The sequence below is a fragment of the Pseudescherichia sp. genome, assembly GCF_031979925.1.
Taxonomy (GTDB): Bacteria; Pseudomonadota; Gammaproteobacteria; order Enterobacterales; family Enterobacteriaceae; genus Pseudescherichia.
The window spans coordinates 209,691-325,033 of record NZ_DALZFB010000004.1 but is presented as its reverse complement, the minus strand read 5'-3'; the positions used below and the strand labels follow the sequence as shown (position 1 = coordinate 325,033).

General features: G+C 57.0%; 93 protein-coding genes, 1 other RNA gene and 1 pseudogene (1 of these 95 only partly in view). 36 read left to right on the top strand and 59 right to left on the bottom strand.

The annotated features are described in order from the left end of the window. Positions 1-11 carry the end of an N-acetyltransferase gene (yhhY, locus tag RTM13_RS09805; protein ID WP_312211855.1) on the top strand. It extends 478 nt beyond the left edge of the window, so the window shows 11 of its 489 coding nt (coding positions 479-489); the start codon falls outside the window, past its left edge; its stop codon occupies positions 9-11. A gap of 38 nt (positions 12-49) precedes the next feature. Here yhhY and ggt read toward each other — a convergent pair whose 3' ends face one another. Continuing rightward, entirely contained in the window at positions 50-1,798 is a 1,749-nt protein-coding gene (gene ggt / locus RTM13_RS09800) for a gamma-glutamyltransferase (protein WP_312211938.1), read from the bottom strand. Between the two features lie 122 nt (positions 1,799-1,920). Between ggt and RTM13_RS09795 the strand changes: the two genes are divergently transcribed. Then, positions 1,921-2,358, top strand: a complete 438-nt coding sequence (locus RTM13_RS09795) for a DUF2756 family protein (protein WP_312211937.1) — start codon at positions 1,921-1,923, stop codon at positions 2,356-2,358. Here the strand turns inward: RTM13_RS09795 and ugpQ are convergent. The 10 genes from ugpQ to livK form a co-directional block, all read right to left on the bottom strand. Further along, complete coding sequence (gene ugpQ, locus RTM13_RS09790) at positions 2,355-3,095, bottom strand: glycerophosphodiester phosphodiesterase (RefSeq protein WP_312211854.1); 741 nt, start codon at positions 3,093-3,095, stop codon at positions 2,355-2,357. The two genes, RTM13_RS09795 and ugpQ, sit on opposite strands and share 4 nt — an antisense overlap. Further along, positions 3,092-4,165, bottom strand: coding sequence for a sn-glycerol-3-phosphate import ATP-binding protein UgpC (locus RTM13_RS09785; RefSeq protein ID WP_312211853.1), 1,074 nt, complete (start codon positions 4,163-4,165; stop codon positions 3,092-3,094). The genes ugpQ and RTM13_RS09785 overlap by 4 nt, the downstream gene beginning before the upstream one ends. 6 nt (positions 4,166-4,171) lie before the next feature. Continuing rightward, on the bottom strand, positions 4,172-5,017 hold the full coding sequence (ugpE, locus tag RTM13_RS09780) for a sn-glycerol-3-phosphate ABC transporter permease UgpE (RefSeq protein ID WP_312211852.1): 846 nt from the start codon (positions 5,015-5,017) through the stop codon (positions 4,172-4,174). Continuing rightward, positions 5,014-5,901, bottom strand: a complete 888-nt coding sequence (gene ugpA / locus RTM13_RS09775) for a sn-glycerol-3-phosphate ABC transporter permease UgpA (protein WP_312211851.1) — start codon at positions 5,899-5,901, stop codon at positions 5,014-5,016. Before ugpA ends, ugpE begins: the two co-directional genes overlap by 4 nt. Before the next feature lie 106 nt (positions 5,902-6,007). Continuing rightward, complete coding sequence (gene ugpB / locus RTM13_RS09770) at positions 6,008-7,324, bottom strand: sn-glycerol-3-phosphate ABC transporter substrate-binding protein UgpB (RefSeq protein WP_042393197.1); 1,317 nt, start codon at positions 7,322-7,324, stop codon at positions 6,008-6,010. A gap of 163 nt (positions 7,325-7,487) precedes the next feature. Beyond that, the gene (gene livF / locus RTM13_RS09765; RefSeq protein WP_312211850.1) at positions 7,488-8,201 is read right to left on the bottom strand and encodes a high-affinity branched-chain amino acid ABC transporter ATP-binding protein LivF; all 714 of its coding nucleotides are present in this window, start codon (positions 8,199-8,201) and stop codon (positions 7,488-7,490) included. A gap of 17 nt (positions 8,202-8,218) precedes the next feature. Then, the gene (gene livG, locus RTM13_RS09760; RefSeq protein WP_312211849.1) at positions 8,219-8,986 is read right to left on the bottom strand and encodes a high-affinity branched-chain amino acid ABC transporter ATP-binding protein LivG; all 768 of its coding nucleotides are present in this window, start codon (positions 8,984-8,986) and stop codon (positions 8,219-8,221) included. Further along, positions 8,983-10,260, bottom strand: coding sequence for a high-affinity branched-chain amino acid ABC transporter permease LivM (locus RTM13_RS09755; protein WP_312211848.1), 1,278 nt, complete (start codon positions 10,258-10,260; stop codon positions 8,983-8,985). The genes livG and RTM13_RS09755 overlap by 4 nt, the downstream gene beginning before the upstream one ends. Continuing rightward, positions 10,257-11,183 (bottom strand): high-affinity branched-chain amino acid ABC transporter permease LivH, encoded by a 927-nt coding sequence (gene livH / locus RTM13_RS09750; protein ID WP_312211847.1) that lies wholly within the window; start codon positions 11,181-11,183, stop codon positions 10,257-10,259. Before livH ends, RTM13_RS09755 begins: the two co-directional genes overlap by 4 nt. 45 nt (positions 11,184-11,228) lie before the next feature. Then, positions 11,229-12,338, bottom strand: coding sequence for a high-affinity branched-chain amino acid ABC transporter substrate-binding protein LivK (gene livK / locus RTM13_RS09745; protein ID WP_312211846.1), 1,110 nt, complete (start codon positions 12,336-12,338; stop codon positions 11,229-11,231). A gap of 428 nt (positions 12,339-12,766) precedes the next feature. On the opposite strand from livK, the gene panM reads away from it, so the two are divergent. Next, positions 12,767-13,153, top strand: a complete 387-nt coding sequence (gene panM / locus RTM13_RS09740) for an aspartate 1-decarboxylase autocleavage activator PanM (RefSeq protein ID WP_312211845.1) — start codon at positions 12,767-12,769, stop codon at positions 13,151-13,153. Between the two features lie 48 nt (positions 13,154-13,201). On the opposite strand, the gene RTM13_RS09735 is transcribed toward panM, so the two are convergent. The 8 genes from RTM13_RS09735 to ftsY all read right to left on the bottom strand — a co-directional run bounded on the left by RTM13_RS09735 (position 13,202) and on the right by ftsY (position 21,229). Further along, on the bottom strand, positions 13,202-13,720 hold the full coding sequence (locus tag RTM13_RS09735; protein ID WP_312211844.1) for a GNAT family N-acetyltransferase: 519 nt from the start codon (positions 13,718-13,720) through the stop codon (positions 13,202-13,204). A gap of 3 nt (positions 13,721-13,723) precedes the next feature. Next, positions 13,724-13,993: a DUF1778 domain-containing protein gene (locus tag RTM13_RS09730; protein ID WP_312211936.1), complete on the bottom strand. Its 270-nt coding sequence runs from the start codon at positions 13,991-13,993 to the stop codon at positions 13,724-13,726. Between the two features lie 229 nt (positions 13,994-14,222). Next, complete coding sequence (gene livJ / locus RTM13_RS09725; RefSeq protein WP_312211843.1) at positions 14,223-15,323, bottom strand: branched chain amino acid ABC transporter substrate-binding protein LivJ; 1,101 nt, start codon at positions 15,321-15,323, stop codon at positions 14,223-14,225. A gap of 196 nt (positions 15,324-15,519) precedes the next feature. Next, positions 15,520-16,785, bottom strand: coding sequence for a 4-aminobutyrate--2-oxoglutarate transaminase (locus RTM13_RS09720; RefSeq protein WP_312211842.1), 1,266 nt, complete (start codon positions 16,783-16,785; stop codon positions 15,520-15,522). Between the two features lie 138 nt (positions 16,786-16,923). After that, positions 16,924-17,778 (bottom strand): RNA polymerase sigma factor RpoH, encoded by an 855-nt coding sequence (gene rpoH, locus RTM13_RS09715; protein WP_103820369.1) that lies wholly within the window; start codon positions 17,776-17,778, stop codon positions 16,924-16,926. A gap of 265 nt (positions 17,779-18,043) precedes the next feature. Further along, positions 18,044-19,099: a permease-like cell division protein FtsX gene (gene ftsX / locus RTM13_RS09710; RefSeq protein WP_312211841.1), complete on the bottom strand. Its 1,056-nt coding sequence runs from the start codon at positions 19,097-19,099 to the stop codon at positions 18,044-18,046. Next, positions 19,092-19,760 carry a cell division ATP-binding protein FtsE gene (gene ftsE, locus RTM13_RS09705; RefSeq protein ID WP_312211840.1) on the bottom strand — a complete coding sequence of 223 codons (669 nt, stop codon included), beginning with the start codon at positions 19,758-19,760 and terminating at the stop codon, positions 19,092-19,094. The genes ftsX and ftsE overlap by 8 nt, the downstream gene beginning before the upstream one ends. A gap of 2 nt (positions 19,761-19,762) precedes the next feature. After that, complete coding sequence (gene ftsY / locus RTM13_RS09700) at positions 19,763-21,229, bottom strand: signal recognition particle-docking protein FtsY (RefSeq protein ID WP_312211839.1); 1,467 nt, start codon at positions 21,227-21,229, stop codon at positions 19,763-19,765. 203 nt (positions 21,230-21,432) lie between these two features. Between ftsY and rsmD the strand changes: the two genes are divergently transcribed. From rsmD to zntA, 4 genes are all read left to right on the top strand, one after another. After that, positions 21,433-22,044: a 16S rRNA (guanine(966)-N(2))-methyltransferase gene (gene rsmD / locus RTM13_RS09695; RefSeq protein ID WP_312211838.1), complete on the top strand. Its 612-nt coding sequence runs from the start codon at positions 21,433-21,435 to the stop codon at positions 22,042-22,044. Then, on the top strand, positions 22,038-22,319 hold the full coding sequence (locus RTM13_RS09690; RefSeq protein WP_042393225.1) for a DUF1145 family protein: 282 nt from the start codon (positions 22,038-22,040) through the stop codon (positions 22,317-22,319). Before rsmD ends, RTM13_RS09690 begins: the two co-directional genes overlap by 7 nt. Positions 22,320-22,422: 103 nt before the next feature. Beyond that, positions 22,423-23,049, top strand: coding sequence for a lysoplasmalogenase (locus RTM13_RS09685; RefSeq protein WP_312211837.1), 627 nt, complete (start codon positions 22,423-22,425; stop codon positions 23,047-23,049). Between the two features lie 73 nt (positions 23,050-23,122). Continuing rightward, positions 23,123-25,309, top strand: a complete 2,187-nt coding sequence (gene zntA / locus RTM13_RS09680; RefSeq protein WP_312211836.1) for a Zn(II)/Cd(II)/Pb(II) translocating P-type ATPase ZntA — start codon at positions 23,123-23,125, stop codon at positions 25,307-25,309. Between the two features lie 125 nt (positions 25,310-25,434). Here the strand turns inward: zntA and RTM13_RS09675 are convergent, their stop codons facing one another. The 4 genes and pseudogenes from RTM13_RS09675 to RTM13_RS09660 all read right to left on the bottom strand — a co-directional run. Further along, a complete protein-coding gene (locus RTM13_RS09675; protein WP_312211835.1) occupies positions 25,435-26,721 on the bottom strand; it encodes a TRAP transporter large permease in 1,287 nt (428 codons plus the stop codon). Positions 26,722-26,731: 10 nt separating this feature from the next. Further along, complete coding sequence (locus RTM13_RS09670) at positions 26,732-27,241, bottom strand: TRAP transporter small permease (protein ID WP_312211834.1); 510 nt, start codon at positions 27,239-27,241, stop codon at positions 26,732-26,734. A gap of 23 nt (positions 27,242-27,264) precedes the next feature. Further along, the gene (locus tag RTM13_RS09665) at positions 27,265-28,236 is read right to left on the bottom strand and encodes a TRAP transporter substrate-binding protein (RefSeq protein ID WP_312211833.1); all 972 of its coding nucleotides are present in this window, start codon (positions 28,234-28,236) and stop codon (positions 27,265-27,267) included. A gap of 161 nt (positions 28,237-28,397) precedes the next feature. Continuing rightward, positions 28,398-29,390: pseudogene (locus RTM13_RS09660) on the bottom strand (LacI family DNA-binding transcriptional regulator); the annotation flags it as partial. A 310-nt stretch (positions 29,391-29,700) separates the two neighbouring features. Between RTM13_RS09660 and RTM13_RS09655 the strand changes: the two are divergent. Continuing rightward, positions 29,701-30,933: an oligosaccharide MFS transporter gene (locus RTM13_RS09655; protein WP_312211832.1), complete on the top strand. Its 1,233-nt coding sequence runs from the start codon at positions 29,701-29,703 to the stop codon at positions 30,931-30,933. An 11-nt stretch (positions 30,934-30,944) separates the two neighbouring features. Further along, a complete protein-coding gene (locus RTM13_RS09650; RefSeq protein ID WP_312211831.1) occupies positions 30,945-32,999 on the top strand; it encodes a beta-galactosidase in 2,055 nt (684 codons plus the stop codon). A 91-nt stretch (positions 33,000-33,090) separates the two neighbouring features. Here RTM13_RS09650 and tusA read toward each other — a convergent pair whose 3' ends face one another. After that, complete coding sequence (gene tusA, locus RTM13_RS09645; RefSeq protein ID WP_312211935.1) at positions 33,091-33,336, bottom strand: sulfurtransferase TusA; 246 nt, start codon at positions 33,334-33,336, stop codon at positions 33,091-33,093. A gap of 198 nt (positions 33,337-33,534) precedes the next feature. On the opposite strand from tusA, the gene RTM13_RS09640 reads away from it, so the two are divergent. Together RTM13_RS09640 and RTM13_RS09635 are read left to right on the top strand one after the other, a co-directional pair. Next, entirely contained in the window at positions 33,535-34,200 is a 666-nt protein-coding gene (locus tag RTM13_RS09640; protein ID WP_312211830.1) for a 7-cyano-7-deazaguanine/7-aminomethyl-7-deazaguanine transporter, read from the top strand. Positions 34,201-34,272: 72 nt separating this feature from the next. Continuing rightward, the gene (locus tag RTM13_RS09635; protein ID WP_312211829.1) at positions 34,273-34,830 is read left to right on the top strand and encodes a DcrB family lipoprotein; all 558 of its coding nucleotides are present in this window, start codon (positions 34,273-34,275) and stop codon (positions 34,828-34,830) included. A 39-nt stretch (positions 34,831-34,869) separates the two neighbouring features. Here the strand turns inward: RTM13_RS09635 and RTM13_RS09630 are convergent, their stop codons facing one another. Next, positions 34,870-36,078 (bottom strand): MFS transporter, encoded by a 1,209-nt coding sequence (locus tag RTM13_RS09630; protein ID WP_312211828.1) that lies wholly within the window; start codon positions 36,076-36,078, stop codon positions 34,870-34,872. 155 nt (positions 36,079-36,233) lie between these two features. Between RTM13_RS09630 and RTM13_RS09625 the strand changes: the two genes are divergently transcribed. Further along, positions 36,234-37,295 carry an AI-2E family transporter gene (locus RTM13_RS09625; RefSeq protein WP_312211827.1) on the top strand — a complete coding sequence of 354 codons (1,062 nt, stop codon included), beginning with the start codon at positions 36,234-36,236 and terminating at the stop codon, positions 37,293-37,295. Between the two features lie 36 nt (positions 37,296-37,331). Here the strand turns inward: RTM13_RS09625 and RTM13_RS09620 are convergent, their stop codons facing one another. Next, positions 37,332-37,838 (bottom strand): phenolic acid decarboxylase, encoded by a 507-nt coding sequence (locus RTM13_RS09620; protein WP_312211826.1) that lies wholly within the window; start codon positions 37,836-37,838, stop codon positions 37,332-37,334. 128 nt (positions 37,839-37,966) lie between these two features. Here RTM13_RS09620 and RTM13_RS09615 point away from each other — a divergent pair, with 128 nt between their 5' ends. From RTM13_RS09615 to RTM13_RS09590, 6 genes are all read left to right on the top strand, one after another. Continuing rightward, on the top strand, positions 37,967-38,791 hold the full coding sequence (locus RTM13_RS09615) for a LysR family transcriptional regulator (protein ID WP_312211934.1): 825 nt from the start codon (positions 37,967-37,969) through the stop codon (positions 38,789-38,791). 44 nt (positions 38,792-38,835) lie between these two features. After that, positions 38,836-39,630, top strand: coding sequence for an SDR family oxidoreductase (locus tag RTM13_RS09610; protein WP_312211825.1), 795 nt, complete (start codon positions 38,836-38,838; stop codon positions 39,628-39,630). A gap of 20 nt (positions 39,631-39,650) precedes the next feature. Continuing rightward, positions 39,651-40,643 carry an alpha/beta hydrolase gene (locus RTM13_RS09605; protein WP_312211824.1) on the top strand — a complete coding sequence of 331 codons (993 nt, stop codon included), beginning with the start codon at positions 39,651-39,653 and terminating at the stop codon, positions 40,641-40,643. 30 nt (positions 40,644-40,673) lie between these two features. Then, on the top strand, positions 40,674-41,795 hold the full coding sequence (locus RTM13_RS09600) for a metallophosphoesterase (protein ID WP_312211823.1): 1,122 nt from the start codon (positions 40,674-40,676) through the stop codon (positions 41,793-41,795). A gap of 76 nt (positions 41,796-41,871) precedes the next feature. Then, positions 41,872-43,845 carry a PhoX family phosphatase gene (locus RTM13_RS09595; protein ID WP_312211822.1) on the top strand — a complete coding sequence of 658 codons (1,974 nt, stop codon included), beginning with the start codon at positions 41,872-41,874 and terminating at the stop codon, positions 43,843-43,845. A 103-nt stretch (positions 43,846-43,948) separates the two neighbouring features. Then, positions 43,949-44,827 carry a hypothetical protein gene (locus RTM13_RS09590; RefSeq protein WP_312211821.1) on the top strand — a complete coding sequence of 293 codons (879 nt, stop codon included), beginning with the start codon at positions 43,949-43,951 and terminating at the stop codon, positions 44,825-44,827. A 54-nt stretch (positions 44,828-44,881) separates the two neighbouring features. Here RTM13_RS09590 and RTM13_RS09585 read toward each other — a convergent pair whose 3' ends face one another. Both RTM13_RS09585 and RTM13_RS09580 read right to left on the bottom strand, forming a co-directional pair. After that, the gene (locus RTM13_RS09585; protein ID WP_312211820.1) at positions 44,882-46,345 is read right to left on the bottom strand and encodes an aspartate aminotransferase family protein; all 1,464 of its coding nucleotides are present in this window, start codon (positions 46,343-46,345) and stop codon (positions 44,882-44,884) included. Between the two features lie 17 nt (positions 46,346-46,362). Beyond that, on the bottom strand, positions 46,363-47,748 hold the full coding sequence (locus RTM13_RS09580; RefSeq protein ID WP_312211819.1) for a diaminobutyrate--2-oxoglutarate transaminase: 1,386 nt from the start codon (positions 47,746-47,748) through the stop codon (positions 46,363-46,365). 439 nt (positions 47,749-48,187) lie between these two features. Here RTM13_RS09580 and lysC point away from each other — a divergent pair, with 439 nt between their 5' ends. The 4 genes from lysC to RTM13_RS09560 all read left to right on the top strand — a co-directional run bounded on the left by lysC (position 48,188) and on the right by RTM13_RS09560 (position 53,494). Continuing rightward, positions 48,188-49,549, top strand: a complete 1,362-nt coding sequence (gene lysC, locus RTM13_RS09575; RefSeq protein WP_312211818.1) for a lysine-sensitive aspartokinase 3 — start codon at positions 48,188-48,190, stop codon at positions 49,547-49,549. A gap of 496 nt (positions 49,550-50,045) precedes the next feature. After that, the gene (locus tag RTM13_RS09570) at positions 50,046-51,017 is read left to right on the top strand and encodes a radical SAM protein (RefSeq protein ID WP_312211817.1); all 972 of its coding nucleotides are present in this window, start codon (positions 50,046-50,048) and stop codon (positions 51,015-51,017) included. Position 51,018: 1 nt separating this feature from the next. Next, entirely contained in the window at positions 51,019-52,284 is a 1,266-nt protein-coding gene (locus tag RTM13_RS09565; protein ID WP_312211816.1) for an MFS transporter, read from the top strand. Beyond that, positions 52,274-53,494: a radical SAM protein gene (locus tag RTM13_RS09560; protein ID WP_312211815.1), complete on the top strand. Its 1,221-nt coding sequence runs from the start codon at positions 52,274-52,276 to the stop codon at positions 53,492-53,494. Before RTM13_RS09565 ends, RTM13_RS09560 begins: the two co-directional genes overlap by 11 nt. 285 nt (positions 53,495-53,779) lie before the next feature. On the opposite strand, the gene RTM13_RS09555 is transcribed toward RTM13_RS09560, so the two are convergent. Next, entirely contained in the window at positions 53,780-54,973 is a 1,194-nt protein-coding gene (locus tag RTM13_RS09555; protein WP_312211814.1) for an NAD(P)/FAD-dependent oxidoreductase, read from the bottom strand. A gap of 231 nt (positions 54,974-55,204) precedes the next feature. Between RTM13_RS09555 and pitA the strand changes: the two genes are divergently transcribed. Next, positions 55,205-56,701 carry an inorganic phosphate transporter PitA gene (gene pitA / locus RTM13_RS09550; protein ID WP_312211813.1) on the top strand — a complete coding sequence of 499 codons (1,497 nt, stop codon included), beginning with the start codon at positions 55,205-55,207 and terminating at the stop codon, positions 56,699-56,701. A gap of 72 nt (positions 56,702-56,773) precedes the next feature. Here the strand turns inward: pitA and uspB are convergent, their stop codons facing one another. Then, positions 56,774-57,109 carry a universal stress protein UspB gene (gene uspB, locus RTM13_RS09545; protein ID WP_042394150.1) on the bottom strand — a complete coding sequence of 112 codons (336 nt, stop codon included), beginning with the start codon at positions 57,107-57,109 and terminating at the stop codon, positions 56,774-56,776. 398 nt (positions 57,110-57,507) lie between these two features. Between uspB and uspA the strand changes: the two genes are divergently transcribed. After that, on the top strand, positions 57,508-57,945 hold the full coding sequence (gene uspA / locus RTM13_RS09540; protein ID WP_103820396.1) for a universal stress protein UspA: 438 nt from the start codon (positions 57,508-57,510) through the stop codon (positions 57,943-57,945). Positions 57,946-57,986: 41 nt separating this feature from the next. Here uspA and rsmJ read toward each other — a convergent pair whose 3' ends face one another. Both rsmJ and prlC read right to left on the bottom strand, forming a co-directional pair. Then, positions 57,987-58,739, bottom strand: coding sequence for a 16S rRNA (guanine(1516)-N(2))-methyltransferase RsmJ (rsmJ, locus tag RTM13_RS09535; protein ID WP_312211812.1), 753 nt, complete (start codon positions 58,737-58,739; stop codon positions 57,987-57,989). Between the two features lie 7 nt (positions 58,740-58,746). After that, positions 58,747-60,789: an oligopeptidase A gene (prlC, locus tag RTM13_RS09530; RefSeq protein ID WP_312211811.1), complete on the bottom strand. Its 2,043-nt coding sequence runs from the start codon at positions 60,787-60,789 to the stop codon at positions 58,747-58,749. Positions 60,790-60,988: 199 nt separating this feature from the next. Between prlC and RTM13_RS09525 the strand changes: the two genes are divergently transcribed. The 4 genes from RTM13_RS09525 (at position 60,989) to RTM13_RS09510 (ending at position 65,768) form a co-directional block, all read left to right on the top strand. Further along, positions 60,989-61,831, top strand: a complete 843-nt coding sequence (locus RTM13_RS09525) for a 23S rRNA (adenine(2030)-N(6))-methyltransferase RlmJ (protein WP_312211810.1) — start codon at positions 60,989-60,991, stop codon at positions 61,829-61,831. Between the two features lie 67 nt (positions 61,832-61,898). Continuing rightward, a complete protein-coding gene (gene gorA / locus RTM13_RS09520; protein ID WP_312211809.1) occupies positions 61,899-63,251 on the top strand; it encodes a glutathione-disulfide reductase in 1,353 nt (450 codons plus the stop codon). 196 nt (positions 63,252-63,447) lie between these two features. Beyond that, a complete protein-coding gene (locus tag RTM13_RS09515; RefSeq protein WP_312211808.1) occupies positions 63,448-63,885 on the top strand; it encodes a CopD family protein in 438 nt (145 codons plus the stop codon). A 233-nt stretch (positions 63,886-64,118) separates the two neighbouring features. Further along, the gene (locus tag RTM13_RS09510; RefSeq protein WP_312211807.1) at positions 64,119-65,768 is read left to right on the top strand and encodes an alpha,alpha-trehalase; all 1,650 of its coding nucleotides are present in this window, start codon (positions 64,119-64,121) and stop codon (positions 65,766-65,768) included. A gap of 28 nt (positions 65,769-65,796) precedes the next feature. Here the strand turns inward: RTM13_RS09510 and RTM13_RS09505 are convergent, their stop codons facing one another. Next, positions 65,797-67,395 carry an STY4199 family HEPN domain-containing protein gene (locus tag RTM13_RS09505; protein ID WP_312211806.1) on the bottom strand — a complete coding sequence of 533 codons (1,599 nt, stop codon included), beginning with the start codon at positions 67,393-67,395 and terminating at the stop codon, positions 65,797-65,799. Between the two features lie 227 nt (positions 67,396-67,622). Between RTM13_RS09505 and RTM13_RS09500 the strand changes: the two genes are divergently transcribed. Then, complete coding sequence (locus RTM13_RS09500) at positions 67,623-68,021, top strand: YdeI family stress tolerance OB fold protein (protein WP_312211805.1); 399 nt, start codon at positions 67,623-67,625, stop codon at positions 68,019-68,021. Positions 68,022-68,077: 56 nt separating this feature from the next. On the opposite strand, the gene RTM13_RS09495 is transcribed toward RTM13_RS09500, so the two are convergent. Then, positions 68,078-68,836, bottom strand: coding sequence for an SDR family oxidoreductase (locus tag RTM13_RS09495; RefSeq protein WP_312211804.1), 759 nt, complete (start codon positions 68,834-68,836; stop codon positions 68,078-68,080). Positions 68,837-68,955: 119 nt separating this feature from the next. Between RTM13_RS09495 and RTM13_RS09490 the strand changes: the two genes are divergently transcribed. The 3 genes from RTM13_RS09490 (at position 68,956) to RTM13_RS09480 (ending at position 72,558) form a co-directional block, all read left to right on the top strand. Next, the gene (locus tag RTM13_RS09490; protein ID WP_312211803.1) at positions 68,956-69,864 is read left to right on the top strand and encodes a LysR family transcriptional regulator; all 909 of its coding nucleotides are present in this window, start codon (positions 68,956-68,958) and stop codon (positions 69,862-69,864) included. Between the two features lie 58 nt (positions 69,865-69,922). Continuing rightward, a complete protein-coding gene (yhjD, locus tag RTM13_RS09485; protein WP_312211802.1) occupies positions 69,923-70,963 on the top strand; it encodes an inner membrane protein YhjD in 1,041 nt (346 codons plus the stop codon). Positions 70,964-71,235: 272 nt separating this feature from the next. After that, positions 71,236-72,558 carry an MFS transporter gene (locus RTM13_RS09480; RefSeq protein ID WP_312211801.1) on the top strand — a complete coding sequence of 441 codons (1,323 nt, stop codon included), beginning with the start codon at positions 71,236-71,238 and terminating at the stop codon, positions 72,556-72,558. Positions 72,559-72,660: 102 nt separating this feature from the next. Here RTM13_RS09480 and RTM13_RS09475 read toward each other — a convergent pair whose 3' ends face one another. From RTM13_RS09475 to pdeH, 3 genes are all read right to left on the bottom strand, one after another. Next, entirely contained in the window at positions 72,661-73,173 is a 513-nt protein-coding gene (locus RTM13_RS09475) for a hypothetical protein (RefSeq protein ID WP_312211800.1), read from the bottom strand. A gap of 196 nt (positions 73,174-73,369) precedes the next feature. Further along, the gene (locus tag RTM13_RS09470) at positions 73,370-75,430 is read right to left on the bottom strand and encodes an AsmA family protein (RefSeq protein ID WP_312211799.1); all 2,061 of its coding nucleotides are present in this window, start codon (positions 75,428-75,430) and stop codon (positions 73,370-73,372) included. A gap of 74 nt (positions 75,431-75,504) precedes the next feature. Further along, entirely contained in the window at positions 75,505-76,275 is a 771-nt protein-coding gene (pdeH, locus tag RTM13_RS09465; protein ID WP_312211798.1) for a cyclic-guanylate-specific phosphodiesterase, read from the bottom strand. Positions 76,276-76,511: 236 nt separating this feature from the next. On the opposite strand from pdeH, the gene RTM13_RS09460 reads away from it, so the two are divergent. Next, positions 76,512-77,441: a sugar kinase gene (locus RTM13_RS09460; RefSeq protein WP_312211797.1), complete on the top strand. Its 930-nt coding sequence runs from the start codon at positions 76,512-76,514 to the stop codon at positions 77,439-77,441. 50 nt (positions 77,442-77,491) lie between these two features. Here the strand turns inward: RTM13_RS09460 and RTM13_RS09455 are convergent, their stop codons facing one another. The 9 genes from RTM13_RS09455 to bcsR form a co-directional block, all read right to left on the bottom strand. Next, positions 77,492-78,982, bottom strand: coding sequence for a pitrilysin family protein (locus RTM13_RS09455; protein ID WP_312211796.1), 1,491 nt, complete (start codon positions 78,980-78,982; stop codon positions 77,492-77,494). 187 nt (positions 78,983-79,169) lie between these two features. Further along, positions 79,170-80,456: a dicarboxylate/amino acid:cation symporter gene (locus RTM13_RS09450; RefSeq protein ID WP_312211795.1), complete on the bottom strand. Its 1,287-nt coding sequence runs from the start codon at positions 80,454-80,456 to the stop codon at positions 79,170-79,172. A 156-nt stretch (positions 80,457-80,612) separates the two neighbouring features. Beyond that, positions 80,613-82,616: a biofilm formation regulator HmsP gene (gene hmsP, locus RTM13_RS09445; protein ID WP_312211794.1), complete on the bottom strand. Its 2,004-nt coding sequence runs from the start codon at positions 82,614-82,616 to the stop codon at positions 80,613-80,615. Between the two features lie 113 nt (positions 82,617-82,729). Beyond that, positions 82,730-86,257, bottom strand: coding sequence for a cellulose synthase complex outer membrane protein BcsC (gene bcsC / locus RTM13_RS09440; protein ID WP_312211793.1), 3,528 nt, complete (start codon positions 86,255-86,257; stop codon positions 82,730-82,732). After that, entirely contained in the window at positions 86,245-87,348 is a 1,104-nt protein-coding gene (gene bcsZ / locus RTM13_RS09435; RefSeq protein ID WP_312211792.1) for a cellulose synthase complex periplasmic endoglucanase BcsZ, read from the bottom strand. Before bcsZ ends, bcsC begins: the two co-directional genes overlap by 13 nt. Positions 87,349-87,351: 3 nt before the next feature. Then, positions 87,352-89,709 carry a cellulose biosynthesis cyclic di-GMP-binding regulatory protein BcsB gene (gene bcsB, locus RTM13_RS09430; RefSeq protein WP_312211791.1) on the bottom strand — a complete coding sequence of 786 codons (2,358 nt, stop codon included), beginning with the start codon at positions 89,707-89,709 and terminating at the stop codon, positions 87,352-87,354. A gap of 10 nt (positions 89,710-89,719) precedes the next feature. After that, positions 89,720-92,338: a UDP-forming cellulose synthase catalytic subunit gene (gene bcsA, locus RTM13_RS09425; protein WP_312211790.1), complete on the bottom strand. Its 2,619-nt coding sequence runs from the start codon at positions 92,336-92,338 to the stop codon at positions 89,720-89,722. Next, entirely contained in the window at positions 92,335-93,102 is a 768-nt protein-coding gene (gene bcsQ / locus RTM13_RS09420; RefSeq protein WP_312211789.1) for a cellulose biosynthesis protein BcsQ, read from the bottom strand. The genes bcsA (RTM13_RS09425) and bcsQ (RTM13_RS09420) overlap by 4 nt, the downstream gene beginning before the upstream one ends. An 18-nt stretch (positions 93,103-93,120) precedes the next feature. Continuing rightward, a complete protein-coding gene (gene bcsR / locus RTM13_RS09415; RefSeq protein ID WP_312211788.1) occupies positions 93,121-93,309 on the bottom strand; it encodes a cellulose biosynthesis protein BcsR in 189 nt (62 codons plus the stop codon). A gap of 169 nt (positions 93,310-93,478) precedes the next feature. Here bcsR and bcsE point away from each other — a divergent pair, with 169 nt between their 5' ends. Genes bcsE through bcsG form a run of 3 tightly spaced genes read left to right on the top strand, consistent with a single transcriptional unit; the run spans position 93,479 to position 96,898 of the window. Then, the gene (gene bcsE, locus RTM13_RS09410; RefSeq protein WP_312211787.1) at positions 93,479-95,038 is read left to right on the top strand and encodes a cellulose biosynthesis c-di-GMP-binding protein BcsE; all 1,560 of its coding nucleotides are present in this window, start codon (positions 93,479-93,481) and stop codon (positions 95,036-95,038) included. Next, on the top strand, positions 95,035-95,232 hold the full coding sequence (bcsF, locus tag RTM13_RS09405; protein ID WP_312211786.1) for a cellulose biosynthesis protein BcsF: 198 nt from the start codon (positions 95,035-95,037) through the stop codon (positions 95,230-95,232). Before bcsE ends, bcsF begins: the two co-directional genes overlap by 4 nt. After that, positions 95,225-96,898: a cellulose biosynthesis protein BcsG gene (bcsG, locus tag RTM13_RS09400; RefSeq protein ID WP_312211785.1), complete on the top strand. Its 1,674-nt coding sequence runs from the start codon at positions 95,225-95,227 to the stop codon at positions 96,896-96,898. Before bcsF ends, bcsG begins: the two co-directional genes overlap by 8 nt. A 120-nt stretch (positions 96,899-97,018) precedes the next feature. Here the strand turns inward: bcsG and RTM13_RS09395 are convergent, their stop codons facing one another. From RTM13_RS09395 to RTM13_RS09335, 13 genes are all read right to left on the bottom strand, one after another. Beyond that, positions 97,019-98,014 (bottom strand): glycosyl hydrolase family 8, encoded by a 996-nt coding sequence (locus RTM13_RS09395; protein WP_312211784.1) that lies wholly within the window; start codon positions 98,012-98,014, stop codon positions 97,019-97,021. 23 nt (positions 98,015-98,037) lie between these two features. Beyond that, entirely contained in the window at positions 98,038-98,517 is a 480-nt protein-coding gene (gene bcsD, locus RTM13_RS09390) for a cellulose biosynthesis protein BcsD (protein WP_312211933.1), read from the bottom strand. Beyond that, a complete protein-coding gene (locus tag RTM13_RS09385; protein WP_312211783.1) occupies positions 98,514-102,494 on the bottom strand; it encodes a cellulose synthase subunit BcsC-related outer membrane protein in 3,981 nt (1,326 codons plus the stop codon). The genes bcsD and RTM13_RS09385 overlap by 4 nt, the downstream gene beginning before the upstream one ends. Before the next feature lie 14 nt (positions 102,495-102,508). Beyond that, the gene (bcsB, locus tag RTM13_RS09380; protein WP_312211782.1) at positions 102,509-104,800 is read right to left on the bottom strand and encodes a cellulose biosynthesis cyclic di-GMP-binding regulatory protein BcsB; all 2,292 of its coding nucleotides are present in this window, start codon (positions 104,798-104,800) and stop codon (positions 102,509-102,511) included. Beyond that, the gene (bcsA, locus tag RTM13_RS09375) at positions 104,797-106,905 is read right to left on the bottom strand and encodes a UDP-forming cellulose synthase catalytic subunit (RefSeq protein ID WP_312211781.1); all 2,109 of its coding nucleotides are present in this window, start codon (positions 106,903-106,905) and stop codon (positions 104,797-104,799) included. The genes bcsB (RTM13_RS09380) and bcsA (RTM13_RS09375) overlap by 4 nt, the downstream gene beginning before the upstream one ends. Positions 106,906-106,923: 18 nt before the next feature. Then, positions 106,924-107,727, bottom strand: coding sequence for a cellulose biosynthesis protein BcsQ (gene bcsQ, locus RTM13_RS09370; RefSeq protein WP_312211780.1), 804 nt, complete (start codon positions 107,725-107,727; stop codon positions 106,924-106,926). Continuing rightward, positions 107,718-108,233, bottom strand: coding sequence for a cellulose biosynthesis protein BcsO (gene bcsO, locus RTM13_RS09365; RefSeq protein WP_312211779.1), 516 nt, complete (start codon positions 108,231-108,233; stop codon positions 107,718-107,720). The genes bcsQ (RTM13_RS09370) and bcsO overlap by 10 nt, the downstream gene beginning before the upstream one ends. Positions 108,234-108,703: 470 nt before the next feature. Beyond that, positions 108,704-109,720, bottom strand: coding sequence for a dipeptide ABC transporter ATP-binding subunit DppF (gene dppF, locus RTM13_RS09360; RefSeq protein WP_312211778.1), 1,017 nt, complete (start codon positions 109,718-109,720; stop codon positions 108,704-108,706). Beyond that, positions 109,707-110,699, bottom strand: coding sequence for a dipeptide ABC transporter ATP-binding protein (dppD, locus tag RTM13_RS09355; RefSeq protein WP_312211777.1), 993 nt, complete (start codon positions 110,697-110,699; stop codon positions 109,707-109,709). Before dppD ends, dppF begins: the two co-directional genes overlap by 14 nt. Before the next feature lie 11 nt (positions 110,700-110,710). Continuing rightward, positions 110,711-111,613 carry a dipeptide ABC transporter permease DppC gene (dppC, locus tag RTM13_RS09350; RefSeq protein WP_312211776.1) on the bottom strand — a complete coding sequence of 301 codons (903 nt, stop codon included), beginning with the start codon at positions 111,611-111,613 and terminating at the stop codon, positions 110,711-110,713. Between the two features lie 9 nt (positions 111,614-111,622). After that, entirely contained in the window at positions 111,623-112,642 is a 1,020-nt protein-coding gene (gene dppB / locus RTM13_RS09345; RefSeq protein WP_103820436.1) for a dipeptide ABC transporter permease DppB, read from the bottom strand. Between the two features lie 162 nt (positions 112,643-112,804). Beyond that, a complete protein-coding gene (gene dppA / locus RTM13_RS09340) occupies positions 112,805-114,412 on the bottom strand; it encodes a dipeptide ABC transporter periplasmic-binding protein DppA (protein ID WP_312211775.1) in 1,608 nt (535 codons plus the stop codon). Positions 114,413-115,134: 722 nt separating this feature from the next. After that, positions 115,135-115,269: non-coding RNA, RtT sRNA (locus tag RTM13_RS09335), on the bottom strand. Positions 115,270-115,343 lie beyond the last annotated feature (74 nt).

Here is a 115,343-nt window from a genome sequence, read left to right as displayed (position 1 = left end):
GGATGAAATAAGCAACTGCCCGGTGGCGCTGCGCCACCGGGCAAACAGATCAATACCCTGCGGTTAAATCATCCACCGAGCGCGGATCTGACGCACCGTACAGCGCCCCGTCCTCGCCCACCATAATGCTCTGGGTGCTGCCCATCGCCTCCTTCAGCGCGACCTTCTGCCCCTTCTGCTCCAACATTTTTAGCGTATCCGGGCTAAAGCCCTTCTCCACGCGCAGCTCGTCCGGCAGCCACTGATGGTGGAAGCGCGGTGCGTTGGTCGCTTCGGCGACATTCATCTTGAAATCGATGCTGTTAACGACCATTTGCAGCACGGTAGTGATAATCCGGCTGCCACCTGGACTGCCGGTCACCAGCCAGGTTTTACCGTCTTTAGCAACGATGGTTGGCGACATCGACGAAAGCGGGCGCTTGTTTGGCCCGACGGCGTTGGCATCGCCACCTACCAGTCCATAGACGTTTGGCACGCCTGGCTTGGCCGAGAAGTCGTCCATCTCATTGTTAAGCAGAATACCGGTGTTACCCGCCACGATCCCTGAGCCGAAGGTGGTGTTCAGCGTGTAGGTCACCGCCACCGCATTACCCTCTTTATCCACCACCGAGAAATGGGTGGTCTGATTGCTCTCATAGGGTTCCAGCTTGCCGGGGCGGATCTGGCTCGACGGCTTCGCCTTGTTGATGTCGATCTGCTGAGCAATGGATTTGGCGTACTCTTTACTGGTCAACGCCTGCCACGGCACTTTAACAAAGTCCGGATCGCCAAGGTACTCCGAGCGGTCGGCGTAGGCGTACTTCTCCGCCTCGGCCATCACCTGCATGGCGTCCGCACTGCCAAAGCCATATTTCGCAAGGTCGAAGTTTTCGAGAATATTGAGGATCTGCACGATGTGGATCCCGCCTGAGGAGGGTGGTGGCATAGAGAAGACCTGGTAGCCACGGTAGTCGCCGCTGATAGGCGTGCGCTCTACCGCCCGGTAGGCCGCCAGATCCTCTTTGGTAATCAGGCCGCCGTTCTTGCTCATCTCCTGGGCAATCTGATCGGCAATCGCCCCCTTGTAGAATGCATCCGGCCCCAGCTCGGCAATCATCTCCAGACTCTTCGCCAGATTAGCCTGTACCAGCTTGTCGCCCTTCTTCAGCGGCTCACCGTTTTTCCAGAAGATCGCCTTGCTGTTGTCATGATTGGGTAGCACTTCGCTGCCATAGGTTTTCAGATCCTCCGCCAGAGCATCATTAACCGTAAAGCCCTGCCGGGCTAGCTTGATGGCGGGCTGTACCACTTTGTTCAGCGGCAGCGTGCCGTACTTCTCCAGCGCCAGCGAGAAGCCCGCCACCGTGCCGGGGGTACCGGTCGCCAGATGGGAGGTCAGGGATTTTTTACTGTCGGGGTTGCCCTGCTCGTCGAGGAACATATCCCGGCTGGCCTGGGCTGGGGCCATCTCACGGAAGTCGATGGCGGTCGTGTTGCCGTCTTTGGTACGCAGCAGCATAAACCCGCCGCCGCCGAGGTTCCCCGCCTGCGGATGGGTCACCGCCAGCGCGTAGCCCACTGCCACGGCGGCATCTACCGCATTACCGCCCTGCTTCAAAATATCAACACCCACGCGGGTCGCGGCGGCATCCACTGACGCCACCATCCCCTGCTGCTCGCGCACCGGGTGGAAGGTATCGGCTTCAACGCCGTAGGAGACAGGGGGCGCTTCCGGCTGCGGCGCGGCGGCCACACCAAAACAGCTTCCGGCGACCAGCGCCGCAATAGCGGCCCAGCGCGCAAACTTAGGCTTACTCATCATTATTCTCCAGGAAAAATGGCTGATATTGCTGCTTAATCCTGGTTCACAACGCTAAAAAACGCACAGTCTTTGCGCCGAGCAAGTAAACTTAAATAATCCACCTACAGGAGGAAATAATGATGAAATACCTCTTATCTCTGGCGATGTTGCTGCCGCTTAGCATTTTCGCGCAGCCGATTAATACCATCAATAACCCGAACCAGCCGGGGTATCAAATTCCCAGCCAGCAGCGGATGCAGACTCAAATGCTGAACCAGCAAAGCCAGCAGAAAGGCATGCTGAATCAGCAGCTTCAGACTCAGACGCGCATGCAGCAGCAGCACCTGGAGTCGCAGATCAATAACAACTCCCAGCGCATACTGGACTCGCAGATTAATAATAACTCTCAGCGCATGCTGGATTCGCAGATCAACAATAACTCCCAGCACATGCTCGAGTCACAGCAGGGTATGCGGGATAATAGCCGCGAGCAGATGCTGCCCAATACAAGCGGCAGCATGCTGCACCCGTCCGGCACGCCGCAGCCCAACATTCCGCTGAAGACGATGAGTCCTTAAGGCTGAAAATCCGGGCCGATAGTGTCGATGCGATCGGTACAGATGCAGTCCACGCCCCAGCGCAGCAGCTCCGCCGCCCGCCGGGGCTGGTTAACGGTATAGACCAGGATATGCAGTCCAGACGCTTTGATCTCCGCCGTTCGCTGCTCATCCAGTAGCGTGTGGTTGAGGTGCAGCGAAACGCAGCCGAGTCGTTCCGTCAGCTCGCGCCAGTCGTTGCGCCACGCGTCCAGTAGCAGACCGCGTGGCAGCTCCGGTGCCGCCTGCTGGGCCGCCTCCAGGGCATCAATTTCAAATGACGAGAGCAGCGGCGGGGTCATGCCCTGCCAGAGCGCCCGCGCTGCCAGCGCCACCGTTTTGCCCGTCAACGGCCCGGTTCCAGTGGTGGGCTTGATCTCAATGTTGGCCATCATGCCGTGCTGGCGGCAGCGCTCCGCCACCTGTGAGAGCAGCGGCAGCGGCTCGCCCTTGAACTCGCCGCTAAACCAGCTTCCCGCATCCACCTTCAGCAGATCGCTCCACGCCAAATCCCCCGCCACGCCCCAGCCGTTGCTGGTGCGCTCCAGATTATCGTCATGCAGCAGGAAGATCTCCCCGTCGCGGGAGAGCTTGACGTCAAACTCGATCATGGTGTGACCGAGGCGTGCGCCGGTATCGATGCCCGCCAGGGTATTCTCCGGGGCCAGCTTGCCGCCGCCGCGATGGGCGACGACTGCGGGATAAGGCCAGTGACTCATATTCTTTGTCCTGTTTCACCGTCAAAAAGGTGCAGGTGGCTCTCGGGCATGTTCAGCCACAGCGTGCTGCCCGGGGCCGGGCGATCGTGATGCGGCAACCGCACCACCAGCTTCTGCTCGCCCCAGCGGCCGTGGGCCAGGTTATCCGCCCCCAGCATCTCCAGGGTATCCATCACCAGCGGGATGCCGCCTGCGGACTGTGAGCTTAGCGTAATATGCTCCGGGCGGATACCCAGTGTCATTTTGCGCCCGGCGTAGCCGCGGTAGAACCAGTTAATAGGCAGAGCCATACCGCTCTCTAACTCAAAGTGATCCCCGGCGGTGCTGATGCGCCCCTCCAGCAGGTTCATCGCCGGACTGCCGATAAAGCTCGCCACAAAGCGGCTGGCCGGTTTCTCATAGACCTCAACCGGCGTGCCGATCTGCTCCGCCACCCCCTTGTTCATCACCATCACCCGCTGCGCCAGGGTCATCGCCTCCACCTGATCGTGAGTGACGTAGAGCGAGGTGGTCTTCAGGCGGCGGTGCAGCTGCTGTAGTTCGAGGCGCATCTGGACGCGCAGCTTGGCGTCGAGGTTGGAGAGCGGCTCATCAAACAGAAAGACGGCGGGATCGCGGACGATCGCCCGGCCCATCGCCACGCGCTGACGCTGTCCGCCGGAGAGCTCGCGTGGACGACGCTTCAGCAGGCTATCCAGCTCCAGAATGCGCGCTGCCTCTTTGACCCGCTCGGCGATATGCGCTTTGCCCATACCGCGAATTTTCAGTCCCCACGCCATGTTCTCCTCCACGCTCATGTGCGGATAGAGGGCATAGTTCTGGAACACCATGGCGATGCCGCGCTCCTTCGGCTCCATCTCGGTTACCCGCCGACGATCGATCCAGACGTCGCCGCTGGTGACCCGCTCAAGCCCCGCCACCATCCGCAGCAGGGTCGATTTGCCACAGCCGGAGGGGCCGACCATGACAATGAATTCACCGTCTGATACGTCCAGGGTCAGGGGTTGGATCACCTGAGTTTTGCCGCCGTCCCAGCTTTTGCTTACTGCCTGTAGTTTTAATCCAGCCATGTTTTTTTATTTCTCACTGTCTACTAAACCACGCACGAATGCACGCTGCATGGCTAATACGATAACGACGGGGGGGATGAGAGTGAGCAGCATCGCCGCCATCACCTGGTTCCACTGGGTGGTGCCCTCCCCGGTAGCAATCATCCCTTTGATCCCCGCTACGGCGGTGCCCAGGTTGACGTCGCTGACGATCAGCAGCGGCCACAGGTACTGGTTCCAGCCGTAGATAAAGGTGATGACAAACAGCGCCGCAAGGTTGGTTTTTGAGAGCGGCAGCACGATGTCGCTGAAAAAGCGCATCGGCGATGCGCCATCAATGCGCGCAGCCTCGATCAGCTCGTCCGGCAGGGTCATAAAGAACTGGCGAAACAGGAAGGTCGCGGTCGCCGAGGCCATCAGGGGGAGCGTCAGGCCGGTGTAGCTGTCGAGCATCTTCAGGTTGGCGATCACCTCTACCGTCGGGAAGATACGTACCTCCACCGGCAGCATCAGGGTGATAAAGATCATCCAGAAGAAGAGATTGCGCAGCGGGAAGCGGAACCAGACGATGGCGAAGGCGGAGAGCATCGACACGGCAATTTTCCCCACCGTAATGCTGAAAGCCATGATGAAGCTGTTGAGCAGCATCAGCCAGAACGGCGCGCTGTTGGCTCCCACGCCCTGTAGCCAGATGGTCTTCATGTTATCCAGCAGGTGGCTACCGGGGATCAGGGTCATCGGCGTCTCAAACACCGCCCGGTTGTCCAGCGTGGCCGCCACAAAGGCGACGTAGAGCGGGAAGAGAATGGCGGCGATGCCGAGAATAAGCATCACATGGCTGAAGATCGTCAGCCCGCGTCGGTTTTCAATCATTGATAGCGCACCTTACTCTCGACGTAGCGGAACTGGACCACCGTCAGGATAATCACCAGCAGCATCAGCACCACCGACTGGGCGGCAGAGGCGGAGAGATCCAGCCCGGCAAAGCCTTCCCGATAGATTTTGTAGATCAGCGTGGTGGTGGCCTGTACCGGCCCACCGGCGGTGGCGGCGTCGATCACCGGGAAGGTGTCGAAGAAGGCATAGACCAGGTTAACCACCAGCAGGAAGAAGCTAACGGGGGCGATCAGCGGCAGCGAGAGCTGGAAGAAGCGACGCACCGGCCCCGCGCCGTCAATAGCGGCAGCCTCAACCAGCGAGCGGGGAATCGACTGCAGCGCGGCGAAGAAGAAGAGGAAGTTGTAGCTGATCTGCTTCCACACCGAGGCGAAAACCACTAAAAACATCGCCTGGCCGCTGTTCTGAGCGTGGTTCCAGCTGTAGCCAATCTGCTCCAGCGCGTGGGTAATTAGCCCGCGCCCTGGGTTGAAGAGGAAGATCCACAGCACGGCGGCGATAGCAGGGGCTACGGCGTAGGGCAGCAGCATCAGCGTCTGATAGAAGCGGCTGCCGCGCACCACGTAGTCCACCAGCGCAGCAAAAAAGAGCGAGGCCAGCAGGCCAGAGAAGGTCACCAGCGCGCTGAACTTTATCGTCGTCCAGAAGGAGTCCAGATAGTAGCTGTCATGCAGCAGCGCCATAAAGTTGTCCAGCCCGACAAACTGGCTGGAGAGACCGAACGGATCAACGCTCTGCACCGAGTACCACAGCGCTTCACCCGCGGGCCAGATAAAAAAGATAACGGTAATGATCAGCTGCGGCGCGACCAGCGCATAGGGAAGCCAGCGCGAGCGGAATACCGGACGGGATGATGACATTGAGGTTGGATTCCTGAACAGCGCCGGATGGCGCTCCGCTTATCCGGCCTACATGGTGCACGTTGTAGGCCGGGTAAGGCGAAGCCGCCACCCGGCATTTCACATATTATGATTTGGTGGACTGCTCGAAGCGGCGCAGCAGCTGGTTACCGCGCTCTACCGCGCTGTCCAGCGCCTGCTGCGGGGTTTTCTTGCCGGTCCAGACCGACTCCAGCTCTTCATCCACGATGGTGCGGATCTGCGGCATGTTGCCGAGGCGCAGCCCTTTAGTGAACGGCAACGGCGGCTTGTTCAGCATCTGGCGGGTCGCGATATCCGCGCCTGGGTTCTTGTCATAGAAGCCCTGCTCACGGGTCAGATCGTAAGCGGCAGTGGTGATCGGCAGGTAGCCGGTCTTCTGATGCCACTCGGCAGCGTTTTCCGGTTTCGCCAGGAACTCAAGGAACTGGGCGACACCGGTGTAGGTCGGCTTATCTTTGCCCTGCATGACCCACAGGCTGGCCCCGCCGATGATGGCGTTCTGCGGCGCGCCCTTCACGTCGGCGTCATACGGCATCATACCTACGCCGTAGTTAAATTTGGCGTACTGGCGGATATCTGCCAGCGAACCGGAGGAGGCGGTGGTGATCGCGCAGTCACCGTTATAGAACTTCTCGGTGGACTCGTCCTTGCGCCCGAAGTAGCTAAAGTCGCCCTTCTTGTTGAGGTCGGCCAGCATCGCGATGTGCTTGACCTGCTCCGGCTTGTTGAACTCCAGCACGGCGTCGGTGCCGTCAAAGCCGTTGTTTTTGGTAGCGACCGGCAGACCGTGCCAGGCGCTGAAGTTTTCGATCTGGATCCAGCCCTGCCAGCCGCTGGCGTAGCCGCATTTCATACCGGCTGCTTTCAGCTTCGCGGTGTAGGCGGCGAGGTCCTGCCAGGTTTTCGGCGGTTGCTCTGGATCTAAGCCCGCTTTTTTGAAGGCGTCTTTGTTGTAGTAGAGCACCGGGGTAGAGCTGTTAAACGGCTGGGAGAGCAGATGGCCTGATTTCGCATCGGTGTAGTAGCCAGAGACGGTCGGCACAAACTGCGACTCGTCAAACTTGATACCCGCATCGCTGAACACTTCATACACCGGCTTAATGGCTTTCGAGGCCATCATGGTCGCGGTGCCGACTTCATAGACCTGCAAAATGGCAGGGGCGTTACCGGTACGGAAGGCGGCAATCCCGGCGCTCAGGCTCTGCTCGTAGTTGCCTTTGTAGACCGGCACAATTTTGTAATCCGGATGGGTGTCATTGAAACGCTGCGCCAGGGAGTCTACTTCTTTGCCCAGTTGCCCTTCCATCGAATGCCAGAACGGAATGGTGGTCACTGCCATAGCCTGACCTGCAAACGCCAGACCTAACGCTAATCCTAAAGCTGTATGTCGTAACGATGTCATTCGGTTATCTCTCTTGTTGTGCCGGATGCGCGATATCACGCTTTTCGTGCTCGCGAAGTAACATGACACGCTCAAATGACAGAAAAATAACCGTTTGTTTACAGAAAGATGACAGGAATATGTAGGCCCGGCAAGCAGAGCGCCGCCGGGCGTAGGAGACGAATCAACCGCCTAAATAGGCACTCCGCACCGCTTCGTTGGCCAGCAGCGCGTCGCCGGTATCGGATAGCACCACGCGACCGTTCTCCAGCACGTAGCCGCGATCGGCGAGCTTCAGCGCCTGGTTGGCGTTCTGCTCCACGAGGAAGATGGTCATCCCCTCTTTACGCAGCTGTTCGATGGTGTCAAAAATCTGCTGGATGATAATCGGCGCAAGACCAAGGGATGGCTCGTCGAGCAGCAGCAGCCGCGGCTGGCTCATCAGCGCCCGGCCAATGGCCAGCATCTGCTGTTCACCGCCGGACATGGTTCCAGCCCGCTGGATGCGACGCTCGTGCAGGCGCGGGAACAGCTCGTAGACCCACTTGATGCGGGTATGGAACTGATCGCGATCGGCAAAGAAGCCGCCCATCGCCAGGTTCTCCTCTACCGTCATGCGGGAGAAGACGCGCCGCCCTTCCGGCACAATCGCCACCGCTTCGCGCATGATCTTAGCGGTCTGCCAGTCGGTAATATCTTTACCGTCAAAGACAATACGCCCGCTGCTGGCGCGCGGATCGCCGCACAGAGTGCCGAGTAGCGTGGTTTTACCCGCGCCGTTGGCACCGATCAGGGTGACGATTTCGCCCTGGTTGATATGCAGGCTAACGTCGTGCAGCGCCTGGATTTTGCCGTAGTGGGCGCTGACCTGGTCAAAAGATAACATCACGTTTTCCATGTTACGCGTCACCACCATTATGCTTCACCTAAATAGGCGCGGATCACGTCCGGGTTGTTACGAATCTGCTCCGGCGTGCCGTTTGCCAGCGGCGTGCCCTGGTTTACCACGTAGATACGGTCGGAGATACCCATCACCAGCTTCATATCGTGCTCAATCAGCAGGATGGTGGTGTTGTGATGGTTACGCAGCTCAACGATCAGCTCGTCCAGCTCTTTAGTCTCTTTCGGGTTCAGCCCTGCCGCCGGTTCGTCCAGCATCAGGATCTCCGGCTGGGTCACCATGCAGCGGGCGATCTCCAGACGGCGCTGGTCGCCATAGGCCAGGTTGCTGGCCTGACGGTTAGCGTGCGCCAGCAGGCCGATGCGGTCCAGCCATGTCGCGGCGCGATCCAGGGCTTCGCTCTGAGCGCGGCGGAAAGCGGGAGTCTTCAGCAGGCCGGAGAAGAGGCCTGTCTTAAGCTGCTGATGTTGGGCCACCAGCAGGTTCTCAATCACCGTCATCTCACGGAACAGACGCACATGCTGGAAAGTACGCACTACGCCCATGCGGGCAATCTGCTGCCCCGGCAGCCCTTCCAGGTGCTGGTCGCGCAGCATGATAGTGCCGCCGGTGGGCTTATAGAAGCCGGTCAGGCAGTTGAACACCGTGGTTTTCCCCGCGCCGTTTGGCCCAATCAGGGAGACAATCTCCTGCGGATGCAGTTCCAGCGCGACGTTGTTTACCGCCAGCAGCCCGCCGAAGCGCATCATCAGGCCGTTAACGGACAGTAATGGCTCACTCATGCCTGCTCTCCTTTCACTTGCCCGTTTTTCAGTTTCAATTGCGGACGGGTCATCGGCAGCAAGCCTTCTGGACGCCAAATCATCATCAGTACCATCAGACCACCCAGCATTAACATGCTGTACTCATTGAAATCACGCATCAGTTCACGAGAGACCACCAACAGGATCGCCGCGAGAATAACCGCGAACTGCGAGCCCATTCCGCCCAGCACTACGATCGCCAGCACAAAGGCGGACTCGGCAAAGGTAAAGGATTCCGGGCTGACGAAGCCCTGCCGCGCAGCGAACAGCGTGCCGGCAAAGCCCGCAAACCCGGCGCTGATGGTAAAGGCGGTCAGCTTGATGCGGGTCGGATTGAGGCCCAGCGAGCGGCAGGCGATCTCATCCTCACGCAGCGCTTCCCACGCCCGGCCCAGCGGCATGCGCAGCAGCCGGTTGATGACGAACAGGGTAAAGACCACCAGCAGCAGCGCCACCAGATAGAGGAAGACGACCCGGTCGCTGGGATCGTACTTCACGCCGAAGAAGTTGCTGAAGGTATCCCAGCCGCCTTCGCGAGCGGTACGGCTAAACTCAAGGCCAAACAGCGTCGGTTTTGGGATCTGGCTGATGCCGTTCGGGCCACCGGTCACCTCGGTGTTGTTGAGCAGCAGAATACGCACGATCTCACCGAAACCGAGGGTCACGATCGCCAGATAGTCACCGCGCAGGCGCAACACCGGGAAGCCCAGCAGGAAACCCGCCGCGGCCGAGACCAGCCCCGCCAGCGGCAGGCAGGTCCAGAAGCCAAGACCATAATAGTGGTTCAGCAGTGCAAAGGTGTAGGCACCGATGGCGTAGAAACCGCCGTAGCCCAGCACCAGCAGGCCGGACAGACCCACCACCACGTTCAGCCCGAGGCCGAGGATAATGTAGATCATGGTCAGGGTGGCAATATCCACCGTCCCGCGGGAGACCACAAACGGCCACGCCACAGCAGCGACCAGCAGGGCTATCAGAAACAGCTTCTGTTTAACCGTCGAACCGTCAATGGCGGGCAGGATAAACTTCGGCCCGGAGACGTTCTTCAGCCCTTTCTGCATCATGGGACGCAGGAGCTGGAAGAGAAAGACTACCGCGGTGCCGATAAAGACCCATTGCCAGCGGATATCTGCCGCGCTGCCGACCACCAGTTTGGTGCCGTCAAGGCTAAGCTGGACGCCCATAAAGACGCCGGCCAGCACAAAGAAGAGCGCAGCAGAGAGCAGCGCCATCGCAAAATGCATCGGTTTCATACTTTTTCAACCTCCGGGCGGCCCAGGATACCGGTTGGCATCACCAACAGCACCAGGATCAGCAGAGCAAACGACACCACATCTTTATATTCGGTACTCAGATACGCGGAGGAGAGCGATTCGGCCACGCCCAGGATCAGGCCGCCAATCATCGCGCCGGGAATACTGCCGATCCCGCCCAGCACCGCGGCGGTAAAGGCCTTCATCCCCGCCATAAAGCCGATGTAGGGGTTGATTACGCCATAGAACTGGCCGAGCAAGACGCCCGCCACGGCTGCCATCGCCGCACCTATCACGAAGGTGAGCGCGATGACACGGTCGGTGTTGATCCCCAGCAGGCTGGCCATCTTCAGATCTTCCGCGCAGGCGCGGCAGGCGCGGCCCATGCGGGAGTAGCGGATGAACAGGGTTAGCGCCAGCATGGCAACGAAGGTAACAATCCAGATCACCAGCTGCATGGTGGTGATCGAGGCGGCGAAGTTCTCGCTGCTGCCGATAGTCCACTGGCCGTTGAAGAGACTCGGCAGAGCCACGTCACGCGAACCTTCGGTCAGGCTGACGTAGTTTTGCAGGAAAATGGACATCCCGATGGCGGAGATCAGCGCGATCAGGCGCTTGGATTTACGCACCGGGCGATAGGCCACCCGTTCGATACTCCAGCCGTAGGCGCTGGCGATAACAATCGCGCCAACGAATCCGGCCGCTACCAGCAGCCAGCTGCTGTCGATGCCCATCATCATCAGGGCGGCGATAATCATAAAGGAGACATAGCTACCGATCATGTAGACCTCGCCATGGGCGAAGTTGATCATGCCGATAATGCCGTAGACCATGGTGTAACCGATGGCGATGAGTGCATAGGTGCTTCCCAGCGTCACGCCGTTAAACATCTGCTGCAGGAAGTAGAGAAACTGCTCGGACATAACGTAACCTTTCTAAACTCGCCCAGCTGAGCGGGCGATTGAGATTTACTTAGCTACCGAAGACGAACCATCGGCATGCCATTCAAAGACACCGAACTCAAATCCCTTCAGATCGCCTTTTTCATCCCAGTTCAGCGGCCCAATCACGGTATTTGCCCCGTGAGATTTTAAATCTGTTGCGAGTGCCAGCGGATCGGCGCTGCCGGACCGCTCAAGCGCCGTCGCCAGCGACTGCACGGCGGCGTAGGTGATCCAGACGTAAGGGCCAGAAGGATCTTTCTTTTCAGCCTTAAGCGCCTCTACGATAGCGCCGTTAGCCGGATCCTGGTCATAGCGTTTTGGCATCGTGACCAGCATCCCCTCGCCTGCACTACCCGCGATATTGGAGAGCGACGCATTGCCTACCCCTTCCGGCCCCATAAACTGGGTCTTCAGGCCGTTGGCTCGCGCCTGGCGCAGCATCTGCCCCATCTCCGGGTAGTAGCCGCCGTAGTAGACGAAGTCGATATTCTCTTTCTGCAGTCGGGAGATCAGCGCCGAGAAGTCTTTCTCACCGGCGGTGATACCGTCGAAGAAGACGACGTTCGCGTTGCCCTTTTTCAGGCCATCCTGCACGGAGCGGGCCAGCCCTTCACCGTACTGCTGTTTGTCATGAATGATGGCGATACGCTGCGGTTTCACCTTCTCAAGAATGTATTTTGCTGCGGTGGGTCCCTGCGACGAGTCCAGCCCGGCGGTGCGCATAATGTATTTGTAGCCGCGTGCGGTCAGCTCCGGGTTAGTTGCGCCTGGAGAGATCATCAGAATGCCTTCATCTTCATAAATATCCGACGCGGGCTGGGTTGATGATGAGCAGAGGTGGCCAATGACATATTGAATACCGTCATTAACGATTTTATTCGCTACCGCCACGGCCTGTTTCGGATCGCAGGCGTCGTCATACTCAACGGCAACCAGCTTGTCGCCCTTAATGCCGCCTTTGGCATTGATATCTTTGATGGCCTGGCGTGCACCGTTGAACTCCATGTCTCCCCACTGAGCGACCGGCCCGGACATTGCACCCACTACGGCAACTTTAATATCGGCAGCCGACGCACTATATGACACCGCCAGTGCAATCGCGCCCGCGATCAACGTCTTCGCGTTCCTTCTCATAACCTGAAATCCCCATTACCGTCGTGATGTGTATATATTTTGTTTTATTATGGTTAAAAAGCATTCTGTACTTTTATTAAACAACGCTATTTTTACCAGCATGCTTAATGGTTTAGCGCAGTTTTTACCGTAAAACCTGAGTAAATACTCTATTTTTCAGGCTATTAAGCAGAGATAATATTCTGTATTTATACAGAGATAAACAAAAAAAAGCGCGCCCATCAGCATAAAATAATGGGACAAAGAGCGGAATAAATCACTACTCATTAGATAAAAAAACTGCCTGTTTTTCGATCCCTGATGTTTAAAACTGCTTCAGCGGCTGCGTTAAAAGTATTCACCTGATCCACGTGATTAAAAAGTGAAAGCGTCTGGCTAAGGAAATTGAGTACACTGCTGCCATCTTTTGAGATTTGGACCCGCAGTGAATGAAACTGACCATCATCCGTTTAGACACGTTTAGCGACCAAGATCGCATTGATTTAGCTAAAATTTGGCCGGAGTACTCCGCATCTTCGTTAAACGTTGACGATATGCACCCGATCTACGCTGCCCGCTTTAATGAGCGACTGCTGGCGGCAGTGCGCGTGACGCTTAGCGGCAGCGAGGGGGCGCTGGATTCTCTGCGCGTACGGGACGTGACCCGCCGTCGTGGCGTAGGGCAGTACCTGATTGAAGAGGCGATGGCGCGTAATCCGCAGGTGATCCGCTGGTGGATAGCAGATGTCGGCGTCGAGAACCGCAGCGTCATGGCAGCCTTTACCCAAGCGCTGGGCTTTCGCCCGCAGCAGGACGGCTGGGAAAAACGGCTGTAGCGACAATAAAAAGCCCGGTGGCGCTAGCGCTTATCGGGCCTGAATAGTTTATGAATAAAGCTGTTCGATAGATTTTGTCGGATAAAAGAGCGCATGCGCGTTTTCTCCTGACAGGGGAATAAACCCCAACGAGAGATAAAACGCATGCGCTTTCTCATTCATCGCTTCAACAAACAGACCATGAATCCCTACAGCCTGCGAGGCCGAATAGACAACCTTCATCGCATGGGAAACTAATACCGAACCCCACCCTTTTCCTTGCAGGGAACGATCGATGGCCAGGCGTCCCAGGGTAACGCTGGGAATATTGTTGTACGGGATTTTCTTCTGCTGTGACTTTGATGGCAGAGCTACTCGCTCGAAGCAGCTACCTGACAGGGTGTAGTAGCCCAGCACCTGTCTTTCCGGCGTTTTAGTTCTAAGAACATAGGCGCGCAGAATTTTGCCGTTATGCTGTCGCCTGAGATGATCGGTTAAAAAGAGATTGAGGACCGTTTCACCGCAGTCGAACTGCTGCCAGTTATACTCCGCATCCTCTGCGAGGATCTCTATCGTCAGGTTTTCCACGGTTCACTCCATGTCTTGAAGACGTTTCGCCGCGCGGTTGAGTTTCTCATTAGGTGATGGTGGGTTACTGAGCGCTTCCATGACGCGCGTCCAGGATTCATCGTTCAGAATAACCCTTCGATGCTGCTCGATAACTTCTGCCGCCCTTTCTGATGCGCTAGAGAGCATAAACTGAGTAATTGACTGATTGGTAAGCGCCGCAGCCTCTTCAATGATGCTCTTGTCATCATCAGTTAAGCGCAGATCGATACGCTGCTTTTTAAGTGCCGTCATGATGACCTCTTCAGCTATCAAGGTAATAGCGTAAATGTACGGATATTTACCGTACATTTATTGTATGCCTGTCGGTATAAAAATTCAACGCCTGGTGTGTGAGCGGCAATAAAAAGCCCGGTAGCGCTAGCGCTTACCGGGCCTACAGGGCGTCAGCTATTGCATATCCCATTTTCCCCAGTGACGTAGGCCGGGCAAGGCGTTAGCCGCCGCCCGGCGTATACATCAACTATTTGGCATCCGTGGCGGTACCATTGGCATGCCAGGTAAACACACCGAACTCGAAGCCTTTCAGGTCGCCCTTCTCATCCCATGACAGCGGCCCCATTACGGTATCCACGGAGTTGGCTTTCAGCCAGGTGGCAATTTCCGCCGGATCGTCGGACTGATTCAGGCCAGCCTGCAGGGATTGCAGCGCGGCGTAGGTAGTCCACACGAACGCGCCGCTCGGATCCTGTTTCTTCGCCTTGATTGCATCCACAACCGGTTTGTTCGCCGGAACCTGATCGTAGTTCTTCGGCTTGGTCACCAGCATACCCTCGGCGGATTCGCCAGCGATGTTAGAGAGTGATACGTTCGCTACCCCTTCCGGACCCATAAACTGGGTTTTCAGGCCTGCGGCGCGAGCCTGACGCAGGATCTGCCCCATCTCCGGATGGTAGCCGCCGTAGTAGACGAAGTCGATGTTCTCTTTCTTCAGGCGCGCCACCAGGGTGGAAAAATCTTTCTCACCGGCGGTGATACCGTCAAAGAACACCACGTTAGCGTTGCCCTTCTTCAGATTATCCTGCACGGCGCGGGCCAGGCCTTCACCGTACTGCTGTTTGTCATGAACGATGGCGATACGCTGCGGTTTGACCTTTTCCAGAATGTATTTCGCAGCGGTCGGTCCCTGATCGGAGTCGAGACCGGTAGTACGCAGCACCAGTTTATAGCCACGTGCGGTCAGCTCCGGAGCAGTTGCCGCTGGGGTGATCATCAGAATGCCTTCGTCTTCATAGATATCAGACGCTGGCTGCGTGGAGGAGGAGCAGAGGTGACCGATAACATATTTGATGCCATCGTTAATCACTTTGTTCGCCACCGCAACGGCCTGTTTCGGGTCACAGGCGTCATCGTATTTTACAATTTGCAGTTTTTCGCCTTTGATACCGCCTTTCGCATTAATGTCTGCAACGGCTTGTTCCGCGCCGGTAAACTCCTGATCGCCATACTGCGCAACCGGACCGGACATCGCGCCCACCACGGCCACTTTAATGTCTGCCTGTGCCATGGTGCTGAATGCCAACGCAATACATCCTGCCAGTAACGCTTTACCCTTCATTTTCATCCTGAGATTCCCCATTGTTCTGGTTGTAACACTTGTTGTGATGTTGTTTTATGGCGCTTTATTTCATATATGCGTCTGCTGTGCGCGCCTTTTCAGCACACTCTGCTAAAACATACCCCATTTTTATCTTTTGGGAATAGATATTTTGAAATGTTAATAGTGTATGCCCGGCAGTCGTATGCCACCGGGCGGGGGATTACTGCGCCAGCGAGCGGGAGAGGATATCCAGCGCACGACGGAACTGCGCATCGGGAATAGTGAGCGGATAGAGGAAGCGGATGACGTTGCCGTAGACGCCGCAGCTGAGCAGCAGCAGGCCCGCCTCCAGCGCGTGGGCCTGTACCTTCTGGGTAAAGGCCGGCGACGGTTCGCCGCTCTGCGGATCGATAAACTCTACGGCGACCATCGAACCCAATGCACGCACGTCGGCAATGTACGGGCAGGTGGCCTTCGCCTTGTTCAGCTCCGCCACCAGGGCTTCCCCCAGCTCACGGGAGCGCTCGCAAAGCTGCTCCTCTTCAATGACCTCCAGCACCGCCAGCGCGGAGGCGATCGCCAGCGGGTTACCGGCGTAGGTGCCGCCCAGCCCACCCGGTGCGGGGGCATCCATCACCTCGGCACGACCGGAAACCGCCGACAGCGGCAGGCCACCCGCGAGGCTCTTCGCCATGGTGATGAGATCTGGCTTCACGCTGTAGTGTTCCATCGCAAAGAGTTTGCCGGTGCGGGCATAGCCGCTCTGAACCTCATCGGCGATGAGCAGGATCCCGTGCTGGTCGCAGAGCTTACGCACGCCCTGCATAAAGTCGTCGGGCGCGATGACAAAACCGCCTTCCCCCTGTACCGGCTCCAGCAGGATGGCCGCCACCTGGTCCGGAGCGATATCGGCTTTAAAGATGCGCTCCAGGCTCTTCAGCGCATCCTGGGTTGAGACGTCATGTACCGCATTCGGATACTGAGCATGAAAGATCGAACCGGGGAAAGGGCCAAAGCCAATTTTGTAGGGGGCGACTTTACCGGTGAGAGCCATCGTCATCGAGGTGCGGCCATGAAAGCCACCGCCAAAGGCGATGACGCCAGGGCGTTTGGTATAAGCGCGGGCGATTTTAATCGCGTTCTCTACCGCTTCCGCACCGGTAGAGAAGAAGGCCGTTTTTGCTGGTCCCTCGACCGGCACGCGGGCGTTGATCTTCTCCGCCAGCGTCACGTAGCTCTCATAGGGCACCACCTGATAGGCCGTATGGGTAAAAGCGTGGAGCTGTTTCTCCACCGCCGCCACAACCTTCGGGTGGCGATGACCGGTATTCAGCACCGCAATCCCGGCGGCGAAGTCGATCACCTCGTTGCCCTCTATATCCCACAGCGTGGCGTTCTCCGCTCTGTCGGCGAAGAAGTGACACATTACACCGATGCCGCGCGGTGTCGCCTGTAAGCGGCGTTCATTTAGTTCGTTATTTTTCACCCTGTCCCCCTGAGAAATACCCATGCGTAGCGCATCTGTAAGTGTTTGCCAGGGGCTAAAAATTCGCCAGAGCGGGCGCTAAAAAAACAAAACCCCCGAACTCTCATCCAGGGGTATCAGCAGGTTACTTCGCGGAGGTTACGCTTCGATTGCCGCGCGCAGCTTTTTCATCGCATTCTTTTCCAGCTGACGCACGCGTTCGGCAGAGACGCCGTACTGGTCAGCCAGCTCCTGCAGCGTGGACTTGTTATCTTCGTCCAGCCAGCGGGCGCGAATGATCGCCTGGCTACGCTCGTCGAGACCCTGCATCGCATCGGTCAGGCGGTTTGCCGCCTGCTCTTCCCAGTTATCGTCTTCAATGCCGTCAGCAAAGTTAGACGATTTATCCTGCAGATAGAGCACCGGTGCCATCGGCTGGCTATCGGACTCATCGTCGGAGGACATATCGAAGGTCATGTCCTGCGCGGCCATACGGGACTCCATCTCGCGCACGTCTTTACTGGAGACGCCCAGCTCGCGTGCGACCATTTCGACTTCGTCCTGGTTGAACCAGCCCAGACGCTGCTTGGTTTTACGCAGGTTAAAGAACAGCTTACGCTGCGCTTTAGTGGTGGCGACCTTCACGATACGCCAGTTACGCAGCACGTATTCATGGATTTCGGCTTTGATCCAGTGCACCGCGAACGAGACCAGACGCACGCCCACTTCTGGATTGAAGCGGCGCACGGCCTTCATCAGACCGATGTTACCTTCCTGGATCAGGTCCGCCTGCGGCAGGCCATAGCCCGAGTAGTTACGAGCAATATGAACAACAAAGCGCAGGTGGGACAGGATCAGCGTTTTAGCTGCTTCCAGATCGCCCTGGTAATGCAGCTTTTCAGCCAGCGCCCGCTCTTCATCAGCCGTTAACATCGGCCAAGCGTTAGCGGCCCGGATGTAAGACTCCAGGTTACCAACAGGGGCTAAAGCTAAAGTTTGCATTTCTTTGGTCATTCAAATCCTCTCAATAGACTTCTTACTGGCGGCGGTTCGTCCCTGGGTAAGGCAACAAACATGCCAGTGATTGTGAGCAACGAGAATATCATCCACATTTTTATCAGACAGTGATTTTATCCACAAGTTCAATGCCATCTTGTGAATAGATTACGCACAAATTGTGACACTTCATTGATAAAAACAGAAGCAGGGGAGAAGAGATAACAGGGACTCTTTCCCTGCAGGACATCAAGTGCAGGGAAAGAGTATATCAAAAAATCGCTTAGTCAGGCGTAAAGTGACGTAAATGTTGTACCGTCGCCAGCCAGGCGGCCAGCCAGCCGATCATTGAGCAGACCAGCAGCAGCAGCAGGCACTCATCAAACGACAGACCGTCGAGGTTAAACTGCGTACCAAACACCTTCGCTACATCGGTCACGGCGGCGGAAAGCCGCATCACCAGTACCTCAGAGAGGATCAGCGACATCAGCGCCCCGCTAAAGCCCAGCAGCGCTCCGCCATAGAGGAACGGACGGAGGATAAAACCGTCAGTCGCACCAATCAGCTTCTGCACGTTGATCGTGTCGCGGCGGGAGAAGATGCTCAAACGCACGCTGTTGCCGATCACCAGGAACACGGCGGCTACCATCAGAATGCCGATCATCGCCGACACACGGCCGACCAGCCCGGTCAGCGCCGTCAGGCGGGCAAACCAGCTGTCGTCCATGCGCACTTCATCGATACCGTTGATACGGGTAATACGATCCCGCAGCGTATTCAGCGACTCGGTGCTCTGGAAATCAAGCTTAGGTACCACCACCGCCACGGCAGGCAGCGGGTTCTCTTCGAGCATATCCAGTGCGCCGCCAAACCCGGACCAGTTACGGAACTCGCCAAGGGCATCCTCGCGGGAGAGATAGTTAACCTTCTCTACCCCCTGCTCCGACTGTAGCTGGCCCACCACCTGCTGCGCGGCGTTATCATCCAGCGCCTTATCAAGGTAGACGGTGATCTGCGGCGACGGATAGTACTGGGTCGCCGCCTGGTTGACGTTCTTATAGACCATGTAACAGACGCTGGGCAGCGTGAGGGAGATAGCAATCACCATCACCGTCAGGAAGGTCGCCAGCGGCTTGCTCTTGAGATCCTGAAGCGCGCCGCTAAACGCGTAGCGCATCTGCTCATTGAAGACGTTACTCTTCCGTGAGCCGGGCTTAGGCGGCGTCTTGCTGCGTCCGGATGGGGGACGATTGCCGCCCGCGCCTGCGCCAGGCTTGCGGAAGCGATCGAACCTGCCGCCAAACTGGCGGATTTGATTTACTGCGTCGCGTTTATTCACCCGTCAGGCCTCCATGCAAATGGCCGTCGCTCAGGCTCAGCGTCCGATATGAACGACGGGAAATCAGTCCGATGTCGTGCGTTGCCATCAGAACGGTGACCCCGACGCGGTTAAACTCTTCGAACAGGCGCAGAATGCCTTCCGAAAGCGCCTCATCAAGGTTACCGGTCGGTTCATCCGCCAGCAGCACCGCCGGCTTGTTGACCACGGCGCGGGCGATACCCACACGCTGCTGCTCACCGCCGGAGAGTTGAATCGGAAAATTTTTCGCTTTGTCCAGCAGCCCGACCTTATCCAGCGCCGCAGAGACGCGGCGACGAATATCATCCCCGCTGGCCCCGGCAATAATCAGTGGGATAGCCACGTTGTCGTAAACCGTACGGTCCATCAACAGATGGTGATCCTGGAAAATCATGCCGATCTGCCGACGCAGAAACGGCACTTCGCGATTCTTCAGGCGGCTAATATCATGGCCGCCAAAGAAGATTTTCCCGGCGCTTGGCCGCTCAATACCACAGATCAGCTTGAGCAGCGTACTTTTCCCTGCGCCAGAGTGGCCGGTCAGAAATGCCATCTCGCCCTGCTGCAGGTGAAAGGTCACCCCCTGCAGCGCTTGTCTCCCACCGAGATAGGCCTTGCTGACGTGTTCAAAGCGAATCATTGTTAATCCTCTCGGGCAAAAAGTGCCTCTATAAAATCGCCCGCATTAAACGGACGCAAGTCCTCTATACGCTCGCCAGTCCCGATATACCGGATAGGGATCCCGAACTGGTCGGCGACGGAGAAGATCACCCCACCCTTCGCCGTACCATCCAGCTTGGTCAGCGTGATCCCCGTCAGGCCTACCGCCTCGTTAAACAGACGGGTCTGGCTTACTGCATTCTGCCCGGTGCTGGCGTCAATGGTCAGCATCACTTCATGCGGCGCGTCGACGTCCAGCTTTTTCATTACGCGGACAATCTTTTTCAGCTCTTCCATCAGGTGCGCTTTATTCTGCAAGCGACCAGCAGTATCGGCGATGAGCACGTCAATGCCGCGTGATTTCGCCGCCTGGATAGCATCGAAGATGACCGAAGCGGAGTCTGCACCGGTGTGCTGGGCAATCACCGGGATATTGTTGCGCTGGCCCCACACCTGAAGCTGCTCAACCGCCGCCGCACGGAAGGTATCCCCTGCCGCCAGCATCACCGATTTACCCTGCTGTTCAAACTGACGTGCCAGCTTACCGATAGTCGTGGTTTTACCTACGCCGTTGACGCCGACCATCAGAATAACAAATGGCGTTTTGCCTTCAATATTAAGCGGCGCATCAACTTTTGCGAGAATATCGCCCATCTCTGCCTTCAGCAGGCCGTAGAGCGCCTCGGCATCGTGCAGCTGTTTGCGGCTGGCGCTCTCGGTCAGCGTGGCGATAATTTTGCGCGTCGTCTCAACGCCAACGTCCGCCACCAGCAGCTGCTCTTCCAGCTCCTCGAACAGATCATCATCGATTTTTTTGCCGCGGAAAAGAGTGATAAATCCGGAACCGAGATTCTCTTTCGTTTTCAGCAGGCTGCGTTTCAAGCGCGCAAAGAAACCCTCTTTGGTGGGTTTTTCCTGCTCCAGAGGCGCGACCTCAACAGGCTCCTCCTCGAGGGCGATCTCCTCTTCCGCAGGGGTAGAGAGCGCAGCGGCCTCCAGCTCCTCGTCGGTGAGGTCACGCTGATCCTCTTCGGTTAACCACTCTTCCGGTTCCGGCTCTGGCTCGACGAGAGCAACCTCTTCCGTCTGCGGCAGCTCTTCCTGGGCAATGTACACCGGCGGCTGAGCATGGAGAGGCGCTTCCTGCGGCGGCGCAGGCTCTTCTGGAAGCTCTTCCGGCACAGTCTCCTGAAGCTCTTCTCGGGCAACAACCTGCTCCGTCACCTCGACGACGTCGGCGGCAAAGGCTTCTGACTCGGCTTCGCTATGCGGGGCATGCTCCGCTTCTGCTTCCGCTTGCGTCTCTTTTTCAGTTACAACCGCCGCCTGCTGCTGGATCTGCTCTTCCGGCTGCTGCTCAACCTGCTGCTCTGGCTCTGCCTGCTGCGGCTCCTCTTTTGGGCCCAGGCCCAGCCAGGAGAGGAAACCCCGTTTTTTCTCTTTTGCCATTTGCGACTACACTCCTCGCGGTTAATTCATGGCACAGCCCGTATTGTCCTAAAGATAGTCGCAAACAGGGACTGAAAATGGTGTAAGTAATTCGTTAGTCTAACACTTTCCTGATTCCACAGCACCGCCTGCGGATTAAGGTTTCGTCCGGCGTCGCCCGCCGCTAAAATGGCGGCCTAAAAATTGTGACCAGAGCCAGCATTATGAAAAAACCCAACCGAGCCGCCAGCGGCCAGATACGCATCATTGGCGGCCAGTGGCGCGGCCGAAAACTCCCGGTGCCGGACAGCCCCGGCCTGCGGCCAACCACGGATCGCGTCAGGGAGACCCTGTTTAACTGGCTGGCCCCCTCAATGGTAGACGCGCGCTGCCTCGACTGCTTCGCCGGCAGCGGTGCGCTGGGCCTTGAGGCGCTGTCGCGCTATGCCGCTTCGGCAACGCTGATAGAGATGGAGCGCGGCGTGGCCCGCCAGCTGCAACAGAACCTGGCGACGCTGAACGCCACCCAGGGCAAGGTGGTTAACGACAACACCCTCGCGTTCCTTAACCAGAGCGGGACCCCGCATGATATCGTCTTTGTCGATCCGCCGTTTCGTAAAGGCCTGCTTGATGAGACATTGCGGCTGCTGGAAAATAACGGCTGGCTGGCGGATGACGCGCTAATCTATGTAGAGAGCGAAGTGGAAAATGGGCTGCCGCCCGTGCCGACACACTGGGATCTGCACCGTGAAAAGATAGCCGGACAGGTCGCCTACCGTCTCTATCACCGACAAGTACCTTTATCATCGATACGTACAGGGAGCGTAACATGCTGATTAATCTGGGCCGAATCATGATGCTGTGCGTCTGGGCATTTCTGATCCTTAACCTGGTTCACCCCTTCCCGCGTCCGCTGAATATTTTCGTCAACGTAGCGCTGGTTTTCACCGCCTTTATGCATGCCTTACAGATGGTGATGATGAAAACCGCCCTGCCAAAGGATGGCCCGCAGATGACCGCCGCCGAGCAGTGGCGCATCTTCCTGTTTGGCGTCTTTGAGCTGCTGGTGTGGCAGAAAAGGCTTAAGCAGAATCTTCAGCAGAAGAAGTAATCGCACGGGCCAGCGTTGTCATCTGCCCGCAACGGCCACTACACTGAATAGCAAGGGTGTGGGCGTGACGTCCACGAGACAGTAACGAATTCAAGGAATTAAGATGCTTTGGTCGTTTATCGCCGTATGTTTTTCCGCCTGGCTCTACGTGGACGCGTCCTATCGCGGGCCAGCCTGGCAACGCTGGGTTTTTAAACCCGTCACGCTGCTGCTGCTATTGCTGCTAGCCTGGCAAGCGCCGATGTTTAACGCCGTCAGCTATCTGGTGCTGGCCGGTCTGTGCGCCACCCTGGTGGGCGATGCGCTGACTCTGCTGCCTCGCCAGCAGCTGCTCTACGCCATCGGGGCGTTCTTCCTCGCCCATCTGCTTTACACCATCTACTTCGCCAGCCAGATGACCCTCAGCTTCTTCTGGCCGCTGCCGCTGGTGCTGTTGGTAATTGGCGTCCTGTTGATTGCCACCGTCTGGACACGCCTTGAGGAGCTACGCTGGCCCATATGCACCTTTATTGCCATGACGCTGGTGATGGTCTGGCTGGCAGGCGAGCTGTGGTTCTTCCGCCCCACCAGCCCGGCGCTGTCGGCATTTGTCGGTGCAACCCTGCTGCTGCTGAGTAACATCGTCTGGCTAGGCAGCCACTATCGCCGCCGCTTCAGGGCAGACAGCGCTATCTCCAGCGCCTGCTATTTTGCTGGCCACTTCCTGATTGTTCGCTCTCTCTATCTATAACGCTTGACTCTGGAGTCGACTCCAGAGTGTATCCTCCGGTTAATGAGAAAATTATCATTGACCGGAGGACATCATGTCTGTTCCTGAAAAGCCCAAAAAAGCACCGCAGTTTACGGCGTTTAAGCTCACCCCTACCCCGGTCAAAGAGGATTGCTGCTGCGAGGTAGAGTGCGAGACGCAGCGTGCTGTCCCCCTTCCGGCTAGCGGCGATCGTTACAGCTGGATCGTTAACGGCATGGACTGCGCCGCCTGCGCCCGCAAAGTAGAGAACGCGGTCAGACAGGTTGCCGGGGTTGAGCAGGTTCAGGTGCTTTTCGCCACCGAGAAACTGCTGGTTAACGCCTCGGGCAACGTCAGCGCGCAGGTAGAGGCCGCGGTCAAAAAAGCCGGTTACTCCCTGCGCAGCGAGACGGCCCCGGCAGAGAAAACGTCCTTCCTGCAGGAAAACCTGCCGATCATCACGCTGATTATCATGATGGCGCTAAGCTGGGCGCTGGAGCAGGTCAACCATCCGCTCGGTAATCTGGCCTTTATCGCTACCACTCTTGTTGGCCTCTACCCTATCGCCCGCCAGGCGCTGCGCCTGATGCGAAGCGGCAGCTGGTTTGCCATTGAGACGTTGATGAGCGTGGCGGCCATCGGGGCGCTGTTTATCGGCGCAACGGCAGAGGCAGCGATGGTGCTGCTGCTATTTTTAGTCGGCGAGCGTCTTGAAGGCTGGGCCGCCAGCCGGGCGCGTAAGGGGGTTAGCGCCCTGATGGCGCTCAAGCCGGAGACCGCAACTTTGGTGGTTAACGGCGAGCGTAAAACCGTGGCGATAGGCGCGCTGCGTCCAGGGAATGTGATTGAGGTGGCTGCCGGAGGGCGTTTACCGGCCGATGGAGCACTACTTACCGCCGCCGCTGACTTTGATGAGAGCGCCCTTACCGGCGAATCGATCCCGGTGGAGCGAACCGCAGGGGAAAAAGTGCCTGCCGGGGCCACCAGCGTGGATCGCATGGTTCAGCTGAAGGTGCTGTCAGAGCCGGGCGATAGCGCCATCGACCGCATCCTCAGGCTGATTGAGGAGGCCGAGGAGCGCCGTGCGCCCGTCGAACGCTTTATCGATCGCTTCAGCCGGATCTATACCCCGATCGTTATGTTCATCGCCCTGCTGGTGGCGATTGTGCCACCGCTGCTCTTTAGCGCAGCGTGGGAAGGTTGGATCTACAAGGGGCTGACGCTGCTGCTCATCGGCTGCCCATGCGCGCTGGTGATCTCCACCCCAGCGGCGATCGCTTCCGGACTGGCGGCCGCGGCACGGCGGGGAGCGCTGATTAAAGGCGGCGCAGCGCTGGAGCAGCTCGGACGCGTGCGCCATATCGCCTTCGATAAAACCGGCACCCTGACGCTGGGTAAACCGCAGGTTACAGGAATTTATCCTCATGCATCCACAGAGAACGAACTGCTGACGCTGGCTGCCGCGGTTGAACAGGGTTCCACCCACCCGCTGGCGCAGGCAATTGTGCGGGAAGCCCACTCGCGTGGGCTGGTGATACCGGCAGCTACGGCGCAGCGTGCGCTGGTGGGGTCGGGTATTGAAGCCGACGTTGAGGGTAAAAAGATCGTGATTTGTGCAGCGGATAAGTTTCCTGCCTCCGAATTTAGCGAGCGCATTCACAAGCTGGAAGCCGCCGGGCAGACGGTGATCGCCGTGGTTGAAGATGGCGCGTTAAAAGGCCTGTTGGCGCTGCGGGACACGCTGCGTGACGATGCTAAAGAAGCCGTTGCCGCTCTGCATCGACTGGGCGTGCAGGGGACGATCCTGACGGGGGATAATCCGCGTGCGGCAGCGGCGGTAGCCCGCGAGCTGGGGCTTGAGTTTAAAGCTGGACTGCTGCCAGCAGATAAGGTGGCGGCGGTAACCGCATTGAATGTGCACACCCCGCTGGCGATGGTTGGGGACGGCATTAACGATGCTCCGGCAATGAAGGCAGCGACCATCGGTATTGCGATGGGCAGCGGCACCGACGTGGCGCTGGAGACCGCCGACGCGGCATTGACTCACAGTAGGCTAAGCGGGCTGGCAGAGATGATTACCCTGGCACGGGCAACGCACGCCAACATTCGGCAGAACATTGCCATTGCGCTAGGGCTGAAGGCGGTGTTCCTGGTGACCACCCTGCTGGGGATCACCGGACTTTGGCTGGCGGTGCTCGCCGACACCGGCGCAACGGTGCTGGTGACGGCGAACGCATTACGGTTATTACGTAGAAGATAAAAACTATAGGGCACGAACCGTAGGCCGGGTCAGGCGTTAGCCGCCCACCTGGCGTAGCGGAGCTGATTTAACGCCCGGCGGCGCTATGCTTGCCGGGCCTACAACGACACGAACCCTCTTAAATATTACTGCATCCCCAGGATCCCCGGTAGCCAGAGCGAAATGGCCGGGATATAGGTCACCATGCCCAGCACCACCAGCAGCATTGCGTAAAACGGCAGCATTGCCTTCACTACCGTTTCGATCTTCTGCTTGCTCACCGCGCTGGCGACAAACAGCACCGAGCCTACCGGCGGCGTGATCAGCCCGATCCCGAGGTTGACCATCATGATCATGCCGAAGTGCACCGGATCGATCCCTAACGAGTTAGTTACCGGCAGCAGCACCGGGGTCAGGATCAGAATGATCGGGGCCATGTCCATCAGGGTGCCGATCAGCAGCAGCATAATGTTGAGATACATCAGAATGACGTACTTGTTATCCGACAGCGAGGTAAAGAACTCGGTGATACGCATTGGCAGCTGCATGTAGGTCATCACCGCGCCGAATGCTGCGGCAAAGCCGATCAGGATCATCACGATGGTGACGGTCTTCACCGTGCGGCACATCAGCTTCGGCAGCTCGTTCCACTTGTAGTCGCGGTAGATAAACATCGTGACAAAGAACGCCCACAGGCAGGCGACCGCCGCTGACTCGGTGGCGGTAAAGATCCCCGACAGAATGCCGCCGAGAATGATCACCACCGTCATCAGTCCCCACATGGCATCAAGCAGGATTTTCACCGCCTGTTTAAACGGGATCCGTTCGCCTTTCGGGTAGCCACGTTTGCGGGCAAACCCCAGGCAGAGCACCATCAGGCTCACGCCGAGCAGTAACCCCGGCAGTACGCCAGCGATAAACAGCGTAGCGATGGAGACCGTACCCCCCGCCGCCAGAGAGTAGATCACCGAGTTATGGCTGGGTGGGATGAGAATGGCCTGCACCGAGCCGCTGGCGGTCACTGCCGCTGCGTACTCTCGTGGGTAGCCCTTCTTCTCCATCTCCGGGATCATCACGCTGCCGATAGAGGCCGTGTCCGCTACCGACGAGCCGGAGATCGCGCCGAAAAAGGTTGAGGCGACAATATTCACCAGCGACAGGCCGCCGCGAATAAAGCCGACAAAAATATAGGCAAAGTTTACCAGCCGCCGGGCAATGCCGCCTTCCGCCATGATCGCACCCGCCAGGATAAAGAACGGGATCGCCAGCAGGGTAAACTTGTTCACCCCGCTGGTGATCTGGATCATCAGCGCCTCAAGAGGCAGGTCGATCCACAGCGCACCAGCCACGGCGCTTAATCCGACAGCGAAGGCCACCGGCATCCCCAGCGCCAGCAAAATGGCGAGGGTGAATAACAAAACAAACGCATCCATCTTTCACCCCTTAACCATGGTTGCCGATCAGTACGACCGGACGGTTTTCCTGCGAACCAAACAGCAGGCGTTCAAGCACAAACAGGATCAGGATCGCCGACCCGAGCGGCAGCGGCAGGTAGCTCTCCCCTGAAGTCAGAATGGGAAACTCGGCGACGGGCTGCTCCCACAGCTCAACGCACAGCAGGTAGCTGTACCAGAAAATCAGCAGCGAGATCCCCAGCATCAGCAGATCCACCAGCCTGGCGCACAGGGCTTTGAGCGAATCGGGCAGCCGATCGGTAAGCATGTTAACCGCGATATGTGACCCGGCGCGGTAGCTCACCGCGGCCCCGATAAAGGTAAAGGTCACCATGCAGATAATGGCGATTGGCTCCGGCCAGGACTCGCCGCGGTTGAGCACGTAGCGCGAGAAGATGCCAATCGGGATCACGATGGTCATCACCAGCAGCGACAGGCCCGCCACGGCCATGGCGAGCAGGTACAGACGGTCCATCCACTTCAGGTAGAGTTGGGACATACGTCCTCCACAACAGGTCAGGTTTACTGGACGTCAGCGATGGCTTTCATCAGATCCTGATGCTTATCGCCATACTGGGCGCGCACCGGCTCTGTCGCTTTGATAAAGACCGTTTTGTCGATGTCGTGGAACTGAACCCCGCCCGCCTTCATCTTGTCGAGCGCCTGCTGGTTATAGGCCTGCCACAGCTTGCGCTGCTCAAACTGCGCTTCGCGGGCAAGGGTGAGGATCTTCTGCTGCTCGTCGGCACTGAGTTTGTCCCACTTCACTTTGGAGTAGAGCAGCATCTCTGGGGTGATAAAGTGACCGCTAAGAGTATAGTTTTTCGCGACCGGCATATAGTTGTGCGCCACGTAGGTCGGCGGGTTGTTCTCTGCGCCGTCGATGACGCCAGTCTGCATTCCGCTATAGACCTCGCTAACGCCCATCGCTACCGAGTTAGCGCCCATATCTTTCAGCGTGGCTAACGCTACCGGGCTACCCTGTACGCGGATCTTCTTCCCTTTCAGATCTTCCGGTTTGACGATGGGATCCTTGGTGATCAGGTTGCGGGTACCGGAATCCATCCAGCCGAGGAATACCAGACGGGATTTCGGATTGGCGGTGAGCTTGTCACCAATGCTTTTACCGATATCGCCGTCGATGATCTTATGCATGTGATCTTCATCGCGGAAGACGTAGGGCAGCGTAAAGACTTCGATGTCCGGCAGGATCGCCGCCACCGGTGCCATGGAGACGCGGATCATGTCGATGGCGCCCATCTGCGCCTGCTCAATCATCTGCTTTTCATCCCCGAGCACGCCGCCGGGGAAGACTTTAATCTCCAGCTTGCCGTCGGTTTGCTGTTTCAGTTTTTCGCCCATCTGCTCCACGGCCACCACGTTGGGATAACCCTGCGGGTGGACGTCGGCAGCCTTAATGGTTTGAGCAGCAACGGAGGAAGCAAAGGCAGAGAGGCACAGAGCGGCTAACAACGGCTTGAGGGTCGTTTTCATTGAGTCAACTCCAGGGTAGTGAGGTAAGCGCCAGGACAGCGTTTTAATTTTTACGCTTAAAAACTACACTACGTCTGGAGAAGCAGAGGTGAAGCGGTTCACAAAAGTAATAAGATTGTGAAACGATGGTTCAATTATGTGACAACGGTAGTCCAAATAGCCGTTGAGCTACGCAGCACAAACTCTGCCGGAAGAGTGCAACTCTCTGGTAGCTTACCCGGCGCAGCTGCCAACACCCTTGCTACCGCCTCTCTCCCCTGCGCATCCAGATCCAGACGCACCGTAGTCAGAGAGGGGATAAAAAACGCACTTTCGTAGCTGTCATCGTAACCCACTACCGAGACCTGCTCAGGTACGGCAATCCGTGCCTGATGTAAGGCGCTCAGCGCTCCCAGTGCCATCTGGTCGTTACCTGCCAGCAGAGCGGTAAACGTTTTTTTCTCAGCAAGCAGCGTCTGCACGCCGGCAAACCCGCTCGGCGCGTCCCATGAGCCAAAGATAACCGAGCACGGCGTCAGACTATACTCATTAAGGCTATCCAGCCAGCTGGCTAAACGCAGCTGGGCCGATACGGCATGCTGTGGGCCAGGCATCAGCGCAATATGCCGGTGTCCCAGCTCATAAAGCTGTTTTACGCTCTCTCGGGTGCCGTTTGTCGGATCGAAAATCACGTGGAAAACATCGCTATCAGGTGCGACGTCGAGAAACAGACAGGTAACGTCTTCATTCTGCTTAGCCACTGTTTCAGCGACGGCCCTTTCCAGCGGCACGTTGATAATGATTTTGTCGACCAGCTGCGACTTAAAGTCATTAATCGACTGCTGAATGGCAGTGGTATCGCTTTCATCAATCATTGAGATAAGAACCTGATACCCAGCGTCGCGGGCATGTTTTTTTACCGAAGCGGCTATCTGTGACGGTGCATGGAGAGCAAGCGAAGTCGTCACCAGTCCAAGCGTTTGGGCCTGTTTCCCCACCAGCTGCTGAGCGAGACGATTTGGCACATAGCGTAGTTCCTCAATGGCCTTTTCAACGCGGATACGGGTCTTTTCGGCAACGTTCACTGACTTGTTCAGTACCCTGGAGACGGTCTGGTAAGAGACGCCAGCGTGGCGAGCAACATCTTCCAGCGTCGCGTTTTTGCTCTTATGCACCCTTTTTCCTTTTCGGTTATCTCTCAAGTTTACCGCTCTATAATACCAAAATGTCTTACGTTCACATGGTGGATTTTTGCGATCTTGTTCACTTTTTGCCGCAAGAAAAAAGCACGTTGTGTGATAACGGTTACATTTCGCCGCGGTGAGCATTGTGCAAAAGATTTGTCAGGTATTGTATGTAACCCACGGATGTGAACGTCGTACATTTTAAACGACAGAGTCACATCAACCAGCCACACCCCAAGAACGCTATTCGCTGAAGCCCAGGCGAAGCACCGACGTCTGTTCCTTGATAAGGAAAAAAGAGATGGTTACCGGCAAAAGGAACTACATACTTTTAAGTATTTTCGACTTTCTCTATCTGTTTGCCTGGTCGGCAACGATGGCTTTTTTTGTCATCTGGACTACCCAGCATCTGGGTATTAGCGCGACAAAAACCGGTTGGCTCTATGCCATCAACGCCTTTATTGCCCTGACCATGCAGCCATTCTTTGGTTATATTTCTGACAAATTTGGCACCAAAAAATCGCTTATTTTCCTGATTGTTGCCCTGCTGTTGCCGATTGGGCCATTCTTTATTTACGTCTATGCTCCGCTACTGGTGAGCACCTTCTGGTTAGGGGCGATTCTCGGCGGTATCTATCTGGGGATCATCTTTAACTCGGGCTGCGGCGTTATCGACTCTTACATTGATAAAATCTCCCGTCGCTACGCCTTTGAATATGGCCGGGTCAGAATGTGGGGATCGCTGGGCTGGGCCGCGGCGGCCTATATTGTGGGTCGCAATATCAACGATAATCCTAACCTCTCTTTCTGGCTGGCCAGCGCGGCTATCGTATTAGCCGCTGTCTGCTTTATGCTGACCAAAATAGAGGTCACGGTTGAAGAGGAGAAGATGACCTCCTCGCTGAAGGCTGGACATGTGTTCGAGCTGGCAAAAAATCGTCAGTTCTGGATGCTGATTATCTTCACGCTGTTCGTCACGCAAATCTACGATACCTATGACCAGCAGTTCGCCCAGTATTTCTCCCTGCAATTCTCCAGCGTAGACGTCGGGAATAAGTGGTACGGCACCCTCGCGTCGGTACAGGTCTGTTTTGAAACGCTATTTTTAGGGCTGATGCCGTGGTTTGTAAATCGCGTGGGAGCAAAATGGGCATTAGTGATTGCCGGGACGATTATGTCGGTACGTATTCTTGGTTCCGCCGTACCTCTCGGCCCGGTGTGGATTGCCACGGTAAAAATGATGCACGCCATCGAGAAGCCGCTCATTCTCATCGCCGTGTTTAAGTTTATTGCGCAGAATTTCGATCACAAGCTCTCATCGACCATCTATCTGCTGGTGCTGTTTGCCGCGTCCATCGCCACTACGCTCTACTCGCCAGCTGTCGGCTATCTGTACGACACCATTGGTTTCGCCAACACCTATATCATTCTTGGCACTGTTTCAGGCCTCTTCACGCTCTTCTCCGTGTTCTCTTTACATAACCGGAAAGGCCAGGCCATCAATCTTTCTCAGGAGAGAGAGTCTTTAGCTTAACGGAGGCGGTCATGCGCAACTTATTTCCAGCACTGGGTTTTTTACACGGTGCCGATTACAACCCCGATCAGTGGTTGCATCAGCCAGGCATTATCGAGCAGGACATTGCGATGATGAAAGAGGCCCGGTGCAACGTCATGTCGGTCGGCATATTTAGCTGGTCAAGCCTGGAGCCTGAAGAGGGCCACTACCAGTTTGGCTGGCTGGATAACGTGCTCGATAAGCTTTATGCCAACGGCATCTCTGTTTTTCTGGCGACGCCCAGCGGAGCAAGGCCAGCGTGGGTATCGGAAAAATATCCAGAGGTGTTAAGAACCAATAGCGATCGCACCCGGAATCTGCACGGCGAGCGGCATAATCACTGCTACTCCTCTCCCGCCTATCTCCGTCTGACGGGAAAGATAAACGCGCAGCTGGCCAGGCGCTATGCCAATCATCCGGCGGTGCTGGCCTGGCATATCTCCAATGAATATGGCGGGGAGTGCCACTGCGAGATCTGCCAGGAAAACTTTCGCAGCTGGCTGAAGGAGAAATATCAGAGCTTAGAGAACCTGAACCAGCGCTGGTGGAGCACCTTCTGGAGCCACCAATATACCAGCTGGAGTCAGATCCACTCCCCTGGGCCGCTGGGGGAGCAGTCGGTTCATGCCCTGAACCTTGACTGGCGGCGCTTCGTCACTGAGCAGGTGGCGCTATTCTGCCGCCATGAGATAGAAACGGTAAAACCCTTTAATCCGGCGCTGCCAGCGACAACAAATTTTCACGGCGCGTTTTATGATTACGATTACTGGCGCCTGGCGCAGGAGATCGATTTTATCTCCTGGGACAGCTACCCGGAGTGGCATCAGACCCGGGATCAGCAGGCGCTCGCCTCCTATACTGCCTTTACGTTTGACCTGATGAGAAGCCTGAAGCCCGGCCTGCCGTTTTTGCTGATGGAGTCGACGCCGGGTACCACCAACTGGCAGCCGATCAGCAAGCTGAAAAAACCGGGGATGCACCTGCTTTCGGCCCTGCAGGCGGTGGCGCATGGCTCTGGTTCGGTGCAGTATTTTCAGTGGCGTAAAAGCCGCGGCTCCAGCGAGAAGCTGCATGGTGCGGTGGTCGATCATGTTGGGCACCTCAACACGCGGGTGGGGCAGGATGTCAAACAGGTTGGCGCTGCGCTGGAGAAGCTGGCCTATGCGGCAGGGAGCGATTATCGGGCCGAGGTAGCGATTGTTTACGACTGGGATAACCGCTGGGCGGTGAACGATTCGGCAGGGCCACGCAACTGCGGCATCAAATTCGAAGAGACCGTGCATAAGCACTACCAGGCGCTATGGCAGCAAAACATTCAGGTCGATATTGTCTCCCAGCGCGCCGATATTAGCCGGTACCGCGTCGTCGTTGCACCTATGCTCTATATGGTAAACGAGGCGTTTGCCGACCGGGTGAACCAGTTCGTTGCCGCAGGCGGCATTTTTATTGCCACCTACTGGTCAGGGATCGTTAACGAGGACGATCTCTGTTACACCACCGGCTTCCCTGGCCCGCTGCGGGAGGTTTTAGGCATCTGGTCAGAAGAGATCGACAGCCTGTACGACGGGGAAACGAACCAGATCCAGATGACGGCTGCATCGTGGGATAAAGCGACCCGCGACTATACCTGCCTTGAGCTATGCGATCTGATCCATACCGAAGGGGCAGAGGTGCTGGGCGTTTATCAGCGGGACTTCTACCAGGGCAGGCCAGCCGTAACCCGCAACCGCTATGGTAAAGGCGAGGCGTACTACGTCGCGGCCAGAACCGGAAGCGATTTTCTGACGGACTTCTACCAGCTGATCGCAGACCGGCACGGGCTGTCTGCCTGCACGACCCTGCGTTTACCGCCTGGAACAGTCGCCACCGTCAGAGAGCAGGATGGCAAGCGGTATATCTTTGTGCAGAACTTTAGCGATTGTGCCGTGACGCTGGAGCTGGCCCAGGAGGCCGGGCCGCTTGAGGCGTTGCTCAATACCGGAGAACGACAGGAGCAGCAGTACACGCTGCCCGCCTTTGGCGTCGAGGTCTTTCTGGCCGAGTAAACTAAACGCCGGGCGGCACTGCGTTTGCCCCGCCTACAATGCGCTCGGCGCGATGTGTAGGCCCGGTAAGGGTAGCGCCACCGGGCCGTTATTACTGCCCTTTACGTAACAGATAGCGGTAGGGCAGCGCTTCAACCTGCTGGGCCACCAGCTCGTGCTCCATAAAGCGGCAAAAGCCAGGAATATCACGCGTTGTAGCGGGATCGTCGGCAATAATCAGCAACGTTTCCCCGATTTGCATGGTGCGTACAGTTTTACGCACCATCATCACGGGCTCCGGGCAGCGCAGCCCCTGCGCATCAAGGGTATGGTCTGGAGTAGAGAAGAGATCGGTCATTTTTAGCTCATTCATTCAAAAACCGCTGTAGTTTACGCCGCGATTATCACAAAGCAAACCAGGTTAACGATTGCGTGACTATTAACCATTGCAAAGCGTAGTGAAAGCAGTATGATGCGGCGGTTCAAACTTTGCCCAGCAAGGCAATAACAGATTCAAATTGGGTTCCCTCACCCCAACTTATAAAAAGGTCACAATATGACGCAGTTCTCTCAATCTCAGCGCACGAAGGCGCTGTTCTGGCTATCGCTTTTTCACCTGCTGGTGATCACCTCCAGCAACTATCTGGTGCAGCTGCCGATCTCAGTGTTTGGTTTCCATACCACCTGGGGCGCGTTTAGCTTTCCGTTTATCTTCCTCGCCACCGACCTGACCGTGCGTATTTTTGGCGCACCGCTCGCCCGGCGGATCATCTTTGCCGTCATGATCCCGGCGCTGATTATCTCCTATATCGTCTCGTCGCTGTTTTATATGGGCAGCTGGCAGGGCTTTGGCGCACTGGCACATTTTAACCTGTTTGTTGCCCGCATCGCCGCTGCGAGCTTTATGGCCTACACGCTGGGGCAGATCCTCGACGTTCGCGTCTTCAACCGTCTGCGGCAGAATCGTCGCTGGTGGCTCGCACCAACCGTCTCCACCCTATTCGGTAACGCCAGCGATACTATCGCCTTCTTCTTTATCGCCTTCTGGCGTAGCCCGGATGCGTTTATGGCCCAGCACTGGACCGAAATCGCGCTGGTGGACTACAGCTTCAAGGTGCTCATCAGCATCCTGTTCTTCCTGCCGATGTATGGCGTATTACTCAATATGTGCCTGAAAAGGCTGGCGGATAAATCTGAAATTTCCGCGGTGCCGGCCAGTTAAAGGTACGCTTCCTAACTTGTGATAAGATGGGCCTATGAGCCGTTTTGGCCGTTTATCGAAAGGAAGAAGTCAATGCGCAATCTGGTTAAGTACGTCGGGATTGGCCTGCTGGTGTTAGGGCTGGCGGCCTGTGATAACAGTGACACGAAAACGCCTGCTCAGGGCGCAGCGCCGGAGAGCAATGCGACCGGCCAACCGGTGACCCTGCTGGACGGTAAGGTGACCTTCTCCCTGCCTGCTGACATGAGCGATCAGAGCGGCAAGCTGGGTACCCAGGCGAACAATATGCACGTTTACTCCGATGCTACCGGCCAGAAAGCGGTGATTGTTATCGTCGGGGATAACACCAATGAAGAGCTGCCGGTGCTGGCGAAACGCCTGGAAGATCAGCAGCGCAGCCGCGATCCGCAGCTGCAGGTGGTGACGAATAAATCCATCGAGGTCAAAGGCCACACGCTACAGCAGCTGGACAGCATCATCTCCGCGAAGGGCCAGACCGCATGGTCCTCCGTGGTGCTGGGCAAGGTTGATAATAAGCTGCTGACCATTCAGGTTACGCTGCCGGCGGAAAACCAGCAGCAGGCGCAGAGCGCGGCAGAGAACATTATCAACACCATCGTCATTAACTGACTGCCAGTATAACGCCCGGCGGCACGCCGCTTGCCGGGCCTACGACTCTGAAACGGACTCCAGCGGAGGCCGTTTTTTTAACTTCAGCGTCAGAAGTAATGCCACCGCCACCAGCCCCGCCGCCGCGATATAGATTGACGAGACGCCCATCCATGCCATCAGCAGCCCGGCCGCTGGCCCGGTCACGCCGAGAGCCAGATCCATAAACACCGTATAGGTCGCCAGCGCCGCGCCCTGGTTCTGCTGTGGCACCGCTTTGACCGCCACCACGCCAAGCGCCGGGAAGACCAGCGAGAAGCCCGCCCCCGCCAGCAGTACGCCCACTTTCGCCATCCACGGTGCAGAGGCGAGGCCGGTAAGTATTAACCCCAGCGTCTCGACCGCAAAGCAGATCAACGCCACGTTCAGGCCGCCTAACCGGCTGATGCCGTTAGGGAAGAAGAGCCGCGTGCCGATAAAGGCGCAGCTAAAGAGGGTCAGAGCAAAGGCCGCACCGTCCCAGCCTTTAGCATCGTAGAAAAGCGTAATAAAGGTGGCGATGACGCCAAACCCGGCGGAGCCGAGCGCCAGCGCCATCCCATAGAGCCAGATGCGCCCCAGCACGTCGCGAAACGGCAGCGGCTTGCCTTTGCTTACCTTTACCGCCGGACGGGTCAGGGCAAAGAGAAATGCCACCAGCGCCACGGCCATAATGGTGAGCGCCAGCCCGGTCAGGCCAACATAGTGAAAGCAGAGCACGCCCAGCGGTGCACCGAGCGCCATTGCCCCATAGGAGGCGATGCCGTTCCAGGAGATTACCTTGCCGATGTGCAGCGACCCCACCGTACCTACCCCCCAGAGCGTCGAGCCGGTGCCCGCAAAGCTCTGGCCGATGCCGAGGATCACCCTGCCTACGCAAAGCAGAACAAGGCAGACGCCAGGCCAGCCGCTGCCAAGACTGGCCAGCAGGTAGCCCACGCCGCTGAGAAAGCAGCCGCACAGGCCAAAGAGCACGATCTTTTTCGGTCCCAGTGCATCGGCATAGCGCCCGGCATGGGGGCGGCTCAGGAGCGTGGCGAAATATTGCAGGCTAATCACCAGTCCCGCCCAGAAGGCGCTATAGCCCATGACGTCGTGGACATAGCCCGGCAGTACAGCCAGCGGCAGACCAATGGTGAGATAGCTTGCAAAGTTAAAGATCACTACGGAGATAATGCGCAGGTTAAGGCGCAGTCCACTTAGCGCCGGGTCGGCGACGGGTTCAGGCATGAAGCTCACCAGTTTTACAACGGTTCTTTACAGGAGTGTTTCACTATTAACACGACGAGGCGTGAAAATCAGCATTAACAATAAGATTATCGGCCTTAAACGAAGCCCAAACAAGGCACTACACTTAACAAGCACAGCGATAAAAGGAATTCAACATGCTCAACGTATTGCCTGAAAAATCCGGTGATAAAGCAGGACTGCACATCCTTGTCAAAATGGCCGCGCTGGTCATTATTCTGGCAGGCATCCATGCGGCGGCGGATATTATCGTCCAGCTTCTGCTGGCGCTCTTCTTTGCCATCGTCCTTAATCCTCTGGTCACCTGGTTTTTACGCCGCGGTATTAAGCGCCCTATCGCCATTACGATTGTTGTGGTAGTGATGCTGATCGTGCTTACCGCCCTGTTTGGCGTGCTCGCCGCCTCGACAACCGATTTTATTAATCTGCTACCCAAATATAACCGGGAGCTAACGCGCAAAATTGTCGCCTTACAGCAGGCGCTGCCCTTTTTGAATCTGCATATCTCGCCGGAGCGCATGTTGCAGCGCATGGACTCCGATAAGATGATGACCTTCGCCACTACGCTAATGGCACAGCTCTCTAACGCGATGGCCAGCATTGTTCTGCTGGTGATGACGGTAGTATTTATGCTGTTTGAGGTTCGCCACGTACCCTACAAGCTGCGCTTCGCGCTGAATAATCCGCAGATCCATATCGCGGGCCTGCACCGGGCATTGAAAGGGGTGTCGCACTATCTGGCGCTCAAGACGCTTATCAGCCTGTGGACCGGGGTGATTATCTGGCTGGGGCTGATGCTGCTGGATGTGCAGTTCGCCCTGATGTGGGGCGTGCTGGCGTTTCTGCTGAACTATGTGCCCAATATCGGCTCCGTGCTGTCGGCAATCCCTCCGATGATCCAGGCGCTGCTGTTCAACGGCTACTATGAGTTTTTCATGGTCGGCGCACTCTTCCTGGTGGTGCATATGCTGCTGGGCAACATCCTTGAGCCGCGCATGATGGGTCATCGGCTGGGGATGTCAACGCTGGTGGTGTTCCTCTCGCTGCTGGTCTGGGGATGGCTGCTGGGGCCGGTGGGCATGCTGCTCTCGGTACCGCTCACCAGCGTGTGCAAAATTTGGATGGAGACCACCAAAGGCGGCAGCAAGCTGGCCATCCTGCTTGGTCCAGGACGGCCAAAAAGTCGATTGCCGGGGTAGTGCGTGAACGCCAGCAGCTGCCTGCTCCCGGTTAGCTTATTTCAGGTTTTCCGGGAAGTTCTCTGGCAGCTCGCTGGCCGCACAGTTAATGACGCTATCGTTATTTGCGCCGCAGTCGCGCACAAAGGTGATGGTCGCGAACTCATCAATCACTTCCGTTGGATAGGCAGGACCTGCCTCGCGGTAAGATTCCATTAGAGGAATGTGATCGTTCTGGAAGCAGACCGTTTTTTCCGGGTTGTTTATTACCCAGCGCGGGAAGAAGATAGTGCCGTGAAACAGCCTGTCGCCGAGGTTAACAATCAGACTAACGTCGGTCCCGGTCGGCTCGGTCCATGAAATTTTGTAGATGCTTTCCCCCACCCGCACAATATAGGCGTGTTGATCTTTCACCCAGCGATTGCCGACAATCCCGCTGTGGATACGGTAGTCCAGCGTGGTATCGTTTTTCACATAGATCTCGTAATTCCAGCCGTTGTCGTAGGTGTAAACCAGGTGTTTACCGACAAAACCACTCAGATCGTGTTTATCAAAGCTGCTCATTTGTTACCTCCTTTATGTGATAGAGGTAGCGTACTGCTGCAAATTATGAATTAATAACGCTATGTTTGGATAATATTCATCAACTTTTTAGATGGTTTATGCACAAGACAACCCTTTAGCAGTGGTCACTGCTGGAAAAAGTCATTGAGCTGGGCAGCTTTGCCAAAGCCGCCGAAGAGACGCATCGCAGTCAGTCCTCGGTCAGCTACAACCTGGCACTCTTGCAGGAGCGTTTGGGCGTGGCCCTGCTGGTACCTGAAGGACGCAGAGCCGTACTTACCCCTGCCGGGGAGCTGCTGCTAAAGCAGGTTAAGCCCCTGCTGAAGGCGTTTGCCTATGTCGAAACGCGCGCATCTACAATGCGTAACGGTATGCGTACCCGCCTTGATCTGGTGGTCGACAGCATCTTTCCCCGCCGCCATCTGTTCGCTATTTTGCGCCAGTTTCAGCAGCGCTATCCCCAGACGCAGGTGCACCTCACCGAGGCCCTGGAAAACGTTGCCCTACCGGCGCACACTGAAGCTGACGTTATGATCCTGCCGCGCCGTCAGGATATGACCGGACGCGGGGAGTGGCTGATGAACGTTGATTTCATCGCCGTGGCCCATCGCGATCATCCGCTTTTTGCATTGAGTTCCATGAACGACGAAAGCCTGTCGGCCTGGCCGCTGATCCGTATCACCGAGAGTGACAGTGCCCAGCAGTCCACCAGCGAAGCATGGACCTTTTCTACCATTGATGCCGCTATTGAAGCGGTGATGTACCAGGTGGGATACGGCTGGCTACCGGAAGAGCGGATCCGCGAGCAGCTGGACGCTGGCATCTTAAAAACGCTGCCCCTCAGCCACGGCGTGCGCCGCGCCACACCGCTGCACCTGATTGTAAAAAAAGACTTAATGCCCCTGGATGAACAGGTTAAGACGCTACTGAAACTCTTAACCTCCGCAAAGTAGCGTCTATGCTTAACGTTCACTCATGACATCTACGGGAGCGGACGATGAAAATTGATTTGACGGGAAAAGTTGCGCTGGTGACGGCCTCTACCGGCGGGATTGGTTTGGCGATTGCACGCGGTCTGGCTGAGAGCGGCGCGGAAGTGATCCTCAACGGTCGCAGCCAGGAGAGCGTCAACCAGGGCATTCAGCAGCTACAGCAGGCGGTGCCTGGCGTTGAAGTACGTGCCACCATCGCCGATCTCAGCACCGCCGAGGGCGTTGAATCGGTACTGAAAACCGCATCGTCCGTAGATATTCTGGTCAACAATGCGGGCATCTATGGCCCGTCCGACTTTAACGCCACCGACGACGCTACCTGGGATAAATACTGGCAGACCAACGTCATGTCCGGCGTTCGTCTGGCCCGCGCCCTGCTGCCGGGTATGGTGAAGAAGGGCTGGGGCCGGGTAGTCTTTATCTCTTCTGAATCGGCTCTTAATATCCCGGCAGATATGATCCACTACGGCGTGACCAAAACGGCACAGCTCTCACTGGCCCGCGGGCTGGCAAAATACGTAGCGGGTAGCGGCGTGACGGTCAACAGCGTGCTGCCAGGTCCGACCCTCTCCGACGGCTTTGCCGCCATGATGCAGAGCGAGATAGACAAAACTGGCAAGTCGCTGGAGACGGTGGCCACCGAGTTTGTAAAAGCCAACCGCCCTACCTCGGTGATCCAGCGTGCCGCCACGGTGGATGAGGTCGCCAATATGGTGGTCTACGTCTGCTCAACCCAGGCCTCAGCGACCTCCGGCGCAGCCCTGCGCGTTGACGGCGGTGTCGTGGACGATATTGTATAAACGCAGCGTGGAGAAAAGTTATGTTTAAGCGAACCTCATGCTGCGTGCTGGCCACCCTGCTCCTCAGCGGTGCGGCAACGGCAGCAGAGTACGGTGAACACCTGGAAGGTTTTAGCTACCCGTGGGAGCTGAAAAAGTTTGAGTTTCAGTCGCAAAAACAGCCGCTCAGCATGGGCTATATGGATCTTCAGGCGGATAAGCCCAACGGCCATACGGTCGTGCTGCTGCACGGCAAAAACTTCTGCGCCGCCACCTGGGAGGAGACGATCCGTGCCCTGCACGATGCCGGCTACCGCGTCGTCGCCCCGGATCAGATTGGCTTCTGCACCTCTACCAAGCCTGCCAGCTATCAGTACAGCTTCCAGCAGCTGGCGCACAATACCCATCAGCTACTGGCTTCGCTGGGGATTGAAAAAGCGATCATCGTGGGTCACTCCACCGGTGGGATGCTGGCCACGCGCTATGCCCTGATGTACCCGCAGCAGACCGAGAAGCTGGTGATGGTCAACCCCATCGGCCTCGAGGACTGGAAAGCCAAAGGCGTACCTTACCGCAGCGTCGACGAGTGGTATCAGCGCGAGCTGAAAACCAGCGCTCAGAGCATTAAAGCCTATGAGCAGAAGACCTACTACATGGGCAACTGGAAGCCGGAGTATGACAAGTGGGTGGATATGCTGGCCGGGCTGAGCAGCGGGCCGGGTAAAGAGCGCGTAGCGTGGAACTCCGCCCTGCTCTATGACATGATCGCTACCCAGCCGGTAGTCTATGAGTTCAAAGACCTACGCGTGCCAACGACGCTGTTTATCGGGACCGGGGATACCACCGCCCCAGGCAGCGATACCGCGTCGCCGGAGGTGAAAAAAGCCGTGGGTAACTATAACGTGCTGGGCAAAGAGGCCGCGAAGCAGATCCCGAATGCTACCCTGGTTGAATTTGAAGGCATGGGCCACGCTCCGCAGATGGAAGATCCGGCGCGCTTCCATGAGGCGTTGCTTAAGAATTTACAGTCGTAACCTGGAGCAGGTGAGTTTAAGGGAGCAAATATGTTTTTTATCTGGACGCTGATACCCGCTCTGTACGTGATAGCGCGCTTTATTCTGCCGCTGTCGCTGCCAATGTGGGTACGCGCAGGATTGGCGCTGGTGCTGCTGGTGGCAGGCGAATTTCACCTGCTGGGCAAGCTGTTCTTCGGCAGTATGTTCTCTCCCGAGTGGCCCGAGCCGGTGATGATTGCCCAAGGCTGGCTGTTTGGTTCGATCGTCATGTTTGCCGGGCTGCTGCTGGTGCGCGACGTCGCCAGCCTGTTGGTAAAGTGGCTGCTGCGTAAGCGCCTGCCGCAAACCGCATCCGGCGTGGCGCTAATGGTAATAGCCCTGGTGCTGTCGGGCATCGGCGTAAAGCAGGCAATTGAGATCCCGGCGGTGCGCACCGTCATGGTGGATTTCCCCGACCTGCCGCCGGCCTTTGAGGGCTTTAAGATTGTCCAGCTGACGGATATCCACTCCAGCCGCCTGCTGCCGAAAGCCTGGGTTGAGCAGGTTGTCGAGAAAGCCAACCGGCTCAATCCTGATCTGATCGTGCTAACCGGAGATATGTCCGACGGCACGGTGGATCGCCGCTTTAAGGACGTCGAGCCGCTCTCCCGGCTACAGGCCAAAAACGGTCTCTATGCCATCACCGGCAACCATGAGTATTATTTTGACTATGTAGAGTGGATGAAGATTTACCAGCAGCTGAAGATCCCTTTTCTGCAAAATAGCCATGTGCGCATTGCGCGTGGCGATGAATCGATTGTGCTGGCGGGCGTCAACGATGAGGCGGCCCAGCGCGTTGAGGAGACCGGTCCGGATCTTGGGCAGGCTTTGGCAGGCGTTCGCCCTGATGACAGCATCATCCTGCTCGATCACCGCCCTGGCTCGGCTCGCGACAATGCGAAGCACAACGTGAAGCTACAGCTCTCTGGACACACCCACGGGGGAATGATCCGCGGGCTGGATCTGCTGGTGGGTCCGGCAAACAACGGCTTTGTCTCCGGGCGCTATCAGGTCGGCAATATGACCCTCTACGTCAGCAACGGCACGGGCCTGTGGAACGGCTTCCCGCTGCGGCTGGGCCACCCGTCGGAGATCACCGAGCTGATCCTGCACCGCAGCGCTGCCCGCTAGCTGTTATAAAATTGTAACAATGATTACTTAGTCTAACGGCGTCACTTTACTCTCTGGTTAACCAAAGGACGCCGTCGTGAGCAGACCGTTAAAATCCCTATTCAAAAAAGAACATAGCGAAGAGATCAGTAACCGCAGCGCCAACCCGGTATTTTCTGACGTGGCGAACGTCTTTCTTTCCCGCCGCCGTCTGTTACAGATGGGCGTAGTGGCGGGCGCGGCGGTCTCTTTCCCGCTGCTGGTGAAACCGGAGGCGGCCTTTGCTGCCGTTGGCCGTCCTTCTGCACTGGCTAAGGCGGTCTCGCTGGGGTTCACCAGCATCCCGGTCTCCTCTGAAGATACGGTTATAGTGCCGGAGGGCTATATCGCGCGGCCGTTCTATCGCTGGGGCGAGCCGGTGGGTCTGAAGGAAGCGATGCCCGCATTCAAGACCGACGGCAGCAACACCACCGACGAGCAGGCGGCCCAGGCGGGCATGCACCATGACGGTATGGCGTGGTTTAGCCTGCCGCAGGGCGGAGACAGCCCTGACCATGGCCTGCTGGCAATGAATCATGAGTACATCGATAACGGAATGCTGTTTAAGGATGGCGACGCCAACTGGAACCTCGACAAAGCCCGCAAGGGACAGAACGCAATGGGCATCTCGGTTATCGAGGTACAGAAGCGCGGCAGCGATTGGCAGGTGGTGCGCCCCTCCTTGTTCGCCCGCCGCATCACCGTTAACACCCCGATGCAGCTCACCGGCCCGGCGCGCCATCAGCCGCTGATGAAAACCGCCGCCGATCCACAGGGCGAGCTGGTATTGGGAACGATGCAGAACTGCGCCAACGGCCACACGCCGTGGGGAACCTACCTCACCTGCGAAGAGAACTGGTCCGATATTTTTGTCAAGAAGGCGGATCGTAATGCGCTGGAGAAGCGCTACGGCATCGCCGACAGCGACGACTCCTACCGCTGGAACGAGGTCGACGAGCGCTTTAGCGTGGATAAAACCCCGAACGAGCCGAATCGCTTTGGCTGGGTCGTAGAGATTGACCCTTACAATCCTGACTCTACGCCGCGCAAGCACACCGCGCTGGGTCGCTTTAAGCACGAAGGCGCGATGGTCACCCTCGCTGCGGACAACCGCGTGGTGGTCTATATGGGCGACGACCAGAAGTTTGAGTACATCTATAAGTTCGTCTCGGACAAAAAGTACGATCCGGCCAACCGCGGCTCCAGCATGGATCTGCTCACCTCCGGCACGCTCTACGTAGCGAAATTTAACGAGGACGGCAGCGGCAGCTGGCTTCCGCTGGTCTTTGGCGAAAACGGCCTCGATCAGAGCCACGGCTTCGAAAATCAGGGCGATCTGCTGATCAAAACCCGTCTGGCGGCGGACGTCGTGGGCGCGACCAAGATGGACCGCCCGGAGTGGATCACCGTCGATCCGAACACCCCCGGCAGCGTCTACTGCACCCTGACCAACAACAGCGATCGCGGCAAAGAGGGTAAGGCTCCGGTCGACGCCGCCAACCCGCGCGCCAACAACCAGTTTGGTCACATCATGCACTGGCTGGAAGAGAACAACGATCCGGCCTCGGGACGCTTCCAGTGGGATATTCTGGTGATGGCAGGCCGCACCGACAGCGACGATGCGCAGGCCAAAGGCTCCATGCAGGGCGCCGCGTTTGGTAGTCCCGACGGCCTTTCGTTCGATCATCGCGGCGTGCTGTGGATCCAGACCGACGTCTCCTCCAGCACCATCAACCAGAAAGCGTATGCCGATATGGGCAACAATCAGATGGTGGCGACTATTCCGGGCACCAACGAGTATCGCCGCTTCCTCACCGGGCCACGCGGCTGCGAGATCACCGGCATCGCCTTTACCCCGGATAACCGAACGCTATTTATCAATATCCAGCACCCTGGCGAGGTGGGCGACGGCATCACCGACCCGGCAAACCCGCGCGCGGTATCAAACTGGCCGGATGCCGATCCGAACGGTCGCCCGCGCTCCTCTACGGTGGTGATTGTGAAAGCTGACGGCGGGCCGATCGGAAGCTAAGACTGCCTCCGCTTGCTCTAACTGCTGAACCTGAACGCATTTAATTCCAGATGTGGCAACATGTCTGGAATTTTCTTTGTTTGGACGGCAGGTGGAACCCTACATGGACATATCTATAAAAGAGAACATCATCCCCCTTGTTTCAGCCGCAGTGGCGATCGTCTCACTGTTCGTTGCAACCCGGTCGCTGGCGCAGAGTAAGGTTAGTGCCCGACTGGCTAGCTATAACGCGCGCGGCAGCTATGATGTTTTCCTGACAAAAGACAGCCAGTTTAAATGCTGTTTTGGCAATGCGAATCATCAGGTCAAAATTTATAGTTCAATAATGTCTGGTACGATAGATTTCGATTATGAAATCAACATTATCGCAATAAACGGCGGTATTTACCGGGCGCAGCTTTTTGAAAATATTGAAAAGCGCGAGTTCATTGGGATCAGCACTACCGGGCCTGAGCTACGGGCATCCATCCCCACGAACAGCCCACCGAAAAAATATGCCAATCAAGGCCGGGTCTCTTTTTATGGTACGCCGCTCTTTCCCTACTTTTCTGCGGCAAGCCGTGAGAATGATACAGCTGATGAGGATGCCATCCAGCTTAACCGGTATCATCAATATATTGAGATTACTGATTTTTGTGGCAACACCGAGATTTGGTACCTGGCGTTTTCACTGCATCTTTCCAAACTGGAAAGTGATTTTAATAAGGCGGATGGGTGGCGAGCGCTCGCTAAAAACAGTACGCCGTATAAATACTACAGGTTCGCCGCTGTCACTATCGTCTCCCCTAAAGATCTGCCGAAGAACCTGGATGCAGCCCTGACCCCGCAACAAACGCTGGAAGAGATTAGAGGGAGTGAGGAGTCATGGCAGCCTTCGACTCAACTAAGCGATGCGGGCTGGGAAGCGATGAATAATAAACTTAAGCTCTATGAGATGCAGGAGTACTATCGTTTTATCAAAAGAATAAAAGATAACCTGTAGAAATAAAAAAGCCGACAACACCACTGCCGTCGGCTTTTTTTACGTCTGATGTAATCAGGCGTTGTGCAGCTGCTGCCCACAGGCAATCACACTTGCCAGCAGAACTTTTACGTCTTCCAGGCAAACGACCGGGTTGAGCAGGGTCAGCTTCAGGCAGGTTACGCCGTCGGCTTCCGTTACGCCAACGTTCGCCGCCCCGGAGGCCAGCAACGCATCGCCGATACGCTGGTTCAGCAACGCAACGCCTGCGGTGTCGCCGTTTTCCGGGCGGAAACGGAACAGTACGCTAGCCAGCTGCGGCTGCATGACCAGCTCCAGCTGCGGCTGCTCGGCTACAAACTGCGCCACCTGCTGTGCCAGGGTTACGCCATTATCAATGATTTCGGCATACTGCTTTTTACCCAGCGCTTCAAGGCCCATCCACAGCTTCAGCGCATCGAAACGGCGGGTGGTTTGCAGCGATTTAGAGACCAGGTTCGGTACGCCCTGCTCTTCGTCGAAATCAGAGTTCAGGTACGCCGCCTGATAGCGCATCAGCTGATAGTGACGCGCATCTTTCAGCAGGAACGCGCCACAGCTGATGGTCTGGAAGTACTGCTTGTGGAAGTCCAGCGTGACGGAGTCCGCGAGTTCCAGACCGTTCAGGAAGTGACGATACTTCTCAGACAGCAGCAGCGCGCCGCCCCAGGCCGCATCCACGTGCACCCAGATCTGCTCTTCAGCCGCCAGCGCGGCGATGTCAGCTAACGGATCGATCGCGCCCGCATCGGTAGTCCCGGCGGTGGCGACAATGGCCATCACCTGCTCACCGTTGGCTTTCGCCTGCGCCAGCTTCTCTTTAAGATCGTTGAGATCCATACGCGAGAATTGATCGGTTTTCACCAGCGTCACGGCCTGGTAACCCAGCCCCATCAGCGCCATATTCTTCTGCACAGAGAAGTGTGCGTTTTCAGAACATAACACTTTAATTTTGCTGAGATTACCGGTCAGGCCGTGCAGCTGAACGGAGTGACCCTGGCGAGCAAAAAAGGCATCGCGCGCCAACATCAGGCCCATCAGGTTGCTCTGCGTACCGCCGCTGGTGAAGACCCCGGCGTCGCCCGCTGTGTAACCGACCTGCTCGCGCAGCCACTCAATCAGCTTGACCTCGATGATGGTCGCCGACGGGCTCTGGTCCCAGGAGTCCATGCTCTGGTTGGTGGCATTAATCAGCACTTCCGCCGCCTGGCTAATCACCAGGCTCGGGCAGTGCAGATGCGCCACACACTGCGGATGGTGTACAGAGAGGCTGTCCTTGAGGAAATACTCCACCGCGCGCTCAATGGCGGCCTGGTTACCCAGGCCCTGAGCAGTAAACTCTAAATTGATGCGCTCACGGAGTTCCGCAACGGTTTTGCCCTGGTACATCTCAGGTTGCTTAAGCCACTGCACAACGGCTTGTGTGCTCTGCTCAATCGCTTCCTGATAGGCGGCAATGCTCTGCGCGGAACCAGAGAGAATCGGATTTAGATCAGACATGTGCTCATTAACTCCGATTAAACAGGCTTCACGCCAGCGCTCAGCAGCGCGTTTTCAAATTTATCGAGGAAGATCCCCAGCTCGTTTTTGTCGATCAGCAGGGACGGCAGCAGACGCAGTACGCAACCGCCACGGCCGCCGCGCTCGAGGATCAGACCCGCTTCGAAGCATTTTTTCTGCAGCAGCGCAGAGAGATCGCCGTCCGCCGGGTGGCAGCCCATGTGATCCTGCGCTTCCTGCGGTTTAACGATCTCAATCCCGATCATTAAGCCCAGACCGCGTACGTGACCGATAACCGGGTAGCGCTTCTGCATCTCAGCCAGCTGGCCCTTCAGCCATTCGCCTTTTTCAGCGACCTGCTCTGCAACACCTTCCTCTTTCAGGATCTTCAGCGTGGTGAGGCCGGTGGCCATCGCCAGCTGGTTGCCACGGAAGGTACCGGTATGGTGGCCCGGTGCCCAGGCGTCGAACTGCTTTTTAATGCCCAGCACGGCCAGCGGTAAACCACCGCCTACCGCTTTCGACATCACGATGATGTCCGGCTCGATACCGGCGTGTTCGAAGGCAAAGAATTTGCCGGTACGGGCAAAGCCTGCCTGGACTTCGTCAAGGATCAGCAGAATACCGTGTTCCTGAGTCACTTTACGGATGCGTTGCAGCCACTCGGCTGGAGCCGGGTTCACGCCGCCTTCGCCCTGTACGGCTTCGAGGATCACGGCAGCAGGTTTACGCACGCCGCTCTCAACGTCGTTGATCAGGTTTTCGAAGTAGTAGGTCAGCGCTTTCACACCGGCTTCGCCGCCGATGCCCAGCGGGCAACGGTACTGATGCGGGTAAGGCATAAACTGCACTTCCGGCATCATGCCGTTAACCGCTTCTTTTGGCGACAGGTTACCGGTTACGGAGAGCGCGCCATGCGTCATACCGTGATAACCGCCGGAGAAGCTGATTACGCCGGAACGTCCGGTCACTTTTTTCGCCAGCTTCAGCGCCGCTTCAACGGCGTCCGCGCCGGAAGGACCGGTGAACTGCAGGCAGTACTCTTTGCCCTGACCTGGCAGCAGCGAGAGCAGATAAGCAGAAAACTCATCTTTTAACGGTGTGGTCAGGTCAAGCGTATGTAACGGTAAGCCACTGGTAAGGACGCTTTGGATGCTTTGGATCACATCAGGATGATTATGGCCCAGCGCCAGCGTTCCGGCGCCTGCAAGACAGTCAAGGTATTGTTTATTATCTGCATCGGTGATCCAGACGCCCTGCGCTTTGGTAATCGCTAACGGCAACTTACGTGGATAACTTCTGACGTTGGATTCAAACTCGGCCTGTCTGGCCAGAAAGGTCTCATTGCTCTGCGGTAAGGAATCAGCACTCAAAGAATCAATACGGACTTTATCCGTCATCATATCTCTCCTACAACCTGGCGTCGTTAAAACACCGATTGAATAAGGGTTTAAGGGGGGTAAAAAATCGCGGCTAATATATGTGTTTTCAGCAGCGGACTCAATCTTTTATTTTTTGTGGGCTTTTGTGTAAATATTCTTTAAAATCAATGACAAGAAATGTTTTAGCATCGGTTTAACATAAACGTTGAAGAAAATATCGATTCAATGGATTAAATCACTTACTATGCCCGCCGTTAAAATCCAAACCGATAAGGAAGACCTTATTTAACTATTTATGCGATCCCACCCCGGTAACCTGTGAGATGTAATGAGAGCAGGTTCCTGAGTTTTAAGTAGAAATGTTCGCGGGCGGACATTTCGTAAGGTGAAGCGCTCTTCCCTTATGCCGAAATGAAAATTTTCATGCCATATCGATATGGCGCCCTGATATGAGATTGTTATGACTCACACTTATCCACACATCATCGTTGCCAAGTTTGGCGGAACCAGCGTAGCTGACTTTGACGCGATGAGCCGTAGTGCCACCCTTGTCCTTGCTGATAAAAACGTTCGTCTGGTTGTACTGTCTGCCTCTGCGGGCGTAACTAACCTGTTAGTCGAACTCGCTTCCGGTCTGGAAAGCCACGTTCGGCTGGACAAAATCGCCACCCTGCGCGCCCTGCAATACAACATTATTTCACGCCTGAAACAGCCAGACGCCATTGGTCAGGAGATCGATCGTCTCCTCGACAATATCAGCCGCCTGGCCGAAACGGCTCTCGATTCCCGTTCAGCCACGCTGTGCGATGAGCTGGTGAGCCATGGGGAGCTGATGTCCTCCCTGCTGTTTGTGGAAGTCTTGCGGGAACGTGAAGTAGAAACGCAGTGGTTTGATGCCCGTAAAGTCATTCGTACCGATGATACGTTTGGCTGCGCAGTACCGGCCATCGACGCCATCGCCGAGCTGGCGGAAAAACATTTACGCCCGCGTATTGAGCAGGCGCTGATGGTAACCCAGGGCTTTATAGGCAGCGACGCGACAGGACAAACGACCACCCTCGGGCGCGGCGGCAGCGACTACACCGCTTCCCTACTGGCAGAGGCGCTTCATGCCTCACGTGTGGATATCTGGACCGATGTCGCCGGGATCTATACTACCGATCCCCGGATCGTCCCCCAGGCAAAACGTATTGATAACCTCTCGTTCTCTGAAGCGAGAGAGATGGCGACCTTTGGTGCCAAAGTGCTGCACCCGGCTACCCTGCTACCTGCCATGCGCAAAAACATTCCGGTATTTGTCGGGGCCAGCAATAACGCGTCCGCAGGCGGAACGCTGGTTCGCCGTGACGTGCTGGAACCGTCGCGCTATCGCGCCCTGGCCATGCGCCGCCAGCAGACGCTGTTGACGTTATCCAGCCTGGATGCGCAGCCGGCACACCGCTTTTTAGCCGAGACGTTTGCGATTTTATCCCGTCACGAAGTAGCGCTCGATCTGGTGACCACCTCGGAGACGAGCATCGCGCTGATCCTCAACTCCACCGGTTCGACGTCAGGCGAGGCCGATACGTTGACTACCTCACTGCTCACCGAGCTGTCGTCGCACTGCCACGTTGAGATCGAGACCGGGCTGGCGCTCGTCTCGTTGATTGGTAATGCGCTCTCTCAGGAGGCAGCGGTATGCAAAGAGGTCTTTGCCGAGCTAGAGACGCACGCCGTGCGCATGATTTGCCACGGGGCCTCTGACCACAGCCTCTGCTTCCTGCTGCCAGCGGGATCCGCAGACAGCGCGGTAAAAGCGTTACACCGCAGCCTGTTGGAATAAAGGCTAACGGGTTAGTTTTGTTCTACAAGCGCCTGTGCACAGGCCCAGGCGCTTGACCATGCCCACAAAAAGCATACTCCTCCGTCTGTTAAAATATTATCAATCCAAATTAGCTATTACGTTTTCGTGTAATTTATTTACATAGCAAATATATAATAAAAATATATTTAAATGATGAATTTAAAATAAAAGCTTTATTTAATCAGATAGTTATCTTAAATAATAAAAAAACACATTAGAAATGTTTGACAATAAAATTTATGGGAGTAGTTATAACTACGCAACCACAACAACCGTGTGGTTTTGCAAAATCAATATGAGATTAAATCAAGGAGTTATTATGAATAATAAACCAGATTTCAAATCAATCCCTGTTGCAGGGTGTATGAGTAGCTCAAGCACCTCTAACGCAGGTGGCGGCTTCTAAAGTCATATTGTGAAAATAAGGCTACCTGTCCGGGTAGCCTTAAATATTGAGATAAAGTGTGGGAGCATTATGATTCCGTTACTTACTCTAAACACACCTCTGTTTATTAAGTGGTACATAACCGGCAGGTGTAATCTCCGATGCAAGCACTGTTATTTGTCTTCCTATCATGGAGAAGGCAGCCTTACTCAGATTTTAAACATAGTCGATGAACTCGCTGAGATTGGAGTCAAAGATATTAACTTTCTTGGTGGCGAGCCTTTAATAAGGAAAGATTTAGAAGCCATTGTCAGACATACAGCCGCGAGCGGGGTTCATGTTAAAATTGGAACAAATGGAACATTGCTTACGAAAAAAAGGGTCGAGTCGCTTCTATCAGCGGGCTGCTATGATTTTCAAATCAGCATAGAAGGGATGAATGCTGAGATTAATGATGAAATTAGGGGAGCAAATTCATTTCATAAAGCAATGACTGGTGTTAAACGTTTACTCGATAAAAACGCAAACACTGAAATTGCGATGACCTTAAACCAAAAAAACTTCAATAGCATCTTTGGGTTTTGTCAATCTATCTATGCCAGTGGCATAAGAAAAGTTAAATTTTCTGTTTTTATGCCTTTGGGCAGTGGAGCATTAGAAAGTAGAAACCTTATGCTCAATACAGAACATATCTCTACGATTAAAAAAGAGATAAGTGATATTAATAGAGCATTTCCCGATCTCATCGTTTTAGGGGCATTTAATCCCGCGTCGGTAATAACACATGATCCTATGACGTTGGGTTGCGGGGCAGGTACCAGCACGATGGTAATAAATAATGATTTGACAGTGTCAGCTTGTGATTTATGGACAGACGTAGATCGCACTGAAAGAAAAATAGAGAAGAAAGGAGATATTATTGATATATGGAAGAATGATGAGTTATTTAATAAATGGCGCAGAATAAACCCTGAAAATAATAACACTAAGTTTAATGAAGTACATGAACACGGGTGTCATATTTTATATATGCAATATAATAAAAATATATTTGAGGGATAATATGGAAAATATCCATGGGCGTGACAAACTTGATTCTTTTACGATAAGTAAAAAGCGTTTCCTTCTTATAAAACATCTCATCCTTATCAACTCTTTCTTGCCATTAGAGGCATTTTTAGCACCGGTGGTCGTATTGTATTACCTGAAATATGTCAGCGTTACGCTGTGGGAATACTCTAATTTCATCTCAGCGATATTTATATTAAATATGTTCCTTGAAGTGCCGTTAGGCGTTGTATCTGACAGAGTTGGCTGGAACAAATCTTACCTCATTGGACGCGTTATATATTTCTTAGGGTTAACAATTTTGCTTATATACCCGGGAAGGATGGTTTTGATTCCTTCAGCAATTCTTCTAAGTGTAGGAGGCAGTTTAGCAAGCGGAAATTTAGAATCTATTGCTTATGATGCAAGTTCTAAAAGCAACAATGAAGATGGATATCAGCCCATATTAAAAAGAGCATCTTCAATTGGTATTCTTGTTAGTGCCTTTGCTTCAATTGCGGGAGGCTACCTGGCAGCAAAAAACATCGCCTACCCCATGATCCTGGACCTCGTATTTCTCGGCACAGGAACCTTAATTTCAATTATTTGTCTATTGATTCTATGGCCTGGTAAAGATATTGTTGTAAATACCTCCTCGCCGAAAAAAATACCACATAACAAGAAGTTATCCGAAATCAAAGAGATTCTTTTTCTTCCTGATTTTTTCATTCCCATGATTATATCTACCCTACTCTTTGTAGTGATGCGCACAAGCCTCAATTTTTATCAGCCTTTCCTGGCAGAACACCACTGGAGCAGCGTAAACCTGGGATACTTATTTGCCATATCTATATTTATATCAATGCTTATCTCGACTCTGCTCCAAAAGTCAAAAAACGTGACGTTACGTAAATTAGATTCTACTTTTTTATTCTTATTAACCTTGGTTATTGGGGGGGTGTCATTTTTCTTATCTGGCTACATTGTTGCCTTCTTTATAGTGGGTTTTATTATTCATCAGTTAGCCCGGATTAGCCTCCCTGCAATGACCAGCTTTGAACAACATAATGCCATACCTTTAGACTACCCCTATAGAACAACGCTTTTATCCTTTGGTTTCTTACTAAGAAGTTTAGCAACCTCATTAGGTATGACCATCAGTGGCTTTTTTGTTAATCAAAATATAACCATTTCAATCGTCATGTTTTACTTACACATAGTTGTCATGTTTATATTTATGATTATCTATTTTGTAGGTATAAGGATGAAAAATGCATACTAGCCCTCCACTCTCCGCCTCCTTGTATTTGACAAACTTTTGTCAATTGCAGTGTGGTCACTGTTTTTATGTCGATGCCGGTTGCCTTAATAAAAACATGTTATCACTGCAAGAAATTAAACGCGTTATCGATAGCTTTAGAAAAAACAAAATTCTGATGCTTATTATATCTGGCGGAGATCCTATGCTTCATCCCGCTTTCAATGAGATCATCCAGTATATAATTGACAGTAAAATGGTTCCATTAATTGGTATTACAGGATTAGATACTAATCCTGAAAAACTACAAAAGTTACTTGCATCGGGTATAAAAAACCTGCAGGTCAGTATAGATGATATTAAATGCACGCATCTTCCAACACCTCCTGAGCGACTTGTTGGTGGTATTATCGATAAAAACATTAAATATTATCTGTCTTTAGGGTTTTTAATAACGGTAGCCATCTGTGTTTTCCATGAAAACGTGCATAATGTCATTACCCTTATCGACTATTATTTGAAAAGCGACGTCGAAAAAATAAAGATTTATTTTTGGGTTACTACAATCAAAGGAAAGGCCCGGGGATATAACGAAGTCACGCAACAAGAGAAAGAGCTATTGTTGAGTAAAATTAGCGGCTATGCTAAAACCGGAAAAATAGTTATTCCGGGATATGAAATCAATAATGGAGGCTATGAAGAAATTCATTTGAGCGATAAAAAAGTTGTTGTTATGGCTGACAAAACGATTTGTTTCAATGAATACTCAGCGCCAATTGGGCGTCTGGATATAGATAACCCTATTGATATATATATTTCGAAGAGAAATCAATATGCACTAACGCGCATTCAATTTATTGAAAAATTTCTTATCGATAAATACAGAATCGATAACGTATGGATAGCTGCACGCGAACAGATCCACTGTAGCGGTTCGATCTTCATATCGGGAAAGTCCTCCACCATTATTATCGCCAATGATTTATCACTTTCATGCCGACTTTTGGTTTTAGCGCATGAAATTGGCCATAAGGCTCTCGGTGCAGTGAGCGTATGTCCCCAAGAAAGAGTACAACCGCAAACGGAAAGAGACATTAACATATGGGCTTTAAATACACTAAAACCATACATAACCACTTATTTTTACAATGAAGCTCTTACAGCGGCTATGAGTGGCATAGAAAGCGATTTGTTTAGGCTATTTGATAAAAAACTGGCAAATAACTTACTTTGAGGTTGATATGACAAGATACATTTTGAACAAAAACACGGTTCTCAGAGAAGATGAAAATATTGTTTTCGATAGCAATAAATTTATTGTCCATAAGTTCAACTCCGAAGGTTTTTCTATAATCAAGCATTTCTCAAATGGAGCACTCACTCAACACGAGTTAACGTCTTTATGCCCTGGGATAAGCAACGATGATCTAGCAGAGTTTATTGTCAAAGCATCGGCAGCGGGCATATTAATCTCATACGAATCTTGAATGATGGCCTTTTCCCTTTTCTGATATCAGACTTAGGCCTCTACAAGCGCCTGTGCACAGGCCCAGGCGCTTGACCATGCCCACTGGAAGTTATATCCCCCCAGCCAGCCAGTCACGTCCACCACCTCGCCGATAAAGTAGAGTCCCGGTACGCTGCGTGCTTCCATCGTGCGTGAGGAGAGCTCATGGGTATCGACGCCGCCGAGGGTCACCTCTGCCGTGCGGTAGCCCTCGGTGCCGTTGGGCTGCACACGCCAACTCGTGAGATTATCTACCAGGGTCTGCTGCTCGCGGCTGTTGAGCTGCTTCAGGGTCACGTCCGGGATCTGCCCAAGCTGCTGCAGGGACTCAATGAGACGTTTCGGCAGCTGCATCGCCAGCGTATTCTTCAGGCTCTGGTTTGGGTGGGCGGCGCGCTGGTCGTTAAGGAACGCATCCAGATCGCACTCCGGCAGCATGTTGATGGTGACAAACTCGCCGGACTGCCAGTAGCTGGAGATCTGCAGCACCGCCGGGCCGGAGAGGCCACGATGGGTAAAGAGCAGGCTTTCACGGAATACCGTCCCGTCCTCTGCGGTGATTACTGCGGGTACCGACACGCCGGAGAGGAGCGACAGCTGCTCCAGCAGCGGCTTATGCAGGGTGAACGGCACCAAGCCCGCACGCGTGGGTAGCACCTTCAGGCCAAACTGTTCGGCAATCTTATAGCCAAACGGCGATGCGCCCAGACCGGGCATCGACAGGCCACCGCTGGCAATCACCAGCTTGTTTGTTACCACGCTTTCGCCGTTGAGCTGCAACGTATAGCCTGCGTCGTCATGAGTGACGTCGAGCACCTCGCTACGCAGGCGTGTAGTAACATTTCCCTTTGTGCATTCTGCCACCAGCAGATCAACAATCTGCTGCGCGGAGTCATCGCAGAAAAGTTGACCCAGTGTCTTCTCATGCCAGGCAATACCGTGCTTGCCGACCAGATCGATAAAATCCCACTGGGTATAGCGCGCCAGCGCAGATTTGCAAAAATGCGGGTTCTGGCTCAGATAGGCCGCAGGTTCGACATAAAGGTTAGTAAAGTTGCAGCGACCGCCGCCAGACATAAGAATTTTACGTCCGGGTTTCTTACCATTGTCCAGTAACAGCACCCGGCTACCTGCCTGTCCGGCGATTGCCGCACAGAACATCCCCGCCGCGCCAGCCCCAACGATAACGGCATCAAACCTTTCCACACTGCATTCCTCTTCGTTCATCCGGCGCGGATTGTAAATTTTATGCGGTGGTCGCACCAGCGCAAATGGTGGCGAAAATGGTCATTTCGTTGAAATTTATGACATAATTATTTACGTACCGTTACAGGCGCAGGATAAATATCAAAAAAAAGCTATATTTCACTTTGCCCCGGCCGCGAATGTCCATGATAATGCGCGGCGTTCATGACCTCAAAAATGGCGTAACGTCCTATGTTACATTTGTTTGCTGGCCTGGATCTTCATACCGGGTTGTTATTACTTCTTGCTCTGGGTTTTGTGCTGTTCTACGAAGCGATTAACGGCTTCCACGATACGGCGAACGCAGTGGCAACCGTGATCTATACTCGCGCATTACGTTCGCAGATTGCGGTCGTCATGGCGGCCCTCTTTAACTTCTTCGGCGTTCTGCTTGGCGGCCTGAGCGTAGCCTATGCCATCGTGCATATGCTACCGACAGATCTGCTGTTGAACGTTGGCTCTGCACACGGCCTTGCCATGGTCTTCTCCATGCTGCTGGCCGCGATTATCTGGAACCTGGGTACCTGGTACTTTGGGCTTCCGGCCTCCAGTTCACACACGCTGATCGGTGCCATTATCGGGATTGGTTTAACCAACGCGCTGATGACCGGTACCTCGCTGGTGGATGCGCTGAACGTGCCGAAGGTGATCAACATCTTCGCTTCGCTGATCCTCTCCCCGATTGTCGGCCTGGTCTTTGCGGGCGGCCTGGTATTTATCCTCCGTCGCTACTGGAGCAACACCAAAAAACGCGCCCGTATTCACCTCACCCCAGCCGAGCGTGAAAAGCAGGATGGCAAGAAAAAACCGCCGTTCTGGACGCGTATCGCCCTGATCCTCTCGGCTATCGGCGTGGCATTCTCTCACGGTGCCAACGACGGCCAGAAAGGCATCGGCCTGATTATGCTGGTGCTGATTGGCGTGGCTCCGGCAGGCTTCGTGGTTAACATGAATGCCTCCGGCTACGACATCACCCGTACCCGCGACGCGGTCAATAACGTTGAGGTCTGGTTCCAGCAGCACCCCGATCTGCTGCTGAAGGCAACCGGAGCTGAGCCGGTGATCCCAACGCCTGAGCAGACCGTGGGTCCTAACGGCGAGTTTCACTGCCATGCCGGCCGCGCCGTTGTCGCGCTGGATCGTGCAAAAGCGATGCTGACCAACGTTGAAAGCTACGAAGCGTTGCCAGTTGAGCAGCGCAGCCAGCTGCGCCGCATTATGCTTTGCATCTCTGATATCACCGATAAGGTCGCCAAGCAGCCGGAAGTGAGCGCTGACGATAAGCGCCTGCTGAAGAACCTGAAAGGCGATATGCTGAGCACCATTGAGTACGCACCGGTGTGGATCATTATGGCCGTCGCGCTGGCGCTGGGACTGGGTACGATGATTGGCTGGCGTCGTGTCGCCACTACCATCGGCGAGAAGATCGGTAAGAAGGGGATGACCTACGCACAAGGCATGTCGGCCCAGCTTACTTCTGCCGTCTCTATCGGCCTGGCGAGCTATACCGGGATGCCGGTATCCACCACCCACGTTCTCTCCTCTTCGGTAGCGGGAACGATGATTGTGGACGGCGGCGGTTTGCAGCGTAAAACCGTAACTAACATCCTGATGGCCTGGGTACTGACCCTGCCGGCAGCGATTTTCCTCTCCGGGGCGCTGTATTGGGTGGCACTGCACCTGATTTAAGTGGCTGCATAACGCCGGGCGAAAACAAAAAAGCGGGTCCCAATGGGCCCGCTTTTTTATATCTCTTAAACGTCAGTGCCAAATCATCAGGGCGATCAGGCTGACCACCACCAGGCCGCAGAGGGCGCTGGTTAAAACAAAATGGCGACGGACCCGTTCACAGCGACGAATAAACTCATCGTCATGATGATCGCGATAGCGTTGGGCGTAGATATACCACACCAGGCGCATCTGCTTACTCGGCTGGCCGTGCGAGGTAAAAAAACCACCGCCATCCACATATTGATAGAGCAACGGATCGCAACCACGAAGGACAACCAACAGTGCGCGTAGCGATGAGAAGTAACGCGCCATGTTAACCACACAAACGATACACAAAGCCCAAAACAGCGCGACAGTGCTGACCATACCCCCTCCCCGGCGACCACCCACGGAGATAGACTCCAGGGCTGACGCTCCCCGATTTCCGGCCAATGAGTTCTTTGAAGTGTGTACCAGAAGCCGACGTGGATCACAATTCTACATCCGAGCGGCTTATTTAATAGTGTAGGAGATCTGTTAATTATTTCGCCACATCATCGATCTATATCAATGTCGTAACCGACATTTTTTGATGATCTAAACCGTGACCCAGGACAATTGACGACGGGTTTAGAGCGTTATAAGGTAGAAATATCTTCTACAATTAGATCTTTAAGGCCGGGCATCCCCCGCGCAGTGGCACGCAGGACGCGGGACTGACCGCAGCGCGAAAGCAGCGGCTATATACCCAACGGTCATCGACAACTTATGGAAGGAGTAACATCATGGCTTACAAACATATCCTTATCGCGGTCGATCTCTCTCCTGAGAGCAAGGTACTGGTAGACAAAGCCGTATCTATGGCACGCCCCTACAATGCAAAAATCTCCCTGATTCATGTCGATGTAAATTACTCCGACCTCTATACCGGACTGATCGACGTTAACCTGGGCGATATGCAGAAGCGCATCTCTGAAGAGACCCACAACGCGCTGGCGGAGCTCTCGACTAACGCGGGCTATCCGATTACCGAAACCCTGAGCGGCAGCGGCGATCTGGGACAGGTGCTGGTTGATGCCATTAAGAAATACGATATGGACCTGGTGGTCTGCGGCCATCATCAGGATTTCTGGAGCAAGCTGATGTCCTCTGCGCGCCAGCTGATCAACACCGTGCACGTTGATATGCTGATTGTTCCGCTGCGTGACGAAGACGACGAGTAAGTAAATAGTGCCCGGCAGGCATCAGCGCCACCGGGCAATGGCTACTCCGGCGTGCCGGAGTAGATATCAAACCGGTGACCTTTGGTCACCACTGCATTCTGCGTGGCAACGTCTGCCAGCGGCGGGGCGTAATCGGGGCGTTTCACCACTACGCGCTTCGTTGCCAGCGCGCGGGCAGGCATCAGCAGGCCATCGGCATCCAGATCCGGCCCTACCAGCGACTGAAAGACCCGCATCTCCTTTTTCACCAGCGCACTCTTCTGCTTGTGCGGAAACATCGGATCGAGATAGACCACCTGCGGTCGCGGGGTGATATCCGTCAGCGAGGTCAGGCTTGAGGCATGAATTAATTGCAGACGCTCCCGCAGCCAGGAGCCGATCTCTGCGTCGGCATAGCCGCGCGTCAGGCCATCCTCCAGCAGCGCCGCCACCACCGGGTTGCGCTCCAGCATCCGTACCCGACAGCCAATGGAGGCCAGCACAAAGGCATCCCGGCCTAATCCTGCGGTGGCATCCACCACGTCCGGCAGATAGCTGCCCTTTACCCCGACCGCCTTTGCCACCGCTTCGCCGCGACCACCGCCAAACTTGCGCCGGTGCGCCATTGCGCCAGAGACAAAATCAACGAAGATCCCACCAAGCTTCGGCTCGTCGCGCTTACGCAGCTCAAGGTGCTCCGTCGTCAGCGCCAGCGCCATCGGGTTATCGTCGTCATGCTGCAAGCCAAAGCGGGACGCAAGAAGCGATAAGGCACCGTCTCCGGTGCCTGTTTCATCAAGTAAGCAGATTTTCACGCCGTGCTTAGCCTTTGATGCCGTAGTGCGCCAGCATCGCGTCCAGCTGCGGCTCACGGCCACGGAAGCGTTTGAACAGCTCCATCGGCTCCTCGGAACCACCACGGGTCAGAATATGGTCGAGGAAAGACTGCCCGGTTTCGCGGTTGAAGATCCCCTCTTCTTCGAAGCGGGAGTAGGCATCCGCCGCCAGCACGTCGGCCCACAGGTAGCTGTAGTAGCCTGCCGCATAGCCGCCAGCAAAGATATGGCTGAAGGCGTGCGGGAAGCGTCCCCAGTTTGGACCTGGAATGACCGCCACCTGCGTTTTGATTTCGGCCAGGGTTTCGAGGATTTTCGCCCCCTGCTCCGGGCTGAACTCCGCGTGCAGACGGAAATCGAACAGGCCAAACTCCAGCTGGCGCAGGATAAACAGTGCCGCCTGGTAGTTCTTCGCCGCCAGCATCTTATCCAGCAGAGTTTTCGGCAGCGGCTCGCCGGTCTCGTAGTGACCAGAGATAAACGCCAGCGCGTCCGGCTCCCAGCACCAGTTTTCCATAAACTGGCTCGGCAGCTCGACCGCATCCCACGGCACGCCGCTGATACCCGCCACGCCCGCCGCTTCGATACGGGTCAGCATATGGTGCAGACCGTGACCGAACTCGTGGAACAGGGTGATCACTTCATCGTGCGTGAACAGCGCCGGTTTGCCGCTCACCGGACGGTTGAAGTTACAGGTCAGATAAGCCACCGGCTTCTGCAGCGAGCCGTCAGCTCTCAGCATCTGCCCGACGCAGTCGTCCATCCACGCCCCGCCGCGTTTGTTTTCACGGGCGTAGAGATCGAGGTAGAAGCTGCCGCGCAGTTCGTTGCTTTCGTCATACAGCTCGAAGAAGCGTACGTCCGGATGCCAGACGTCGATATCCTTGCGCTCTTTGGCCGTGATACCGTAGATGCGCTTAACCACTTCGAACAGGCCGTTAACGGCTTTGTTCTCCGGGAAATAGGGGCGCAGCTGCTCATCGCTGATGCTGTAGAGATGCTGCTTCTGTTTTTCACTGTAGTAGGCGATATCCCACGGCTGCAGCTCTTCCACGCCAAACTCGGTGCGGGCAAAAGCGCGGAGCTGCTCCAGCTCTTTCTCACCCTGTGGGCGGGCGCGTTTTGCCAGATCCATCAGGAAATCCAGCACCTGCTGCGGATGCTCGGCCATTTTGGTGGCGAGGGATTTGTGGGCATAGTTGTCGAAGCCCAGCAGCTGCGCCAGCTCATGACGCAGGGCAAGGATCTCTGCCATCACCGGGCTGTTGTCCCATTTGCCGGCGTTCGGCCCCTGATCGGAGGCGCGGGTGCTGTAGGCGCGGTAAAGCTCTTCGCGCAGGGCCTGGTTATCACAATAGGTCATCACCGGCAGATAGCTCGGGATGTCGAGAGTCAGCAACCAGCCCTCTTGCTCTTTGGCCTGCGCCTGGGCCTGGGCCTGCGCCAGCGCGCTCTCTGGCATGCCGGACAGCTCCGACTCATCGGTAATCAGTTTGCTCCAGCCCATGGTGGCGTCGAGCACGTTGTTGCTGTAGGTCGAACCCAGTTCCGAAAGACGGGCAGCGATTTCGCCGTAGCGTTTCTGCTTCTCTTTCGGCAGGCCGATGCCGGACAGCTCAAAGTCACGCAGGGCGTTATCCACGGCTTTCATCTGCGCCAGATCCAGCACGGTATAGGCTTCGCCTTCGCGCAGATTGCGCCAGGCCTGATAAAGCCCCTCGTGCTGGCCGACCCAGGTGCTGTATTCAGAGAGCAGCGGCAGCGTCTGCTCGTAGGCTTCACGCAGCTCCGGGCTATTCTGCACCGAGTTCAGGTGGCTGATTGGGGAGAAGATGCGGCCGAGGCGATCGTCCACCTCCGCCAGCGGCTGGCAGAGATTGTCCCATGTATAGGGTGCGCCCTGGGCCACCACGCGCTCTACCGCTTCGCGGCAATCCTCGAGCGCTTTCGTCACGGCGGGAACCACATGCTCAGGTTTAATCTGGGAAAACGGCGGCAATTCGAAGGGCGTCAGTAATGGATTGGTCATAAGCGCTGTCCTGTAAAAATAATCGCAAGCGCTCGGGCGGCGCTCGTTCCTGTAAGGTCTAGCATGGGGTTTAGTGTAGTTAATTTCAATGCTGTAGGTTGCGCTTTTGCGCCCTGGCAACAGCGTCGCTGCGGTAATTTGCCGCAATCTGCGGTAAACTATCGGCTATCTGTTTTTACTTCCCAGGATTGTTCCTTCCATGCTCAGTTATCGCCACAGCTTCCACGCCGGCAACCATGCCGACGTTTTAAAACACACCGTTCAGAGCCTGATTATTGAATCGCTGAAAGAGAAGGAGAAACCCTTTCTCTATCTGGATACCCACGCAGGCGCGGGCCGTTATCAGCTGAGCAGCGAGCATGCCGAGCGCACCGGTGAGTACCTGGAAGGCATCGCCCGCATCTGGCAGCAGGACGATCTGCCTGCCGAGCTGGAGCCGTACATCAGCGTCGTTAAACACTTCAACCGTAGCGGCCAGCTGCGCTACTACCCTGGCTCGCCGCTGATCGCCCGCCAGCTACTGCGCGAGCAGGACAGCCTGCAGCTTACCGAGCTGCACCCAAGCGATTTTCCGCTGCTGCGCTCAGAGTTCCAGAAAGATGACCGCACTCGCGTCGAGCGCGCCGATGGTTACCAGCAGCTGAAATCCAAGCTGCCGCCGGTGTCACGCCGCGGTCTGATCCTGATTGACCCGCCTTACGAGATCAAAAGCGACTACCAGGCGGTGGTTCAGGGCATCAGCGAAGGTTATAAGCGCTTTGCAACCGGCACCTATGCGCTGTGGTATCCGGTGGTGATGCGCGCGCAGATCAAACGCATGTTAAAAGAGCTGGAAGCCACCGGCATCCGCCGTATTTTGCAGATTGAACTGGCGGTGCGTCCGGACAGTGACCAGCGCGGCATGACCGCCTCCGGCATGATTGTCATCAACCCACCATGGAAGCTGGAGCAGCAGATGAAGAGCGTTCTGCCGTGGCTGCACAGCAAGCTGGTTCCGGCCGGCACTGGCCATACGCTGGTAAACTGGGTCGTACCAGAGTAATCACAGTCATCGGTGGAACCTTCGGGGCATCGCGTTACACTCACAAAAAATTCACTAAGGAAACGTTATGACTAAGCACTACGACTACATCGCCATTGGCGGCGGAAGCGGCGGTATTGCGTCTATTAATCGTGCGGCCATGTACGGCCAGAAATGCGCTCTGATCGAAGCGAAAGAGCTGGGCGGAACCTGCGTGAACGTAGGCTGCGTGCCGAAAAAAGTGATGTGGCATGCCTCGCAGATTGCCGAAGCGGTAAACCTCTACGGCCCGGACTACGGCTTTGACGCCACCATCAACAACTTCGACTGGCAGCGCCTGGTTGCCAGCCGCACGGCCTATATTGACCGCATTCACAGCTCCTATGAGAACGTGCTGGGTAAAAATAACGTGGACGTGATCCGCGGTTTTGCCCGCTTTGTCGATGCCAAAACCGTTGAGGTCAACGGCGAGACCATCACCGCCGACCATATCCTGATCGCCACCGGCGGGCGTCCGAGCTACCCGGATATTCCTGGCGTTGAGCACGGCATCGACTCCGACGGCTTCTTTGAGCTTACCGCCCTGCCGAAACGCGTTGCGGTTGTTGGCGCGGGCTATATCGCCGTTGAGCTGGCAGGCGTGCTGCATGGACTGGGCGCGGAGACGCACCTGTTTGTGCGTAAGCATGCCCCGCTGCGCAACTTCGATCCGCTGATCGTCGAGACCCTGGTTGAGACAATCATGGCCGACGGTCCGTCGCTGCATACTAACGCCACGCCGAAAGCCGTAGTGAAAAACAGCGATGGCAGTCTGACCCTGGAGCTGGAGGATGGCCGTAGCGAGACCGTGGATTGCCTGATCTGGGCGATTGGCCGCGAACCGGCTAACGACACCTTTAATCTGGATGTCACCGGGGTGAAAACCAACGAAAAGGGTCACATCATCGTTGATAAGTTCCAGAACACCAACGTTCCAGGAATTTATGCGGTAGGTGATAACACAGGTGCGGTTGAGCTGACCCCGGTTGCGGTGGCGGCGGGCCGTCGTCTTTCAGAGCGCCTGTTCAACAACAAGCCGGACGAGCATCTGGACTACAGCAACATCCCCACAGTGGTCTTTAGCCACCCGCCTATCGGCACCGTCGGTCTGACCGAGCCGCAGGCACGAGAGCAGTACGGCGATGACCAGGTGAAGGTCTACACCTCCTCATTTACCGCCATGTATACCGCCGTCACCCTGCACCGTCAGGCGTGCCGCATGAAGCTGGTCTGCGTTGGCCCGGAAGAGAAAATCGTCGGCATTCACGGTATCGGCCAGGGCATGGATGAGATCCTGCAGGGCTTCGCCGTCGCGCTGAAGATGGGCGCAACGAAAAAAGACTTTGATAACACCGTGGCGATCCACCCTACGGCGGCAGAAGAGTTTGTGACGATGCGTTAATTGTTTTAAAGGGTAGAGATCGTAGGCCTGATAAGCGCAATGCTATCAGGCCTCGTTCGTATTGCCGGGTGGCGGCTAAAGCCTTACCCGGCCTACTCTGTTTCAGTGCGTAAGCTGCTGAAACCTCTTTCTTGCTCTAAACGCCCAGAGTATGATCTCAATTACAACAATAGGGTTACGGCTCAGAGGAAAATAGATGGACTATCGTTGGTTAAACGCTCTACACATTATGGCGGGCGTGATTTGGCTGGGCGGCATCTTTATGATGGCAGCGATCGTTGTGGCCTGGTCCCAGAGCCGCAGCGCGGTAGCAAAAGGGGCTAGCGATCCTCTGTTAGAGTATGCTCGCCGCTGGAACCGGTTCGTCACTTCACCGGCAATGATCCTGCTGTGGGCCTTTGGTATTGCTCTGATGTTAAAAGGCGACTGGCTGCTGCCGCTGTGGCTGGGCATCAAGCTGGCGGTGCTGGTGTTCCTCTCGGCAGTGCACGGCATTCTGTCAGGGTCACTGCGCAGACTGGCAACCGGCGAAACCTCTACCGTGTCCCTGCTGGCACGTAACGCTGCCTGGCTCACCGTCGTGGCCGTTATCGTCGTTGTGGCTTTAGCGGTGGTAAAACCGTTTAGCGGCTAAACGTTATCTTGAATGCTCTGAAAATGCAGTCTGTTTAGTCAGGCTGCAATGTCAATATTTTTTAATTAAAAACAAAGAGTTATCGCATATCTCTTTACAAATCAGCCTCTGTAATTGTGATCTTGCGCACACTTTGTACTTCAATACTCTTATCAAATGACTAAACTTTAGACTTAAATAACAACCGGGAAAAACCCGATCTTTTTACGACGCCATCCGGAGGTCGCCACTATATGTTCAACCAGAAACTACAGCTTGCTGATTCTGTCGAATTCGAGATCGAGGAGAAGATCCGCTACGAGACCGATCCTTGCGAATTAAAACTGGATGAAATGATCGAGGCGGAACCGGAACCGGAGATGATCGAGGGGTTGCCCGCGTCTGACGCGCTGACACCTGCCGATCGTTATCTGGAACTATTCGAGCAGGTACAGTCGTCAGGCCTCTTTGCCGACAGCAAAACCTTCCCTGACTGTGCGCCGAGAATGGATCCGCTCGATATCCTTATCCGCTATCGTCGTATCAAGCGCAGACCTGACTTTGACCTGCGCCTGTTTGTCTCAAGACACTTCTGGTTGCCGGTGCAGATAGATAGCCAGTATGTCTCTAACCCAGAAAACTCGCTGAAGGAGCATATCGACCAGCTGTGGCCGGTGCTGACCCGCGAGCCGCAGGATCACATCCCCTGGTCGTCGCTGCTGGCCCTGCCGCAGGCTTATATCGTGCCCGGCGGACGCTTTAGCGAAACCTACTACTGGGACTCCTACTTCACCATGCTGGGGCTGGCCGAGAGCGGCCGTAACGATCTGCTGAAGTGTATGGCAGATAACTTTGCATGGATGATTGAAAAATACGGGCATATCCCAAACGGTAACCGTACCTATTACCTCAGCCGCTCCCAGCCACCAGTGTTCGCGCTGATGGTGGAGCTGTTTGAAGAGGATGGCGTGCGCGGGGCGCGGCGCTACTATGAGCACCTGCTGATGGAGTACGCCTTCTGGATGGATGGTTCAGAGTCGCTGAACCTCAACCAGGCCTATCGCCATGCGGTGCGTATGCCAGATGGCTCCCTGCTCAACCGCTACTGGGACGACCGTGACACGCCGCGCGACGAGTCCTGGATTGAGGACGTGGAGACGGCGAAGCACTCGGGTCGTCCGCCGAGCGAGGTTTATCGTGACCTGCGCGCCGGGGCAGAGTCCGGCTGGGACTACTCCTCCCGCTGGCTGCGGGATACCCAGCGTCTGGCCAGCATCCGCACGACGCAGTTTATTCCTATCGACCTGAACGCCTTCCTGTTCAAGCTCGAGAGCACCATCGCTAACCTCTCCGGGCTGAAGGGTGACCGCGAAGGCGAGGCGATATTCCGCCAGCGCGCCAGCGATCGCCGGGCAGCGGTGAACCGCTACCTGTGGGATGAGGAGAAAGGGTGCTACCGCGACTACGACTGGCGGCGCGGCGAGCAGGCGCTCTTCTCCGCAGCGAGTATTGTGCCGCTCTACGTGGGGATGGTTACCCATGAGCAGGCCGATCGGATAGCCGTGGCGGTACGTGAACGCTTGCTTACGCCGGGCGGCATGATGGCCACGGAGTATGAAACCGGCGAGCAGTGGGATAAACCCAACGGCTGGGCACCGCTGCAGTGGATGGCTATCCAGGGCTTCAAGCTGTACGGTAACGACGCCCTTGGAGATGAGATCGCCCACCGTTGGCTTAACACCGTCAACGGCTTCTATCAGCAGCACCACAAGCTGATTGAGAAGTACCACATCGCGGGCGGTACGCCGCGCGAGGGCGGCGGCGGTGAGTACCCGTTGCAGGATGGCTTTGGCTGGAGCAACGGCGTAGCACGTCGCCTGATCGGGCTATACGGGGAGCCGTAAGCCCCCCTGTTTATCAACGAATAGCCCCCTAGCGAATAACGTTATAGATCGCAGTCTGAATTGCCAGCCACTGGCGGGTACTCTCATCAGGCTGCGTTTTATTACGTATCTTTGCCTGCTCGGTTTCGTAGCGCTGCCGCTCGACAACGGCGGAGCGGGTACAGAAGGCGCGCAGGTAATCCTTCCGCTGTCCGGTGAGTTTCTCTCCGTTCAACATGGCGTGACCGAGAGTGGTTGTAAAGCGACGGCAGGGTCGCGGCTCATCCATCTGTCGCTGATAGCGCAACAGCAGAGTCAGCACCTCGTCATTGCCCGCCGACAGCGCCTGCTCAGTCCATGAGAGCTTCCAGTCCATCCCCCCTTTCAGGAACAGCTGGGCCACGCGGGTATCGTTGCGGTCTATTGCCGAGCGAAGGTTGCTCTCGTCCCAGGTAATGCCCATCCGCGTCAGCTGCATGCGTGAGGTAGGCGTGTCATATTCGTTTTCCGTATCGGTCAGCGCCTGCGCCTGGGCTGGCGGCTCGCTCACTGCCCGTGCGGACGGGGTGCTGTTTATCAGCATAATGCCACCGCCGATTATCACTAGCACCATCACGCCAACCGCGCCCCAGAGAATACCGGAGACCAGGCGTACGCGCTGCTCCGGCGTGCGGACAGCGCGACGCTCAGGCCGCTCTATGTCGTCACGCACCTCGAAAATGTCCCCTCCGGCGCGCGCCTTTTTCACTACCCGCGCTTTATATGCCTCCAGCTCGCCCGCGTCAGTGGTTAACAGGCTGGCCGGGTTGATGGTGGTGCGGCCCTCATTGAAGGCACGTTGAACCGGGGCGGCGATCTGTGGATAGTAGGTATCCAGCAGATTGAGCTGAATGGCAGAGAGCGGCTGCTGTGCGGTAAGGGTGTTGCGGATCTGGCGAATGTCGTCGAGAAAGGTTTGCAGAGTCTTGCGCGGGTCGGCAAACAGCGTCAGTACCGAGCTGTCATTAAACAGTGGGGCGTAGTGGCGAGAGAACTCTTTTTTATCTATCAGCATCACGGCCAGCTCGCTAAACAGCATTCCGCTGAGCACGTCGTTGCGCTCCCCCAGCTTTAGCCAACTGCGGACGCGATCCTGACCGAACTGGGTTTTTAGATGGTTACGCAGCTTCACGCCGTCCGGCCACGCGGCATAGACCAGCCCGCTAATCATCTGCTCCAGAGCGCGCAGCTGAGCCAGCCCCTTAAGCTGCGCTTCGCCGTTTACCGTCTCCGTTGAGGTGGGGTAGGTCAGCAGAGGCTGCTGCAGGCGGAGATGCTCAAGGGCGGTGACAAAGCGCAGCGCAGCGATCAGCTGATTTTCGCTGACGTCCTGGCCGCTTTCGTACTGAGGAACCAGCTGCTGCAGATGGCGAAGCTGCATGGTGAACTGGGTCAGCTCGGCATCGTTGAGCTTCAGTCGCTGCGCTACCGCGCCCCAGCCGCCGAGGCCCTGACGGGCATTCTCTAGCTGCTCGAGGAACCAGCGCGGATCCTTGCCTTCGCTGACGCGAACATCCAGCAGTAAGAGAATTTCGATAGACGCCTGGCGAATAATTCCAAGGCAGATTTCGAATTGTTCGCGGATCCTGAGCGATGTGCTGTACGTCATTATTTTCCCTTAACCACAATTAACGAAAGTTAATGCCAGCCGTCTACACAGCTTAATTTACCTTAAATTCCAGCTAGTTAGATGATAGGCGACTTTCAATTAAATATCAGTGATGCAGTTAATAAAAGATGAAGGGGAAATAAAACAGAGCATTCCTTATCCACAGCGGAATTTCCTATGCCAGGCTTAGAAGAGAGGTATCTGAGGCACATGCGAAAGGAGTATCTATGAAGAAAATGTTACTTGCCGCCACGGTGGCCGCCTTATTCACCCTTCCGGCACTGGCCGAAGATTCACCGGGGCTGAATACGGATAAAGCACCGCCGCCGCCACATAAGCTCGACGACGGCTATCGCGGCATTGAAGATGCCCGTACCATGAACATTAAACAGGCGATGGAGCTGCACGATGGCGGTACCGTCTCCCTGCGCGGGAATTTGATCGCGAAAAAAGGGAACGATATCTATACCTTCCGCGACAAAACGGGCGAGATTGACGTCTATATTCCGATGGCGGTCTTTGCCGGGCGCGAAGTTAGCCCCGATCACCTGGTAGGCATCAGCGGCTCGCTGGATAAGAAACAGAATCCGCCCCGCATTAAAGTGCACCACTTCCAAAAAGAGTGATGGACTCGTAACATTGTAGGCCGGGCCAGCGCCAGCGCTGCCCGGCGTTTTTATCTCTATAAGAACATTCCCCCCGAGACCTCAATGCGCTGGGCGTTCATCCACCCCAGCTCATCACCCAGCAATGCCGCTATTGCGCTGCCGATATCATCCGGCAGGCCGGTACGTCCCAGCGCCGTTTGCGAGGTGACAAACTGATTTAGCTGTTCATCATCGCGTACCCGCCCGCCGCCAAAATCGGTTTCAATGGCCCCCGGCGCAATGATATTTACCGAGATACCCCGCGCGCCTAGCTCTTTTGCCTGGTAGCGGGTTAAGACCTCCATCGCTCCTTTCATCGCCGCATAGGCTGCATAGCCCGGCAGGGCAAAGCGCGCCAGACCGCTGGAGACGTTTAGGATCCGCCCGCCGTTTTTAATCAGCGGCAGCAGATGCTGGGTCAGAAAGAACGGCCCCTTGAAATGGATGTTCACCAGTTGGTCAAACTGCGCCTCGGTGGTCTCGGTAAAGGCGGCGTTCAGGCCGATTCCGGCGTTGTTTATTAAGTAATCAAAGGTGTCGCGCTGCCAAATCTGTTTTAGCTGCTCCTGCACCTGACGGGTGAAGCTGGCGAAGCTGGCGCTATCCCCGACGTTGAGCTGCAAAGCCATGGCCTTCGCGCCTTTAAGCTCAATTTCGCGTACCACATCCTGCGCATCTTTCTCCTGGCTATTCCACGTCAGGATAATATCCACGCCCTTCTCTGCCAGCTTCAATGCAGCGTTTTTTCCCAATCCACGGCTGCCGCCGGTCACTAATGCAATACGATGCGTCATAAGAAACCTCATTTCTGATGGTGGGGTGATTGAGAAAGAGCTTATTAGGTGGTAGATAAACAATAAAGTCTGCTGAATGCGCTTCACTGTTTCATTGATAACAACAATTGGTGGCATGGATGGATAAAATTTACGCAATGCAGCTTTTCGTTCGTGTCGCGGAGCTGGCAAGCTTTTCCCGCGCCGCCGACTCCCTTGGCGTGCCCAAAGGGAGCGTCTCGCGCCAGGTCCAAAGTCTGGAAAACCATCTTGGCACCCAGCTGCTGCACCGCACTACGCGCCGGGTGCAGCTCACCCAGGACGGCATGGTCTACTACGAGCGCGCAAAGGATCTGCTCTCTAACCTTGACGAGCTGGACGGCCTGTTTATCCACGACCCGGCCAGCGTCAGCGGCAAGCTGCGGGTAGATATGCCGGTGGGGGTGGCACGCAATCTGGTGATCCCCCGCCTGCCCGCTTTTGTGCAGCAGTATCCCGGCATTGAAATCGAACTCAGCAGCAGCGACCGGCTGGTGGATGTGATCCGCGAGGGCTTTGACTGTGTGGTGCGCGTCGGCACGCTGAAGGATTCCGGATTAATTGCCCGCCCGCTGGGCAGGCTGGCGGTGATTAACTGTGCCAGCCCCGGCTATCTGGAGCGTTTTGGCTACCCGGAGACACTGGAGGATCTCTCCTCTCACGCGGTGGTTCACTACGCTGTCCACCTTGGCACGCGGCCGCAGGGCTTTGAGCTTTACCAGGACAACACCACGCGCTGGATCAAGACCGGTGGGATCCTGACGGTCAACAGCACCGAGACCTATCATGCAGCGTGCCTGGCGGGGCTGGGGATTATCCAGGTGCCGCGCACCGGCGTACGTGACGCCCTGCGCCAGGGCAAACTGGTGGAGATCCTGCCCCAGTACCGCGCCGAGCCGATGCCGGTCTCGCTGATCTATCCCCATCGCCGCAACCTCTCCCGGCGGGTACACCTGTTTATGGAGTGGCTGGCGAGCGTCATGAAGGATTACGTCGATTCACCCGCTTAGGTGATGAGAGTCTATAATTTGCGTTACATCACGCTAAGCAGAGAAGGAAGCCGTACTGATGACCCCGGAAAATAGCGCCAAGCGACCTGTCCCGCACCTGGACTACGAACCTGTTAAAAAGGTCGATACCACCGACAAGCCTGAGGCTGAGTCAGAGCCGCTGCTGAGCGGCAAGGCAGAAGGTGTAGTGGAGACGGTCACCGAAGCGGCGGAGAAGATCCAGCGCCGCCCGATGGTTGCACACCTGATCCGCGCTACCGAACGCTTCAATGACCGAATGGGCAACCAGTTTGGCGCGGCCATTACTTACTTCTCGTTCCTGTCGATGATCCCCATCCTGATGGTGTCATTTGCCGCCGCAGGTTTTGTGCTGGTCTCTCACCCCACGCTGCTGCAGGACATCTTTAACAAGATCCTACTCAACGTCAGCGACCGCACCCTGGCCGATACGCTGCGCAATACCATAAAAACCGCCGTAGAGCAGCGTACTACCGTGGGTATTGTCGGTCTGGCGGTCGCGCTCTACTCAGGAATTAACTGGATGGGCAACCTGCGCGAAGCGATCCGCGCCCAGTCCCGGGACGAGTGGGAGCGTACGCCCCAGGACAGTGAGAAGATTTGGGTAAAATATTTCCGCGACTTTGTTTCGCTGATAGGCCTGCTGATCGCGCTGGTGATCACCCTCTCCATCACCTCTATCGCCGGTGCGGCCCAGCAGATGATTATCTCCGCGCTCTATCTGGACTACATAGAGTGGCTTAAACCAGCCTGGCAGCTGATTGGCCTGGCGATCTCCATCTGCGCTAACTTCCTGCTCTTCTTCTGGATCTTCTGGCGGCTGCCGCGCCACCGTCCACGCAAGAAGGCCCTGATTCGCGGCACGCTGATTGCGGCGGTCGGCTTTGAGGTGATTAAGATCATCATGACCTGGACGCTGCCTTCGCTGGTAACCTCTCCGTCAGGGGCGGCGTTTGGCTCGGTGCTCGGTATCATGGCCTTCTTCTACTTCTTCGCCCGCCTGACGCTCTTCTGTGCGGCATGGATCGCTACCGCAGAGTATAAAGACGACGTAAAAATGCCGGGTAAAGAGACCCTTTAACCGTACTATTGGGCTGAATCAAAACGCAAAGTTTCAGCCCAACTCCCCATTTCAGGATTAAAAACCAGTCCGTAACTTTTATTTAACCAGAAACTGGTTTTATCTGCTGATATTCAATTTCTGTGAAGCATTTCATAGATGCCAAAACTCAGGCATAAAGATTATTCACTTTTTGCCGTTTTTATCACCGCCTGTCCACTCTGTTACAGATTGAAATGTCGCTTTTGCTGTGCGTAATATGGCCCTTCGTTCGCCAAAAATAAGAAATTTCTATGCAAGCTACAGCCACAACGCTCGATCACGAACAGGAAAGCCCTCCGGTCAACTCGCGTAATAAAGTTGTCGTCGCCTCGCTCATTGGTACGGCGATTGAGTTTTTCGACTTCTATATCTATGCCACCGCGGCGGTCATCGTCTTTCCGCATATCTTCTTCCCGCAGGGTGACCCGACGGCGGCCACGCTACAGTCGCTGGCGACCTTTGCTATCGCCTTCGTGGCACGTCCGATCGGCTCTGCGGTGTTTGGTCACTTTGGCGATCGCGTCGGGCGTAAAGCCACGTTGGTGGCATCCCTGCTGACGATGGGGATCTCTACGGTGCTGATCGGCCTGCTGCCGAGCTACGCCACCATCGGTATTTTTGCTCCGCTGCTGCTGGCGCTGGCGCGCTTTGGTCAGGGTTTGGGCCTCGGTGGCGAATGGGGCGGCGCAGCGCTGCTGGCGACCGAGAATGCCCCGGCACGCAAGCGGGCGCTCTACGGCTCTTTCCCGCAGCTGGGTGCGCCAATCGGCTTCTTCTTCGCTAACGGCACCTTCCTGCTGCTGTCGTGGCTGCTGACCGACGAGCAGTTTATGGAGTGGGGCTGGCGTGTGCCGTTTATCTTCTCCGCCGTGCTGGTGCTGATTGGCCTCTACGTCCGCGTCTCCCTGCATGAGTCCCCGGTGTTCGCCAAAGTGGCCGCTGCTAAAAAGCAGGTGAAGATCCCGCTGGGTACGCTGCTGACCAAACACGTCCGCGTAACCGTATTGGGCACCTTTATTATGCTGGCGACCTACACGCTGTTCTACATTATGACCGTCTACTCCATGACCTACAGCACGGCTCCCGCGCCAGCTGGCCTTGGGTTGCCGCGTAATGAAGTCCTGTGGATGCTGATGCTGGCGGTGATTGGCTTTGGCGTAATGGTGCCGATTGCTGGACTGCTGGCGGATGCCTACGGTCGACGCAAGAGTATGATCGTCATCACCTCGCTGATCATTATCTTTGCCCTGTTTGTCTTCCAGCCGCTGCTGGGTTCCGGCAGCCAGGCGCTGGTGATGGCCTTCCTGCTGATTGGCCTGAGCCTGATGGGGTTGACCTTTGGCCCAATGGGCGCGCTGCTGCCGGAGCTGTTCCCGACTGAAGTACGCTATACCGGGGCGTCGTTCTCCTATAACGTCTCGTCCATCCTGGGCGCGTCGGTTGCGCCGTATATTGCCGCCTGGCTGACTGCCAACTACGGCCTGTTCTACGTGGGCGTCTACCTGGCGGCGATGGCAGCCCTGACGCTGATTGCCCTGGTGCTGACCCACGAAACCAAGAATCAGTCCCTGTAAGCATAAAAAAGCCCGGTAGCGCTTACCGGGCACAGAGGTGGTTGTGGGATCCGTAGGCCCGGCAAGCGTAAGCGCCGCCGGGCGTAGCATCATACGTTCCGCTCAGAACCGCCAGTTCAGGCTTACTACAAATACTGAAGGGAAAATGATCCCTGATTCCACACCAAAATAGTTGGTAAAGTTATACTGAACCGCATGATATATATAGGGTGCGAAACCCACTCCGGTGATATTTTTAAATGAGTGATAGATGCCCTCATCGCCGCATTTGCTGAATTCATCAAAAAAGAATTCGCCGGTGTAACCGTAAATGCCCTTAAAAACAATGTTATCCTTCTCCGCCCAGTCTTTTCTGACGCCCAGAGAGAGGCAACGATCCCCGTAGCTGTTTCTCATTGTCCCGACGAGCAGACTGTAGTCAGGGTGGTCAGGAAGTCTCTTTTCGACCGAATAAAATTCATTATCAAACTTCTCCGTGTATTGGCCATGATTCCCAAGAAGATGATAGACAAATGAGCCAGTATTAAACGAGATGGTATGGTCGGCCTGCGTGCAAGTAGTGGCCAACAGGAGAGTTGTTGCAGAAAGGTTTAAAAAGTTAAGGCGTGACGGCATTGTGAAGCGATATGTTGAGATAATATCACATTAGAGTAGCAGCTAGAGAGTTAACCAATCCAGTACGGCTGCCATCCACTAAGCCAGCGATTATGAAACTGAGACTGTTCTTACCACCGCTGCACGCTATCAAATTAAAATAGTAAAAGCCCGGTAAGCGCTAACGCCACCGGGCTTATCTATCCTGCTCTCCTGCTTACTTCTTCATCTGCGACAAGATGTTCCGGCACTGGTTCTCCTGGCCTTCCGACGGGGAGATGAGCGCCAGCAGCGCCGCTGCCGGCGTCACTAGCGTCGCCAGCGCTGCCGCCACCGCACCGCGGGCAATCAGCGGACCCGCCTTCACGCCCGCCTGTGGGTCCTTGAAGCTGCCACGCACGTAGAGCGGCGAGCGCAGGGTCACGATACGGATCCCCTTGCTCTCCGGATTGATGGTGAGATCAAGCTGCTCTGAGGCGAAGCTGGCGGTCCCGGTGACGTTGATGATCGCGTTCTCAGTATCGAAAGCAAAGATCTGTGGACGCGCCACGCCGTTGACCAGGTTCAGGTTAGCGGCGGCGCAGTTTACGCGTACCTCGTCGTCACCGAAAATCTGCCCGACGATAAAGTTCCCGACGTTAAGGCCAAGGATCTCCATCAGGTTGCGGCTAACCACGCCGTCGTTCATCAGCAGCTTCAGATCACCGTTGCTTGTGCCAAGCAGCGCGGCAATAGAGTTACCCGTGCCGCGGAAATCCGCATCGCCGTTCATCTCACCAATGGTTTTCTGCATCAGCTCCACGTCCGGCATCAGCTCTTTCAGCTTCAGCCGACGGGCCTGGATATCTGCCCGCCCCTGCATCGGCTTCTTATCCCCTTCAAGGTGGATATTGGAGGAGATAGTTCCCCCTGCCAGGCCAAACTTCAGCGGCTGAAGGCGCAGGTCGGCGTTCTTCAGGATAATATGGGTCGTGAGGTCGCTGATCGGCAAAGAGCTACCGTGCTCAATGCGCCGCCCTTTAAAGCGCACGTCGGCATCCATCGTATCCCACTTGTCAGTTTCGAAACGATCGTAGGGCAGCACTTTGCCTGCGGGCTGGTTAGTCTTCTCGCCCTTCTTCTCCTCAGACTGCTTCGACTTCTCTGCCCCCTTCCCGGAGTCGACGCCAATCAGCGGGCCTAAATCCGCCAGACGCAGCTGGCGCGACTCGAGATCGCCCTCCAGCTTAGGACGGGGTTTACCGGTGGTGTAGGTCAGAGAGCCATGAATATCACTGTCACCGATGCGGCCGTTGAAGCCGCGGTAGTCATAGACGGAGGATTTTTCAGCATCGATTTTCGCTACCAGCCGACCGTCGGTCTCAAACGGCGGCGTATCCGGCAGCAGGACACCGGTCAGATCGTACAGCTCACCCAGCGAGTTACCGGCAAACTTAAGTTTAAGATCGACCCCGCCCATCTTCATCGGGTCGCTTACCGTGCCGGAGAAGGCTACGCGGGTATTGCCGGAGCGGAAGTCAGCCTGTACCGGGAACGGCGTACCTTCGCTGCGCAGCGCCAGCATGCCACCAATTTTACCCGTGCCGGTCACCTGCTGGCCGTTGTAGCGCCCCTTCGCCTTCAGGCCAAACACGTAGTCGCCTACTTTGGTGTTCTTCTCTTTATCGCTACCCGTGACTTCGCTAAACGGCAGCGGCTTGCCAAGCGGATCGATCAGGATCTCAACATCGGCCTTGCTGACCTTGTCATCAACCGCCACGCGGCCCTGATCGAAAAGAATATTGTCCAGACGGAAGGACCAGGCCGAAGGCGGCGCGTCCTCATCCTTTGGCTCATCGCTGCCCGCCAGGTTGAAGGTCCAGTTGTTGGTTTTCTCGGACAGGCGGATCAGCCGGGCATCCGGCTTCTCAAACTTCACCCACGGCAGGTAGACGGTCTTCGTCAGCAGCGCCAGCGGTGCCAGCGTGGCCTCAACCCGCGGCAGGTGCACCATAGTGATCTCAGGGATATCGGGCGGGTTGCCAAGGATCACATCCTCGGCATGCACGTGTGGCCATGGCACCCAGCTACGCCAGCCGGTCTCCTGCTTCTGCCGCTCCCAGACGACCCCTAAATCACCGCGTATCGCAAAGGGACGATTCAGCTCAGTGGAGACCTTCTCATTGATAGTCGGTTTAAGACGGTTCCAGTCAAAGGTCGCGATAATGATGATAGCCACCACGATCAGCAACAAAAGCGTTCCCAGGACGGCAATGATTGCCTTGCTTGTTCTTGTCATGCTTGCATCCTTCCATTCTTGCCTTGCCTGTCATAAAGATAGCTGAGCCTGAGGGAAAGGAGTGCAACCTGATGTTATAAAGCGAGAATAACGCTTTCGAGGTTTGCCAGCGGTACGGGGCGAGAGAGGAAGTAACCCTGTGCGGCAAAAGCCGGTGACGCCTGCACGTCGCGCCACTCCTCCAGCGTCTCCACACCTTCGACAATTACGCCCTGGCAGTAACGATTCATTAGCTGCAGCAGCAGCGTGAAGAGGTTACGCCCTTCCGGCGTCTTGCGCAGCATGATGAACAGCTCGCGGGCTACTTTGATGTAGTCGTAGCGCACTTCGCTCAGGGCAGAGAAGTTTGCCATGCCGGTACCAAAGTCATCCAGCCACAGCGGACCAATTTCACAGATCGAGGCAAACGAGGAGTCCTCCGGCAGACGGATATGCTCCACCAGCTCGAAGCGCAGCCACGGCAGGGTCTCAACCAGCGCCATCATTTGTGGATTCTGGCGCATCGACAGCAGGGTTGGGCCATCGACGTTGATTGACGCCAGCACGTTATTCTGCACAAAAAAGTCGTTTTGCTGGGCGAGCAGGTTGATCTGCTCCAGCATGACGTCCAGGCGCTGACGGACCGCAACCTCCGCAAAGTAGCGGTCAGGCGCAATACGCTGCGATGGATTATCCGGGTGCGTAACGATCGTTAATACTTCGATTGCCATCAGGCTGCCATCTACTCGATAGATGGGCTGGTAAGTGTAGGCACGTTCACATTGCAGCCAGTAGCGCCGCTCTTCCAGGCTTTCAATGCTCGCCTCCGGAATGCTTAGCCGCTGGATAACCTGCTTCAACTTCATTGTCAGATGTCCTGTAATAGAGTGAGTGACCTGGCGGAACTCGTCTAGGAGTTATCGGCGCAATGGGTGAGAACTTTATGTTCAATCAGGCAGCAAAATAAAATTCTGCGAGGCGGAATCTGCACTTAACACGCGCCAGCTCAAAAATTTATTGGAACGTTGTTTTAATATGATTGACCACGCAGCACGCGCAACGCACACTAACCCCAATATTTATCCGACTCAGGTTGATGACTATGTCCAGGAAAATTGCCGTCATTGGCGAATGCATGATTGAGCTGTCACAGAAAGGCACAGAGGTGAACCGTGGCTTTGGTGGCGATACCTTAAATACCTCCGTTTACGTTGCCCGCCAGGTCGATCCGACCGCGCTGTCGGTACACTACGTCACGGCGCTGGGGACGGATAATTTTAGCCAGCAGATGCTGGACGCCTGGCAGAGCGAAAGCGTTGATACCTCCCTCACCCAGCGCATGGAGAACCGCCTGCCGGGTCTCTACTACATCGAGACCGACAGCACCGGCGAGCGTACCTTCTACTACTGGCGCAACGAGGCCGCGGCTAAATTCTGGCTGGAGAGCGAGCAGGCCGCCGCCATCTGTGAAGAGCTGGCGACCTTTGACTACCTCTACCTGAGCGGGATCAGCCTGGCGATCTTAAGCCCGGCCAGCCGTGACAAGCTGCTCTCCCTGCTGCGCGAGTGCCGCGCTAACGGCGGCAAGGTGATTTTCGATAACAACTACCGTCCGCGCCTGTGGGCCAGCAAAGAGGAGACTCAGCAGGTCTACCAGCAGATGCTAACCTGCACCGATATCGCCTTCCTGACCCTGGACGACGAGGATGCGCTGTGGGGTGAGAAGCCGGTGGAAGAGGTGATTGCCCGTACCCAGGCCGCTGGCGTCAGCGAAGTGGTAGTGAAGCGCGGCGCGGACTCCTGCCTGGTGGCAATTGCCGGTGAAGCGGTGATTGATGTGCCGGCAGTGAAGCTGCCGAAAGAGAAGGTGATCGATACCACTGCGGCGGGCGACTCCTTTAGCGCGGGCTACCTGGCCGTGCGCCTGACCGGCGGTGATGCCGAAGCGGCAGCGCAGCGCGGTCACCTGACCGCCAGCACCGTGATCCAGTATCGCGGAGCGATTATCCCCCGCGAGGCCATGCCGAACTGATCGATGGACTTTCCCGGCCCCTGTCGCGGGCCGGGTTAGATCGCAATCCGCTACTGCTGAACAGGCGGGATATCCGTTACGTCCTGGTGCACGTCATCACTGACGGGCACAAGGGCTGACGTTTCGGCATTCATCACCTGGTCCCAGGTGGCCTGCAGCTCCTTCATATTAAACTCCGGCTCGCCTTTCGGCTGCAGCAGTATCAGCGACTGCTCCTGGGTCAGCTGTTGACGCAGGCTCTGGTTCAGCATCTCGGTAGTCAAGCCGTTCAGGAAGTTCTGCCGCAGCTTCTGGTACTGCTCAGGCGCAATATCCACCACCTGATTTTGCAGAGAGCGCATACGCTGGCTGATCAGCACGTCAGTATCGGTGCGGGCATAGGTCGTGAAGAGCCTTTGCAGCTCCAGCTTTTTCTGGGCAATCAGGGCGTTAAACTCATCCTCTGACAGGCCGTTGTCGCGCACTTTTTTCAGCTCGCGAGCGATCATACCAAGATTGGCGCTGAGCTTATCGGGTGCGGAGTCGACGTTAATCGCGCACTGCGCACGCTGGAACAGTACCCGGCAGTCGAAGCCGAGACCAATATCTTTGGCGTTATTTTTAGTCAGAGTCTGCTGAAGATGCCAGAACAGCGCCTCGCGGGCGACGTCTGCACGCCAGTAGCGCTCCAGCGCGGCGGATTCACGAATCGGCTGCCACGGCACGTCCCACATCAGCGAGAGTCTGTCCTGGCGGACGGAGTCGGTCATGATGCTCACCGGCTCGCGTGGTAGCGGAGAGAGCGTCGGCACCGGAGCAGGCGTCTCCCGCTTCCCCTTCAGATCGCCAAAGGTTTTATTGATCTGCTCGCCAACGGTGCGGCTGTCGATATTGCCTACTACGATTAGCGTCATGGCATCCGGCGTGTACCACTTCTGGTAGAAAGCCTTCAGCTGGGCCTCATCCACCGGTTTCTTCAGCGGCGACGCGGGATCGTGTCCCAGCAGGGTGGAGCCTTTCAGGCGGTAGCGCCACCAGTTATCTTTGGTCTCTAGCGGCCAGGTTGCCACCATATCGTTGCTATTCAGAGCGTGGTTTACCGTCTCCGGGGTCACGGTGAGCTTGCCGGTAATATCAGAGAGGTAGACCAGCGCCTCTTTCAGCAGATCGTTGCGGTTATTGGGCAGGCTCAGGCTAAACAGCGTGTAGTCATAAGAGACCAGCGCGGGCGGCAGCGGGCGTTTAGGATCAATCCCCTGCTGCCAGAGCGAGCGCACCTGCGCTGGCTCGAGGCTGCCGCTGTGGGACAACGCGATACGGGGAATAAAATGGCTGTAACCGCTCTGCTGGGTACTCTCCGTCAGCGAACCGGTATCCACCAGCAGGCGGATCTCAACGCGATCGCTAGGGCGCTGCGGCGTACTTAACACCTGCCACTGAAAACCGTTTGCCAGTGTCCCCTGTTGCCATGCCGGGTCGGGCTGGAGCGCATCTGCCTGCACGTAACTGGCTGCCATCATTAGCAAACCACCAGTTATGAGTCGAATTTTTGTGCCCTGCATGTAAACCCCTGATCAACATTCCTGGTTAAAAGACCGCCTATCCTGCAGGCGGCCTAAAATGAAGTTTTAACACTCCGTGTTAGACAGCCAAAAAAACAAAACGTCACACCGGGAAGTGAAAAAATAGGGGGTAATTATGCGCAGGTGCCCGCGCCCCTACAAGGGACAACGGGCATAAGTGGATAGATTAAGAGGAAATTTCGCCCGTTTTGCCGTCTGGCGCACGGTTATTAAGGGTATTTTTCAGCTGTTTATGGTCCAGCTCTTTCACCCATTTTGCCACCACGATAGTTGCTACGCCGTTGCCGATCAGGTTGGTCAGCGCTCGCGCCTCAGACATAAAGCGGTCGATGCCGAGGATCAGCGCCAGCCCGGCGACCGGCAGGTGCCCCACCGCAGAGAGCGTGGCCGCCAGCACAATAAAGCCGCTACCGGTGACCCCCGCCGCCCCTTTAGAGGAGAGCAGCAGCACCACCAGCAGCGTGATCTGATGGACAATATCCATGTGGCTGTTGGTAGCCTGGGCGATAAACACCGCCGCCATCGTCAGGTAGATAGAAGTGCCGTCGAGGTTAAAAGAGTAGCCGGTGGGGATCACCAGTCCCACCACGGATTTACGGCAGCCGAGCTTCTCCATCTTATCCAACATGCGCGGCAGCGCCGATTCAGATGACGAGGTTCCAAGGACGATCAGCAGCTCTTCGCGAATGTAGCGGATAAATTTGAAGATGCTGAAGCCGGTAGCACGGGCAATGCTCCCGAGCACCACCACGATAAACAGAATACAGGTGGCGTAGAAGCAGATGATCAGCTGTCCGAGCTGCACCAGGGTGCCCACGCCATATTTACCGATGGTAAAGGCCATGGCCCCAAACGCGCCGATAGGGGCGAGACGCATAATCATATTGATGATGCCGAAGATGACCTGGGAGAAGCTCTCGATCACGTTAAAAATCAGCTGCCCCTTGTGGCCAAGGCGATGAAGTGCAAAGCCGAACAGCACGGCGAACAGCAGCACCTGCAGAATATTGCCGCTGGCAAACGCGCCGATCACGCTGGAGGGGATCACGTCCATCAGGAAGGCGATAGTACCCTGCTGCTCGGCCTGGGCAGCGTAGACCGCCACCGCTTTGGCATCCAGGGTAGCGACATCAACGTTCATCCCTGCACCCGGCTGCACCACGTTGACAATAACCAGGCCGATGATCAGCGCCAGGGTGCTAACCACTTCAAAGTAGAGCAGCGCCACCGCACCGGTGCGGCCTACCGCCTTCATGCTTTCCATGCCTGCGATGCCGGTTACCACGGTACAGAAGATCACCGGGGCGATGATCATTTTAATCAGCTTCACGAAGGCGTCGCCAAGCGGCTTCATCTGTGCGCCGAGTTCAGGGTAGAAGTGACCGAGCAGAATACCGATGGCGATGGCGGTCAGCACCTGAAAGTAGAGGCTTTTGAAGAGTGAGGTTTTCATAGGGTGTCCTTGAATTAAAAACCACAGGCATTGTAGGGTTGGTTCACCTGCGGTCTTAAAATAACACCCGAACAACATCGCAGAAATAAACTTACTTCAAATTTGAAACAGAAATGTTAAAAAATTTGAGCCAGCTCGCACAAGTGAGCGCGGTTTCTACGCGCTGCCATCAGCCAGACGGGGAAGATTTAGCTGCTCAAACGCCTCCGGGGCCACTGCGCGGCCAAAGAGGTAACCCTGGGCCATCTCCACCCCTGCCTCCTGCAGCCATGCGCGCTGCGCCTCGGTCTCGACGCCTTCAGCAATGATATTGAGATCGAGGCTGCGGGCCATATGGATTATCGACGAGACCATGCTGCTATCCTCCGGCAGGCCTTCAACAAAAATCTTGTCGATCTTCAGCACGTCCACCGGCAGCGACTTCATATGCTGGAGCTGGCGCAGGCCCGCGTAGCCCATGCCGAAATCATCCAGCGCAATGCGCACCCCGGCGTTGCGCAGCGGACGCAGGATAGCCACCGCTGCGTGCGGATCGTCAATGCGCCGGCTTTCGGTCACCTCGAGGATCAGCGTACCGGGCGCGATGCGGTAGCGCTCCAGCAGCGCAAGCAGATCCCGCACCATGTCCTCGTGCATCAGTTGCAACGCCGAGAGGTTAACCGACAGCGGCAGCATAATGCCCCGCGCCTGCCAGGCCGCGAGCTGGCGGCAGGACTCCTCCAGCACCCAGTGGCCTACAACAACCATCAGCCCGCAGGACTCAATGCTGTCGATAAGCCCCTCCGGCAGCTCCCAGCTGCCATCCGGCTGCTGCTGACGCAGGAGGGCCTCGGCGCTCACTACCTCGCCCGTAGCCAGATTGACCTGCGGCTGTAGCCAGATGGCAAATTGATGGTTATCCAGCGCGTTTAAGATATCGCTCTCTTCCGTCAGCCGCTTCTGCGCCGTCGCCATCTGTTCAGGGTCGAAGAACTGGATCTGATTTTTGCCTTTGCGACGGGCGGAGAGCGCCGCTGAGATAGCCCGGCGGTAGAGCTGCTCCGCCGTTACGTCACCGTAAAACATGGCGATGCCAATGCTGGCGCTCGGGCGCAGCTGAATACTCTGCACCGGCAGACGTTCATTGATAACAGTGAGCACTTGCTGACCCAGCGTAATGGCGTGCCACGGCTCGCTGGCCCCATTGCCAATGATGACAAAGGTATCCGTACTGACCTGGGCCAGTACCATGCGCGGGGCCAGCACCGACTTCATCTTCTCTACCAGCGTCAGGAGCAGCATTTCACGCTGGCTCTCCTTCAGCACCCCTGCGGTATCCTGCAGGGTTTCACAGGCAATAACCATCAGCGCGGTAGTTTTTTGCCGGGCCACGGTCTGTTCCAGCAGGGCCATCATAAAGGCTTTGTTCGGTAGCTCTGATACAGGAAAGCGCGTTACCTGGCTGTTCAGCTCTTCATGCTGGCGCAGCACCATCTGCTGGTTACGGTTATAGCCGCGAACCAGCATGCCAATCTCATCGTCATGATGGTGACGGGGCAGCGCCAGCTGGTGTCCAGGGTGATCCTGTAGCGACAGGTCGTTCAGCTCTCGAGCGATCTTGCGCAGCGGGCGGATGATCAGCCGGCTAATGCACCAGGTGAGCGCCACCGTCATGATCAGGACTAACAGTAAGTAAGTAGTAACTAACGTTGAAACGGTGCTCATCACGAACTTATACATGCGGAAGGAGTCCGCCTGCAGTACCAGATAGGCCAGCGGCTGCGGATTGGCCGGGCGCTCAAGGGAGTAGATGGGCAGCGAAATCTGCACCGGCAGCTCAAAGAGCCGGGTGATGGTCACGGGAACCGGACGCTCGGGGATAAAGCTCATGCGCAGGGCCTGGAACTGGTTCGGCAGAACGACGTCCGCCCGGCTGACCACGCCAGCGGGCTGGATGCGTTTAAGGATAGCCTCCGCGTCGGCAATGTCGCCCTTCAGAATGGCGGCAGAGAGCGGCTCACGCACCGAGCGCGCAATGCTCTCCAGCTGCGTACCCGTGTTGTAGCGATTCTGCTGTACGAAATGGAACAGCAAAATGACGCAAAAAAGGAAAATAAACACCATGGCGACGATCGAGACCATCGCCATCTGTTTAATGGTTAACGAACGGCTAACGCGCAAATTGACTCTCCAAATACTCCGTGTCCGCAAAAGTAACCGACGGCTACCTGCCTGCTGTCAGAGTATACTCGATTCTGACAGCAGAATAAGACTGCGATAGAGAGCCTTGCGCGTTACCAGTCGGCGTGAGGCGTCAGCGGCCGCGGCGGCGAATCCATATCGCCCTGCCATCCCGCCTGCGAGTAGCGGACGTAGAGCATGCCGTGGCTCGGAGTGTAATCCTCCGCCTGCTGAATATCGATGGCGGCACCGATGGACCAGTTGGAGGTAATGCGGCGCTCAAGCAGGGCGCGCGCCGTATAGCCAAAGCCGTTGCTTTTCGATCCAAACTCTTTCTCATCTGCCGCCCGGGCGCGATAGGTATCCGGGATCAAATTCAGCAGCGGATAGGTAGCCTGAGTGCTGGTTGCCGAGTGCGACCAAGAGACCGAACCGCCCAGCTCCCACGACCAGTTCTCGGTTCGTTCACGCCACGTTACCGGCACGGCAAACGAGAGATATTTCTGCGGGCTGTAGTAGCCCCCCTGGCCCAGGGTGTAGCCACTGAGATCTTTATCGTAGTGCCAGAGCATATTGTTCAGGCCGACGGTGACGCGGCGGTTATCTTCGTTGACCAGCTTGTAGTAGTAGCCGGTCATCCAGCGCACGCGCCAGTTGTCATCCACGTTTTTACCGGTGAGCGAGTCGGCGCTGAGGCTCGCCCAGACGCCGTGCGCTTCGCCCTGGTCATAGCTCAGGCTAACGCCGCCGCCGGTGGATCGGACGCCACCCCAGGTCTTGCCGGTGCCGCCGCGATCGTTATCCTCATCGTCCGGATCGTGATAGTAGCTGGAGGCGTCCTTCTGACCGCCGAAGGCCAGCAGGGAGCTGGAGATGGGACGACGATGCACGTCCAGCGTATAGCCTACCGGGCCGAGATCGTTGCTGTAGCTCAGACCGCCGACAATATCCACCACCCGGAAGCCCATCGGCGTGGTGCCGATATCCCCTGCCCAGGTGTCGTTGCGCCAGCCAACCGCAATGCTCGCCCCGCCATCGGACTGGCTCTTGTCGCCGTTAACGCAGTTGAGCTGGCCGCAGGTCCCCCAGTTGGGATCGTACAGTCCGTTCTCATCGGTGGCGAAGGAGCCGACGTTCATATTGACGTAGTCGGTACGGAAGAACATCCGGCCGTCGGCCAGCGGCGCATCGGCTTGCAACATGGTGGTGTTGGCTTTCAGATCGGAGTAGCCGCCGGTGCCGCTGGAGCCCCAGTAGTCATGCTCGAGCGTGACATTTAGATCCTGCTGGCGATAGAGATCGGCGGCATCGCTGCGCAGGCCGCGCTTCAGCCAGTCATCGCTGGCATCGTTACGCGTCTGGCGGGTAAAGGTGTCGTTATCCTGGGCGGGCGTCGGCGCAATACCTGCCGCGACCATCGCCTGTTTGTAGCTCTCCAACGCAGGCTGCGGCTGACCGTTAGCCTGCTGGAAGCGGCCATAGTCACGCAGCACCAGGGCGCTATCCTGCGACGGCGGCAGCGCCTTCGCTTCGGGGACGATGGTGTCATAGGTGCGCTGGGCCAGCACCCTGTCCCCCAGCTGCGACCGCACCAGCGCCATTCGGCGCTGCATGTTAATAGACGGCGGCTCGGTCTGCGGCATCCCGTTCATCGCTGCCAGCTGCTGGCGCGCTGCAAGCGGGTTCCCCTCAGCAATCGCTACCTCCACCAGGCTCAGGCGAGCGTCAGCGTTAGCCGGTTCACGGGTCAGCACGGCCTCATACCCGGCGCGCGCAGCAGCGTAATCACCGCGCTGCTGCGCCCAGTCCGCGAGGGTCATGTCGATACGCGTGGAGGCGGGCTGCTGCCTAAGCAGCGCTTCGGCCTCCTGCTCCTGGCCGCTGTCGCGCAGGCGGTTGGCGGTCTCCAGCAGCTGGTTGCCCTCAAGGCGGCTCGCCAGCTCCTGCATATTGCTGTCCCATCTGCTGCGCGGCAGAGTGTTGAGGTGCGCCAGCGCGGCACGATCCTGGTCGTTGCCAGAGAGATAGAGGCTGTAGGCGTAAATTTGAGTCGGATCGTTAGGCTGACGCCGAACCAGATCGCGCATCTGCGCGTCGGCCTCGGCGTGCTTCCCGGCGCTCCAGAGGTCGCGGGAGAGGCGGTAGGCGATCCAGACGCTGTCCGGATCGGCAGCCAGGCGACGGCGCTGAACTTCAGCCGCCTGCGCCCAGCGCCCCTGGTTCTCCAGGGCTTCAGCCTGCTGCGCCAGCCGATCGTTGGCGAGGCTTCGTTCAATGTCATCTACGCTGCGACGCTGGCTGGCAGAGAGAGAGGCAATCCAGGCGGAGGCTTTTTCCGGCGACTGTTCGCGATAGAGGTTGGCCAGGCCGCGCACCGCGTTGCTGTTGCCGCTGTCCATGCGCAGCGCCTGCTGGTAATAGCGCTCGGCGGCGGCGTTGTCCTTGCGGGCGGCGGCGGCGTCCCCCAGGCCCAGCACGGCATAGCTGTCGGTGTTATCCACCGCGCGCGCCTGCTGATAAAGGCGTTCCGCCTGAGCAGGGTTATTGGCCTTCAGCGCGGCGTCGCCCTGCTGGATCAGCAGCCAGTAGCGGTTAGTTTGCAGGAGGCTATCCCACTTGCTGCGGTTGCTGCTCTGCGGCGCAAGGGCAATGGCTTTCTCTAGCAGGGGAACCGCCCGGGCGCGATCGCCCTTTTGCGAATAAGCCTGGCCGAGCGCCCCGGTGGTTTCACCGTCGTTCTGGTCGGCGCTCAGCGCCTGCTGCAGCGGGGCAATAGCCTGCCCGCCTTGCCCGGCATCAACCGCGGCCAGCCCGCGTGAACGGGCGCGGAACGCCGGATCGGCCAGCTGCTGCTGCTGTGTCGCCAGCGTTGCCCGGGCCGTATCCACCGTATCGCCGCTGCTAAATTCGTTCAGAAACTGTTGCAGCGCCTGCACGCTGGCATCGCTCACTGGCATAGCTTGAATCTGTTGATACCAGATGGCCGCTGCCGCTTCGCGGGTAGTACCCGACTTCGCCATCTGCCGCAGGACGGCGTAGCCTTCGTCGCTGCGCCCGTTGGCAAACAGCAATTGCGCCAGCGAGTTTTGCAGCTGAGGGTTGCCTGGGTAGCGGGCGTTGGCGCTCTTCAACTGGGTAATGGCCTGGCTGCGCCGCTCGGGCACTTTTGCCACCAGCGTCCAGTACTCGGCAGCAAGATCGCTATCCGGCGGGTTACCCTGCAAAATTTTGTCGTAGGCCGCTATGGCCTCCGCCGTGTGACCGGTGGTTGCCAGCAGTCGCGCCTCCTGCAATCCTTGCCGCCCCTGGGCGGTAGAGAGCGTCATGGTGCTTTTAGCTTCCCGGTACGCCGCAGAGTCAGGGGCAAGCTGGGCCAGCCGATCGAGCTGCTGCTGCGCGCCTGCGGTATCGCCCTGGCGCAGCAGATAACGCTGGCGGGCGGCGATCGTCTCGGGATTATTGGGATCGATAAGCTCCAGCCGGTAGAGAGACTGGCGCACCAGATCCTCGCGGCGGGTAGATTCTCCGAGCCGGACCTGCTCAAGCAGCTGTTGCTGCTGGGCTGTCGGGGCCGCATACGTCTTTGGCATCAGCGCGATGCCCAGCGATAAAGCAAGTAAGCGTAGGGTTAGCGTGCGCATTCCTGGCCCCAGTCAGGTTGTAACTCACCTTGGGAGGTGAAACGAAAACGGTGCTCATCCCAGCCCTGTCCAAAGAGGGTGAGCACGTAGCTGTAATAGGCGTCGCTGCCGGGAAAGTTGTCGGCAACGCGCTGGCGCAGCACCGCTTGTGCATCGCGGTTTTGCATAAACGGCAGCATGGCGGCAGAGAAGCCTGTCGCGCCGCTGCCCTGTGCCGCGCCGGTGATCACGTTCACTTTCTCCGGCGGCACGCCGTTTTTCGCCGTCAGCGCCGCCATCGGCTTAAAGCGCGCCAGCAGACGATTTTTTTGCAGATCGCTGTCGTGCATCATGCCGATCCACAGATAGACGCGGATGGCGTCGTAGCTCGAAACCAGCTTGCTCTCGGGCTTCAGGTTCCAGCCGCGATTTTTCTCATAGCTCACCCAGTCCGGAGAGAAGCCTTTAGGGGCGGTCTCCAGCAGTAGACGCAGGTTGGTCTCTCGCAACGCGGTCCAGGGTGCGCCAAAGCGGGTAAGATACTGCGCCACCTGCGGCGGCAGATAGCTGGGATTAAAGCGCCAGCTCTCTTTCTCGGCGAAGCCAATTTTGCCCGGCAGCAGCATCGAACCCAGCCCCGGCACGTTCACCACCTCTTCGCTGACGATATGCTTGAGCAGCCCCTGGGCCAGCGCGGTGTAGCGCGGCTCTTTCCACAGGCGTCCGGCCTCAAAGAGCGACCAGACGATCCAGATATCGGCGTCGGAGGCGGAGTTGGTGTCCAGCACCGTCCACTCCGCTTCGCCCTTCTTGCCCCACAGCCAGGCGGGAAGATGGGTCCCAAGATTGCCCCCGGCGAGGTTATCCTCGGTCCACTGAAGGATCTTGTCGAAGCCGGGTCGATCGTTGGCGGCGAGGGCGAAAAACAGCCCGTAGCTCTGCCCCTCAGAGGTAGTGATCTTCCGGGCGTCGCTGGGATCGATCACCCGGCCGCCGTCGCTGAGGTAATCCTTTTTAAACGCGTTCCACGCCGGCCAGCTACAGGCGGCGTGCGTACTCGCCGCCGCCAGCAGCAGCGTGGCGGCGATCGCTCCACGCAGTAAGGTCTTCATGGCTTACTCATCGTGTGGGTCGAGACGGCGACGGCTGATGATGCGCAGCAGACGCCACAGTACCCAAGCCAGCAGCACGACGCTCACCGCAGCCAGCACTGCCAGCAGCACCGGGTGGTTAGAGAGCGCATACCAGATCCGCTCGAACCACGGCAGATGGCCGACGTAGTAGACATCCCCTACCCGCAGACCATTCACGCCGGACTCGCGGATCACCGTCACGGAACCGTACATTGCTGCACGTTTACCGCTATCGTTCATCGCCTCGTTCAGCAGCTCGTAGCCGCGCGGGCTATCCGCCAGCAGGGCAACCACGCTGCGCTGGTCGTTGTACGGCGACTGGAAGCCGACAATGGCCGCCATCGGGCCGCTGGAGGTCACCGCCGTCTGGGCATCCGCCTGGCGATCGGTATTATCCGGGACGATAGACGGGAAGGTGGTCTGGCGCTGCGGCGTCTTCACCCAGCTCTGCGTCGCCTGCACCAGCAGGTCGATGCGCTTGTCATCCTTCAGGCTATCCGGGATAGCGCCGATCACCAGCACGTCGGCATCCTTGTTCTGGATCTGGCTGCCGTCGTTGGTCAGGGTCAGGTTAACGGCCGGAAGACCGGTTTGTGCGCCAATCTGCCCAATGGAGTCCAGCAGCGTCGCCAGCTGGCCCTGGGTCGGATTGGCTGGCAGCACCACGATGGTGTCCGCAAGGTCCGCCATCCGGCTGAACGGGAAGCCTGCGTTGGCAAAGGCACGCAGGTCCGGCATCGCAATAAAGTGGTAGTACTTCGAGAAGTCGATGGTCGAGTCATCGCCAATCACTACCCGGTTCTGCACCGGCTGGAAGGTGACGCAGTTATCAACGGTGCCGCCCGGCGTCGGGTTCATATACTGGAAATCAAAGCGCAGCTGGTTGAGCGCCCCCAGCTGTAGCGCCGGAATAGTGACGGCGGTTTTGCCATCCAGCAGCCCCTGCAGTACCGGCAGGCGCAGCAGCAGGCGGTTAGTATCCTGGTTGCTGGTGAGGTTGAAGGATTGCAGGAACTGGTTGTTCAGGCTGATATCCATCCGCGAGCTGTCTTTGGTTGGCGGCGCAGTGTAGCGGTAGTTGAGATCCATATCGATGCCGTTGCTACGCAGCAGATAGAGATCCGGCGGCAGGTTCAGCGCCACGCTGATCGGGTTCGGCTCAAGGCCCACCGACTGAAGCTGCTCCTCGTAGTTTTTCAGCTCGGCAAACGAGATGGCCCGGTCGGTGCGCACCCAGTTTGGCGCATCGTACGGCTTACGGGCCAGCAGCGGCTTGACGTCATTCACCTCCACGCGATCGCCACGGAACAGGACGTTGCCCTGAGCCATGCCCTTCGCCGCCTGGAGCAGATCTTTATCATCGCGGCCAAAGACCACCAGCAGCTTCACGTAGGGGTTGTTAGGGTGATCCATCATCACCACCGTCGGGGCGTTCACCGGCGGCGCGTCGCGCAGGAAGTCTGGACGCTTGTCATTGGTGGCAAACACAATGGCGTTCCGATCCGGCAGCCCGTTGTAGATCACCGGGAAGCTCTGGCCGCGCCAGCCCATACGGGAGCCAAAGAAGGAGGCGACAATGCCTGCCGCCTGCTGCTGCTCCAGCGGGGGCGCACCGGCAAAGACCATCGGCAGCACCAGCGGACGGTTATCCCGTGCGTCATAGAACGGCACCGGGAAGTGGGACAGGTCGTTTTTCAGCGGCAGGGACTGGTAGGTCATCTCCAGCGAGCTGCTGCGCCCGACGTCCATCCACAGCGTACTGCTGGCCGGGTTTTCACAGACGTCGCGGTAGTGGCCAACAAACTCCAGCCGCACCCGGTTGTAGTCGGTGATATAGAGCGGATCGATAGCCAGCTGGGCGAGAGTCTTCTTGCCCAGCTGCTCTTTGGTAACCGGCAGGACGCCCATCAGCTCATCGTTAAGATAGACCTTCAGCTGCGACTGCACCGGCAGCAGCGATGGCGACGGGGTGTACTCCAGGTTCAGCATCGCCTTCGATACCACTTCGTCGCTGCGCATCCCGAATTCGATCTGACCGTCGGGTTTGACTCCACGCAGCACCATGCTTCCCGGCGGGGGCGCGATCTGGGCGAAAGAGAGCTTCACCTCCCGCGACGGGGCGTTCTCCGCAACGATGGGCGCATTGGCACCGGTTACGCCAGGCATCACCTGGCCGACGGCCTGCGGATCGGCTGCGGGCGCAGCGGCCTGCGCCTCAGGCGTTTCAGGCGCAGCAGGCACGGTGACCATCGGGGTAGCCGGGGCCGCGTGGGTGACCAGCGACGGGAAAGCACTCATCCCAACCGCCACTGCACAAATCCAGGAAAGTTTTCTTTTCATCGCATTATCATCATTGTTGGGCTAAAACCGGATCCGGCTGCTGCACTACCACGCCCCGCGCAGGTCGGCGGGGAATGAACGACACAACCCAGGAGATCAGGGAAGTAAGCGTCCGGAAAATCATTTTCACGGACGATGGAGCAAATTCGGCCAGGTGGCGATAGCCACGGAAGCCAAGCTTGAGAATATCCAGCATGCTCTCCAGGGGTTTATCTTCCGGGAAGCTGTCCTGCCAGAGCGCCCAGGTATCCGCGCGGGCGAAGGTGCACTGAACAAAATCGATATGCTGGCGGGTGGTCAGCGGCATGAGTTGCAGGCCCACTTCCCTGCCGTGGACGCGTACCACCTGCGCCGGGAAGACATACTCCTGCTGGCCGCGCTTAAGCAGCAGATTGACCTTCTGCCCCTCCAGCACCTGTGACTGGCCGTTGATCTTGATCCCTACCCCGCCGTCGGAGAAGTCGTGCACCGTACAGGAGAAGAGATGCCCATCGTCACGGGCGATAGCCGCTGGCATAGAGATCTCAACGCGGTGCGCCCGGCGCACCTGCTTGCTCTCTACCGATACCGCCACCGCACCGCCCAGCACGATCAGGTTGTAGAAGACCCAGACGATACTCACGACCACGGTCAGCATCTCGGTCTCTGGACCGTAGAAGTAGCGCCAGACGCCTACCAGCACACCGACAATGTTCAGCAGCACGAGGAAGATATAAGGCCGGGAGATCACCCAGTCGACATACTCCTCCTCGACGAGGCCGCCTTTTGAGGTCACGTTAAACTTGCCTTTGTGCGGGTTAAACAGCGCCACCATTGTGGGTCTGGCGATATACCAGGCCAGCACCGTTTCATAGATCTCACTCCAGAACGAGTGGCGATATTTTCCCTGAATCTTCGAGTTGGTGAGGCTGGCGTGAACCATGTGCGGCAGCACGAACAGGGCGATCATCAGCGCCGGGGCGTAGATGATATAGGCGTGCAGCAGCAGGAACGCCAGCGGTGCGGTGAGGAAGATCAGCCGGGGCACGCCAGAGAGAAAGTGGAACATGGCGTTGACGTAGCAGAGCCGCTGCGCTAGCTTCAGCCCTTTTCCGAATAGCGGGTTATCGAGACGGAAGATCTGCACCATGCCGCGCGCCCAGCGGATGCGCTGCCCGATGTGGGACGACAGGCTTTCGGTCGCCAGCCCCGCCGCCTGCGGAATACGCATATAGGCTGAGGTATGGCCGCGACGGTGCAGGCGCAGAGAGGTGTGCGCATCCTCGGTCACGGTCTCTACCGCAATGCCGCCGATCTCATCCAGCGGACCACGCCGGATCACCGCACAGGAGCCGCAGAAGAAGGTGGCATCCCACATATCATTCCCGTCCTGCACCAGGCCGTAGAACAGAGTGCCTTCGTTCGGCGTCTGGCGGAAGCGGCCCAGGTTACGCTCAAAGGGATCCGGCGAGAAGAAGTGGTGCGGAGTCTGCATCATCGCCAGCTTCTTATCTTTGATAAACCAGCCCATGGTGAGCTGCAGGAACGAGCGCGTTGGCACGTGGTCACAGTCGAAGATCGAGACAAAGTCCCCCTTCGCATACTGCAACGCATTGTTGATGTTGCCTGCTTTGGCATGCTCATGGGTGGTACGGGCGATGTACTCTACCCCTACCATCTCGGCAAACTGGCGAAACGACTCGCGGCCGCCGTCGTCGAGGATCCAGATTTTCAGCTTATCCTTCGGCCAGTCGATACCCAACGCAGCATAGATAGTGTTCTTCACCACGTTAAGATCTTCGTTGTAGGTCGGGACGAAGATATCCACCGACGGCCACTGGGACATATCCTTCGGCAGCGGCACCGGCTGGCGGTTAAGCGGCCACACCACCTGGAAGTAGCCGAGCACCAGCACAATCCACGCGTAGGTTTCAGCAAACAGCAGCACCAGGCCGCACACCAGGCTGACCGGATCGTTCCAGTTGAGCGTCGAGGTGTAGCGCCACCAGATGTAGCGGCAGGAGACGGTCAGCGACAGAACAATCAGCATCAGGGCCGAGAAACGCCCCGGAATACGCCGCACCAGCAGCGCCACGCCCCACAGCAGCAGCAGGAAGATAAACTGCGACCAGGGGTTAAACGGCTGGGTGATGCAGAGCAGAGCCAGGATCAGCGAGAAGAAGACAATCACGCCGATGATAAAACGACGGACGATTGGCTTGAGATGCGCCAGCTCTTTCTCCCCTTCCATATGGCTTGTGCGGCTGCTCACCTTCGATGGCAGGGCGTCCAGCCAGTTGAGGTAGCGGCGGCGGAAATGGGTAAAGCGTGCACGCTTGCTCGTTCGCGCCCGCGTGGTCGGAGCATTATGCGCACCGATCAGCAGCCAGATAGTTTGCAGCAGGTAGCGGGCCGGGTCGAGGGGACGCGGCCGCTCGGCGCGAATATGGGGATAAAATTCCGCGTGGCGAGCGCGGAGCTGCTGCCAGCGTGGGTGCTCCAGCGGAATAAACAGCCACGCAAGGATAACCCACAGGCAGCCGAGGGCGGCGCTAAACGCCGGTGCGCCGTGACTCCGGTAAAGCTGGTAACGCTCGCTCAGGCGGGCGTTTACCGGGGGGATCAACAGCAAGGCGGCAAGGCGGCTCATACAATCTGCCCGGTATTGTCAGGGTGATGAATGCGATCCGGCCCGGCGCAGTGCAGCAGGCACCAGTTGGCCAGGGTCAGGATCTCCTCGGCCGCCAGCGAGTCATTGCGGTACTCACCCAGGGGCTGCTTCGCCGCCAGGCACTCTACCATCCCCTCATCGCGGTGGATAACCATCGGCAGCAGGCGGGGCTGGCTCTGGAGCCAGACCTGGTAGAGATCGTCCTGTAACAGGCTGCCGATGCGCAGATCGTTAATTAACAGATGCGTGCCGGACGGCAACGCCTGCTGGTGCAGGCGAACGTGGCAGTTAGTATCGGGCTTCACCACGGTTAGCGTATGGTCGCACTGCGCCAGCAGCTCTCGGGTGAGCGGCGTAAAGTCCGCCGGCAGGTCGAGCAGGATCCACTGGTAATTTCCCTGCGCCTTCAGCGCCTGGAGTGCAGCGGTGAACGGGACGAGGCGATCGTGCAGAGCGTAGAGGTTTTCCCGCTCACCGGCGGCCAGCTGGCCAAACGGCAGCAGATCGAGGCAAGAGGTGTAGCGCTGACCTGCATTGCGCCACTCTTTATCGTCCAACAGCGCCCGCGCCCAACCATCAGCGTGGGTAAACTCAACGTTGAACGAGAGGCGCAGCATGTTATCCGGAGAGGCGTCGATCATCAGCACCGACTCTCCCAGCAGCTGTAGCGCCCAGCCCAGCGCTGCGGTTACCGATGTGGTCCCCACGCCTCCGCGAATGCCTTGCAGACCCAGAATGGCCATCCACGTCTTCCTTATTAATTATTGTTGGCGGGCAAATTCAGCAAGCAACGGCCAGCGTTTTATCGCCATAGCCAGCTGTTCACGTTGGGATATATCGGTGTAATCAATTTCAGGCAGCGAAAAAACCCGGCTCAGGGCCAGGAAGTCGTTCTGAAAGGTATAACCCAGGGTTGAATCAGTCTGACCGGTCGATTCTTTGTTATACATTTTTACTGCATCTCTTTGAGTGAAAACCCATGAACAGACACCAGCGCGTACCGCCGCCGAAAATTGATTTACATGCTAAATGTGATGTTCTTTAATTTCAATGTTAGGTTTATTTCTCGGCTTTCGCTAGTAAACTAAGGTGCAGACAAATTTGATTAAGAGAGACGCCGTGAAGCCCATATTTACCCTTGGCATCCAGTCATTATGGGATGAGTTGAGCCACATGCCAGCTGGCGGAGTCTGGTGGGTCAACGCCGATCGCGAAGAGGATGCCATAAACCTGGTGAATCATACCCTTGCTGCCCAGCATAAAAAAACCCGGGCGGCGCTGATAACTATGGGTAACGATCCTAATAAAATTATTAATTTAGAGGCCGGTCACGGTCCCGATAAAATCCATCTTTTTACTATGCCTAATCATGAGAACGGGCTATCCTTTTTTACCCGCGATCTCATCAGCGCTATTGACCCCCAACACTACTTTCTTGTTTTACTCTGTGCCAATAACGCCTGGCAAAATATATCCGTCGATAATTTGCGCGTCTGGCTGGAAAAAATACATGCTTGGGCGAAATATCACGACTGCACATTGCTGATAGTTAACCCCGGCAACAATAATGATAAGCAATACTCATTTTTGATGGGCGAATATCGCTCACTTTTTGGCCTGGCGAGCCTGCGTTGCCAGGCCGACATGCATCTTTATGACGTCGCCTTCTGGTTTAATGAAAAAGGCGTAAGCGCTCGCCAGCAGCTTATTGTTGAGCAAAATAACAGCAGCTGGAAAATAGCCCAGCAGGAGCAGGCGTCGGTGCAGCCGCGCAGCGATGAGAAGCGTATTTTAAGTAACGTAATGGTATTAGAGGGCGCGCCGCCGCTTTCGGAACACTGGACGCTATTTGATAATAACGAAGCCCTGTTTAGCGAGGCACGTACCACCCAGGCGGCCACCATCATCTTTTCGCTGATGCAGAATAACCAGATTGAGGGGCTGGCCCGCCAGATCCACACCCTGCGCCGCCAGCGCGGCAGCGCGTTAAAAATTATTGTCCGTGAGAAGAACGCCAGCCTGCGCGCCACCGATGAACGTTTGCTGCTGGGCTGCGGGGCGAACATGGTTATCCCGTGGAACGCGCCCCTCTCCCGCTGCCTGACGCTGATTGAGAGCGTGCAGGGGCAGCAGTTTAACCGTCCGGTGCCGGAGGATATCGCCGCCCTGCTGACCATGACCCAGCCGCTGAAGCTGCGCGGCTACCAGACATGGGACACCTTCTGCGATGCGGTAAGTAATATGCTCAGCAATACGCTGCTGCCGACGGATGGCAAAGGGGTACTGGTTGCGCTGCGTCCCGTGCCCGGCATCCGCGTAGAGCAGGCGCTGACCCTGTGCCGCCCGAACCGCGTGGGCGATATCATGACCATCGGCGATAACCGGCTGATGCTGTTCCTCTCCTTCTGCCGGGTCAACGATCTCGATACCGCCCTGAACCATATCTTCCCGCTGCCCATCGCCGATATCTTCTCGAACCGGGTGGTATGGTTTGAAGATAACCAGATTGCCGCCGAACTGGTGCAGATGCGCGCTCTGCTGCCGGAGAAGTGGGGTAAACCACTGCCGGTGATCGATGGGCCAAACCCCATTATTAACGCTGAACACAACGGCCAGAGCTGGCGGCGCATACCGCAGCCGCACCGGTTGCCGGGCGGGGCTTCGGAGCAGACATCATGATGCAGTTAAGCGATATCATTCAGCTGGTGGTGCTGTGCGCCCTGATCTTTTTCCCGCTCGGCTATATCACGCGCCACTACATTCGGCGAATCAAAGCCGTGCTTCGCATGCTGTTTATTAAACCGCGCTATGTAAAACCGGTTGGCACATGGCGCAGTGCTTCGACCGTCAAGGCAAAACGAAAAGATGACTAATCAAACCCTTACCGCCTCCTCGCCCTCACCGCTGTGGCAATACTGGCGCGGCCTTGCCGGCTGGAACTTCTATTTTCTGGTGAAATTTGGGCTGCTGTGGGCGGGCTACCTCAACTTTCACGCGCTGTTAAACCTGGTGTTTATGGCGTTCCTGCTGATCCCGCTGCCGCGGCTTAGCGTGCACCGCCTGCGCCACTGGATCGCCATTCCCATTGGCTTTGCCCTCTTCTGGCACGACACCTGGCTCCCCGGCCCGCAGAGCATGCTCAGCCAGGGATCGCAGGTGGCCGGGTTTAGCGGTGACTATCTGCTGGATCTGGTCACGCGCTTTATCAACTGGCAGATGATCGGTGGAATTTTTGTTCTGCTGGTGGCCTGGCTCTTCCTGGCGCAGTGGATCCGCGTGACCGTTTTTGTGGTGGCGATTATGGTCTGGCTGAACGTATTGACCCTGACCGGGCCGACCTTCTCCCTATGGCCAGCTGGTCAGCCTACTAATACCGTTACTACCACCGGTGGCAACGCCGCGGCCACTATCGCCGCCGCAGCGGACAAACCGGTGGTCGGGGATATTCCGGCGCAGACCGCACCGCCGACTACGGCGAACCTCGACGCATGGCTGAACAGCTTCTATACCGCAGAAGAGAAGCGCCAGGTCCGCTTCCCGACGCAGCTGCCTGCCGATGCCCAGCCGTTTGAGCTGCTGGTGATCAACATCTGCTCCCTGTCGTGGGCGGACGTCGAGGCGGCAGGCCTGATGTCGCATCCGCTGTGGTCGCACTTTGATATTCAGTTTAAGCACTTCAACTCGGCGACCTCCTACAGCGGCCCGGCGGCGATCCGCCTCCTGCGCGCCAGCTGCGGCCAGCCGTCGCACAAAAACCTCTATCAGCAGGCGGGTAACCAGTGCTACCTGTTTGATAACCTGGCGCAGCTCGGCTTCTCGCAGCAGTTTATGCTCGACCACAACGGCGTTTTCGGCGGCTTCCTGAAAGAGGTGCGTGATAACGGTGGCATGCAGGCTCCGCTGATGGATCAGGCTGGTCTCCCGACCGCCCTGCTCTCCTTTGACGGCTCACCGGTGTACGACGATACGGCGGTGCTCAATCGCTGGATGCAGTCCCAGGATGGAAACCAGCGCACGGCCACCTTCTTTAACCTGCTGCCGCTGCACGACGGGAACCACTTCCCTGGCGTGAGCAAGACGGCGGACTACAAGGTGCGCGCCCAGAAGCTATTTGACGAGCTGGATGCGTTCTTCAATACCCTGGAGAAATCGGGCCGTAAGGTGATGGTCGTAATGGTGCCAGAGCATGGCGGCGCGCTGCAGGGCGATAAGATGCAGGTTTCCGGCCTGCGCGATATCCCCAGCCCGTCTATTACCAACGTTCCAGCAGGCATCAAGTTCTTCGGGATGAAGGCACCGCACGAGGGTGCGCCGGTAGTGGTCGATCAGCCGAGCAGCTTCCTGGCAGTATCGGAGCTGGTTGCCCGTTCGGTGGACGGCAAGTTGTTTACCGAAGATAGCGTCAACTGGGACAGCCTGACCAGCAACCTGCCGCAGACGGCCCCGGTGTCGGAGAACGCCAACGCCATTGTGATCCAGTACCAGAACAAACCGTATGTGCGTCTTAACGGCGGGGACTGGGTACCGTATCCGCAGTAACGCCATTACGCCCGGCGGCGCATAGCTTGCCGGGCCTACGGTAAATACCGATATCAACGAATGGCATCTGTTTTGTAGGCCGGGTAAGGCGAAGCCGCCACCCGGCTTTTTTATTGCCTGCTACCGCTGCTCTGCCAGCCAGGAGAGCATCTTCAGGCTCGCGGAGTAGTAGTCGTCCTGAGCGGTAATCTGCGGCTCGCCATTTTTCACACCGAGGGTGAGATCCCGCACCGCCAGCTGCCCTTCATTCATATTGTAGGGCGCGCCTTCGTTGGTGGTAACGTTGACCCAGGCCGGGGTCTGGCTGCGGCTGAACGTCTGCCACCAGCTGCGCCATGGCGTCAGCAGCGGGCTATTTGGATCCTGCCAGGCGATATAGAGCGGAATACGTATTGCGTCGTAGCTCATGCGCGGCGGCCACTCTTTAGCGGGCTGCATCTTGCCATCGGCAGCCAGCGCCACCCAGTCGGTAGGCAGATTCGCCTTACCCCAGCCCATTTTACCCGTCAGCGTCTGCGCGTCGCGGATCAGCTCCCGCCACACCGTCAGGTGGCTGCGATCGGCGAACGCCTGCCACGCCGGGAAGATGAAATAGGAGGGGTTGAGGTTCACGTAGCTGTTGAGGTTGAACCCGTTCGCGCCCGGCAGCATAACGCGATAGCCCGCAAAGTTAATCACCGTCTGGCTCACCAGCGCTTTGGTGATGGCGTCCGAGGCGGCGCTGTAGCGCCCGTCATGCCAGCGCGTATCGGCCTTCAGTAGTGCCCAGGCGATCAGCGCGTCGCCGTCGGAGGCGTCATTTTTATCGGGGATCGGATCCGGCTCGACCGGGTTATAGCGCCAGTAGAACAGCCCGGTCTCTTTGTTTTTTAACGTCTTCTCCGTCCAGGCCCACATCTTGTCGAAGCTGGCGCGATCGTCATTCGCCACCGCCATCAGCATGGCAAAGCCCTGGCCTTCGGTGTGGGAGACGTTTTTATTGCCGGTATCAACGATACGCCCGTCCGGCATCAGAAAGCGGGATTTATAGGTATCCCAGGCGGTGCCCGCCTGAGCAAAAGAGGCAGACAGCAGCCCCCCCAGAATAACCATTACGGCAACGACGCGCTTAACCATAGCTGGACTCATTGTGGCTGGACTCACTGTGGATTGTGGTAACGGAACTGAACGTCGGAATGGGAAAACAGACGCTCGCGCTGTACGGTGACGTGCGCTCCCCCGCCCTGCGCCTGCAACCAGCGGGCGTAGAGGCCCTCCAGTATCGCACAAAAGGCGTGGCACCAGCGCTGCCGATCGTCATCGCGTCCCAGCGGTAGCCCCTCGTGACGCAGCAGCATGCCGTTTTCGTTGGCTACAATATCGATAAAGCCCCAGTTGAACTGGCGCAGCAGGGCATTGATATTCGCCTCCAGCTCTCCCACCGTTTCCGAGTCGGGCAGCGGAAAACGCTCGGCCATCGCCTCCCCCATCTGGCGCAGAAAAGGCTGGCTATCCGTCTGCCCCACGTTACGCACCATGTTGTCGATCATAATGGTCAGCAGATCGAACCAGCCCGCTGGCGTCTGCTGCTGCTGAAAGTAGCTCATCAGCGGTGAATATTGACCATGCTGGGTCATCAGTTGCCTCCTAACATATAGCGGAAGTAAAGCCCGGCGGTGCTTTCGTTGTAGTTGCCGAACGTGTCATAGCCGACCTTGCCGCCTATCGTCATATCTTTATTAACGTTGTAGTCCACGCCCGCCCGCACGGTGTAGCCGACGCCGCTCTCCGAGCTGCCGCCGTAGCGGTAGTCACGGGCATAGCCGAGGTCGTAGAGATCCTTCAGCAGGTCCTGCGCCTCGCCGCTGGTGGGGAAGTAGTCGCTGCTGTCCTGGCTGTAGGATTGATAGCCAACGGAACCGCCAACGTTCAGCTTCCAGTTATCAATTTTCTGCGAGAAATCTACCGGCAGCGAGACGCTGACGTAGTTTTGCGGGCTGAAGTAGCCGCCCTGACCGTAGGTGTAGTAGCTGAGGTTTTTCGAGAAATCAATCCAGCTGACGTTCAGGCCGGTCTGTAATGCCCGGAAATCATCATGATACGGACGCAGATAGACCCCGGCGCTGGCATTCATGCTGGTGTTGCTGGCAACGTTCTCCCCGATGTAGCTATAACCGCCACCGTTCACGTAGAAACCCGCATCGCCGTCGTCGTAGCCCAGCTGCGCGCTACCGCCGTTTTTCGTTACCCGTCCCCAGGTTTTCCCGGAGTAGGCATCCTTCATACCGACGTAGGAGAGCAGGCTGTCGGTGACGGCACGACGCTCGCCTTTGAGGATCAATGTCAGATAGTTGGTCAGCTTCGGTGACCACTGCACGCCGCCCACCAGCGTGCTGAGATCCTGACCCAGCGGCGTCGTGCCGATATCGATCCGGTACTGTTCGCCGCTAAGCGCCATCGCCAGCTCAACGCCATTGGCCTTTTGCGAGTCGGTCGAAGAGCTAATGCGGTTATCTAAACTCGACTTGAAGTTCGATACGCTGAGCGCCTTCAGACGGCCTGAGTCATACAGGCTGGCCAGATTTGCCAGCCCCGCATCGGTCATTGGAGAGAGGTTTTCACCGTTGTAGTCCAGCAGATCGCTGAAGTTCGCCGCCGTGGGATCCGCTGAGTTCTCGGTATTATCAATCGACGAGGTAATATTGCTGATCGCATTGTTGAGCGGGTTAGTGCCATAGCGACGCCATGCATCCCCCGAAGCGCTGCCTGCACTAAGCGTAATCGGCGTAGCGGTGAACTCGAAGCGCGATTCGCCAAACGGCGAGCTGGACCACGTCAGCGGTGCTTTAGCTTCGGTCAGCTTGCTGGTGCCAGATTCGCCGTCGCGGCCGCGGATCTCTACCCCACCCTGTACCCACATACCGGTTTTTTGCTGCAGATCCTGCATCATCTCATCGACCTGACGCAGGGTTCGGCTCTGCACGGTCTCCATCGGCAGATCGGTGCGCATTGTCCCCGGCAGCGTGCTGCCCGGCTCGTGCGCCGTCTGCGCCACCTGCCACGGCATGCTGTCGCCGTCGCTATACGCTGAACGTGCCGCCGTCTTGCTGTTACCCACAAACGGGTTGTCCGCCAGCAATACGCCGTTGATGGTTGGCGTGGCGGCGGCATTAGTGGACGCCATCCCCAGCAGCTTGCCCCGCGCACTGCGCAGGTAAGTCATCGCCTGCTGGTGGTTGCCTTTTGCCTCTTCCAGCCGGGCCAGCAGCAGCATCCGGTCCGCCGAGCTATCGTTGCGCAGGCCGCTGGCGAGACTCTGGGCCTTATCAACGTTGTTCTCCGCCAGCGCCACGTCAATCGCTCCCACGCGGGCGGCCTGATCGTCAGTATCCCGGGTTATCAGGTAGTCGTAGACCACCCCGGCCTCTTTGTTCATCTTGCCGGTCTGATAGAGGCGGGCCATGGCGAACATCAGATCGGTGTTCTGCGGATCGCTCTGCATCGCCCGCATCAGTTTGTCATAGGCGGCAGCGTAGTTACCCTGCTCGCGCAGCTGGTCGGCCTCGTTGATGACGTAGCCATTGCGGATCCCCGCCAGCTGCGTGGGCGTGCTGCGTGCCTGCAACTCTGGATTGGCAAGAAAAGCCTGCGCCTCGTTGTCCAGCCCGGCTTTATTCAGGACCGTAACCTGATCGGCATAGTCCCCGGCGTTGCCCTGCACGCCCTGGCGCAGGTTTTCCCGCACCAGCGCCACCGCGCCGTTGAGATCGCCGCTCTGGGCCAGCAGCTTCGCCAGCTTGCCCGCATCCACCGGGCTTTCCGGCGGACGATGGGTCAGGGTTTTCAGCGTGTTGGCGGCGGCAATATTATTGCCCTGAGCCAGGTAGCGCTCGGCGGTAGCCAGCTGGAGGTTATAGTTCACCCGCTGGGCCAGATCGCGCATCTGCCCGTTCTGACTGGCGGGAGAGATACGCGACAGCAGAGTTTGCGACTGCTGCCATGCACCATTCTCGCTGGCAAAGAGAGCCGCCGCGTAGAGCGAGCTGGCCCCCGCGCCGTTGCGCGCTGCCGGGGCCATCACCGTGCTGGCTTCGTCGCCGCTGCCGCTCTTTTGCAGCAGGCGGGCAAGGTCGAGACGCAGCCACGGATCGTCCGGCAGGCGACTCACCCCCTGCTGGAGGATAGCGATAGCCTGCCGGCTATTGCCCGCAGCGGCGGCCTGCTGGGCCTGACGACGAATGGGATCCCCCGGCAGACCGGTGACGATGCGCGGCTGGAGCTTCGCCTGTAGGCTGGCGGGCAGCGTGCGCAGCATTGCCTGCGCCTCGTCAGACTTGTTCTGCTCCCGCAGAACGTAGAAGAGGTTCTCCCTGGCGGCGGCGTTTTGCGGCTGGTCGTTTAACACCGCGCGCAGGGCCTGCTCCGCCTGGGGATAGTCTTTGTTATGGCGCAGGACGTCGGCACGGAACAGCTTCGCCGCCGTGCCGCGCTCGCCGCTCTGCTGGGCCAGCGGGGCGGAGAGGACCAGCGCCTGGCTGACGTTGCCCTCCTTCAGCGCCTGCTGCGCCTCGGCCAGCTGGCCGTAGAAGGCCGCGTCATCCGCCTGGGTTTTGCGCTCCGTTGAGGCCTCGCCCCCCTGGCTCGCTGCGCGGCTCAGGTACTGCGAGGCTGCTTTGTAGTCGCCGTTGCGCTGGGCGATGTAGCCCAGTCCGGCCAGGGCGTCGGCGTCCTCAGGGTTAGTTTGCAGTACCTGCTCAAACTGGCGCTTCGCCGAGCCGGTATCGCCGCTGTTGAGGGCGGTAAAGCCCTCGCCCTTCGCTGCGCCGCCGACGTTTTTCCGATAGTAGGCCTGCACGTCGCCATCCTGGGGGTGGCGCTGGAGGAAGTTATCGTAGTACCGCTCGTCTCCCGCCTGCGGCCTCAGCCAGAGCAGCGCCTGACGCAGGCCGTCATCGGCCTCGCGACTGCCGCTGGCCATCGGCTCCAGCAGGGCGATCCCATCGCGGCGGGTATCCTCCCGCCACGTCAGCATTTTACCCAGCGCGACCCGCGCCGCGTTGTCCTGCGGGTTCTCGGCAACAAAACGTTGAAGCTCCCCTATCGCCTGCGGGTAGAGCGACTTATCGCTGCCCATGGTCAGGTAGTACTCCGGAGCCAGGCTTGGTGGCGGGGTATCGCCATTAAACATGCTGCGCCAGGTAGCCAGCGCCGCCGGGACGTTGCCGCTACGCGCCTGCTGGCGGGCCAGGGTCAGCTGCCCCTGGGGCACCTGCGCCAGCTGTTTGGCGTTATCCAGCGCCTGTAGTCCGGCATCGTCCGGCGCAACGGCCGCCAGCCGGGTGCGCCACTGGGCAGCGGTTTGCAGATCGCCATTTTGCTGCGCCCAGAGCGCCATCAGGTAGAGCGCCTGGGTATTGTTGGCATCCACCATCAGCACTTTTTTCAGCGACTCGCTCGCCAGATCGTCGTGGGATTTCTCATGCCAGTAGTTGGCCTGATCAAACAGCGCCTTTAGCGCCGCATCGTTGGGCGCGGCCTGCGCCTGACTCACCGAGCCGAGCGTCAGCGCGCCCGACAGGCAGAGGGTCGATAACCGGCGGGCGGTTTTAATTGTCATTGTTGTCACCCTTTTCACTCTCCATCCTGCGGATCCAGCCGCTTACGCGCACGTCTTTTCAACAGGGCATACAGCGCCAGCCCGACAATGATGCTGAAGCACAGCCCCAGTACCGCCAGCAGCCCGGAGTGCTGGTTGGCATACCAGATCACCATCAGGTGCATCGGCATCTCGCCGCGCGGGTACTGCGTACCGACGCGGAAGCTGCGCACGCCGTTTTCGTTAGTGATGATGGCCGCGTCGCCGCGAATGCCGGCGTTAATCTTCGGCGAGGCGAGATCGCTATGCAGCCGCGAGAGCTGGTCGTCGCTGCTGCCGATGGCGGTCACTACCGTGCGTCCGCTGCTCCACGGCGAGCGGAAGCTGACGAAACCGCGCCAGGACTCGTTCGACGAGAAGTAGCGATCGGCCTCAAGACCGTCTGCGTTCCAGTCCCCGGCCATCCAGCGCTGGATCTTCTGCCACTGGCTCGGCTCACGCACGCTCAGTAGATTGTCATGGGTTACGAAGGGCGAGGTTTTTAACAGCTCGCGGTTAAAGTCGTGCTGATCCAGCCCGGTGACTGCCAGCACGTCGCGATCGCGCAGCAGTTCAAGGTTCGATCCGGCAGTGGGTATGCCCAGCACCACGCGGTTGTGGCTCAGCGCCGTCCCGGTGGCGTTACCGGAGCGGGCCGCCATGTCGAGCAGCGTGCCAACCTGGATCTCGGTGGGCTTCTCCGGCAGCAGCAGCACGGTTTGCGAGTAGTCCGCCAGCCGGGTGAAGGGGAAGGAGGCCCCCACAAAGTAGGAGAGGTTTGGCAGCAGCGCGAAGTGGCGGGTGTGGCTCAGGTCGATCCACGAGTCGTCATCCACCCGGCTTTTGATATTGTTATTCAGCAGCACGCTGCACGGCGCGCTCTCCTTCGGCACGATGTTGAAGTAGAGCGACAGCTGATTGTCGCCGTAGATCATGTACGGCTCCAGCGGCATGTCGAACTGCTCCTGGCGCGCGTCGCCGCCCATTTTGTGCCACAGCGTCTCCAGCGCCCCCTGCTTGTTGACCGGCAGGTTGTGCAGGAAGGTGTCGTTCATGGTCATGCTGAGCCAGGAGCGATCCTCATCAATCCAGCTCTCCGACGGGAAGCGGTAGCCAATGCGCAGCGGAATGGTTTCGCCATCCCAGAGGAAAAGATCCGGCGCGGCGCGGAAGGCCACCCGCAGCGCATCGTGCCAGATCCCGTTCACGGTCATACTTTGATCCTTGCGGATCAGCTCCGAGAGCTTCACCGGACGATCCGTGGGGATCCAGCGCGGCGCATCGTAGGGTTTGCTGACCGGGATCGACTCGCCGTCCACCGTGACGCTCGGGGTTTGCAGGACAAAGTTGCCCCGCGTCAGACGCCAGGCCGCCGCCCGCAGGGCGCGATCGTCGTTGCCCACCACCAGCAGCAGCTTATAGGGAGGATTCGCCGGGTTATCGATAATGCTCAACGTCGGCCCGCTGCCCTGGGGCAGGGTCAGGCCGCCGATACGCTCGCCAGGGTGGCCGACCAGGATGCCGTTCTTCTCCGGCAGGCGATCGCTCCGGGCAGCGAACGAGACGCCGCGATAGTCCGCCTGGATACCCATCCATGAGGAGATCAACGCCGCCGCGCTGATGGTGTCCGCCGTCAGCGTTGCCGGGAAAGCAAAAGCGATGGTGGCAGGCGTCATCTGCATGCTGTCAAAGAAGGGGCGCGGGAAGTGGCTGAGATCGGAGCCGATATCCAGCTGCTGCCCCTCAAGGCTAAACTTCGAGTCCGGCAGGATGGTCACGCGGTACTTATCCGTGAGATCGCGCTGGCACATCATCGCGTCGCCGTCGTTGACCTTAAAGCTAAGGGTATTACTGGAGACCAGCAGCGCCGCCGGGAGATCAAGCTGGAAGCGGGAGACGTCGCTGTCGGCAGCTCCCAGCGGCACGGTGCCCAGCGGCTGGCCGTTGAGCATCAGCTGCATCGTGGCGTTGCGGGTCGCCATCGCCGGGGAGACCTTCAGGTTCAGCGCCAGCTGGGCGTTGGTGATCACCTGACTCACCGGCAGGGTAAAAGCCACCCCGCCCTGCAGCTGGCCACCGCTGAGGACGATGCCCTGCGGCTGGCCCATCTGCGCCAGGGTAATATCGTTCACCACCGTCGGGATAAAGGCCGTCGGCGCAGGTGCCGGGTTAACTACCGGTGGGGGCAGATCCAACGGCAGCAGATCGGCAGGCGTGGTCTCCTCCCCGTAGAGTGGCGTAATGAACAGTGCGCTAACCAGCAGCGCCAGAGAGGTTAAACGTTTCATACGCTTCCCTTCTCCTGCGCAGCTTTGAGCACCGCACGCTGGCGGCGGTTTTCACGGCGTGACTTCCACGTCAGCCAGAAGAGGTCAAACACGCAACGCATAATGGTCAGCATCGAGCGGAACGGGTTGTCCTGCGGTCGTTGAGGTTGGATCCATGCATCGGCGCGGGAGAGCACCACCCGCACCAGCTCGCGGCGGCGGGAGAGCGGGATATCTTCAAACTTCAGCCGCACGTAGGTATCGTCGGCAGCGATGGTCTTCACCGGAATGCTGATCGCCCCAGACTGAAGCTGCAGCTCAATCTCTTCGATCTCATCGGTCAGGTGACGGCCGTCTGGTACGGCGACGCGGCAGCCGCCCATCGACAGGTCAGCGGTCTCGCTGCGGGAAGAGATGCCGCTGGCGTAGTGGATCAGCGTCGGAATTTTCACATCGATACGAATCGTTTTACGCGTCTGCCGCGTTTCTCGGGCAACGGCAATCGCCGCCAGCAGGAAGATCAGGCTGTAGAGCCCCCACCCGACGTTAAGCGCGATAACCTGCGGATCGACACCAAAGTGGTCATACGCGAAGGCGCGCACGATCCCCCAGACCACCGCAATCGTCAGCAGGAAGGCGATCACCAGGTGCGGGCGCACGACGCTGAAGTCAAAGTAGCCGACGTTGAGCAGGCCGCCCTTATCGGTCACGTTGAACTTGCCGCGTTTCGGGAAGAGCATGGTCACCATGGTGGGCAGCACGATATGGAACGCCAGCACCAGGTCGTAGATCTCACCCCAGAAGCTGTAGCGGTAGCGCCCGTTCAGCCGTGAGTTGAGGTAGATCGACAGGAACAGGTGCGGCAGCGCGTAGGCAAATACCAGGCTCGCCGAGGAGTAGATGATGTTGAGGTTAAACAGCAGATAGGCCAGCGGCGCGGTCAAAAAGATGATGCGCGGGATGGCGAACTGGTAGTAGAGCATGGCGCTGAGGTAGCACAGGCGCTGCTGGAAGGTCAGGCCGCGACCAAATAGCGGGTTGTCGAGGCGGAAGATCTGCGTCATGCCGCGCGCCCAGCGGGTACGCTGGATGATGTGCAGAACCAGACGCTCGGTGGCAAGCCCGGCGGCCAGCGGAATATCGATAAACGCCGAGCCCCAGCCCAGGCGCTGCATCTTCAGCGCGGTATGGGCGTCTTCGGTTACCGTCTCTACCGCAAAACCGCCAATCTCTTCCAGTGCGCTACGGCGGATCACCGCACAGGAGCCGCAGAAGAAGGTGGCGTTCCAGTTATCGTTACCCCGCTGGATCGGGCCGTAGAACAGCATCCCTTCGTTAGGAATATTGCGGCCCACGGAGAGGTTGCGCTCAAAGGGATCCGGCGAGTAGAAGAAGTGCGGAGTCTGCACCAGGGCCAGCTTCGGATCCTTCAGGAAGCCGCCGACGGTGGCCTGCAGGAAGATACGGGTTGCGACGTGGTCGCAGTCAAAGACGCAGATCAGCTCGCCGTTGGTCAGCTTCATGGCGTGATTAAGGTTGCCCGCTTTGGCGTGCGAATTATCGTTACGGGTGATATACCCCACCCCGACATCGGCGGCAAACATGGCAAACTCGCTGCGCTTGCCGTCGTCGAGGATATAAATTTTCATTTTATCCCTGGGGTAATCAATGCACTGCGCCGCCAGCACGGTGTCGCGCACCACGTCCAGCGATTCGTTATAGGTGGGGACGTAGACGTCAACGGTCGGCCACAGGCTCATATCCTCCGGCAGGGGCACAATCTCCCGCTTCAGCGGCCAGATGGTTTGCAGGTAGTTCAGCAGCAGCATCACCCAGACGTAGAGATCGGCGAGGAACAGGCCGATGCCGAGAATGGTCTCTATCTCAGAGTTAAAGTGCAGGGTCTGGGTGGCGCGAAAGTAGATATAGCGCGTCGACATCAGGAACGACATCACCACCATGATCACGGAGATGCTGCGCTTTTTGCTGTAGCCCATTAAGAAGAGAATGCCGATGCTGATCAGGCCAAAGAGATACTGCTTCTGGCTATCCATTGGCGTGATGACCACCAGCACGGCGGCAGGTGCCAGCGCCAGGATCAAAAGGTAAAACAGGAACTTTTTCATTGTTCGCCCTGGCGAAGATTAGAATCCAGACATCTTTGGCTGGCTGTGAACGGTGCCGTCGCCGACCCTCACGCCCAGAATATTGGTCACTTTTCTGGCAATCAGCTCGATATCAAACGCCGCCGCCGAGGCCGGGCTAAAATCGAAAATCGACTGCTGGGAGGCGTTGGCTTCTATCACGCTCTCATCACGATGGACCACGCCAATCAGGCGCTCGCCCAGCCGCTGCTCCATAAAAGCAGTAACGTCGCGGCTGATCTGGCGGCGGTTATCGCTCTGGTTCAGCACCACGTAGTAGCCCGCTTTGCGGTTAAGAACGTCGCCGGTCAGACGGTGGTTCTCCACCTGCGGCAGCAGGGAGAGCGAGGCGGTATCCGCCAGCAATGAGACCAGATGCAGATCGGCCAGCCGTGACAGCGCCTTCAGCGCAGGCGAGGGGCCGGGCGGGAAGTCGGCGATGATAATCAGGCCGGGGTAGTTAAGCAGGGTGCTCAGACCGCGCAGCAGGAAGTGCTCATCCTGAACCAGACGCGTTTCAAAGGCTTCGCGCTGCGGCTCTGTGGCATCGCCATAGGGCAGAACAAAGATATTGCCGCCTGCGGAGAGGACAAACTGGCTCCAGTCGGCGGATTCAGCGGCTTTCGCTACAAAACCGCGGCCATCGGAGAGCGGAACGCCAAAGTGCAGGCGCAGCGCATTCTGCACGTCAAAATCAATCGCCAGCACTTTGTTGCCCGCGCGCGACAGCGCATAGGCCAGGTTTGCCGTGAGGGTTGTTTTTCCTACTCCCCCCTTCGGCGAACAGACACAGATCAACGGCATGAAGCGATCCTTTCTAACAGCGATTTCAACGGCTGATTTTTTTCAACGGCGGGCTTCGCCTCTGCGGCTTTGGGCGCAAAGAGTTGGGAGAAATTCACCGGGGCGGCGGGTGCGGCGGCGGGGATTGGCACAGGTATCGGCGCAGGTGCCGTTACCAGTGCCGCAGGCGCGAGCACCGGGGCTGCGGGCGGCGTCGCCAGCTGGGCTGCGACGCTCTGGAAGATAGGCAGGGCGGCATCAGGAAGCGGTGCCGCGGTTAACACTACTGGCGCGACAAACGGCTGCTCTTTAAGAGCGAACGTATCCGGATCGACGGACTGCGGAACGGGCAGCGAGACGTGCCCGCCCATAGCCAGCGCCGACTCTTCGGTCGCCGGAGAGAGCTGGTTGATAATGGCCCAGCTGCCGTGGTCATGCGCGAGGTTTTGCGACGAGAAGTCTTTAAAATCGTGTTGCTGTGTGTGAGTCTTGTCTTTAAACCTCTGCAAATCATCATAATTATTCATAGCTATACTCATGATTCACAAACAAAAGATCCCAATACCGTTTTGACCAAAGCGGCTATTAACAGGCTGGAGTTTAAAATTTTATTATCGCGTAAATACGGGATCCGTTAGCGGGCTTCCATATGCTTAATTATTGCGGGGCTATATTACTGCTCTACGACTTTCGCCCTATTTACAGCACTAAGATAAACATTCGCGGGACACATGCTATCTTTTTTTGCCGTAAAAAACAGCAAAGCTTTTAATAGTGAAAAAGCGGTAAATAACTGGAATATCATGCTAATTTAAAGCAAATTAAACTTTGCGAAGGGGCTATTTAGCATTGGCTTTCAGCCTAACCGGTTGAATAAGATAGTTCTTAATTTAATAATTAGTTACTCCATGAAATATTTTGAAATACTTTAATTGGGCGCTATAAATAAAAAACCGGAGGCTATGCTCCGGTTTTGTGGATGGGTAAATCAAACGGCTCAGGCAGGGTTAATTGGCTTTTCGCCGTTCTCATCCTGGTCCACTGCAAAGCAGGCCACCAGCTGGCCGCCGTACGATTTCAGCTGCGGCTGAAGCTGGGTACAGGGGCCAAAGCGACGGCGGCAGCGGGCGCTGAAAGCACAGCCCGGCGGCGGATTCAGCGGGCTGGGCAGCTCGCCGGTCAGCTTGATACGCTCCCGACGATCGTCCGGATTCAGGCGCGGCGTCGCGGAGAGCAGTGCCTGGGTGTACGGATGACGCGGATTGCTGAAAATCTGCTCCTTGGTGCCCTTCTCTACGCAGCGGCCGAGGTACATCACCATCACTTCATCGGCAATGTGCTCTACCACCGACAGATCGTGGGAGATAAAGACGTAGGAGAGTCCCAGATCCTGCTGCAGATCCATCATCAGGTTCAGCACCTGCGCACGCACGGAGACGTCGAGGGCCGATACCGGCTCATCGGCAATCACCACGTCCGGATCGAGCATCAGGCCGCGGGCGATGGCAATACGCTGACGCTGGCCGCCGGAGAACATATGCGGGTAGCGATCGTAATGCTCGGTCTTCAGACCCACCTTCGCCATCATCGACAGCGCTTTCTCACGCAGCTCCGCTTTGCTGAGATTGCTGTTAATCTGCAGCGGCTCTTCGAGAATTTGACCCACTTTCTTACGCGGGTTCAGCGAGCCGTAGGGGTTCTGGAAGACGATCTGAATCTTCTGCCGGCGCAGCTTCTGCGCCTGCGGATCGTGCTTGAGCAGATCCTGCCCCTGATAGTACAGCTCGCCGCCGGTGGGCGTCTCAATCATGGTCAGCAGACGGCCAAGCGTGGATTTACCACAGCCGGACTCACCGACCACCGCGAGGGTTTTCCCGCGCTCAAGAGAGAACGATACGCCGTCCAGGGCTTTCACCAGGCGCTCCGGGGCAAACAGCCCCCTCTTCACCGGGTAGTGTTTTTTCAGGTCGATAGCCTGCAACAGCACAGGGGTTGTGGCCTCATGCGTACTCATAATTAGGCCTCCCGGCATCATCGAGTGGATAGTGACATTTTGAACGACGTCCGTTGTCCACCAGGTTTAAGCCTGGCTCTTCGACGCGGCATTTATCCGTAGCATACGGGCAGCGCGGGTTGAGCAGGCAGCCGGTCGGGCGATCGTATTTACCCGGCACCACGCCCGGCAGCGAGGCCAGACGGGCTTTATCCTGAGCAAACTCAGGCAGCGCACGCAGCAGCGCCTGAGTATAGGGGTGGCGCGGCGCACGGAAGATATCGTGCGAACTTCCGGTCTCGACTACCTGACCCGCATACATCACGATGATTTTGTGTGCCGCTTCGGCCACCAGCGCCAGATCGTGAGTGATCAGGATCAGCGCCATGTTCTCTTTCTGCTGCAGCTCCAGCAGCAGCTCGATAATCTGTGCCTGGATGGTTACGTCCAGCGCAGTGGTCGGTTCATCGGCAATCAGCAGCTTCGGCTGGCAGGCGATAGCCATCGCAATCATTACGCGCTGGCTCATCCCACCGGAGAGCTGGTGCGGATAGACGTCAAGCCGCGACGCCGGATCCGGAATGCCTACCTGGGTCAGCAGGTCGATAGCCCGTTGGCGACGGGTGCGTTTGCTGCCGCCCTGGTGCACCTTAATGGCTTCCATAATCTGAAAGCCAACCGTGTAACACGGGTTAAGGCTGGTCATCGGGTCCTGGAAGATCATCGCCACGTCGGCACCCACCAGATTGCGGCGCTCTTTTTCAGAGATGCGCTTCAGGTCCTGGCCGTTAAACTCCAGTTTCTCTGCCATCACCCGGCCCGGGAAGTCAATCAGGCCCATAATCGCCAGCGAGCTGACGGATTTACCGGAGCCGGACTCCCCGACAATGCCAACCACTTCGCCCTGCTCAACGCTGTAGCTTACGCGGTCTACGGCACGGAACGGTGTCCCTTCGTCGCCGAAGTGCACCGACAGTTGATCAATATTCAATAACGCCATTCTCGTGCCTCTTACTGCTTCAGTTTGGGATCGAGCGCATCACGCAGACCGTCACCCATCAGGTTAAATGCCAGCACCGTCAGCAGGATCGCCAGACCCGGGAAGGTCACGACCCACCAGGCACTCTGTGCGAACTGCAATACGTCGGAGAGCATGGTGCCCCACTCCGGCGTTGGCGGCTGCGCACCCATGCCGAGGAAGCCAAGGGCGGCCATATCGAGAATGGCGTTAGAGAAGCCGAGCGATGCCTGAACAATCAGCGGCGCAAGGCAGTTGGGTAAAATGTTGATGAACATCTGACGCATCGCACCCGCACCCGCCACCCGCGAGGCGGTAACGTAGTCGCGGTTAACCTCTACCAGCACGGCGGCACGCGTTAAGCGTACGTAGTGCGGCAGCGCCACGAAGGTCAGCGCCAGCGAGGCGTTAACTATCGAGGGGCCGAAGATAGCCACCAGCACCAGTGCCAGCAGCAGGCTTGGCAGCGCCAGCATGATATCGACTATGCGCATGATGATGTTATCGACGAGACCGCCAAAGTAGCCCGCTACCAGACCGAGCACGACGCCCATGATCAGTGACAGCACCACCACCAGACAGCCCACCAGCAGCGACAGGCGCGCGCCGTACATCAGACGCGACATCACATCGCGGCCAACGTCGTCGGTACCGAGGATATGCGCCAGGCTGCCGCCCTCCTGCCACGCAGGCGGGGCCAGCAACGCGTCACGGAACTGATCCGCCGGGTTATAGGGCGCAATCCAGTTGGCAAAAATGGCAATAATCAGCACCACCACAACGTACACCAGGCCGACGACCGCGCCTTTGTTACGTTTGAAGTAGTGCCAGAACTCCTGCATCGGCGTCATTGGCACCGGAGCGGAGACAACTTTATCTTGAGTAACTTGTGACATGATGGCCCCTTACTTCTTATGCCGAATACGCGGGTTCACCACGCCATAGAGCAGATCGACCAGCAGGTTGACGAGGATAATCATCGTCGCTACCAGCAGTACCCCACCCTGCACCACCGGATAGTCGCGGCGTTGCAGCGCGTCAATCAGCCAGCGGCCCAGTCCCGGCCAGGAGAAGATGGTTTCGGTCAGGATCGCCCCGGCCAGCATCGTTCCCACCTGCAGGCCGATAACGGTCACCACCGGCAGCATGGCGTTACGCAGGGCGTGAACGATAATCACGCGCATGCGTGTCAGGCCCTTGGCGCGGGCAGTACGGATGTAGTCCTCGCCCAGCACTTCCAGCATCGCTGAACGGGTCATACGGACAATGACCGCCAACGGGATAGTGCCCAGCACCACCGCAGGCAGGATCATATGCGCCAGCGCATCGATAAAGTTGCCCTCTTCGCCCCAGATGGCGGTGTCGATCAGCATAAAACCGGTGAGCGGATTGCTATCGTCGAGGAACACCATATCGCTGACGCGCCCCGAGACGGGGGTCAGGTTGAGCTGCACCGAGACCAGCATGATCAGCATCATGCCCCACCAGAAGATCGGCATGGAGTAGCCGGTCAGGGCCAGGCCCACTGCGGTGTGGTCAAAAATGGAACCGCGCTTCACGGCGGCAAGAACGCCCACCGGGATACCGACGGCCACGGCAAAAATCATGGCGCAGACACCGAGCTCCAGCGTCGCTTGAAAACGCGGCACGAACTCTTCCCACACCGGAAGACGGCTTTTCAGTGAAATCCCTAAGTCGCCGTGCAGAACGCCCCAAACGTAGTTGACGTACTGCTGCCACAGCGGCTTGTTGAGGCCCAGCTCAGCCAGCAGCTGCGCATGGCGCTCAGGGGAGATACCACGCTCACCCGCCATGATCATCACCGGGTCACCGGGGATCATATGGACAAAGGCAAAGGTGAGAAGGGTGATACCGATAAACGTCGGGATAACCAATCCCAGACGTCGGAGGATGAACTGCAACATAACCCGAATTCTCTCTGATGACGCACGTCCAGTGACGTAACGTCTGTATTGCTCACAAATCTAACGCCGGGTGGCGCTTCGCTTACCCGGCCTACACTCGTAGGCCCGCGCAAGCGTAGCGCCGCCGGGCATGGGGTGCAGTTGCACCCCTTACGCTTTTTATTATTCGACAGACACGTTTTCGAAGTGGTGTTTGCCTAATGGATCTACAACGTAGCCTTTCACCTCTTTACGCACTGGCTCGTACACGGTGGAGTGAGCGATGATCAGCGCCGGAGCCTGATCGTGCATCACCACCTGAGCCTGTTTGTAAAGCTCGATACGCTTGTTGTGATCGTCGGCGGCGCGCGCCGGCTGGATCAGATCTTCAAACGGCTTGTAGCACCAGCGAGAGTAGTTAGAGCCTTGTTTTGCCGCATCGCAGCTGAACAGGGTCGCGAAGAAGTTGTCCGGATCCCCATTGTCCCCGGTCCAGCCCATCATCACCGCCTGGTGTTCACCAGCTTTAGCACGCTTCAGGTACTCACCCCACTCGTAGGTCACGATTTTGGCCTGCACGCCAATCTTCGCCCAGTCAGCCTGAATCATCTCAGCCATACGGCGAGCGTTCGGGTTGTACGGACGCTGAACCGGCATCGCCCACAGCTCAACGGTGAAGCCTTTATCCTGACCCGCTTCTTTCAGCAGCTGCTTCGCCTTCTCTACGTCGTAAGTATAATCCTTAACGTCGTCGTTATAGCCCCACATGGTTGGTGGGATCAGGTTTTTCGCCGCGGTGCCCGCGCCCTGGTAAACGGCTTTGATGATCGCCTCTTTGTTGACCGCGTAGGTCAGCGCCTGGCGCACTTTCACATCATCAAACGGTTTTTTCTCGGTGTTGAAAGAGAGGTAGCCCACGTTCAGGCCCGCTTGCTCCATCAGGTTCAGGTTTTTATCCTGCTTCATACGCGCGATGTCAGCCGGATTTGGATATGGCATCACCTGGCATTCGTTTTTCTGCAGTTTTGCATAGCGTACAGAAGCGTCAGGCGTGATGGAGAAGACCAGACGATCGATCTGCGGCTTGGTGCCCCAGTAGCCTTCAAAGGCTTTGTACAGGATACGGGAATCTTTCTGGTACTGCAGCAGCTGGAACGGACCGGTACCGATTGGGTTCAGGTCGATTTTTTCCGGCGTGCCGGCCTTCAGCATGTTATCCGCATACTCTTTTGACATGATGGATGCGAAGTCCATCGCCAGGTCGGCCAGGAACGGTGCTTCCGGACGCGAAAGAATAAACTGAACGGTATGATCGTCCACTTTTTTCACTTCGCTAATCAGGTCCGGCAGGCCCATGCCTTCGAAGTATTCATAGCTGCCGCCAGAGACTTTATGATACGGGTTTTCAGCATTTTTCTGGCGATCGAAGGAGAAGACGACGTCGTCTGCATTAAATTCACGCGTCGGTTTAAACTCTTTATTATCCTGCCACTTCACGCCCTGACGCAGGTGGAAGGTATAGGTTTTACCGTCTTCGCTAACGTCCCACTTTTCAGCCAGGCCCGGAATCACTTCCGTGGTGCCCGTTTTGAACTCAACCAGACGGTTGTAGATCGGTACGGAGCTGGCGTCATAGGTGGTACCAGAAGTAAAGAGCTGCGGGTTAAAACCCTCCGGCGAGCCTTCAGAACAGTAAACCAGGGTTTTGGCCTGCACACTTGCTGCGACGGTCAGAGCCACCAGGCTGAGACCAAGCTTCAGCATCCCTGACTTCTTCAAGGAAATACTCATTATTCTGCTCCAATGTGATATGTGTTGTTTACCCGTTGCAGCGGGTATAACCGACAAACCTTTATTTATTTTTTACCGGTCTGGTCGGCGGTGCCCAAAGGCAGCTTAAGGGGAGGTGATTCCTTTCAACAGGTTGACTGAGTTGCAGTGCAGATTCTCCATGAAATGCCCCTCATGCCCTACAATCTGTCAACAGAATGTCAAAACGTCAATACAGGTAACCGGGTTTTACAACGAAGGTGAGAATTAACAAACAAAGCGTAAAAAAAGCGCAATCCGCTATTTCCAGCAGAGAAATTTGTGCTATGGCCTGCATGGCAGGACGATTAACTCCTCAGACCACGTGAACCAGCGTTTTGCATTAGCAAATATTGTGAAAAAATTCTGACAGGATGATGAATATCTGAGCGATTAATACCGCGAACGTTAAAACGCACAGCGGAAAATGCTGAGTTAGCCATAAGCAACGCGAAAAAAGATTCATCTATATATAAATAAATACAATGGAATATGTCACAAAACGGTTAACAAACGAGGTGAAAAGTCGGCGGGACGAGCACGCCCGGCGGCGCAAGCTTGCCGGGCCTACAGGGTGCACAGTTTTGCCTTTGTAGGCCGGGTAAGGCGGAGCCGCCACCCGGCGAAACAATGCAGGCCCGAGCAGGGAATTCAGTCAGGCACAAATGCAAAAAAGCCTGCTCTTAGAGCAGGCTTTTCAAATTTGGTCGGTGATAGAGGATTACTCGTCACTGCGTGACTCGCCCTGCGGGTCGTTGCTAAAGCAACGCTCTCTCGCTGCGCTCGAGTCGAACCTCCCTGCCCCCGGAGGTTCTCATCCTCACTGACTCCAGAAAGCAAAAAGCCTGACCGTGAGGTCAGGCTTTTCAAATTTGGTCGGTGATAGAGGATTACTCGTCACTGCGTGACTCGC

Excerpts from the sequence above, each read along its gene's own strand:
- RTM13_RS09395 (WP_312211784.1), bottom strand. The coding sequence starts at position 98,014 with ATGGTTAAGCGCGTCGTTGCCGTAATGGTTATTCTGGGGGGGCTGCTG.
- bcsA (WP_312211790.1), bottom strand. The coding sequence starts at position 92,338 with ATGAGCCGCCTTGCCGCCTTGCTGTTGATCCCCCCGGTAAACGCCCGC.
- ugpA (WP_312211851.1), bottom strand. The coding sequence starts at position 5,901 with ATGTCATCATCCCGTCCGGTATTCCGCTCGCGCTGGCTTCCCTATGCG.
- RTM13_RS09585 (WP_312211820.1), bottom strand. The coding sequence starts at position 46,345 with ATGTCTGATCTAAATCCGATTCTCTCTGGTTCCGCGCAGAGCATTGCC.
- RTM13_RS09605 (WP_312211824.1), top strand. The coding sequence starts at position 39,651 with ATGTTTAAGCGAACCTCATGCTGCGTGCTGGCCACCCTGCTCCTCAGC.
- dppB (WP_103820436.1), bottom strand. The coding sequence starts at position 112,642 with ATGTTGCAGTTCATCCTCCGACGTCTGGGATTGGTTATCCCGACGTTT.
- lysC (WP_312211818.1), top strand. The coding sequence starts at position 48,188 with ATGACTCACACTTATCCACACATCATCGTTGCCAAGTTTGGCGGAACC.
- pitA (WP_312211813.1), top strand. The coding sequence starts at position 55,205 with ATGTTACATTTGTTTGCTGGCCTGGATCTTCATACCGGGTTGTTATTA.
- bcsG (WP_312211785.1), top strand. The coding sequence starts at position 95,225 with ATGACTAATCAAACCCTTACCGCCTCCTCGCCCTCACCGCTGTGGCAA.
- RTM13_RS09565 (WP_312211816.1), top strand. The coding sequence starts at position 51,019 with ATGGAAAATATCCATGGGCGTGACAAACTTGATTCTTTTACGATAAGT.
- bcsO (WP_312211779.1), bottom strand. The coding sequence starts at position 108,233 with ATGAATAATTATGATGATTTGCAGAGGTTTAAAGACAAGACTCACACA.
- RTM13_RS09460 (WP_312211797.1), top strand. The coding sequence starts at position 76,512 with ATGTCCAGGAAAATTGCCGTCATTGGCGAATGCATGATTGAGCTGTCA.
- bcsR (WP_312211788.1), bottom strand. The coding sequence starts at position 93,309 with ATGTATAACAAAGAATCGACCGGTCAGACTGATTCAACCCTGGGTTAT.
- dppF (WP_312211778.1), bottom strand. The coding sequence starts at position 109,720 with ATGAGTACGCATGAGGCCACAACCCCTGTGCTGTTGCAGGCTATCGAC.
- RTM13_RS09480 (WP_312211801.1), top strand. The coding sequence starts at position 71,236 with ATGCAAGCTACAGCCACAACGCTCGATCACGAACAGGAAAGCCCTCCG.
- RTM13_RS09505 (WP_312211806.1), bottom strand. The coding sequence starts at position 67,395 with ATGACGTACAGCACATCGCTCAGGATCCGCGAACAATTCGAAATCTGC.
- dppD (WP_312211777.1), bottom strand. The coding sequence starts at position 110,699 with ATGGCGTTATTGAATATTGATCAACTGTCGGTGCACTTCGGCGACGAA.
- tusA (WP_312211935.1), bottom strand. The coding sequence starts at position 33,336 with ATGACCGATCTCTTCTCTACTCCAGACCATACCCTTGATGCGCAGGGG.
- RTM13_RS09665 (WP_312211833.1), bottom strand. The coding sequence starts at position 28,236 with ATGAAAACGACCCTCAAGCCGTTGTTAGCCGCTCTGTGCCTCTCTGCC.
- ggt (WP_312211938.1), bottom strand. The coding sequence starts at position 1,798 with ATGAGTAAGCCTAAGTTTGCGCGCTGGGCCGCTATTGCGGCGCTGGTC.
- RTM13_RS09795 (WP_312211937.1), top strand. The coding sequence starts at position 1,921 with ATGAAATACCTCTTATCTCTGGCGATGTTGCTGCCGCTTAGCATTTTC.
- prlC (WP_312211811.1), bottom strand. The coding sequence starts at position 60,789 with ATGACCAATCCATTACTGACGCCCTTCGAATTGCCGCCGTTTTCCCAG.
- RTM13_RS09655 (WP_312211832.1), top strand. The coding sequence starts at position 29,701 with ATGGTTACCGGCAAAAGGAACTACATACTTTTAAGTATTTTCGACTTT.
- RTM13_RS09685 (WP_312211837.1), top strand. The coding sequence starts at position 22,423 with ATGCTTTGGTCGTTTATCGCCGTATGTTTTTCCGCCTGGCTCTACGTG.
- pdeH (WP_312211798.1), bottom strand. The coding sequence starts at position 76,275 with ATGAAGTTGAAGCAGGTTATCCAGCGGCTAAGCATTCCGGAGGCGAGC.
- RTM13_RS09670 (WP_312211834.1), bottom strand. The coding sequence starts at position 27,241 with ATGTCCCAACTCTACCTGAAGTGGATGGACCGTCTGTACCTGCTCGCC.
- uspB (WP_042394150.1), bottom strand. The coding sequence starts at position 57,109 with ATGGTCAGCACTGTCGCGCTGTTTTGGGCTTTGTGTATCGTTTGTGTG.
- ugpE (WP_312211852.1), bottom strand. The coding sequence starts at position 5,017 with ATGATTGAAAACCGACGCGGGCTGACGATCTTCAGCCATGTGATGCTT.
- RTM13_RS09560 (WP_312211815.1), top strand. The coding sequence starts at position 52,274 with ATGCATACTAGCCCTCCACTCTCCGCCTCCTTGTATTTGACAAACTTT.
- RTM13_RS09785 (WP_312211853.1), bottom strand. The coding sequence starts at position 4,165 with ATGGCTGGATTAAAACTACAGGCAGTAAGCAAAAGCTGGGACGGCGGC.
- zntA (WP_312211836.1), top strand. The coding sequence starts at position 23,123 with ATGTCTGTTCCTGAAAAGCCCAAAAAAGCACCGCAGTTTACGGCGTTT.
- gorA (WP_312211809.1), top strand. The coding sequence starts at position 61,899 with ATGACTAAGCACTACGACTACATCGCCATTGGCGGCGGAAGCGGCGGT.
- RTM13_RS09620 (WP_312211826.1), bottom strand. The coding sequence starts at position 37,838 with ATGAGCAGCTTTGATAAACACGATCTGAGTGGTTTTGTCGGTAAACAC.
- livK (WP_312211846.1), bottom strand. The coding sequence starts at position 12,338 with ATGAGAAGGAACGCGAAGACGTTGATCGCGGGCGCGATTGCACTGGCG.
- RTM13_RS09590 (WP_312211821.1), top strand. The coding sequence starts at position 43,949 with ATGGACATATCTATAAAAGAGAACATCATCCCCCTTGTTTCAGCCGCA.
- RTM13_RS09450 (WP_312211795.1), bottom strand. The coding sequence starts at position 80,456 with ATGAAAACCTCACTCTTCAAAAGCCTCTACTTTCAGGTGCTGACCGCC.
- RTM13_RS09525 (WP_312211810.1), top strand. The coding sequence starts at position 60,989 with ATGCTCAGTTATCGCCACAGCTTCCACGCCGGCAACCATGCCGACGTT.
- RTM13_RS09610 (WP_312211825.1), top strand. The coding sequence starts at position 38,836 with ATGAAAATTGATTTGACGGGAAAAGTTGCGCTGGTGACGGCCTCTACC.
- bcsQ (WP_312211780.1), bottom strand. The coding sequence starts at position 107,727 with ATGCCGTTGATCTGTGTCTGTTCGCCGAAGGGGGGAGTAGGAAAAACA.
- bcsF (WP_312211786.1), top strand. The coding sequence starts at position 95,035 with ATGATGCAGTTAAGCGATATCATTCAGCTGGTGGTGCTGTGCGCCCTG.
- RTM13_RS09630 (WP_312211828.1), bottom strand. The coding sequence starts at position 36,078 with ATGCCTGAACCCGTCGCCGACCCGGCGCTAAGTGGACTGCGCCTTAAC.
- RTM13_RS09510 (WP_312211807.1), top strand. The coding sequence starts at position 64,119 with ATGTTCAACCAGAAACTACAGCTTGCTGATTCTGTCGAATTCGAGATC.
- bcsB (WP_312211782.1), bottom strand. The coding sequence starts at position 104,800 with ATGAAACGTTTAACCTCTCTGGCGCTGCTGGTTAGCGCACTGTTCATT.
- livJ (WP_312211843.1), bottom strand. The coding sequence starts at position 15,323 with ATGAAAATGAAGGGTAAAGCGTTACTGGCAGGATGTATTGCGTTGGCA.
- RTM13_RS09675 (WP_312211835.1), bottom strand. The coding sequence starts at position 26,721 with ATGGATGCGTTTGTTTTGTTATTCACCCTCGCCATTTTGCTGGCGCTG.
- RTM13_RS09500 (WP_312211805.1), top strand. The coding sequence starts at position 67,623 with ATGAAGAAAATGTTACTTGCCGCCACGGTGGCCGCCTTATTCACCCTT.
- dppA (WP_312211775.1), bottom strand. The coding sequence starts at position 114,412 with ATGAGTATTTCCTTGAAGAAGTCAGGGATGCTGAAGCTTGGTCTCAGC.
- rsmD (WP_312211838.1), top strand. The coding sequence starts at position 21,433 with ATGAAAAAACCCAACCGAGCCGCCAGCGGCCAGATACGCATCATTGGC.
- RTM13_RS09580 (WP_312211819.1), bottom strand. The coding sequence starts at position 47,748 with ATGATGACGGATAAAGTCCGTATTGATTCTTTGAGTGCTGATTCCTTA.
- bcsQ (WP_312211789.1), bottom strand. The coding sequence starts at position 93,102 with ATGGCCATTCTGGGTCTGCAAGGCATTCGCGGAGGCGTGGGGACCACA.
- RTM13_RS09515 (WP_312211808.1), top strand. The coding sequence starts at position 63,448 with ATGGACTATCGTTGGTTAAACGCTCTACACATTATGGCGGGCGTGATT.
- bcsC (WP_312211793.1), bottom strand. The coding sequence starts at position 86,257 with ATGCGCACGCTAACCCTACGCTTACTTGCTTTATCGCTGGGCATCGCG.
- rpoH (WP_103820369.1), bottom strand. The coding sequence starts at position 17,778 with ATGACCAAAGAAATGCAAACTTTAGCTTTAGCCCCTGTTGGTAACCTG.
- yhjD (WP_312211802.1), top strand. The coding sequence starts at position 69,923 with ATGACCCCGGAAAATAGCGCCAAGCGACCTGTCCCGCACCTGGACTAC.
- panM (WP_312211845.1), top strand. The coding sequence starts at position 12,767 with ATGAAACTGACCATCATCCGTTTAGACACGTTTAGCGACCAAGATCGC.
- bcsB (WP_312211791.1), bottom strand. The coding sequence starts at position 89,709 with ATGAAAAGAAAACTTTCCTGGATTTGTGCAGTGGCGGTTGGGATGAGT.
- ugpB (WP_042393197.1), bottom strand. The coding sequence starts at position 7,324 with ATGACATCGTTACGACATACAGCTTTAGGATTAGCGTTAGGTCTGGCG.
- ftsY (WP_312211839.1), bottom strand. The coding sequence starts at position 21,229 with ATGGCAAAAGAGAAAAAACGGGGTTTCCTCTCCTGGCTGGGCCTGGGC.
- RTM13_RS09455 (WP_312211796.1), bottom strand. The coding sequence starts at position 78,982 with ATGCAGGGCACAAAAATTCGACTCATAACTGGTGGTTTGCTAATGATG.
- RTM13_RS09690 (WP_042393225.1), top strand. The coding sequence starts at position 22,038 with ATGCTGATTAATCTGGGCCGAATCATGATGCTGTGCGTCTGGGCATTT.
- dppC (WP_312211776.1), bottom strand. The coding sequence starts at position 111,613 with ATGTCACAAGTTACTCAAGATAAAGTTGTCTCCGCTCCGGTGCCAATG.
- uspA (WP_103820396.1), top strand. The coding sequence starts at position 57,508 with ATGGCTTACAAACATATCCTTATCGCGGTCGATCTCTCTCCTGAGAGC.
- RTM13_RS09635 (WP_312211829.1), top strand. The coding sequence starts at position 34,273 with ATGCGCAATCTGGTTAAGTACGTCGGGATTGGCCTGCTGGTGTTAGGG.
- RTM13_RS09385 (WP_312211783.1), bottom strand. The coding sequence starts at position 102,494 with ATGACAATTAAAACCGCCCGCCGGTTATCGACCCTCTGCCTGTCGGGC.
- RTM13_RS09650 (WP_312211831.1), top strand. The coding sequence starts at position 30,945 with ATGCGCAACTTATTTCCAGCACTGGGTTTTTTACACGGTGCCGATTAC.
- livG (WP_312211849.1), bottom strand. The coding sequence starts at position 8,986 with ATGAGTGAGCCATTACTGTCCGTTAACGGCCTGATGATGCGCTTCGGC.
- RTM13_RS09495 (WP_312211804.1), bottom strand. The coding sequence starts at position 68,836 with ATGACGCATCGTATTGCATTAGTGACCGGCGGCAGCCGTGGATTGGGA.
- RTM13_RS09470 (WP_312211799.1), bottom strand. The coding sequence starts at position 75,430 with ATGACAAGAACAAGCAAGGCAATCATTGCCGTCCTGGGAACGCTTTTG.
- livH (WP_312211847.1), bottom strand. The coding sequence starts at position 11,183 with ATGTCCGAGCAGTTTCTCTACTTCCTGCAGCAGATGTTTAACGGCGTG.
- bcsA (WP_312211781.1), bottom strand. The coding sequence starts at position 106,905 with ATGAAAAAGTTCCTGTTTTACCTTTTGATCCTGGCGCTGGCACCTGCC.
- RTM13_RS09755 (WP_312211848.1), bottom strand. The coding sequence starts at position 10,260 with ATGAAACCGATGCATTTTGCGATGGCGCTGCTCTCTGCTGCGCTCTTC.
- RTM13_RS09490 (WP_312211803.1), top strand. The coding sequence starts at position 68,956 with ATGGATAAAATTTACGCAATGCAGCTTTTCGTTCGTGTCGCGGAGCTG.
- RTM13_RS09475 (WP_312211800.1), bottom strand. The coding sequence starts at position 73,173 with ATGCCGTCACGCCTTAACTTTTTAAACCTTTCTGCAACAACTCTCCTG.
- bcsZ (WP_312211792.1), bottom strand. The coding sequence starts at position 87,348 with ATGAAGACCTTACTGCGTGGAGCGATCGCCGCCACGCTGCTGCTGGCG.
- ftsE (WP_312211840.1), bottom strand. The coding sequence starts at position 19,760 with ATGATTCGCTTTGAACACGTCAGCAAGGCCTATCTCGGTGGGAGACAA.
- RTM13_RS09600 (WP_312211823.1), top strand. The coding sequence starts at position 40,674 with ATGTTTTTTATCTGGACGCTGATACCCGCTCTGTACGTGATAGCGCGC.
- ugpQ (WP_312211854.1), bottom strand. The coding sequence starts at position 3,095 with ATGAGTCACTGGCCTTATCCCGCAGTCGTCGCCCATCGCGGCGGCGGC.
- RTM13_RS09730 (WP_312211936.1), bottom strand. The coding sequence starts at position 13,993 with ATGACGGCACTTAAAAAGCAGCGTATCGATCTGCGCTTAACTGATGAT.
- livF (WP_312211850.1), bottom strand. The coding sequence starts at position 8,201 with ATGGAAAACGTGATGTTATCTTTTGACCAGGTCAGCGCCCACTACGGC.
- RTM13_RS09570 (WP_312211817.1), top strand. The coding sequence starts at position 50,046 with ATGATTCCGTTACTTACTCTAAACACACCTCTGTTTATTAAGTGGTAC.
- RTM13_RS09640 (WP_312211830.1), top strand. The coding sequence starts at position 33,535 with ATGACGCAGTTCTCTCAATCTCAGCGCACGAAGGCGCTGTTCTGGCTA.
- RTM13_RS09625 (WP_312211827.1), top strand. The coding sequence starts at position 36,234 with ATGCTCAACGTATTGCCTGAAAAATCCGGTGATAAAGCAGGACTGCAC.